The 115,343-nt window shown below is 44.1% G+C and carries 111 protein-coding genes and 1 pseudogene (1 of these 112 cut by a window edge); 84 read left to right on the top strand and 28 right to left on the bottom strand.

Annotation, left to right across the window (positions count from 1 at the left end; genetic code table 11):
- Positions 1–52, top strand: partial view of an NAD(P)/FAD-dependent oxidoreductase gene (locus CEF13_RS25205; RefSeq protein ID WP_102715094.1) — the final stretch only. Its footprint begins 1,091 nt before the window's first position; the window shows 52 of its 1,143 coding nt (coding positions 1,092–1,143); its start codon lies beyond the left edge, outside the window; the stop codon is at positions 50–52.
- Between the two features lie 43 nt (positions 53–95).
- On the top strand, positions 96–2,261 hold the full coding sequence (locus CEF13_RS25200) for an MMPL family transporter (RefSeq protein WP_102715092.1): 2,166 nt from the start codon (positions 96–98) through the stop codon (positions 2,259–2,261).
- Positions 2,262–2,331: 70 nt separating this feature from the next.
- On the opposite strand, the gene CEF13_RS25195 is transcribed toward CEF13_RS25200, so the two are convergent.
- Positions 2,332–3,369 (bottom strand): ParB/RepB/Spo0J family partition protein, encoded by a 1,038-nt coding sequence (locus CEF13_RS25195; RefSeq protein ID WP_102715090.1) that lies wholly within the window; start codon positions 3,367–3,369, stop codon positions 2,332–2,334.
- A gap of 279 nt (positions 3,370–3,648) precedes the next feature.
- Between CEF13_RS25195 and CEF13_RS25190 the strand changes: the two genes are divergently transcribed.
- From CEF13_RS25190 to CEF13_RS25180, 3 genes are read left to right on the top strand one after another with little or no spacing between them, the layout of a single operon-like run.
- Positions 3,649–5,190 carry a spore germination protein gene (locus CEF13_RS25190; RefSeq protein ID WP_102715088.1) on the top strand — a complete coding sequence of 514 codons (1,542 nt, stop codon included), beginning with the start codon at positions 3,649–3,651 and terminating at the stop codon, positions 5,188–5,190.
- Positions 5,177–6,277 carry a GerAB/ArcD/ProY family transporter gene (locus CEF13_RS25185; RefSeq protein WP_102715086.1) on the top strand — a complete coding sequence of 367 codons (1,101 nt, stop codon included), beginning with the start codon at positions 5,177–5,179 and terminating at the stop codon, positions 6,275–6,277. Before CEF13_RS25190 ends, CEF13_RS25185 begins: the two co-directional genes overlap by 14 nt.
- A complete protein-coding gene (locus tag CEF13_RS25180) occupies positions 6,274–7,386 on the top strand; it encodes a Ger(x)C family spore germination protein (protein WP_102715084.1) in 1,113 nt (370 codons plus the stop codon). Before CEF13_RS25185 ends, CEF13_RS25180 begins: the two co-directional genes overlap by 4 nt.
- Positions 7,387–7,458: 72 nt before the next feature.
- Here the strand turns inward: CEF13_RS25180 and CEF13_RS25175 are convergent, their stop codons facing one another.
- Both CEF13_RS25175 and CEF13_RS25170 read right to left on the bottom strand, forming a co-directional pair.
- The gene (locus CEF13_RS25175; RefSeq protein ID WP_102715082.1) at positions 7,459–7,827 is read right to left on the bottom strand and encodes a hypothetical protein; all 369 of its coding nucleotides are present in this window, start codon (positions 7,825–7,827) and stop codon (positions 7,459–7,461) included.
- A 56-nt stretch (positions 7,828–7,883) separates the two neighbouring features.
- A complete protein-coding gene (locus CEF13_RS25170; RefSeq protein WP_102715080.1) occupies positions 7,884–8,915 on the bottom strand; it encodes a matrixin family metalloprotease in 1,032 nt (343 codons plus the stop codon).
- 164 nt (positions 8,916–9,079) lie between these two features.
- Between CEF13_RS25170 and CEF13_RS25165 the strand changes: the two genes are divergently transcribed.
- Positions 9,080–9,883, top strand: a complete 804-nt coding sequence (locus tag CEF13_RS25165; RefSeq protein ID WP_102715078.1) for an AAC(3) family N-acetyltransferase — start codon at positions 9,080–9,082, stop codon at positions 9,881–9,883.
- A 51-nt stretch (positions 9,884–9,934) separates the two neighbouring features.
- Here CEF13_RS25165 and CEF13_RS25160 read toward each other — a convergent pair whose 3' ends face one another.
- Complete coding sequence (locus CEF13_RS25160) at positions 9,935–10,600, bottom strand: AlkZ-related protein (RefSeq protein ID WP_102715076.1); 666 nt, start codon at positions 10,598–10,600, stop codon at positions 9,935–9,937.
- 211 nt (positions 10,601–10,811) lie between these two features.
- Between CEF13_RS25160 and CEF13_RS25155 the strand changes: the two genes are divergently transcribed.
- On the top strand, positions 10,812–11,798 hold the full coding sequence (locus CEF13_RS25155; RefSeq protein ID WP_243864765.1) for a phosphotransferase enzyme family protein: 987 nt from the start codon (positions 10,812–10,814) through the stop codon (positions 11,796–11,798).
- Positions 11,799–11,832: 34 nt separating this feature from the next.
- Here CEF13_RS25155 and CEF13_RS25150 read toward each other — a convergent pair whose 3' ends face one another.
- Positions 11,833–12,084, bottom strand: coding sequence for a hypothetical protein (locus CEF13_RS25150; RefSeq protein WP_102715074.1), 252 nt, complete (start codon positions 12,082–12,084; stop codon positions 11,833–11,835).
- A gap of 201 nt (positions 12,085–12,285) precedes the next feature.
- On the opposite strand from CEF13_RS25150, the gene CEF13_RS25145 reads away from it, so the two are divergent.
- Entirely contained in the window at positions 12,286–13,179 is an 894-nt protein-coding gene (locus CEF13_RS25145; protein ID WP_102715072.1) for a copper amine oxidase N-terminal domain-containing protein, read from the top strand.
- A 369-nt stretch (positions 13,180–13,548) separates the two neighbouring features.
- Here CEF13_RS25145 and CEF13_RS25140 read toward each other — a convergent pair whose 3' ends face one another.
- Positions 13,549–15,345 (bottom strand): ABC transporter ATP-binding protein, encoded by a 1,797-nt coding sequence (locus tag CEF13_RS25140; RefSeq protein ID WP_243864764.1) that lies wholly within the window; start codon positions 15,343–15,345, stop codon positions 13,549–13,551.
- A complete protein-coding gene (locus CEF13_RS25135; RefSeq protein WP_102715070.1) occupies positions 15,342–17,099 on the bottom strand; it encodes an ABC transporter ATP-binding protein in 1,758 nt (585 codons plus the stop codon). The genes CEF13_RS25140 and CEF13_RS25135 overlap by 4 nt, the downstream gene beginning before the upstream one ends.
- A 186-nt stretch (positions 17,100–17,285) precedes the next feature.
- Between CEF13_RS25135 and CEF13_RS25130 the strand changes: the two genes are divergently transcribed.
- The 7 genes from CEF13_RS25130 (at position 17,286) to CEF13_RS25100 (ending at position 23,524) form a co-directional block, all read left to right on the top strand.
- Positions 17,286–17,699 (top strand): DUF2500 domain-containing protein, encoded by a 414-nt coding sequence (locus tag CEF13_RS25130; protein WP_102715068.1) that lies wholly within the window; start codon positions 17,286–17,288, stop codon positions 17,697–17,699.
- A gap of 83 nt (positions 17,700–17,782) precedes the next feature.
- Positions 17,783–18,199 (top strand): DUF2203 domain-containing protein, encoded by a 417-nt coding sequence (locus CEF13_RS25125; protein WP_244917124.1) that lies wholly within the window; start codon positions 17,783–17,785, stop codon positions 18,197–18,199.
- Positions 18,200–18,377: 178 nt separating this feature from the next.
- Positions 18,378–19,511: a nucleotidyltransferase domain-containing protein gene (locus CEF13_RS25120; protein WP_102715066.1), complete on the top strand. Its 1,134-nt coding sequence runs from the start codon at positions 18,378–18,380 to the stop codon at positions 19,509–19,511.
- Positions 19,512–19,532: 21 nt separating this feature from the next.
- On the top strand, positions 19,533–20,912 hold the full coding sequence (locus tag CEF13_RS25115; protein ID WP_244917123.1) for a serine hydrolase domain-containing protein: 1,380 nt from the start codon (positions 19,533–19,535) through the stop codon (positions 20,910–20,912).
- Between the two features lie 53 nt (positions 20,913–20,965).
- Positions 20,966–21,874: an aldo/keto reductase gene (locus CEF13_RS25110; RefSeq protein ID WP_102715062.1), complete on the top strand. Its 909-nt coding sequence runs from the start codon at positions 20,966–20,968 to the stop codon at positions 21,872–21,874.
- Between the two features lie 90 nt (positions 21,875–21,964).
- Positions 21,965–22,393 (top strand): RrF2 family transcriptional regulator, encoded by a 429-nt coding sequence (locus tag CEF13_RS25105; protein ID WP_102715060.1) that lies wholly within the window; start codon positions 21,965–21,967, stop codon positions 22,391–22,393.
- A gap of 114 nt (positions 22,394–22,507) precedes the next feature.
- Entirely contained in the window at positions 22,508–23,524 is a 1,017-nt protein-coding gene (locus tag CEF13_RS25100) for an LLM class flavin-dependent oxidoreductase (protein WP_102715058.1), read from the top strand.
- Between the two features lie 87 nt (positions 23,525–23,611).
- Here the strand turns inward: CEF13_RS25100 and CEF13_RS29540 are convergent, their stop codons facing one another.
- Positions 23,612–24,238: a M15 family metallopeptidase gene (locus tag CEF13_RS29540; protein ID WP_280531340.1), complete on the bottom strand. Its 627-nt coding sequence runs from the start codon at positions 24,236–24,238 to the stop codon at positions 23,612–23,614.
- 158 nt (positions 24,239–24,396) lie between these two features.
- On the opposite strand from CEF13_RS29540, the gene CEF13_RS25090 reads away from it, so the two are divergent.
- The 11 genes from CEF13_RS25090 to CEF13_RS25045 all read left to right on the top strand — a co-directional run bounded on the left by CEF13_RS25090 (position 24,397) and on the right by CEF13_RS25045 (position 33,660).
- Positions 24,397–25,011, top strand: coding sequence for a cyclase family protein (locus tag CEF13_RS25090; RefSeq protein ID WP_102715054.1), 615 nt, complete (start codon positions 24,397–24,399; stop codon positions 25,009–25,011).
- A gap of 203 nt (positions 25,012–25,214) precedes the next feature.
- Complete coding sequence (locus CEF13_RS25085; protein WP_102715052.1) at positions 25,215–26,453, top strand: TraB/GumN family protein; 1,239 nt, start codon at positions 25,215–25,217, stop codon at positions 26,451–26,453.
- A gap of 243 nt (positions 26,454–26,696) precedes the next feature.
- On the top strand, positions 26,697–27,479 hold the full coding sequence (locus tag CEF13_RS25080) for a hypothetical protein (RefSeq protein WP_102715050.1): 783 nt from the start codon (positions 26,697–26,699) through the stop codon (positions 27,477–27,479).
- Between the two features lie 400 nt (positions 27,480–27,879).
- Complete coding sequence (abc-f, locus tag CEF13_RS25075) at positions 27,880–29,706, top strand: ribosomal protection-like ABC-F family protein (protein WP_243864763.1); 1,827 nt, start codon at positions 27,880–27,882, stop codon at positions 29,704–29,706.
- Positions 29,707–29,812: 106 nt separating this feature from the next.
- On the top strand, positions 29,813–30,124 hold the full coding sequence (locus CEF13_RS28625; protein WP_146022758.1) for a hypothetical protein: 312 nt from the start codon (positions 29,813–29,815) through the stop codon (positions 30,122–30,124).
- Positions 30,125–30,352 carry a hypothetical protein gene (locus tag CEF13_RS25070; protein WP_102715046.1) on the top strand — a complete coding sequence of 76 codons (228 nt, stop codon included), beginning with the start codon at positions 30,125–30,127 and terminating at the stop codon, positions 30,350–30,352.
- Between the two features lie 198 nt (positions 30,353–30,550).
- Entirely contained in the window at positions 30,551–31,399 is an 849-nt protein-coding gene (locus CEF13_RS25065; RefSeq protein ID WP_166742917.1) for a DUF4362 domain-containing protein, read from the top strand.
- A gap of 19 nt (positions 31,400–31,418) precedes the next feature.
- The gene (locus CEF13_RS25060) at positions 31,419–31,961 is read left to right on the top strand and encodes a GNAT family N-acetyltransferase (RefSeq protein ID WP_166742916.1); all 543 of its coding nucleotides are present in this window, start codon (positions 31,419–31,421) and stop codon (positions 31,959–31,961) included.
- A gap of 27 nt (positions 31,962–31,988) precedes the next feature.
- Positions 31,989–32,441: a GNAT family N-acetyltransferase gene (locus CEF13_RS25055; RefSeq protein WP_102715040.1), complete on the top strand. Its 453-nt coding sequence runs from the start codon at positions 31,989–31,991 to the stop codon at positions 32,439–32,441.
- Positions 32,442–32,480: 39 nt separating this feature from the next.
- Positions 32,481–33,068: a hypothetical protein gene (locus CEF13_RS25050; RefSeq protein WP_102715038.1), complete on the top strand. Its 588-nt coding sequence runs from the start codon at positions 32,481–32,483 to the stop codon at positions 33,066–33,068.
- A 46-nt stretch (positions 33,069–33,114) separates the two neighbouring features.
- The gene (locus CEF13_RS25045; protein ID WP_102715036.1) at positions 33,115–33,660 is read left to right on the top strand and encodes a hypothetical protein; all 546 of its coding nucleotides are present in this window, start codon (positions 33,115–33,117) and stop codon (positions 33,658–33,660) included.
- 18 nt (positions 33,661–33,678) lie between these two features.
- Here the strand turns inward: CEF13_RS25045 and CEF13_RS25040 are convergent, their stop codons facing one another.
- Entirely contained in the window at positions 33,679–33,987 is a 309-nt protein-coding gene (locus CEF13_RS25040) for a thioredoxin family protein (protein ID WP_102715034.1), read from the bottom strand.
- 253 nt (positions 33,988–34,240) lie between these two features.
- Between CEF13_RS25040 and CEF13_RS25035 the strand changes: the two genes are divergently transcribed.
- The 24 genes from CEF13_RS25035 to CEF13_RS24920 all read left to right on the top strand — a co-directional run bounded on the left by CEF13_RS25035 (position 34,241) and on the right by CEF13_RS24920 (position 57,313).
- A complete protein-coding gene (locus CEF13_RS25035; protein WP_102715032.1) occupies positions 34,241–35,050 on the top strand; it encodes a WD40/YVTN/BNR-like repeat-containing protein in 810 nt (269 codons plus the stop codon).
- A gap of 338 nt (positions 35,051–35,388) precedes the next feature.
- Positions 35,389–36,162, top strand: a complete 774-nt coding sequence (locus CEF13_RS25030; RefSeq protein WP_102715030.1) for a VWA domain-containing protein — start codon at positions 35,389–35,391, stop codon at positions 36,160–36,162.
- Between the two features lie 118 nt (positions 36,163–36,280).
- The gene (locus CEF13_RS25025; protein ID WP_102715029.1) at positions 36,281–36,874 is read left to right on the top strand and encodes a TerD family protein; all 594 of its coding nucleotides are present in this window, start codon (positions 36,281–36,283) and stop codon (positions 36,872–36,874) included.
- Between the two features lie 27 nt (positions 36,875–36,901).
- On the top strand, positions 36,902–37,483 hold the full coding sequence (locus CEF13_RS25020; protein WP_102715027.1) for a TerD family protein: 582 nt from the start codon (positions 36,902–36,904) through the stop codon (positions 37,481–37,483).
- Between the two features lie 78 nt (positions 37,484–37,561).
- Positions 37,562–38,140: a TerD family protein gene (locus CEF13_RS25015; RefSeq protein WP_102715025.1), complete on the top strand. Its 579-nt coding sequence runs from the start codon at positions 37,562–37,564 to the stop codon at positions 38,138–38,140.
- 30 nt (positions 38,141–38,170) lie between these two features.
- A complete protein-coding gene (locus CEF13_RS25010; RefSeq protein ID WP_102715023.1) occupies positions 38,171–38,749 on the top strand; it encodes a TerD family protein in 579 nt (192 codons plus the stop codon).
- 79 nt (positions 38,750–38,828) lie between these two features.
- Positions 38,829–40,115, top strand: a complete 1,287-nt coding sequence (locus CEF13_RS25005) for a TerD family protein (RefSeq protein WP_102715021.1) — start codon at positions 38,829–38,831, stop codon at positions 40,113–40,115.
- A gap of 25 nt (positions 40,116–40,140) precedes the next feature.
- On the top strand, positions 40,141–40,935 hold the full coding sequence (locus tag CEF13_RS25000; RefSeq protein ID WP_102715019.1) for a TerC family protein: 795 nt from the start codon (positions 40,141–40,143) through the stop codon (positions 40,933–40,935).
- A gap of 110 nt (positions 40,936–41,045) precedes the next feature.
- A complete protein-coding gene (locus CEF13_RS24995) occupies positions 41,046–42,251 on the top strand; it encodes an HpcH/HpaI aldolase/citrate lyase family protein (RefSeq protein WP_166742915.1) in 1,206 nt (401 codons plus the stop codon).
- Positions 42,193–43,584, top strand: a complete 1,392-nt coding sequence (locus CEF13_RS24990; RefSeq protein WP_243864762.1) for a phosphoribosyltransferase family protein — start codon at positions 42,193–42,195, stop codon at positions 43,582–43,584. The genes CEF13_RS24995 and CEF13_RS24990 overlap by 59 nt, the downstream gene beginning before the upstream one ends.
- Positions 43,574–44,716, top strand: coding sequence for a cysteine protease StiP family protein (locus CEF13_RS24985; RefSeq protein ID WP_102715015.1), 1,143 nt, complete (start codon positions 43,574–43,576; stop codon positions 44,714–44,716). Before CEF13_RS24990 ends, CEF13_RS24985 begins: the two co-directional genes overlap by 11 nt.
- Positions 44,713–45,546 (top strand): HAD family hydrolase, encoded by an 834-nt coding sequence (locus CEF13_RS24980; protein ID WP_102715013.1) that lies wholly within the window; start codon positions 44,713–44,715, stop codon positions 45,544–45,546. The genes CEF13_RS24985 and CEF13_RS24980 overlap by 4 nt, the downstream gene beginning before the upstream one ends.
- Positions 45,547–45,563: 17 nt before the next feature.
- Positions 45,564–46,583: an ATP-grasp domain-containing protein gene (locus CEF13_RS24975; protein ID WP_102715011.1), complete on the top strand. Its 1,020-nt coding sequence runs from the start codon at positions 45,564–45,566 to the stop codon at positions 46,581–46,583.
- A gap of 164 nt (positions 46,584–46,747) precedes the next feature.
- Positions 46,748–47,446, top strand: a complete 699-nt coding sequence (locus CEF13_RS24970; RefSeq protein WP_102715009.1) for a hypothetical protein — start codon at positions 46,748–46,750, stop codon at positions 47,444–47,446.
- A gap of 17 nt (positions 47,447–47,463) precedes the next feature.
- On the top strand, positions 47,464–48,558 hold the full coding sequence (locus CEF13_RS24965; RefSeq protein WP_102715007.1) for a toxic anion resistance protein: 1,095 nt from the start codon (positions 47,464–47,466) through the stop codon (positions 48,556–48,558).
- A 310-nt stretch (positions 48,559–48,868) separates the two neighbouring features.
- Positions 48,869–49,429: a hypothetical protein gene (locus tag CEF13_RS24960; protein WP_102715005.1), complete on the top strand. Its 561-nt coding sequence runs from the start codon at positions 48,869–48,871 to the stop codon at positions 49,427–49,429.
- A 263-nt stretch (positions 49,430–49,692) separates the two neighbouring features.
- Entirely contained in the window at positions 49,693–50,490 is a 798-nt protein-coding gene (locus tag CEF13_RS24955) for a TerC family protein (protein WP_102715003.1), read from the top strand.
- A 70-nt stretch (positions 50,491–50,560) separates the two neighbouring features.
- Positions 50,561–51,151 (top strand): thymidine kinase, encoded by a 591-nt coding sequence (locus tag CEF13_RS24950; RefSeq protein WP_102715001.1) that lies wholly within the window; start codon positions 50,561–50,563, stop codon positions 51,149–51,151.
- 406 nt (positions 51,152–51,557) lie between these two features.
- Positions 51,558–52,775, top strand: a complete 1,218-nt coding sequence (locus tag CEF13_RS24945) for a cation:proton antiporter (RefSeq protein ID WP_102714999.1) — start codon at positions 51,558–51,560, stop codon at positions 52,773–52,775.
- Between the two features lie 21 nt (positions 52,776–52,796).
- On the top strand, positions 52,797–53,285 hold the full coding sequence (locus CEF13_RS24940) for a cation:proton antiporter regulatory subunit (protein ID WP_102714997.1): 489 nt from the start codon (positions 52,797–52,799) through the stop codon (positions 53,283–53,285).
- A 135-nt stretch (positions 53,286–53,420) separates the two neighbouring features.
- A complete protein-coding gene (locus tag CEF13_RS24935) occupies positions 53,421–54,413 on the top strand; it encodes a MerR family transcriptional regulator (protein WP_102714995.1) in 993 nt (330 codons plus the stop codon).
- Between the two features lie 83 nt (positions 54,414–54,496).
- Positions 54,497–55,183 (top strand): class I SAM-dependent methyltransferase, encoded by a 687-nt coding sequence (locus tag CEF13_RS24930; RefSeq protein ID WP_102714993.1) that lies wholly within the window; start codon positions 54,497–54,499, stop codon positions 55,181–55,183.
- A 67-nt stretch (positions 55,184–55,250) separates the two neighbouring features.
- Entirely contained in the window at positions 55,251–56,303 is a 1,053-nt protein-coding gene (locus tag CEF13_RS24925; protein WP_102714990.1) for a LacI family DNA-binding transcriptional regulator, read from the top strand.
- A 131-nt stretch (positions 56,304–56,434) separates the two neighbouring features.
- Complete coding sequence (locus CEF13_RS24920) at positions 56,435–57,313, top strand: DUF72 domain-containing protein (RefSeq protein WP_102714988.1); 879 nt, start codon at positions 56,435–56,437, stop codon at positions 57,311–57,313.
- Here CEF13_RS24920 and CEF13_RS24915 read toward each other — a convergent pair.
- From CEF13_RS24915 to CEF13_RS24895, 4 genes are all read right to left on the bottom strand, one after another.
- Positions 57,305–58,450: a DHHW family protein gene (locus tag CEF13_RS24915; protein WP_102714984.1), complete on the bottom strand. Its 1,146-nt coding sequence runs from the start codon at positions 58,448–58,450 to the stop codon at positions 57,305–57,307. The genes CEF13_RS24920 and CEF13_RS24915 overlap by 9 nt on opposite strands.
- 20 nt (positions 58,451–58,470) lie before the next feature.
- Positions 58,471–59,853: an MBOAT family O-acyltransferase gene (locus CEF13_RS24910; RefSeq protein WP_102714982.1), complete on the bottom strand. Its 1,383-nt coding sequence runs from the start codon at positions 59,851–59,853 to the stop codon at positions 58,471–58,473.
- Positions 59,854–59,857: 4 nt separating this feature from the next.
- Positions 59,858–60,385 (bottom strand): DUF4358 domain-containing protein, encoded by a 528-nt coding sequence (locus CEF13_RS24905; RefSeq protein WP_102714980.1) that lies wholly within the window; start codon positions 60,383–60,385, stop codon positions 59,858–59,860.
- 429 nt (positions 60,386–60,814) lie between these two features.
- Positions 60,815–62,041 (bottom strand): DUF3895 domain-containing protein, encoded by a 1,227-nt coding sequence (locus CEF13_RS24895; RefSeq protein WP_102714976.1) that lies wholly within the window; start codon positions 62,039–62,041, stop codon positions 60,815–60,817.
- Between the two features lie 207 nt (positions 62,042–62,248).
- Between CEF13_RS24895 and CEF13_RS24890 the strand changes: the two genes are divergently transcribed.
- The gene (locus tag CEF13_RS24890) at positions 62,249–62,905 is read left to right on the top strand and encodes a pentapeptide repeat-containing protein (RefSeq protein WP_166742914.1); all 657 of its coding nucleotides are present in this window, start codon (positions 62,249–62,251) and stop codon (positions 62,903–62,905) included.
- Positions 62,906–63,037: 132 nt separating this feature from the next.
- Here the strand turns inward: CEF13_RS24890 and CEF13_RS24885 are convergent, their stop codons facing one another.
- On the bottom strand, positions 63,038–63,877 hold the full coding sequence (locus CEF13_RS24885) for a DegV family protein (protein WP_102714972.1): 840 nt from the start codon (positions 63,875–63,877) through the stop codon (positions 63,038–63,040).
- A gap of 261 nt (positions 63,878–64,138) precedes the next feature.
- Here CEF13_RS24885 and thrC point away from each other — a divergent pair, with 261 nt between their 5' ends.
- Together thrC and CEF13_RS24875 are read left to right on the top strand one after the other, a co-directional pair.
- Positions 64,139–65,533 carry a threonine synthase gene (gene thrC, locus CEF13_RS24880; RefSeq protein WP_102714970.1) on the top strand — a complete coding sequence of 465 codons (1,395 nt, stop codon included), beginning with the start codon at positions 64,139–64,141 and terminating at the stop codon, positions 65,531–65,533.
- A gap of 103 nt (positions 65,534–65,636) precedes the next feature.
- Positions 65,637–66,473, top strand: a complete 837-nt coding sequence (locus CEF13_RS24875) for an SPL family radical SAM protein (protein ID WP_102714968.1) — start codon at positions 65,637–65,639, stop codon at positions 66,471–66,473.
- Between the two features lie 52 nt (positions 66,474–66,525).
- On the opposite strand, the gene CEF13_RS24870 is transcribed toward CEF13_RS24875, so the two are convergent.
- Positions 66,526–67,305 carry a hypothetical protein gene (locus CEF13_RS24870; protein ID WP_102714966.1) on the bottom strand — a complete coding sequence of 260 codons (780 nt, stop codon included), beginning with the start codon at positions 67,303–67,305 and terminating at the stop codon, positions 66,526–66,528.
- Between the two features lie 92 nt (positions 67,306–67,397).
- Positions 67,398–67,769 carry a hypothetical protein gene (locus CEF13_RS24865; protein ID WP_102714964.1) on the bottom strand — a complete coding sequence of 124 codons (372 nt, stop codon included), beginning with the start codon at positions 67,767–67,769 and terminating at the stop codon, positions 67,398–67,400.
- 194 nt (positions 67,770–67,963) lie between these two features.
- On the opposite strand from CEF13_RS24865, the gene map reads away from it, so the two are divergent.
- Positions 67,964–68,713, top strand: a complete 750-nt coding sequence (gene map, locus CEF13_RS24860; protein WP_102714962.1) for a type I methionyl aminopeptidase — start codon at positions 67,964–67,966, stop codon at positions 68,711–68,713.
- A gap of 350 nt (positions 68,714–69,063) precedes the next feature.
- Here map and CEF13_RS24855 read toward each other — a convergent pair whose 3' ends face one another.
- Positions 69,064–69,546, bottom strand: coding sequence for a GNAT family N-acetyltransferase (locus CEF13_RS24855; protein ID WP_244917122.1), 483 nt, complete (start codon positions 69,544–69,546; stop codon positions 69,064–69,066).
- 93 nt (positions 69,547–69,639) lie between these two features.
- Between CEF13_RS24855 and CEF13_RS24850 the strand changes: the two genes are divergently transcribed.
- Both CEF13_RS24850 and CEF13_RS24845 read left to right on the top strand, forming a co-directional pair.
- Complete coding sequence (locus tag CEF13_RS24850) at positions 69,640–70,746, top strand: aminoglycoside phosphotransferase family protein (protein ID WP_102714958.1); 1,107 nt, start codon at positions 69,640–69,642, stop codon at positions 70,744–70,746.
- Between the two features lie 105 nt (positions 70,747–70,851).
- The gene (locus CEF13_RS24845; RefSeq protein WP_102714956.1) at positions 70,852–71,256 is read left to right on the top strand and encodes a VOC family protein; all 405 of its coding nucleotides are present in this window, start codon (positions 70,852–70,854) and stop codon (positions 71,254–71,256) included.
- A gap of 65 nt (positions 71,257–71,321) precedes the next feature.
- Here CEF13_RS24845 and CEF13_RS24840 read toward each other — a convergent pair whose 3' ends face one another.
- Complete coding sequence (locus CEF13_RS24840; RefSeq protein WP_102714954.1) at positions 71,322–72,404, bottom strand: branched-chain amino acid aminotransferase; 1,083 nt, start codon at positions 72,402–72,404, stop codon at positions 71,322–71,324.
- 119 nt (positions 72,405–72,523) lie between these two features.
- Between CEF13_RS24840 and CEF13_RS24835 the strand changes: the two genes are divergently transcribed.
- From CEF13_RS24835 to CEF13_RS24815, 5 genes are all read left to right on the top strand, one after another.
- Entirely contained in the window at positions 72,524–73,420 is an 897-nt protein-coding gene (locus CEF13_RS24835; RefSeq protein WP_102714952.1) for a LysR family transcriptional regulator, read from the top strand.
- 31 nt (positions 73,421–73,451) lie between these two features.
- Positions 73,452–74,822 (top strand): UTP--glucose-1-phosphate uridylyltransferase, encoded by a 1,371-nt coding sequence (locus tag CEF13_RS24830; protein ID WP_102714950.1) that lies wholly within the window; start codon positions 73,452–73,454, stop codon positions 74,820–74,822.
- Between the two features lie 185 nt (positions 74,823–75,007).
- The gene (gene pyrE / locus CEF13_RS24825) at positions 75,008–75,535 is read left to right on the top strand and encodes an orotate phosphoribosyltransferase (protein ID WP_102714948.1); all 528 of its coding nucleotides are present in this window, start codon (positions 75,008–75,010) and stop codon (positions 75,533–75,535) included.
- 150 nt (positions 75,536–75,685) lie between these two features.
- Positions 75,686–76,438, top strand: coding sequence for a methylenetetrahydrofolate reductase (locus tag CEF13_RS24820; protein WP_102714946.1), 753 nt, complete (start codon positions 75,686–75,688; stop codon positions 76,436–76,438).
- 121 nt (positions 76,439–76,559) lie between these two features.
- A complete protein-coding gene (locus CEF13_RS24815) occupies positions 76,560–77,750 on the top strand; it encodes a M14 family metallopeptidase (protein WP_102714944.1) in 1,191 nt (396 codons plus the stop codon).
- Between the two features lie 91 nt (positions 77,751–77,841).
- Here CEF13_RS24815 and CEF13_RS24810 read toward each other — a convergent pair whose 3' ends face one another.
- The 3 genes from CEF13_RS24810 to CEF13_RS24800 form a co-directional block, all read right to left on the bottom strand.
- Positions 77,842–79,575, bottom strand: coding sequence for an ABC transporter ATP-binding protein (locus CEF13_RS24810; RefSeq protein WP_102714942.1), 1,734 nt, complete (start codon positions 79,573–79,575; stop codon positions 77,842–77,844).
- Entirely contained in the window at positions 79,544–81,349 is a 1,806-nt protein-coding gene (locus CEF13_RS24805) for an ABC transporter ATP-binding protein (protein WP_102714940.1), read from the bottom strand. The genes CEF13_RS24810 and CEF13_RS24805 overlap by 32 nt, the downstream gene beginning before the upstream one ends.
- 533 nt (positions 81,350–81,882) lie before the next feature.
- Positions 81,883–82,437 carry a YdcF family protein gene (locus CEF13_RS24800; protein ID WP_102714938.1) on the bottom strand — a complete coding sequence of 185 codons (555 nt, stop codon included), beginning with the start codon at positions 82,435–82,437 and terminating at the stop codon, positions 81,883–81,885.
- A 213-nt stretch (positions 82,438–82,650) separates the two neighbouring features.
- Here CEF13_RS24800 and CEF13_RS24795 point away from each other — a divergent pair, with 213 nt between their 5' ends.
- The 5 genes from CEF13_RS24795 (at position 82,651) to helD (ending at position 88,134) form a co-directional block, all read left to right on the top strand.
- Positions 82,651–83,304, top strand: coding sequence for a hypothetical protein (locus tag CEF13_RS24795; RefSeq protein WP_102714936.1), 654 nt, complete (start codon positions 82,651–82,653; stop codon positions 83,302–83,304).
- Between the two features lie 97 nt (positions 83,305–83,401).
- Positions 83,402–83,731 (top strand): chaperone CsaA, encoded by a 330-nt coding sequence (gene csaA, locus CEF13_RS24790; protein ID WP_102714934.1) that lies wholly within the window; start codon positions 83,402–83,404, stop codon positions 83,729–83,731.
- A 141-nt stretch (positions 83,732–83,872) separates the two neighbouring features.
- Positions 83,873–84,619 carry a hypothetical protein gene (locus CEF13_RS24785; protein WP_102714932.1) on the top strand — a complete coding sequence of 249 codons (747 nt, stop codon included), beginning with the start codon at positions 83,873–83,875 and terminating at the stop codon, positions 84,617–84,619.
- 197 nt (positions 84,620–84,816) lie between these two features.
- The gene (locus CEF13_RS24780) at positions 84,817–85,491 is read left to right on the top strand and encodes an MBL fold metallo-hydrolase (RefSeq protein ID WP_102714930.1); all 675 of its coding nucleotides are present in this window, start codon (positions 84,817–84,819) and stop codon (positions 85,489–85,491) included.
- A gap of 285 nt (positions 85,492–85,776) precedes the next feature.
- Positions 85,777–88,134, top strand: coding sequence for an RNA polymerase recycling motor HelD (gene helD, locus CEF13_RS24775; RefSeq protein ID WP_102714928.1), 2,358 nt, complete (start codon positions 85,777–85,779; stop codon positions 88,132–88,134).
- A gap of 148 nt (positions 88,135–88,282) precedes the next feature.
- Here the strand turns inward: helD and CEF13_RS24770 are convergent, their stop codons facing one another.
- On the bottom strand, positions 88,283–89,749 hold the full coding sequence (locus CEF13_RS24770) for a methyl-accepting chemotaxis protein (protein WP_102714926.1): 1,467 nt from the start codon (positions 89,747–89,749) through the stop codon (positions 88,283–88,285).
- Positions 89,750–89,950: 201 nt separating this feature from the next.
- Between CEF13_RS24770 and CEF13_RS24765 the strand changes: the two genes are divergently transcribed.
- The 3 genes from CEF13_RS24765 (at position 89,951) to CEF13_RS24755 (ending at position 92,921) form a co-directional block, all read left to right on the top strand.
- Complete coding sequence (locus CEF13_RS24765) at positions 89,951–90,625, top strand: YdeI/OmpD-associated family protein (RefSeq protein ID WP_102714924.1); 675 nt, start codon at positions 89,951–89,953, stop codon at positions 90,623–90,625.
- Between the two features lie 123 nt (positions 90,626–90,748).
- Complete coding sequence (locus CEF13_RS24760) at positions 90,749–92,371, top strand: MDR family MFS transporter (RefSeq protein WP_102714922.1); 1,623 nt, start codon at positions 90,749–90,751, stop codon at positions 92,369–92,371.
- A 103-nt stretch (positions 92,372–92,474) separates the two neighbouring features.
- On the top strand, positions 92,475–92,921 hold the full coding sequence (locus tag CEF13_RS24755) for a MarR family winged helix-turn-helix transcriptional regulator (RefSeq protein WP_102714920.1): 447 nt from the start codon (positions 92,475–92,477) through the stop codon (positions 92,919–92,921).
- A gap of 69 nt (positions 92,922–92,990) precedes the next feature.
- Here the strand turns inward: CEF13_RS24755 and CEF13_RS24750 are convergent, their stop codons facing one another.
- Entirely contained in the window at positions 92,991–93,908 is a 918-nt protein-coding gene (locus tag CEF13_RS24750; protein WP_102714918.1) for an aldo/keto reductase, read from the bottom strand.
- A gap of 265 nt (positions 93,909–94,173) precedes the next feature.
- Here CEF13_RS24750 and CEF13_RS24745 point away from each other — a divergent pair, with 265 nt between their 5' ends.
- Positions 94,174–95,352, top strand: coding sequence for a glycosyltransferase family 39 protein (locus CEF13_RS24745; RefSeq protein WP_102714916.1), 1,179 nt, complete (start codon positions 94,174–94,176; stop codon positions 95,350–95,352).
- Positions 95,353–95,748: 396 nt separating this feature from the next.
- On the opposite strand, the gene CEF13_RS24740 is transcribed toward CEF13_RS24745, so the two are convergent.
- Positions 95,749–96,543, bottom strand: coding sequence for an SDR family oxidoreductase (locus CEF13_RS24740; protein WP_102714914.1), 795 nt, complete (start codon positions 96,541–96,543; stop codon positions 95,749–95,751).
- A 336-nt stretch (positions 96,544–96,879) separates the two neighbouring features.
- On the opposite strand from CEF13_RS24740, the pseudogene CEF13_RS24735 reads away from it, so the two are divergent.
- Positions 96,880–97,257, top strand: a pseudogene (locus CEF13_RS24735) (WecB/TagA/CpsF family glycosyltransferase); the annotation flags it as partial.
- Between the two features lie 45 nt (positions 97,258–97,302).
- Here CEF13_RS24735 and CEF13_RS24730 read toward each other — a convergent pair.
- Complete coding sequence (locus CEF13_RS24730) at positions 97,303–97,482, bottom strand: CsbD family protein (protein ID WP_102714910.1); 180 nt, start codon at positions 97,480–97,482, stop codon at positions 97,303–97,305.
- Between the two features lie 270 nt (positions 97,483–97,752).
- Between CEF13_RS24730 and CEF13_RS24725 the strand changes: the two genes are divergently transcribed.
- The 9 genes from CEF13_RS24725 (at position 97,753) to CEF13_RS24685 (ending at position 111,048) form a co-directional block, all read left to right on the top strand.
- On the top strand, positions 97,753–98,625 hold the full coding sequence (locus CEF13_RS24725) for a sugar phosphate isomerase/epimerase family protein (RefSeq protein WP_166742913.1): 873 nt from the start codon (positions 97,753–97,755) through the stop codon (positions 98,623–98,625).
- A 22-nt stretch (positions 98,626–98,647) separates the two neighbouring features.
- Complete coding sequence (locus CEF13_RS24720) at positions 98,648–99,751, top strand: Gfo/Idh/MocA family protein (RefSeq protein WP_102714906.1); 1,104 nt, start codon at positions 98,648–98,650, stop codon at positions 99,749–99,751.
- A gap of 124 nt (positions 99,752–99,875) precedes the next feature.
- Positions 99,876–102,146: a glycoside hydrolase family 3 protein gene (locus CEF13_RS24715; RefSeq protein WP_102714904.1), complete on the top strand. Its 2,271-nt coding sequence runs from the start codon at positions 99,876–99,878 to the stop codon at positions 102,144–102,146.
- A gap of 91 nt (positions 102,147–102,237) precedes the next feature.
- Positions 102,238–103,980 carry a sensor histidine kinase gene (locus CEF13_RS24710; RefSeq protein WP_243864761.1) on the top strand — a complete coding sequence of 581 codons (1,743 nt, stop codon included), beginning with the start codon at positions 102,238–102,240 and terminating at the stop codon, positions 103,978–103,980.
- 5 nt (positions 103,981–103,985) lie between these two features.
- Complete coding sequence (locus CEF13_RS24705) at positions 103,986–105,557, top strand: response regulator (protein ID WP_102714903.1); 1,572 nt, start codon at positions 103,986–103,988, stop codon at positions 105,555–105,557.
- A 221-nt stretch (positions 105,558–105,778) separates the two neighbouring features.
- The gene (locus tag CEF13_RS24700; RefSeq protein ID WP_102716546.1) at positions 105,779–106,714 is read left to right on the top strand and encodes an ABC transporter permease; all 936 of its coding nucleotides are present in this window, start codon (positions 105,779–105,781) and stop codon (positions 106,712–106,714) included.
- 15 nt (positions 106,715–106,729) lie between these two features.
- The gene (locus CEF13_RS24695; protein ID WP_102714901.1) at positions 106,730–107,620 is read left to right on the top strand and encodes a carbohydrate ABC transporter permease; all 891 of its coding nucleotides are present in this window, start codon (positions 106,730–106,732) and stop codon (positions 107,618–107,620) included.
- Between the two features lie 177 nt (positions 107,621–107,797).
- The gene (locus tag CEF13_RS24690; RefSeq protein ID WP_102714899.1) at positions 107,798–109,348 is read left to right on the top strand and encodes an ABC transporter substrate-binding protein; all 1,551 of its coding nucleotides are present in this window, start codon (positions 107,798–107,800) and stop codon (positions 109,346–109,348) included.
- 308 nt (positions 109,349–109,656) lie between these two features.
- Positions 109,657–111,048, top strand: coding sequence for an ABC transporter substrate-binding protein (locus CEF13_RS24685; RefSeq protein WP_102714897.1), 1,392 nt, complete (start codon positions 109,657–109,659; stop codon positions 111,046–111,048).
- Positions 111,049–111,135: 87 nt separating this feature from the next.
- Here the strand turns inward: CEF13_RS24685 and CEF13_RS24680 are convergent, their stop codons facing one another.
- On the bottom strand, positions 111,136–111,918 hold the full coding sequence (locus CEF13_RS24680) for a helix-turn-helix transcriptional regulator (protein WP_102714896.1): 783 nt from the start codon (positions 111,916–111,918) through the stop codon (positions 111,136–111,138).
- Between the two features lie 237 nt (positions 111,919–112,155).
- On the opposite strand from CEF13_RS24680, the gene CEF13_RS24675 reads away from it, so the two are divergent.
- Positions 112,156–113,067, top strand: a complete 912-nt coding sequence (locus CEF13_RS24675; protein ID WP_102714894.1) for a polysaccharide deacetylase family protein — start codon at positions 112,156–112,158, stop codon at positions 113,065–113,067.
- A gap of 215 nt (positions 113,068–113,282) precedes the next feature.
- Here the strand turns inward: CEF13_RS24675 and CEF13_RS24670 are convergent, their stop codons facing one another.
- A complete protein-coding gene (locus tag CEF13_RS24670) occupies positions 113,283–113,690 on the bottom strand; it encodes an SET domain-containing protein (RefSeq protein ID WP_102714892.1) in 408 nt (135 codons plus the stop codon).
- A 195-nt stretch (positions 113,691–113,885) separates the two neighbouring features.
- On the opposite strand from CEF13_RS24670, the gene CEF13_RS24665 reads away from it, so the two are divergent.
- From CEF13_RS24665 to CEF13_RS24655, 3 genes are read left to right on the top strand one after another with little or no spacing between them, the layout of a single operon-like run.
- The gene (locus CEF13_RS24665; protein WP_102714890.1) at positions 113,886–114,077 is read left to right on the top strand and encodes a hypothetical protein; all 192 of its coding nucleotides are present in this window, start codon (positions 113,886–113,888) and stop codon (positions 114,075–114,077) included.
- Positions 114,074–114,424 (top strand): hypothetical protein, encoded by a 351-nt coding sequence (locus CEF13_RS24660; protein WP_102714888.1) that lies wholly within the window; start codon positions 114,074–114,076, stop codon positions 114,422–114,424. The genes CEF13_RS24665 and CEF13_RS24660 overlap by 4 nt, the downstream gene beginning before the upstream one ends.
- A 27-nt stretch (positions 114,425–114,451) precedes the next feature.
- Positions 114,452–114,880, top strand: a complete 429-nt coding sequence (locus CEF13_RS24655) for a GNAT family N-acetyltransferase (RefSeq protein ID WP_102714886.1) — start codon at positions 114,452–114,454, stop codon at positions 114,878–114,880.
- A 43-nt stretch (positions 114,881–114,923) separates the two neighbouring features.
- Here CEF13_RS24655 and CEF13_RS24650 read toward each other — a convergent pair whose 3' ends face one another.
- A complete protein-coding gene (locus CEF13_RS24650; RefSeq protein ID WP_102714884.1) occupies positions 114,924–115,331 on the bottom strand; it encodes a VOC family protein in 408 nt (135 codons plus the stop codon).
- Positions 115,332–115,343: the final 12 nt, after the last annotated feature.

Raw genomic sequence — 115,343 nt, 5'->3', positions numbered from 1 at the left:
TCGCTTGGCGCAGGTGCTCGTTCGAGCCACTCGGCTAAAACCATATTCATAGTGTCGATCGATCGGGAATCGGAAGCGGGAGGGGGAACTCACTCATGGGATTGGATAAGCTTGCACTTGTTTCCTTCCGATTTCCGAAGCCAATCCTCGTAAGCTGGTCAATAATTATACTTGTCATGGGCAGTTATGCGCTTAGGCTGGATACTGTTCTTAAGGATCACGGCTTATATCCGAACGGCCAGTATGCGAAGGTGCAGGAAATACTCGCGTCTGATTTCGGCATACCAGATGATCCGACGATGCTGCTGTTCGAGAAAGAAGACACGGTGACGAAGGCTGTCTTCTATCAGTTCATTGAACAGACACTGCAGCGGACACAGAAATTGAATGGCCTTGATCGTGTAATATCGCCGCTTAAAGAGGCAGGGCTAATGCGAGGCAACTTTGCTTATGCGCTTCTGTCCTTCTCTTCCCCCTCTTATCGTATGGAGAAATCACTTGAAAGTCTGGAAGAAAGCTTGCCTCAGCACCCCCATATATCTGTGAAAATGACAGGCAAATCAGTCGTGCAGCGAGATGTAAACAGAGCTAGCCATTTTGATCTCGCACAAGCAGAGCTGATCGGCATTCCGCTGGCTTTTTTTGTTTTATGGCTGGTGTTCAGAAGGCTAGTTATTGCGATGCTCCCTATTCTGATTGGTGTTGCAAGTGTGGCCATTGCAATGGGATTGATGTTTGGAATGGGCTTGAGAATGAATATGTCTAATTTTGTGCTGAACGTTATTCCAATGGTAGGACTAGCGCTCAGCATTGATTTCGCGCTTATGATCGTCAGCCGATTCCGCGAGGAATTACAATCGAGAGGCGCTGCCGAAGCATTGACTGCAGCGATGAGGACAGCAGGGAGAGCGGTCTTATACTCATCAGCGAGCATTTTTCTAGGCTTGCTCAGCTTCGTATGGATACCGCTTCCTATGTTTTCGTCGATTGCGTACGGCGCAATGACGGTGCTTACCGTGTCTATGCTGCTGTCGTTCACGCTGCTGCCTGCGCTTCTAGCTGTTTTTTTACCTGCTTTGTATAAGGGCAGAGAACGGACCAATGCTTACTTTAAACAGTCGTTCTGGCACATGATATCGCGCTTTGTCATGAAGAAGCCGGCCCTGCTCGGGGGGATTGCAGCGTCCATGCTTCTTGGCTGCCTGCTCCCATTAAGGGGCATAGCGCTTGCGATTCCCGATGCGACATCACTGCCGCTGAGCTATTCTTCCCGTCTGGCTGCAGATGCTTATCAGAAGCACTTTGAGACTCCATCGACCTCGCGAATTTGGCTGGTAGCTGAAGATAAAGCTTTATTTCGGGATAAAGCCGATTGGCTCAAGGCTTATGCGCTAGTAGAGCAGCTGACTAGCGACAGAAGCGTTAAAGAGGTGGATTCCGTATTCTCTAGGTCGGGAATGACTCCAGAGCAGCTGTATCGCATTGTTCAGAAACCGTCATCGTATAAGAAATATGTAGCAGTGCTTCAGCCCTTTGTGAGCGGTGATCATATGCTGATCGGTGTGACGTTAGCGGGAGAGCCTTCCTCGAAGGAAGCGAGGCAGTGGCTGAGAATCTGGGAGCAGAAGCAGGAACCGGGAGGGGGGAGAGGAGCTGCTGCCTCATCACTGCCATTCTTGCTGGGAGGAGAAGCGAAGTATCAGCAGGAGGTATTCGATAATATTTTTGCAAATATAGGTTATGTGATTGCTTTCTTGTTCATTTCCAACTTTATCGTCCTGTTTATCGCATTCCGGTCTGTAGTAGTGGCTTTGAAGACGATAGTGATGAATCTGCTAAGCTTAGGAGCTTCATTTGGTATTTTAGCATGGATATTTGAAAGCGGACGTTTGGGCATGGAACCGAGCAGCATCGCCATTATGATCCCCGTTTTTATATTTGGACTTGTGTTCGGAATCAGCATGGATTATGGGGTGTTCCTTTTATCACGGATTTATGAGGAATATCGAAGAACGCAAAATAATGAATATGCAGTTCTTACGGGAATGGCGTCCACCAGCAAAATCATTACGTCTGCTGCAGCGATTATGATCGCTGTCACAGCGCCGTTTGCTTTCGGTGAGGTTGTTGGGGTCAAACAGCTCGGCATCGGGATAGCAACTGCGATATTCATTGATGCCACTGTTGTCAGAATGGTCCTCGTGCCCTCGCTCATGAGCTTGCTTGGCAAATGGAACTGGTGGGCGCCACGCTGGTTTTAAGATGCTTCGTTTACAGCCAAAAGGGCTGCTCCCTAGTCGAGTGACAGGGGAGCAGCCCTTTTTGGTTGGTTTATTCTGCCGCAGCAACAGCAACAGCAGCAGAAGCGGCACTTGCGAGCTCTCGCACCTTTTTCCACTCTGTCAAATGCTTCTCTAAGCTGTCGATAAGCGTATCCACATCGTTCAAGAAAGCAGATTGTTCATTAGGCATAATATGTTGCAAGGTTTGCAGTAATTCAGGAGCTAATGGACTGTGATTAAGCGCAGCTTGGAGCTTCTCCCTGTTAACCTCAATGGAAGCTATTGTTGGGCGTGTCTGCTGTGACGGCTCCGCTGATTGCTGCTTAACGGCTTTGACTGTCGGAGCCTTAGGCTCTGCAGCAGGCTTGGCACGCTCCGTTTTATTCTGCTCATGAGTAGACCAGGTTTCTAGAAGTCCGCTTCCTGTTTTGAAGAGAAGCTTATCCTTGGTGCTGTCCGATATCGTTTTGTCCTTGAACAGCTTTGCAATTTTTTTTACATCACTGACCGGAAGCTCATCTCTAGCTGCAATAAGGGCAAGCGGGTCACGGTGCTCAAGCGGCAAATCCTTCAGAGGAAGAAGCTGATCCTCTGTCAGCCTATCCTTCTTGATTTCAGTGCCGCTTATGATGAGCTTCTTCACAGCTTTACTGAATTTAAGCAGCTCGCACTTGTTCTTGATATAGCTCTCCGGCTTGCTCAGCTTCCCGGATAAGTATTTGGTAGAGCTTCGGAACTTGGGATCATTCAGCAGCTTATTGAATGCTTCTGCTTCCTCGATGGGAGAGAAGCCTTCACGCGTTAAATTTTCCGCTATTTGCTCCAAATAAATTTCCATTTCATCCGTAACGGTCGAGACAATACATGGGATGGTTTTGCGGCCAAGCATTTTGCTAGCTTTATAGCGTCTATTTCCGTAAATAATCTTATACCGTCCGTCGCTGGTCGTTCTCACTTTGATGGGCGAGAGCAGTCCGATCTCTTCGATGCTCTTCATCAATTCCTGTAGAGCTTCCTCATCAAACTGGTATCTAGGCTGATCTGTATCCTCGTCAATTAAGTCGGTTAAGATTTCAATAATATCCATACGATTCACTCTCCTTACGCTTTGTGGACTAATAACCTAATAATCCTATTGTTAAAGCGAAACTAGTTTTGAAAGCATCGGCTGCTTTAGAATATCGTTTCGATTTGATTGAAGGCAATCTACTTATTATATAACATGATCGGAATGGATGGAATGTTCGCTGAGCGAAACAGGCCATATCGCATAGCTAATGAGCAGTTTTACATTTGATGAAGAGGGATAATAGAACTATTCATTGGAAACAATACCCTGTGACGATAAGAGAGATGGGGTGCAGTAATGGGTTTCTTTAGTCAGATTTTTTCTAACAATCGGCATGTAGGCAAAAGTGCAGCCAGGAAAAGCCGAGTCGCGCCGATCGAGAAGAACGTGGAGGCTGCGCTTCAAAACAATATTTCATACGTGGACCAGGCCCTCTTTCATACAGAGGATCTCGTTAGCCGTCCAATCAACTACTTATCAGAACAAGGCTGCCTCCTTTATCTGAATTCCGTCTGCGATCCCGACAAAATACAGGAAGTCATTCTGAAGCCGCTGCTTAAAGCGCAGGGAGTAAATCCAGAACGTGATATTACGGCCAACTTAGTGGAGAAGCATACGAACTTAGAGCCTGTAATTGATCTTATGATTCGGGGATATGCCGTCCTCTTCCTTGAAGGGAGGGAAGAATGCTATGCCATTCAAGTTGTCTTCCTCAATAACAGAGCTGTGGTGGAGCCGGCGAACGAGAAATCCATTCAAGGCGCGCATGACGGTTTTATCGAAAGCATGCAGGTTAATCTTCAGCTTGTCCGCAAGCAGATCAACAGCAGAAATCTTGTTGTGCGCCAGTATACGTTGGGCAAGATGACGAAGACCGATGCTTCTATTGTATATTTGAACGATTTAGCAAGCCCGGAGTTAGTCAAAGAGATCGAACGAAGAATTACATCGATTAATGCTGATAATTTAATGAACGGATATTTAGTACTTGAATATATGGAGGACAAATCTCTGTCTCCATTCCCGCAAATATTACAGACAGAGCGGCCGGACAGAGTAGCTGGGAATTTGCTAGAAGGGCGTGTGGCGCTTTTAATGGAGGGTACTCCTGCTGCATTAATTATGCCAGTGTCCTTCTTTGTTTTCTACCAGTCGCCAGACGATTATAACAGCCGTTCCTTGGCTGGTTCCTTTATCAGGCTATTGCGTTTATTCAGCTTTTTCATAGCGATCATGCTCCCTGCTTACTATATCGCGGTCGTGTCATTCCATTATGAAGTTATTCCGATGGAGTTGTTCTATCAGATCAAAGGCAGCGTTGAAAAAATTCCTTATCCACCCATTCTGGAAGCCTTGTTCATGGAGCTGACGATTGAGCTGCTTAGGGAAGCGGGAATGCGCCTGCCTGCTCCAATTGGACAATCAATAGGTATCGTAGGAGGTCTGGTCATCGGAGATGCGGTTGTTCGTGTCGGACTTGTATCCTATCCGATGATCATCGTTGTAGCTTTGACGGGGATTGCCTCGTTCGTTGTTCCCTCTCATGAGATGAGTTATTCAGTCCGGCTGCTGCGGTTTCCGATGATGATTGCGGCAGCTCTGCTCGGGTTTATAGGAATCGTCTTCAGCTTTACTTTCATGATGGTGCATCTCTGCAAGCTGGAGTCTTTTGGTACGCCTTATTTCGCACCAGCTGCACCTATGCGGCTGAAGGATTGGAAGGATGCCGTTGTTCGTTTCCCGTTCTGGAAGCTGAACGAACGTCCCATAGACCCGCAACCGCAGAAGCTGGTCCAAGAAACTAGGGCGAAGGAGGAGAGAGGCGATGATCGCGGCTAAAGACAAGATCACACCAGCGCAGCTGACGATTCTAGTTATTCAGGCGCAGATCGGTGTAAGCATCTTGTTCCTGCCTTCCAGTGTGGAATCGATCGCCGGGAACGATGCTTGGATTTCGGTCATTCTGGCTGGAATAACTTCATTATTGCTTATCGTAATCATTTGGGGGCTGAGCCGGAGATTTCCTGCTTTGACTTTGTTCGAATATTTGCCGATGCTGCTAGGTAAGGTCTTGGGGAAAATCGTGCACGTTGTTTACGCGAGCATGTTTATTCTCGAATGCAGTTTCCTATTGGTTGAATTTGGCGACGTTATGAGGGATTGGGTATTTTCAAATACGCCTGGGTGGGTCATTCTGTCCCTCATGCTGCTGACATCACTTTATATGATACGGGAAAATATTAGATTGATCGCGCGGTTTTTCGTACTTACCTTTGGTCTGATCTTCGTCTTAATTCTGATCGCGACATATGCGTACCGAGACGCTGATCTCATGTACATCCTGCCGATCAACCAGGTTAGCCTTCCGGGTGTATTTAAAGCAATGATGCAGTCCATGGATTCGTTATATGGGTTTGAAATTCTGTTTTTTTGTTATCCCTACGTGCAAGGGAAAAGCAAAGGGATTCTGAAAGCAACCATCTTCGGCAATATTTTCTCCACGCTTGTATATACGTTCATGGTGTTTACTTGCCTGATCGTATTCAGTCCCGAAGAGCTTAAAGTTATTCCGCAGCCGGTGCTTTATATGGTTAAGACATTATCGTTTACGATATTCGAGCGAGCCGACCTTTACTTCTTAACGATCTGGACACTTGTTGTCATAACGTCAGTCATGGCCTATTTGTTCATGTCAGCCAAAACCGTTTCTGCCCTTTTCGGCAAGAAGCAGCACGCCGGCACTGCTCCATATGTTGCTTTAGTCATCCTGTGTATTTCACTTTATCCGCATGATCAGGACATGATCAATAAGATGAAGTATATCGTTGGCATATTGACTGGAGTCTCTCTAATCGCGCTTCCGCTTATACTGCTTTGCATTTCATATTTGCGGAAAATTAAAGGGAAAGAACAGGCGGAAGCATGAGTAGGATATGGTTCTGGGCAGTGTTTGCAGTTGGAGTCCTGCTGTTATGCGGGTGTTGGGATCAACAACTCATGAAGAATGAGAGAAACGTGAGCATAGGCGGTATCGATCAAGGCTCCAATGGAATGATTCGGGCAACCGTGTCCATTCGGGATATCTCGGTTACGGAATCGGGGACCAAGGATACAAGTGAAGTGCATTCCGTACTGGCGAGAAGCACCCAGCATGCTAGGGAGAAGATCGATGAGGAAATATCAGGGAGCTATTCAGCCGCGAAATTGCGGGTGCTTCTAATAAGCGAAGAGTTTGTGAAAAATCAGGATATGATGCCTTACTTGGATGTGTATTACCGCGACCCGAAGAGTCCATTAAGCGCTAGAATTGCGGTAACGAAAGGCAAAGCGGAGGATATGATCGCGCATAAGAAGATCGGTTCGAAGACAATCGGCTTGTATATTGATGATCTTCTAAACAGCTTGGAAAAGTCGACGACCATTCCTCGTGTTAATATTCAGACGCTTCACCCGTTAGATCGCGGATTCGACTTTTCGCTGCCCTATTTGATCGATCATAACGGAAAGCCAACCGTGTCCGGCATCGCTTTGTTTAAAGGGGTTCAGATGACAGCAACATTAGACCAAGACGACTCGAAGCTTTATCTGCTGTTATCCAATTTGCAAAGCAAAAAAACATTGTTGACACTGAGGGTGGACAATCCACAGAAATCTAACGGCTATGATTATGTGAGCATCGAAATCAAAAGCTTAAAACGGAAGCTAAAAGTAACGGTCTCGGACGATCAACAAATTAAGGTTAAGCTTCAGCTTAAGCTACGGGTCAGCGTTGTAGAAGATCCAAGTAATCATTTGTACAGTATGAGCGTGCTGCACAACCTGGAGAAGATCTTAGCGGAAGAGCTGACGGACGATTCGAAGGAAATCGTTCAGAAAATGCAGCGTGCCGGACATGACGGATTCGGCATTGCACGCAGGCTCATGTCGTTCCATCCTAAGCTTTGGAAGCAGATCAACTGGTCGGAAGAATATCCGAAAATCCCGTTCGATACAAGTGTGTCTTTACAAATTGTAAATACGGGAATTACCGAATAATAGGATAAGAAAAATCCCTTCAAATGTGAAGGGATTTTTCTTATTCGAGCATTTGGTCGATTAAGATATAATCTAATGTTCTGCGATTGCTTTAATATAGTCATTTTTACTAATACGAATGGCAATGGCTTCGCTTGTTTCAACACCATGTAATGAAAATAATTTGGTTCCCGCAGGGAAAGTGGTAGAGAAATTATTCGGGGAATCGGCTGGTTCGTTACTGGATTGAATCGTGATTTCACCAATTTCCTCATAAACGCGGGAAACCTTTTCTTCCGATATTCGATAGATATGATTATTCCACTTTACTAACTTATAAGGGAAGGAAGCAAGTGTTTTCATTTCAGCTAACGGAGCTTCCTCCTTAGCCACCGTATTATTACCTTGCGAAGAGCAGCCGCAGAGCATAACCGCCAGAATAATAGTTAATAGCCTTCTCATCGTCATCACCTCAATATCTAGACGTCAATTTCAAACGATATGTTCTAGAGATGGGATTATTGCAATGTATTTATATCAAGCTGTTTTTGGGTAGATATATTATTGATTCCGCCTGTTTGGTTGATGACAAATATACTGTCATCTTCATTAATCGGAATATAGGTATTATCCTCTGTTTTCCGTAAAAACAAAACAACCTCTTGGTTCTTATTCAGATGAGTCGTATGTTCTCCGTATACCGTTACAATACCGTCTGATCCGCCCATTTGAGCTACGCTAATGCTGCTGTTCAGTAAGCTGATGTCGCCTTTAAGCACTTCTGCCACTTCTAGGCGAACTTCCTTTTTATAGGTCTGATATTCTCCCCTTGCTTTGAAGGTATTGCCTTTTTCTTTGGAGACAGTGCCCTTGACTACCAGATCCGCTGCTTTCGTTAATGCTTCTTCGTCCTCATAATATACAGCCCAAGATGGAGATAAATAAATGCCGTCTGCTGAATGATAACCCGTACTTGCGTTTGTTGCGGCGGATTGAAGAAGGGGATATAAGCTATTCGTAGCTGTAATGTCGGAAGAGGAAGGAGATAATGCTCTTACCGGCACGTTGCTGCTGTCGAAAGTGTAGGGATTCATTATAGAAGTGGTTTCAACGATACCTGTATGTTCCAAGCCAAGTGAATGTCCTATTTCATGACCAGTCACTCCATTAATGATCGCCGTCGTATATTTGGGCTGTGAAGTAAAGTAAGTATTAAGCTTCAGCGTAGCGCTTGTAATGATTCCTGCATTAACAGTAGTCGAGCAGATGCCGTCCCAAGTGACAGAAGAATCATTAACCGTATATGCATAATAACTTTTATCGGTTCCCCCAGTAGACACATTGAAGTTCGTTGCGTTTTTCCATTTAGCCGCTCCTGCGGCCCATTCAATAGATCCGCTGCTAGCATAGATTACCTTGGTCCTGCTAGCCCATTTGGCGTATGTGGGCGCAATTGCTGAAACAGAGCTCGAAAACAAAAGCGATACACTTAGAACGGCTCCTAAAGCAGCCGCGCTAAAAACAGATTTTTTGTTCTTCATTTTCAACATATGCTAGCCTCCTTTTTTCACTACATAGTTAAAACGCTCTATATAAAGAAAAAGTTACCAAATATGAAATCAAATTATGTATTAAATTATCCTACAAAGAAAAGGTATAGCATTTAGTTTATAATAGATGGATAAATAACGAATAAATAGTAGGTGTGATAACAATGGAAGAGATGCAAGGAGATTTGATTACATCGGAGTCGTTGAAGAAGGACTTTGAATCGTTAGGTATTAAACCGGGGATGACCGTTATTATGCATTCCTCTATGAAATCATTAGGCGGATGGATAGCTGGAGGGCCAGTTGCCTTGATTTTGGCATTGGAGCAGTGTCTAGGGGAGAACGGAACACTTGTGATGCCGACTCATACGCCGGATTTATCTGATCCAGCTAGCTGGAGGCTTCCGCCTGTTAAAGAGTCGTGGTGGAATCCGATTAGAGAAACGATGCCGGCATTTGATGAGGATCTTATTCCTTGTGAAGGAATGGGGAAAATTGCTGATTGCTTCCGAAAGCAAACGGGTGTAATAAGAAGCAGTCACCCTCAGGTTTCCTTTGCCGCATGGGGCTCCAGAAAAGCTGCAATTATTCGTAATCACAGCTTGACATATGCATTGGGCGAAAACTCGCCGCTAGCTCGGTTATATGAGGCCGATGGCTATGTTCTTCTGCTTGGCGTAAGCCATAGAAACAATACTTCTATCCACTTGGCAGAATATCGTGCTGCCTATAAGGGAAAAGCGGTAGTAGTTAATAAAGCGCCTGTGTACATAAACGGAGAGAAGCAGTGGGTTGATTTCGTGGATATCGATATCGATCCCGATGATTTCAATTTGATCGGAGATGCCTTTGAGCGAGATACGAATCATATTCGCAGAGGGAAAATTGCCAATGCCGATGCGCTGCTCATGCCCATTCAACCATTAGTCGATTATGCAGCAGTATGGCTGGAGGCTAATCGGAAATGAGGAGGGATAGGGGGCTGGGCGCCCCCTGATTTGCCTTGGAATGATTTATAGTTAAGCTAATTTGAGCTTTTTATCCAAGTATTTCATAGCTTTTCCTGTACAGCTCTGGCTAAACTCTGCTTTGACAGCCGTCTTTATTTCTGAAAGATCAGCTGCTGCGGCAGCGGGCCTGCCGAGCGTCTCCTGCAGCCAATGATCGGAGCATTCAAAGCACATGCTGCTCCAGCCGCCTTCAATGTCGCTTTCTTGCGCACCGGTTATGACGATGTCCGCAAAATTTTGCAGCTCAACCAATGCCCGCTCATATTCCTTCTTCTGCTCCTTGTCAGTCAGTCCGGATGCCTTCCGCAAATTACGCGAATCAATACGGCCCGCTTCGTTAATGATGTTGTATATATTCCGAGCGTTTTTTGACATCATGCCGCTGCTGTATCTATCCTCCACACTTTGCTCTTGCGTCAGCAATGATTTAATACTTGGAAATAGGTCAGTTTGAATAAAGGAAGCTTTCGTGCCAAAAAATTTGCCGTATGCTGCGTGCTCATCCTGAACGATTCTAACGCGCCATAGCCAAGGATCAAGCTCAGTCCCGGTATGCCAGTGTTGATCAGATACCACCGACGTAAGCGACGGATATTCGGGAATAACATCGGAGAATGGAAATATTTTATATTGCTTAACTTGCTGTACAAATTCCTCGTAGGTCGAAATCTTCATACGCTCAGCTCACTCCTTAAATCGATTAATAAACTATTCTAGTCATAACCATTTTTATCCTCCTCTACACGATTGGTAGGCAGCTCACTTTTAGAGTATTTCGATTAAATGCATTAATAAGGATTTTTTGGGATTATAGGGGTGGTATAATGATGGGCGAGGGCGAGTCGAGTAAATTCAGATTTTGAAAGACGAGTTTAGGAGGATTATTATGCATATCGATGATGAAATGTTGAAGGAGCTGCTTACCGAGTACGGATTAGAGCAGCCCCAGATTGCTTTGCTAAGGCACAACGAGAATATAACGTATAAGGTTATCGATTCAGTAGACGGGAAGGCTTATTTGCTGCGCATTCATGAGCCTGTAACGGCCAATATAGCCGGTTTGCAGCATACATATGAAGGTTTAAGTGCGGAACTTCAACTGCTTCAGGATATGTCGGAGAAAACAGAGCTTATTGTCCGTAAGCCGATTATTGCACGTTCAGGGAGTATGATTACCGCTATTATACAAGATGACCGTCGAATTTATTGCTCTTTGCTGGATTGGATCGAGGGGCGGGACGCTAAGAAGGAAGATCTATCGAATGAGCATATTGCAAGGGAACTAGGTGCTCAAACGGCTGAATTGCATCAGTTTTTGCGATCCTATACGAAAGTCCGTGCAGGAGAACGTCCATCGTATGGCTTGGAACGCAGCGAGCTCATTTTACGGCAAATTTCGCGTGGAGTGGATATGGGATTATTCGGACAAAAGGAATACGCCATCATTGAGGAAAGTGTCCAGCTCATAAATACCAGACTAGCAGCGACGATTCATGAGCCGGTTTCGTACGGAGTTATCCATGCTGATCTGAATATGAGCAATATACTCATTACGGAGCAGAACAAACTTGCATTTATCGATTTTGGCCTGTTTGGATTCGGATTTTATATGCTGGATGTAGCGATGGTTGCATTAAATGTCCCTTCTGCATATAGAGGGTTCGTTCTTGAGGGTTATTTTGGCGAGGGGCATACACCCGCACATATTACCGTTATACTTGAAGGCTTTATGTTGATGGCCGTTCTCGGTTACTATGCCTTCCAAATGGAAAATGTGAAAATCCATCCATGGATTCGTGAAAGAATGCCGCTGTTATGTGAAAGCCGCTGCCAACCGCTCTTAAGAGGCGAGTCTATTTTCTCTTCTTTTTAAGAAATGAGATAGGTTTCAATCTATCTCCTTTGGTTTATTTATTGTTAGAAACAAAACTCAATAATCCGGTTATAAGGCCTATAAATATAAGTCCGTAATCTATAGTCAAGAAAAAGCCTTTGTCGCTGATGTTCGGATCAAGCAGCAAGAATCCTCCTGTTAAAACAAGCAAGCACGAAAAGAGCAGCAGCTCCATAAGCGTTCTTCGTTTTCCAATTCCTTTTAACATGACGGATAAAATAATGGCAACTAAAAGACATAACACTATAATGCTAAATAAGTTCAACAATGTCACCGCCTATTCTGATTTTACATATGTCCGGACTGTTCTTGTTATTCGCTTATCTGCTTGAATATTCCTTCACATATAAAAAAAGGGCATTGATATGCTGCAGCATAAATACTTGATCACCCATGCAACAAACGAGATTAAATCGACGTTGTAGATGACATAGGTGAGAGATTACACCACTAGGAGGCAGCTAATATGAAACAATGGTTTAAAGCTTCAATTGCTTCATTCGCTATTATTGGATTGCTCACAGCAGCGTCTGCCGTTTCGGCCGCGCCCCAATCGTCGACGAAAGTGTACATAGACGGCGTGCAGCAGAAAAACGTTTTGACGATAAACGGAAGAACGATGGCTCAGTTGACCGCGTTTCATGATCCGGAGAAGTTGACTTACTCCTTCGAGCAAGCGACGAAGACGGTAGTTATTAGCTATAAGGCGAAAAACCTTGTTATCCGCCTCAAAGCAGGAGCCAGCGCGGCGGCAGTAAACGGGAAAAACGTGAAGCTGGATGCTCCGGTAACGATTAAGGATGGACGAACTTATTTGCCGCTCCGTTTTCTCACGGAAACTCTTGGAGGTTATGCAACATTTAACAGCGACACAAAGCATGTCATTATTCGCACGCCATCTGGCGAAGAACGCTTCAAGCTTCTTATGAGTGGTGATTTAGACAAAGCTCGTGACGCTGCAATTCGGATTCAACCGACATATGAGAACAAAGAAATTACACCATACGGCGAAGGGTTCACTACGATATATACTTTTCCAAAGGGAGAAGCGCTGCGATTCGAGACTGATTATAAAGGCTTATTAAGCTATATCGAAATTAGTCCTGAAGGGTTAGCTTTAGTGAAATGGCAAATCGATACGCTCGGTCAAAATGGTGAGGCAGGCAAGAAGCCGGGATCATTCGGCGAGTCCTCTTTCTTCAGAGATAGCTTTATGGCGAGCACGCTTACTTACGGCACGATTGATAAAAACGGCACGTCGAATGACATTGATGTGATTGATTATTATGCTAATCCAGAATATAAAGGTATCATTGTTGTTCCGATTCCAGGTGAAGTGCGGACCGACGGCAAGAATTAGTCGATATGTTTGCAATTATGTAAAAGCGGCAGTCCTGAGCATGAGTATATGCACGGGGCTGCCGCTTTCGTATAACCCTTTTCTCTATGCCGCTATGGCTATCTGATTCTTGCCATTACATTGCATTGCACCAGAAACGACGGTTAACGGACACAGGAGACGTTATATGCAAAAATTATCCCCTTTTGGCATGCTTACGGACCTGAGAGCCGTTATTTGAACAAAAAGCGTCCAATATGGCCTCTGCCAACGGATATAGCGCACCTCATGTCCGTTAACATCTCCAATTGCTGTTAAACCTTACGAATAACGGCTGTAGTGTCCGTAACCAGTACCAGTACCAGCACCAGCACCAGCACCTTAGAGCATCTATTCGCTGCATGCCGATGTGTGCTCATCCTCCCAAAGCAATTGCATTTCCTTCGATTGGCTGAGAACATCAGCGAGCGTGCCTTGTGCTTCAATATATCCGTCTTTCATAACAATAATATGGTCGGCGCGCTGCAGTGCGGCTTTGCGATGGGATACAATTAGGCAAGCGGCATGAGGCGTTTGCTCGACTCTCTCCCAAAGCAGCTTTTCTGTTGTGACGTCAAGCGCGCTTGATAAGTCGTCAAATACGAGCAGCTCCGGCTCGCGGATGAACATTCGAGCGGCTGCCGTACGCTGCGCCTGTCCGCCGGACAGCTTCACGCCTTTTTGGCCAATCATGGTGTCCAGTCCATGCTCCAGCATCGGAATATCTTGATCCAGCACAGCAGTGTGAATAGCGTTTTCTTGGCGTTCACGGTCTTCAGGCAAACCGAGCAAAATATTGGTGAGAAGAGACTCGCTAAACAAGTTCGGAACCTGCGAGGTATAGGCGCTTCTCGGCGGGACGAAGAAGGAAACAGGGTCCTTCACAAGAGAACCATTCCAATGAATCTCACCAGCTTGCATAGGCAATAGCCCTAATACGGAACGGAGCAGCGTTGTTTTGCCTGAGCCGATTCTTCCTGTTACAACCGTGAAGCTGCCCCGCTGCAGCTCAAAGCTGATATTCGCAATGCCTCGATTAGTATCCGAATAGCGATAGCCTAAGCCGCGAACAGACAAAGAGCTGAATGGGGCTTCGGTGTTTTCTGGAAAGTGCTGCGGATAGAGATGCTCTGGAAATTCGTTTCTTAAATATAAAGGATTATGCTCAACCAATTGATCGGCTCCTGCCCCTTGAAGCAGTGTGTGCATGCGCTTAAATGAAACGCTAGTTTGCTGCAGAGTAGACAGGAATCTTCCGAAAAACGATGTGAAATCCGTTACAAAGGCCAAGTAATAAACAAATAATGCGAAATCGCCCACGGTCAGCTCGGAGCGCTGCATGGAAGCTGCGCCGAGCAATAAGATTAGCCCGGTCCCTACGTTAACAATATTGGAGAACACCGAGTCCAGCAAAGAACTGAATAAACGATCCTTCAGCGCTGCCTGCTTGCGTTGGTTGTTCAATGTGCGAAGCCTATGGATAAATCGTTCCTCCGCACCGGCAAGCTGAATCGCTTGTACGGAGCCGAACATTTCTCCCACCATGCCCGTCACTTTGCCGGTTGCATCCCTGCTTGTAGCACGGTATGATTGCAGCCGCTTTGAAGCGATTTGAGTAACCGAAATAACAAGCACAATGGGGAGGAACACAAAGCAGGTAATTTGCACGTTAACCCGAAGCAGGATGAAGATCGCTGCTGCTGCGAATAGTACTTTTCCAATGAAGTCGAGCGTCCAGCTAATGGCATCCTCCGCTTGGCTGGAGTCGTCGCGGAATTGCGTGACTGCCTCGCCTGGCGAGCATGGAATAGCTGCTGCCGCCGGCTGCCGCAATATCCATTGCAGCATGTTCCAGCGCAGCAAAGCGCCCATATGGAATCGGTGAATGGTATCTGTTAACGCACCGCCGTAAATGTTCATAATTCGTGCTACGGCCGTCACCATCAGCAGGACTGCTAAGGACGAAGCATTAAGCGACCAGCTTGCTTGACCGGTTAATGAATCGAAAAACTGCTGAATCAGCAAGCCGGGGATAAGCGGAAACAGATGGACACCAGCCCAAAGGATGGCATTGGCTGTATAAAGAATGGGGCGGTAGCGAATGAGCCGCCACATGGATTGCAAGGTAGACATTTCTTTGGCGTTCATGCGAGCACCTCCTCAGCCCCGGTTTGTAGTAATTCATACAGACGTGAATGGATATCGGCAGCAAGCGCAGCTCTTGGTCCAAACTCTAAGGTTTCCCCTGCCTCAAGAATAAGAATATCATCTGCTCTCTTAATGGTTGCCAGCCGATGCGCAATAATAATAGCGGTCCGGCCAGCGAGAAGCTTGTCGATCGCTCTCTCAATATGCGTTTCTGTAGCAGGATCAAGTCTTGAGGACGCTTCATCAAGAATGATGAGACCTGGATCGGATAGAAAAGCGCGAGCGAATGCAAGCAGCTGGGCTTCTCCGGCAGACAGGCCGCTGCCACCTGAAGCAAGCTGAGTATCTAGTCCGTCGCTGAGTGAATGCAGCCAGTTGTCCAGTCCAAGCTCAGAGAGTACCTCATATAAGCGTTCATCTGGAATAGATGGATTGTATAAAGTAAGATTGTCGCGTACAGAGGCTTGGAATAGCTGGATATTCTGAGATACCATCGCAATCCGGCTGCGCAGTTGAGCTAACGAGGCATCCCTAATATCCGTACCGCCGAGGTTAATGGCGCCTGCTCCGGTATCATAGAACCGAACCAGTAGTCTTGCTAAAGTGCTTTTGCCGCTGCCGGTTCGTCCAAGCAAGCCGAGAACCCGCCCAGGCTGAAGGCGGAAATCGATCTGGCGGAGCACCTGCTCCGCATCCTCGCTTCCATAGGAGAAGGAAACATTTGAGAAAGCAACGGACAATGCTCCTTCAGGCAGTAATAAAGGCTTTTCCTTTTCCTTTAAGGAGGACTCGGTCGCAAACAGCTGACTTACCCTCACGATACTGGCATCTGCCCGCTGCAAATCTTGAATTTGCGTGCGAATTTGCTCCAGCGGATGATTGAGGAGCTCGGTGTAGGTGAAGATTAAATAAATCGTACCCAAGCTTATGGATGCTGTTGACCATAAATAAGCACAATAGAGCAGCGCGAGTGAACGGCCGAGGGAGAATACGAAAATAGTAGATACCCACATGGAATAACCGCCAAAGCTGGCTTTTAGCGTAATGGGGAGCATTTTTCGCAATAGCCCGTGAAATCTCCGCATAACAAATCCGCTTGCTCCGTTAGCTCTAGTGTCCTCCGTTCCAGCAAGATGCTCGCCAACGAATCCGAAAAACGCAGCATAGGCTTCGCTTGATTTGACCCAGAAGGGGGCGAATGCTTTGCGTATATGCTGCAGTACGAATATCGTGATGACGACAAAAACGGTCATGCCTGCACCAAGCAGCCAATCCTCGCGATACATAAGAACGAGAATGCCGGTGATAAGGAGTAAATTCGCAACAAGCATAAATACGAAATTAGAGAAGAAATGGGACAGCTCATTCACATCGCCGTCAATGCGTTGAATCATTTCACCGCTCGTTTTCTCTTTATGAAAGGCTTGGTCGAGATGGATACAGTGCTTTGCCAAATCTCCCCGCAGCTCGTTTGTTGCTGTCCACCCCACCTGTTCCCCAATATACCCGGAAGATACGGAAGCAAGCTGATTCAACAGAGCGACAGCGATGAACAGTAAGGCGCTGCCCATTAAATCATTTAGAGAAATACCAGGCTGTAGCGCACTATCAATAAAATGCCGAACGATTTGCGGATTCCATAGCTGCAGGACAATTCCGGCAATAAGGAGAATCATAAGAAGAACAAGCTTTCCTTGTTCATGTTTTAAATACGTGCGTAATAATCGCCAATACTGACGTATCGGTATATTCATCATTGCTCCCCCAGTTTTGCATTGGAAATTTCATACATCTGTCCTTTATAATAGGGGGGCGTATCACTGCGAGCAAGGTAAAGAATGATTATAGCCAAAAGATAGCTGTGGAAATAGAAACGACTAAACCAATTAAACGTATGATCTATGAAAAGAATTAGTCGTTCATAAGGAAGGAGTTCGATTATGAATTACTTTGATGAATCACCTGGGTTTTTGGATTTTTTGGCTGAAGTCCCCTTGTTTTTCAAGTTGTTTGGCGGGGCTTTAATCCTATTAGTTGTGAGCGTATTTGCCTATGTGATTATTAAAGGATTCAAAAGTTGGTTTTCAAATAATGCGGCTGAGCTTGTTCGGAAAAGTGCTAGAGTAGTAGATAAGCGGACAGAAGTATGGGGTGGGTCAGGGGATTCCAGCGCAAATACAAATTATTTTATTACTTTTGAATTTAATGATCATACCCGGATTGAATTGCATGTTGCCGCTAATCATTTCGGATTAATTGTAGTAGGTGATGATGGAGAGCTAACGTATCAAGGGACTCGGTTTAAAGGCTTTACTAGGCTGACAGATGATGAGAAGAACCGAGTGATGCAGTAATATTCAAAAACGAAGCTATGGTATGATTACAGAAATATATGGTCCTAATCAACATCTACTATATAGGTATAAGGAGAGGTTGTATGATGGAAAATAAACGATTTACGCTGGATGAAGCGAACGATCTGCTGCCGCAGTTGAAAGAGGACTTGCTTAAGCTCCAGCAATTGACGGCTCAGTTTGAAGAGCAATTTGTGTTGTATCAGAAGACAAAAGCGCATCATAAGAAATTCGCTAGTCCTGTGAAAGAAAAAGCGGATCCTTTTTTTGAAATAGAAGGCCAGCTTGATTTCATGCGTATGGAAACGGATATGTTAATTGAAAATTTCTCGCGAAAAGGCGTTCTATTAAAAATGATTAGTCCTGGCCTAATCGATTTCCCAGCCGTACTGGATGGTGAGGATATACTTATTTGCTGGAAAGAAGGGGAAGAGCACGTTTCCCATTATCATGGCTGGAATGACGGCTTCATGGGCCGCAAGCCATTCCCAGAAGCGTGACCTAGGCATTACTTTAAAATGACCGGCAAGGATATTCCTTAGCGGGTCATTTTTGCGATAGAGGGCTTAATAAGTTTCGCTGCAAGTGCTGGTTGAGTTTGGTTATAGCTGTTTCGGGAGAGTTGGATTTTATAACCGTATGTTATAGTTGAGAAAATGATTCATGGAGGAATTTATCATGGTGGATGTATTTGCTGTCGCTGAAGTGCTTGTTCAACATGTGAAGAAGAATTACGCCAAGGACATAGCTATTATCGCTTATTATGGCTCGTATGCCCAAGGAACAGCGACCAAGCGTTCGGATTTAGACTTCTTCTTTATACCTGCTGCGCCTGAGGGTTACCAAGCGAGTATTCAGTTTGTATTAAATGAGATTAGCTATGATTTCTGGCCGATTAGCTGGGAGCGTGCAGAAGGAATGGCTACGTTAGAGGAAAGCAAAACAACGATAATCGTGGACAGCCAGCTGTTATATACACGTTCGGAAGAGGATTATAATCGGTTTATGGGGCTACGTGACAAAACTATTGCTTTGCAGCAACCACAGCAGGCTCTTACGTTCATCGAGAAAGCGGAGTCTATGCTGCGTGATAACTATGTTTATTTGTATCAAATGAGTCGGGCCGACGCCAATGCCGATCTGACTTTGTTCCGTATGGAAGCTGAGGAATTGTTAACGAACACCATTCAAAGTCTAGCACTGTTAAATCAGACGTATTTCACGAAAGGCTGGGGCAAGAATAGGGAGCAGATCATGAGCCTTCCTATCAAACCGGTCCGTTTGGAGCAGCTGCATGATATTATCATTCAATCAAAGCTTCCCTCCGAGATCGTAGCTGCCTGTGAGCAGCTGACGGAAGGTACGATTAAGCTGGTGCTGCAAAAAAAAGACGAGCATGTTAGCCGATCATCGTATCCCGATCGGATGAAGGGATTTTATGAGGAAATCAAAGGGGGATTAGACAAAATCATGACCGCCTGTGAGCGGGAGGATTATGATACAGCTTACTATTCCGTACTTAATGTTCAAAATGAGATTGCGCAGTTTTTATTTTATGCAGCGAAGGGGCAATGGCCTAGCGGACTGGAAGCGAAGACGGCTTCTCAGTACGTGTACAGCCGGTTAGGTCTGCCTAATCTAGCCATCCTTCTTGATCCTCATGACTTTGCGCCTCTTCAAGCGGCTGTTGAACAGTTAAACGAGCTGCTAGAGAACCATCTTCGAGCCCAAGGCGTAAATATTCTAAAGTTCGACACATTGGACCAATTCGAGAGCTACTTGAATAAGGCGTTCGAAAATATGAATAAATAACCGGAAATGGATGAAGGCCATTTGAATACGAACCTGTTTCTCAAGCAAATCGAGCAATCGAATCTCGCGGTAAACAGCTTAATTCTTCTGCAAAACGGCAGAACGCTGGTCGAGTCCTATCGCAAGCCCTATCGCAAGGATACGAAGCAATTATTGTTTTCACTCAGCAAAAGCGTTACTTCAATTGCTGTAGGAATAGCATGGGATAACGGTTATTTAAGCTTGGATGATCAAGTCATTTCTTTCTTTCCCGACAAACTGCCCGAGTCTATTTCAGACCATCTAGCAAAAATGACCGTTCATCATTTATTAGCCATGAATGCTGGGCATCATCATAATATTTATAGCCAAGTGGCAGAGTCGACTGACTGGGTGGGTACCTTCCTATCTCTGGACGTAGAACATGAACCGGGCAGCTATTATCGCTACAGCACACATTCGACGTATATGCTGTCAGCCATACTGGAGAGAGCAACGGGTCAAAAACTAGTGGATTTCTTGATGCCTCGTTTATTCGAGCCGCTTAGCATATCGAGGCCGACTTGGGAAAGCTGTCCTACGGGCATTACAGCAGGAGGCATGGGCCTCAGCCTATCGACAGCAGACATAGCTCGTTTTGGTCAAATGCTGTTGAATAAAGGGGAATTCGCCGGCCATAGAGTAGTATCAGAGGCTTTTTTGGAACGGGCTGTCAGCGAGCAGAGCGATAATCGTCGCGATGAGAACCGTATCGATTTCGCACAAGGCTATGGGTATCAGTTTTTTCTTTGCCGAGATGGGTGCTTTATGGGGAATGGAGGATTTGGCCAATTATGCTTCGTCGCCCCTAAACAGGGTATTGTGATTGCCACGACCTCGGGTATGCCGAGCACGAAGGAGCTCCAGCTTCTCCTTGATCTTATCTATGAGCATATATTAAAGGGGGAAGATGAGGATGGCTTCCTAGTTTCTGGCGAGGGTGTTCTAAATCCAGAAATAGCGGGCACTAATCGTATTTCCCAGCCCATCCCAGAATCGATTCCCGAGCTGAACGATGCCTGCTATGCTCTGGATAACAATCCGCTTGGCATTCGGCGTTTGAAATTCGCATTGAGAGATAAGCAGTTGGACTTACGATTGATCTATGAGGATCGAGAGCGTCGTCTCGTATTTAATTTTGAGCGGCTGGCATATACGCAAGATACGTTTATTAAGGATTTAGCGCTGCACGAGCAGGAGGCTGCAATCTGTGCGTCATGGCTTACGAACACGATCCTTGAACTGACGATGGTATATTTTGAAACGCCATATATCGTTACGTACACCTTCACCTTTGAGAATCAGAGGCTCCTGTTTCAATTTCATCAAAATGTTTCTCTTGGTCTAAAGGAATGCAGCATGATTGGTCAAATACTTAATTAGAGTCATTTATTGAAAAAAATCGGATGATGAGATGAGAAGGGAGTCCAACATATATGAAACGCAATCGTTTAGGCAAATCAGAGCTTTATGTCAGTGAAATCGGACTTGGCTGCATGTCGCTGGGGACAGAGAAGAAGCATGCCCTTTCACTTCTTCATGAAGCGATGGATCGCGGCATTAATTTTCTAGATACGGCGGACTTGTACGATGAGGGACGCAATGAGGAGCTTGTCGGTGAAGCGCTGCGCGGCCGGCGTTCAGATGTCGTCCTGGCGACAAAGGTCGGCAATCGCTGGGAGCCGGGTAAGGAAGGCTGGTCGTGGGACCCATCGAAGGCTTATATTAAGGCGGCAGTTAAGGACAGCCTCCGCAGGCTGCAAACCGATTATATTGATTTATATCAGCTTCACGGCGGTACGCTGGACGATCCGATCGATGAAACCATCGAAGCGTTCGAAGAGCTTAAGCAGGAAGGTGTTATTCGGTATTACGGCATCTCGTCGATTCGCCCTAATGTGATCCGAGAATATGTACAGCGATCGAATATCGTTAGTGTCATGAGCCAGTACAGCATTTTGGACAGAAGACCGGAGGAAACGGTGCTTCCGCTGCTTAGAGATAAGGGCATTAGTCTAATCGCCCGCGGTCCAGTCGCAAAAGGAATATTAACGAGCGACGGGCATAGAAAAGCAGAGAAGGGATATTTGGACTACAGCCAAGATGAGCTGTCACCATTGCTTGGAAGTCTTAACGTGCTGGGGGAAGGCTCCCGCGATATCGCGCATACTGCCATTCGATACGCGTTGTCGGACGCTGCCGTAGCTGCCGTTATTCCAGGTGCAAGCTCGATTCCGCAGCTCGTGCATAATATAGAAGCCGCTCATGCGGAGGAGCTTTCCGATAGAGATATAGATGCCATTCGACGGATAAGCAGAAGCAATCAATATGAGCAGCATCGCTAATGTGAATTTTTGCAAATCATGAAGTTAATTTGACTTTGTTAACTGTATGAAATAAGATTACAGTATCCTTCCTGAAAGGAAGTTTTTTCGATGAACAGTGAGTTTACGGTAGCGGTTCATTGCTTAGTATTTTTGGCATATGTGCCTGATCATATGGCAAGCAGTGACCATATTGCACGAAACGTAGCTACGAATCCAACGCGAATTCGCAAGGTAATGGGATTGCTGCGCGCCAATGGCTTCGTGAAGACCAAAGAGGGCATCGGCGGTGGATATTTCTTAAGCTGCGAGCCGGGAGAAGTTACGTTAGGTCAAGTATACCGTGCCATTTCGACGGGAACGTTGAAGCCGCATTGGTGCTCGGGCAATCGAGAGGACGCTTGTCTCATTTCGGCCAATATGGAGCATGTAATGGATGAGATTTTTACGGACGCAGAAGCTCATTATGAGCATTATTTGGAGCGGACGACAATTCAAGCTGTTTTGGACAAGGTGAAAAAGTGCCAGTCTACGTATTAAACGCCATTCGTGCGTTTTTTATTGTGCATAATGTATTTTTATTTCATACAGTTAAGACTCTGTTCGATACCAAGACATTATTTTTTTATGAATATACAGAAAAAGGTGAGCTGGATGTCAACGAACACGCAAACGAATCAAACCTTTAATATTCCTTTATCCGTGCTTGATGTATCCCCAATCGTTGTTGGAGGCACCGTCTCAGAGTCGCTCGGCAATACGCTTGACCTTGCGCAGCATGCGGAGAAATGGGGCTATAACCGCTACTGGCTGGCGGAGCATCACAATGCACCGAGCATTGCGAGCTCGGCAACCTCAATCGTAATCGCTCATGTCGCTGGGGGCACCTCGACGATTCGTGTAGGGGCTGGCGGTATCATGCTTCCAAACCATGCGCCTCTTGTTATAGCAGAGCAATTCGGAACGCTGGAATCATTATTTCCAGGCCGCATTGATCTTGGCCTTGGCCGTGCACCCGGTACCGACGGTCTAACCGCAGCAGCGCTAAGAGGCAATAGAAGAAGCAATGGTCATGACTTTCCAGAGCAGCTGGCGGAGCTGCGTGCGTTCCTTGACCCTTCAAGTGCAGAAATCGGCATGCCCGTTCGCGCTATTCCGGGCGAAGGGCTGAATATTCCGATTTGGCTGCTTGGCTCGAGCGATTTTAGCGCATTGCTGGCAGCGCAGCTGGGATTGCCTTTTGCATTCGCGGGACACTTCTCACCTACATTCACTGTACCAGCGATGAATTTATATCGAAGCAGCTTCAAGCCATCAACGGTGCTGGATAAACCGCATGGGATGGTGGCAGTCAACATTATAGCTGCCGATACAGACGAGGAAGCGGCTTATTTAGCGACATCGATGCAGCAGCTATTTCTTTCTTTTATTCGTAATACACGCGGAGCGCTGCCGGCTCCAGTCCGAGATATGAATACGGTGTGGACCGAGCAGGAGAAGGCAGCCCTGCAGCAGCAGCTAGGCTCTTCCATTATTGGCGGACCTGATACGGTGCGGAATAAGCTAAGAGCTTTCATTGAAGCGACACAGGCGAATGAAATTATGGTCGCTGCCCATATTTTTGACCATAAAGCCCGTTTGCGTTCTTATGAAATTATTGCTGGACTATAAACTGAGCTCAGACAAGTGGTCCGTATCCTCCTTGTTATAACATAAGGCTTGTGGCCCCGTTAGTAATGGCAATCATCGGTTGATTGCTTACTCAGCTGGAGGACGCAAGCCTTTCCTTAACTCACGAATGGAATAACCGAAATCCATCTGAAGATGCGGATAATCAGGGAAGTTGTCCCAATCACCGCCCCAAGTGAAGCCTAGACGCTTCGCAATCTCAACGACCTCCATCCAATCGGACTTCCCGTTTCCATTGCCATCATATTTCATATCCCAGACAACCTTGCCCTTCGTCGTACGCAAGGCGAAATCGATAGCAAGACCATAGTTATGATACGAATGTCCGCCCTGCACTTGAGTGACGATTGGCCCTTCCTCGGTGCGGCCTCTTGCGTAGATCACATTCTGTTCCTCGGTTGAGCGGAAGCCGTCCGTAATTAGAATGTTTATTCCAGCTTTTTTTGCTTCCGCTATGAGCTCCGTTTGCTTCGCATAAACAATAGGATGCAGCTCGGTTATAGGAGGCGCAGGTGTAATTTCATTGTCTTGAAAGGGATGGTCGGAGGTCAATATACTTTTCCACAGTATAGCGGCCATTACCGCCAAAATAATAAGCAACAGCAATCTATTACGCTTGCGTTTATTTCGAATTGCGTGATCAAACTGCGTTCGACCAGGAGGTATAGGGTGATGGGATAAAGGACTTCGTTCAATCATATAGGAGCTCCTCGCATTTTGTATCCGATTATTTTAACATAATGCATGAATCGTTTCCCTAGCCTAAGGTTGGGGATTGCGTGTACTGCCTATTCCAATTCTATTATTATAGTATTATACAAATGTATATGAATTAAACGGAGGGAGAGAATAGGATGCTCATTGACCTTTCTCATAGGATTATAGACGGAATGCCCGTATATCCAGGAGATGCAGAGACGATATTAAAGCAATCGAAGCATTTCGCTAAAGATTATTACAATAATCATCAGCTGTCTATTAATATGCACGCAGGCACTCATATTGATGGGCCTATGCATTTATTGGATTGTCAGGAGTATTTGAGTGAGTTTCCACTGGAAACCTTTGTAGGTGAAGGCTGCTTACTCGATGTGTCGGGGAGAAGCTTCATTGATTACGAGGAACAATACGAGCACTTGATTAAGGAGAAGCAAATCGTCATTTTGTATACAGGCCATAGTAAATGGTATGGAGAGCCCAATTATTTTGCAGATTATCCGGTATTGACCCCAGCATTTGCGGAGTTGTTAGTGAGGAAGCAGGTGAAAATGATAGGATTGGACACTCCGTCGCCCGATAAGGAGCCTTTTGATATACATAAAACGTTATTCCATAATCGTATTCTTATTATCGAGAACTTAATCCATGTGGAGCAGCTTCTGGACGTCGAAGCATTTGAAATTATTGCGCTGCCTCTTCCTATAAGAGCAGACTCTTCCGTAGCGCGTGTTATTGCAAGAATTGAATAGCTGTAGAACGGTGAGCGTTATAACAAACAATTCCGTTCATTATATAGAACAACAAGTGATTGCACAACGAATGGGGAATTAGTATTTTCCGAAATAGTAATTGCGTGGTATATTGATTAAAATATGGGTATGCGGTTTTAGGGATAAAATGAGACAGTCATCATCTTGCAAATCGTAATATCGATGAAGGAGAGACATCATTCATGAAAAAGATTGCATCATTCTTACTATCATTAGCTCTATTACTATCATTCGTTACTAGCGTGCACGCAGAATCGAAGCCATTGTCCATTCTAATTGGAGATGAGAAGGTTCAATTTGGCGCGAACCAAACGATTATCGAGAAAGGCACGACGCTGATTGCTGCGAAGCCGCTATTGGAGAAGCTTAAATTCAAGGTAACCTGGAATCAGACCAATAAGGTTATTACTGGTTCTAAGGACGGACTTAATGTCAATTTCCAGATTGGCAATGTAATAGCGGTTGTTAACTCCATTCAGGAAGAAATGAATGCCGCTCCTAAGCTAATCAAAGGCACGGCTTATCTGCCGCTTCGCTCTGCAAGTGAGGTTTCAGGCTACGAGGTGAAATGGAACCAGAAGCTGAATACAATCTCCATTATTGCGAAAGAAGCAAGCCGTGGTTTTCTATGGAAAGTAGAAAGCGCAGATAGCACGGTATATTTGCTAGGTTCAATACATATTGCTAGTAAAGCTATGTATCCCCTTCGCTCAGAAATCCAACAGGCTTTTAAAGCATCGGATTATTTAGTAGTAGAAGCTGATATTACTAAGATGGATGATGAGAAAGTGCAGCAAGCTATACTGGATATGAGTACGTATAAGGATGGAACCACACTTAAGGATCATATTTCAGAGGATGTTTATAAAGAAGTTGCAGAAATTTTGAAGGAAAATGGCGCGGAGCCAAACGCACTAGATGCTTTCAAGCCGTGGAGTGTGTCCAGTGCCTTGGATTATTTAACGTCCATGTATTCAGACTATGACTCCAGCATAGGTATCGATATGCATTTCTTGCAGCAAGCGATTGCTAACCAGCTTCCGATTCTGGAGCTGGAATCCGTTGACTTCCAATTGCAAATGTTCGATAAGTTTTCGGCAAGACTGCAGGAGGAGATGGTTATTGGTTCAATAGAAAACTATTATTCAACAGAGGCGCCGATCGATGGTCTAACAGAAATGTGGGTAAAGGGGAACGACGATGACCTGCTCGCATTAACGAAAGCAACGGCAACAGACCAAGAATATTACAATGTACTGCTTAAAGATCGAAACATCGGAATGGTTGATAAAATAACAGGATATTTGAATAACGAAGAAAAGAAAACGTACTTCGTTGTTGCAGGCGCTGCTCATATGATTGGCGATGACGGCATCGTGACTTTGCTGGAGAAGAAGGGCTTTAAAGTTGTAAGGCAGTAGTATCGGATTAAGAAGAGGAAGGCAGGTACGCAGCATGCGGCGCTTGCCTTCCTTTTTTGGGAGCAATGGATGATAAAAGTCATAATACCGACTGTATACGACAAAGCTATGCTCTCGCAGCATGGCTTTGTTGTGCGTAGGGGACCTACAAAAGATAGAACTGCCGTACTGATGCAGGATTGGTTACGATAAAGAAGCAAAGTGCTGCGGATCAGCCTTAATGATAAAGCGGGAGGAAAGCATATGGCTTCTGAAAAGCGTTGGATTCATGTCGTTGACTATCTATCAGCAAAGCTTGCAGCCTCGGGTGTAATAGCGATTTTATTTATTTTTATTGGATTCGGCTTCGATTTGTACAAATGGTCGGAGTATGTTCGTGAGCCTTTTTTTTGGGCGATTTTTTATGGATATGCCATTATATTTTCAATGATTGTTGATGCTAGCGTGTCGAGATTAACGTATAGCAATCGGATATTAGCAAGCCTGCTCCTGTACGTCATTGGCGGATTTGCTCCGTTTATCATAATGTTCAAATCGGCAGTTTGGGCAGTATGTATCGCTGGTGTGATTGGAACGCTATGCGCATTCACTTTTTATGCGGTGTATTATTCCATGCGGAGGGCTCGGCCGTACACGAGTGTGATTGCTGGACTTTTGCTGCTTCTGTTCATCCTGCTGGCAACTATCGATTTCAGCGTGAAAAAGCAATGGACTGAAGCTCGTTCAGAAACCTCTTACGAAGCAAGCTTTACCGTTTTTCATGGTGAACACAAAATACCGATTAGGTTAGAGAAAGGGCAGACGTTAACGTTTCAAGTCAATTGGAATAATCAAAATAGCGGCGGTTATGGAATGTCTGTAGTCGATCGTAAAGGCGAATATGTAGGTTTACAGAGAGATGCTAGCGTCAAAGGCGAGAAGTATAGCTTCACGGCAGCAAGAACGGATGTATACAATATTAAGCTGAGCGGAAACCACCTAGATGGAGGCGTTAAAGTAAAGTGGGAGGTCGACTCGCCGTCTTGATTGCGATCATTTACGTTCAGTTTTACTTTATTTGCTTCTTTTTTTGGAGTTTGCTTGAAAATGGATTCTTAAGTCCGATATAATAGACGCATATCAAAACTGATGACTGATGGAGGACCCCCCAGCGATGAATTAGAAACGTGATTCCTGTATACAACTTGTAGAAGTACAAGCGGCGTTCTCGAGAAGCGAGAACCGGTCAGGGATACGTGTGTCGTTTTGGGGATCTATGCAAATGAATCAGTTGCGATTGATGTATGAGATATATGCCCGCAGTTTCTTTAGGCAGCGGCGCGATATATCCGTTATTTTCGTTAACTTGATATTCCCCTGCGTATTCGACCGTGTGCCGCTGGCCACGGTTTTTTATTTTGCAATATGAAATGGGGAATGTTCTTTGATGTTATTAAAAGTAAAAAATGCAAATAAAGCTTGGGACGGCGTTACGCTGTTCCAGCAGCTAACTTTCGAGGTGAAGGAGTTTGAGCGCCTAGCTCTATTCGGACGCAACGGAGTCGGCAAAACAACGCTGCTTCAGGGGCTGACAGGCAGACTCCCGTTTGATGCCGGTGAGGTACAGCGCCTGCTTCCTATAGAGCAGTGGGGCTGGCTCGATCAGCAGGGGCATGTGGATTCTCATTTATCACTGCTTGAATTCGTGCAAGCAGGCTCGCCAGAGCTATTCCGCCTGAAGCGGGCTATTCATGAGCTGACGCTGCAGATGGAAGAACAAGAGACAAATGAAGATATACTTCATCGTTATAGCGAATTATATGAAAGCTACGTGCTGTTAGACGGATACGGCTGGGAGACAAAGGTGGAGAGCTGCTTAAGGAAGCTGAGCTTTGCTCCAAAGCTGTGGAGTGTGCCGTTCGAGCAATTGAGCGGTGGACAGAAGACAAAAGCGCAATTAGCAGCGCTTATGGTAAGAGAACCGAAGCTTGTACTGCTTGATGAGCCAACGAATCACTTGGATTCGGCTGCCCTCGACTGGTTGGAGCATTGGGTGAGCACCTACCCAGGAACGATTGTGTACGTGTCACACGATCGGACATTTATCGATCGTACAGCTACGGCGGTTATAGAGCTGAATTCGGATGGGTGCAGACGTTATTCAGGAGGCTATACAGAGTACCGGGAGCAGAAGAAGCTGGAGCTGCGAACGCAGGAAGCGCTGTACAAGAAGCAGGAGCTTCAGCGCGAGAAGCTGTTAGAGAGCATTCGCATGTATTCGGAATGGTTCCAGCAAGCGCATAAGGCCGCCGGGCAAAATGATTTCCTGCGCTCCAAATCAAAGAAGAATGTCTCACGCTTGCATGCAAAGGAATCGGCGCTCGAACATCTCGAACGCGATAAGGTGCACAAGCCGCGCGAGGAAGCGAGGCTCCGTATGCAGCTCGAAACGGATGGCTTCGCGGCTGCTACGCTGCTGCGAATGGACAATGTCAGCTTCGCCTATGAAGGCCATAAAGAGCTATTTCAAGGGCTAAGCTTAAATATCGAGCGCGGAGATCGGATGGCTGTCTTAGGTCCGAATGGAGCTGGGAAATCGACACTGCTAAAGCTGGCTACGGGCGCCTTAACGCCAGTCTCCGGCACAATGAACATTCATCCGCAGACCCGAATCGGTTATTTCGAGCAGGAGCTCCACCAGCTTGAGAATAACAGTACCATACTTGACAGCCTGCTCATGCTTCCGGGTATGACGCAGACCGGGGCGCGGACGATACTAGGCTGCTTCTTATTCTCAAGAGATGATGTGTTTAAGCGAATTGGGGATTTGAGCATGGGAGAGAAATGCAGAGTCGCTTTTTTAAAGCTCTTCTTCGGAAAAGCAAATTTACTCGTTCTTGATGAGCCGACGAACTACCTAGATGTAAGCACGCGCGTACAGGTGGAGGAGGCGCTGCAGCATTATCCCGGTGCCGTTCTTCTTGTTACACATGACCGATATTTAGTACGCCAAACAGCCAATCGTTTGCTCGTTATGGATGGTTGCGGTGATTTGAAGCTATTTCCGGGAACCTATGATGAGTATATGTCTAAGGACCGAAGCTATACGCTTACTCCTGAGGAACAATTAAGACGGAATGAGCTGGAAATGCTGCAGCTTCGACTAACGCAATTAATGAGCAGCGCTCAGCCCGAAACGCCTGTCGAGCAGCAGCAGCTTATACAGGAAATTCGGGAACTCCACAAGCAAATCGATAGCTTATCGGAAAAATAAGGAGGGAAAATACAATTTGAGGGGTGAGTACCCCTCTTGGAAAGAGATGCAGAAGTGCATCATATGGAGCGAGAAGCGGTGCGAGTGTAGCGAAAGAGATGCATAAGTGCATCATATGGAGCGCGAAGTGGCGCGAGTGCGGCGAAAGAGATGCAGAAGTGCATCACATGGAGCGCGAAGCGGTACGTATGCGGCGAAAGAGATGCAGAAGTGCATCTCATGGAGCTCGAAGCGGCGTGAGTGCGGCGAAAGTGATGCAGAAGTGCATCACATGGAGCACGAAGCGGCGCGCGTGCGGCGAAAGAGATGCATAAGTGCATCACATGGAGCGAGAAGCGGTGCGAGTGTAGCGAAAGAGATGCAGAAGTGCATCACATGGAGTGCGAAGCGGTGCGAGTGTGGCGAAAGAGATGCATAAGTGCAGCACATGGAGCGAGAAGCGGCGCGAGTGCGGCGAAAGAGATGCAGAAGTGCATCACATGGAGCGAGAAGCGGTGCGAGTGTGGCGAAAGAGATGCAGAATTGCATCTCATGGAGCGCGAAGTGGCGCGCCTGCGGCGAAAGAGATGCAAAAGTGCATCACATGGAGCATAAAGCGGCGCGCGTGCGACTGAGGCTCATAGAAAAAAAGCAGCCCATCCTCTGAGGAGGAATGAGCTGCTTTTTTAGTTTTACAAACATTTTTACCATATTAGTGTCCTATTTCCTCAAAACCGTGTCTTTTGCAGTGATCTCCTCTTCGGCCGTCTTTTTCACCAATTCGGATTTCACACTTAAGAAACAAAAAACAGACATTTACCGTCTACATATTTATGGTATAAATGTAGAGAGGTGGATGTGTGAGTTGAACCTAAAAAAAGCGATAATGGTCTGCTTTTCCTTCCTATTGCTCTTAGGATGTCAGAATGTATTTCACAAAGCAAAGAACCTAGAAGGCCGCCCTTATAATTACTCCATTCAAGAAGAGGCAGATGTGGTAGCTAGGCAGAGCAGAATTTCAAATGTTGAGAAATTAGATGCTTTTATGAAAAAAACAGAAGGAGTTCAGCGGGTCATACACTATACAGACGAAGGAGATCCCATCTATTTGGATTTAATGTATACAGATGGTGGCGGGATGCTGCTGCGCTATGACACGACGAAGGACAAATTTGGATCGCCTAGTGTGAATAATTATTCCTGTGAAGGTCTGGAAATAGAGGAATCAGACCAAGCACTATCGTACAAATTGAAGGGCTGCAAAGGCGATCAGAAGGAATTTCATGTGCTGTACATTCCGTACGATGTTGAGGCACAGGATAAATTCGAGTTTATATTGAAATATGGTGCACATCAGAAAAACGAAATCAACACAGTAGAAAAAAAACTAATCAAAGATCTAGTGCAAGATGGCTTATCGGAGATTAATCATTTCGAGCTCACTAAGGAAGATCGAGCTCTTATTTATAAGAAAATGGTGCTCGCTAATTATTTATCGGAGAAGAAATTTGCCAATAACTGCAATCAGGAGCCTTCCGGTCCGTATGCTTTAATGGTTCAAATAAACGGCGCAACGGTACATTATGAATGGGAGCCTTGTGACGATAGCAAGGACGGCATTGCCATGACGAAATTGGTTAAAGAAATCATTACTATTGTTCAGGAAACTGACGAATATAAGAGTTTGCCGCCAGCTAATGGTGGTTATCTATAGCAATACCAAGGAGGAGCATATGTTAAAACTCATTATTAGATCGATTCAAAAAGAAGATTATGAGAAAGCCCATGCTTTTCAATGCGAATATTTAGATTATGAGAGCTTCGATGAATGTGTGGCTAGAATGGAAGCCAATCCCGGCTTATACCTTTCAGCCTTTCATGAGGAAGAATTAGTCGGCATCTGCTACGGCCATCCTTCGAACAAGGATGATAAAACCGTCATCAATTTGCAAGGCATTGCGGTCAATTTGGATGAGAGCAAGGGCTATGCCAGAAAAGGTATTGGCTCAGCGCTCATGAAGCAGTTCGAGAAGGCGGTAAAGGAGAAAGGATATCATAAAATTGGCCTTGGATGCGCTGATGATCTGAAAGTAGAACACTTTTATTTAAAAAACGGATTCTCTCCTTTCGAATTAGTAGCCAAGAGCGAACAGGGTGAAGAGCATGCGCGGGTTAACGTATCCGATTATGAGAGCGGTAAAGGCATACAAGAACAATTGCGTCAAAAATATAAGCCCAAAGAAGTCATCTTTATTTTTGAGAAGCAGATTGGTTAACGAAATGAGTAACGGGGGTATATAAGAATGGGTGTAGTTATTTTGAAGCCGATCACGGTAGAGAACCAGGAAGCATGCCTCGAGCTCACTGTCCGTGAAGATCAAAAAAGGTTCGTAGCAAGCAATAGTGATTCGCTTAAAAAAGCGATGGAAGAGCCATCCTCCAAGCCGCACGGAATATACGCTGGCGATGTTATGGTTGGCTTTACTCTATTTGATTTAGAGCCGTACCCAAATGACGGTTTTTATTGGATTGTAAGATTCATGATCGATGAGCGCTTCCAAGGGAAAGGTTATGGTCGGGCTGCTCTAATAGAGATTATAAATATGCTGAAATTGAAGCAAGCGCCTGTCAAAATTAGAATCTCACATGTGCCTGATAATATCGTCGTTAATAAGCTGTACAAGGAGATCGGTTTCATAGAGACCGGTGAGATTATTGGCGGGGAAACGGTATTGGACTTGATTATAACCGCTTGAGATTTGTGAATTGCGAATAGGGAAATGAGGTTTTACATTTTGAAAAAAGGAATCGCTTTAACTGTTATTGTTGTAGGAATCGTCTTGTTTGGTTGGATATATGGCTTTCGTCTGACCGAGTCCGGCGCAATACCCGGAAATGTGCAAATCTTGAATTCTTCTAAAACAGTGTATGGAAAAGCAGTGTTATTTGAGGATTCCGTTAATGATTCTTTTGGGGTTGCAAGGTTAAAACAGTATCTAGGATTTTTGTATCAATATGACGGAGGTTCAAATGGATATTCCGTCGCAAAAGATAAGCCGTTTCAAGTTACAGGGTATGGGAGCTCAGAAACTAAGCAAGCATTTGTTGTTGGGGTCAAGACAGCCGTGGATTCAAACATTAAATATATAGCCGTTGGCAATCATTTAGAAGATTTATCTCGTGTCGAGAAATATGAATTAACGTTGGATGATGTGTATAAACATAAAGAGAAATACCAAGTAGCTGAAGTGGTTAATCATTACACTTTATTTGTACTGGATCAGTATTCCGAGGATAATTGGACTTTTAGAGCATTTGATGCGAATGGGAAATTAATTGCAGATCAGTTATTTGCCGCTGAAGCACGTTATATCGATTGGTAGGAAGGTTTCTTACTTATATGAAGTCGAATGATGGAGGATTGATAGGTTGAAAATAATGGGCAGGCTCATAATCATCCTATTCACTATAGCGGCACTTGCAGGATGCAGCGAAAGTCACAAAAATAATCAAGCTGAGAATACAATTTCAATAGCAGAAGAAGCGCTGGCAAATAGAGAAAATCATCAAATTCCATATAAGGAGCTTCTATATTCCAAGAGTTCGGCCGATTATTCTTGGGAGTCTCCTGCTGTTGAACCGATAGATGATGAAATAAGAGACTTATACGAAAAAAACAAAAATTTAGCACCAGGTGGTTTTTTGTTAAAAGAAACGGATAAACAATACTATATAGTGGTCAGTATAGAAAACAAATCATCATTTAATGAAGGCTTTGAAATGAAGTCGCTTGCTTTTTTTGACGACAAAGAGGGCAAAAGCCCTCTATTAAGCATTGAGGTCATGCCAACGAGTAATGAAATTACTACAGATGACTATAAAGGCCTAGTATCCATATCACATCTTATTAGTATAGCTAAAAAAGACTTGCCAGACGGTTCCGCTATTCGAGAAATCAGTATGATTGGAAGCTAGGGCAGTAATCTTTAATCGTTATTTCAGCATCAGATAAATATGATCGACCGATTTCATTGCATATTCCTTCTGAAGGGGCATGCCGTTCTCCAGTATAATTAAGCAAGGCACACTTGTAATTTGCCATTGCTCGCGCAGACGTGGCGCGTAGTTAATATTTAATTTATAAAGTGGAACCGATATGCCAGTCAACTGTGCAATTTCAAGCATCCGTTCTCCGATCTTGCATGTTCCGCATAAAGGCGTAAATAAAAATACAGCGGTTTTCCCGCTATTTGCATGCAGCATATTTTGGATTGCTGCTTCATCGAGTTCGTTAATGGACATGTTAAAGCTCCTTACCTTCATCACTTTTAGATCTTTTCTGCACCCAAACAGTGCCGTTCATTCCATTGTAACTTAAATAATCGGCTAGAGCGAGAATGGGATGACAAGGTGAATAACATGATGAATGACGTACTGAACGGTTATCCGTTTGGGCGTCTCTTTTTTTTTTGGAAAAGGATACAAATGCAACATACCCATAGGCTGACTCGTTAACATAATAGGAATTAAATGGGGAGTGGGGAGGGTTGACAGCATGTCCATCGTAAAAACTATTTTTGTTTTTTGTTTCGTTCTAATGATGACGGGCTGTAATGCTGTTGAGAAATCGAATAGATTGGCGTCAACATCTGCTGATCAGACTGAAGAAGCGATATCGACACCTACCGCTGTACCTATGCCAGGGACAGACACTCCGCCTGCCGTGGATTCAAGCGCCCAGCTCATTTCATCGTATTCGATTGGCGATTCGGACAAATGGTTTTTTTATAATCAGAAGATTAAGGATGAATCAGAGGTTATCGTATGGCATAGTTCTGACAATGGCGTAACTTGGGAGGAATCGATGCTGCCTACTGAGCAGCTCTGGGAGAAGGAAATCACAAAGGGAACCCTTTTTGTATCTTTGCATTCCGAACAAGAGGCTATTCCAAGCTGGGTTCTCCTTACTTCAGGCCCCGCTCTTGGTTTAATGGAAAAATCGATTTATACTTCTTCTGATCATGGAAAATCGTGGTCATTCAAAGGAGAACTTGGTCGAATCATTCGAAGCAGCTATATAACGGGCATTTCTTTCCGCAATGAGCAAACAGGATGGATTACAGGAACCTATCATGGAGGCCCTATCGTTCCTTTGTTCCGTACAGATGACGGCGGAGACACATGGAATCTGCAGGAAATTACCCTGCCGCAGCAATATAACTACGGGGACGCTTACCCGCCTAGCTTCGATGTTAACAACAATTTGATAGGTATACTTTCTATTGAATGCAACGACGGAGAAAAACGGATTACGATTGATTACGAAACGATAGACGGCGGAAAAACATGGGCCCTTAAGAGCTAGACAAATTTTATTTTTACTTTTTTGAGAGTAGAACAGCTAACAAAAATAAGGCATTAAAGAGGAGCAGGACACCAAATATAAGTCCGGTTTTATTCCTTCTTATGAAATCCATAAAACCACCTCGAATATGTGTATTTACTCCTTTAATTATCACGCTTATGTCTCGATTTATCCACCCTTTTTTTCATCCTACATGAAATTGTCACATGATTTTTTTGCAGCTGTTCATATTCGGGAATTATTGCTCTTTACTTTCAATATTTGTAGGAATTTGTAATAGAGATGGCGAATGATATAAAATTAAAGATGTAGAACGTTTCCAAGGAGGAGATACTGACGTGAGTATTGATTTGAAGAAAAAAGCCGAGGAAAAGCTGATCGATTTGTCGAAGAAAGCGACCATTTCTTTGACGAAAAAAGGATTATCAGGTGTAACGGCGCGTGTTGGCCTAGCGCTGGATATATCTGGTTCCATGGCACAGCTTTTCCGCAGTGGAATTGTACAGAATACATGCGAGCGAACATTAGGCCTTGCTATGAATTTCGATGATAATCAAGCAGCAGATGTATTCTTATTCGGGATCAAAGATTACAGCATAGGTGAAATTCAGAAAAGCAATTTTTACGAGTTCGTTGATCGTGAGGTTACGAGGAAATTCCAGCTTGAGCCGGGTACACAATATGCAGGTGTAATAAGAAGAATCGTAGAGTTTTATTTCCCGGGATCGATGAGCGAGAAGAAGGTGACTGGAGGCTTTTTCGGCTTTGGCGCGAAGAAAGAGCTTCGCCTTGATTCGTCAAAGTATAAGCATCAAGAGCCTGTTTACATTTTGTTTGTAACGGACGGTAATTGCTCAGATGCTCGTGAGACGGAAACGGTGATTCAGATGGCATCGGAATTGGGTATATTTTTTCAGTTTGTTGGCATAGGAAACGAGAACTTTTCTTTCCTGAAACGATTGGACGATATGCAAGGCCGATTTATTGACAATGCAAATTTCTTCGCTGTACCAAATCTAGCGAGCACCAGCGACGATGAATTATACGACAAATTATTGCATGAATTCCCATCATGGATTAATGAAGCGCGCAGCAAGCAGCTTATCCGATAATACAAAATTTTTTTGGAACTTGGCCGTCAATTAGGCGTATTGATGGGTAGATTGTATGAAATCATACATGAGGTTATTTTTTTAGCATTGAATCTCATGGGAAGGGGGTGCGAATACGATGGCGATTTCTCTTGTGAAAGGCCAGAAGATTGATTTAACTAAAGGAAACGCAGGCCTCAGTAAAGTTATTGTCGGTTTAGGCTGGGATCCTTTAGAAGCAAAAGGCGGTTTCTTCGGCCTCAAGAAGGCAGCCAACGTGGATTGTGATGCATCAGCTTTGTTGTTGGATGCTAACGGGAAGCTAAGCGGCGAGAAAAACTTGGTTTGCTTCTATAATAAGCAAAGCGGTTGTAATTCAGTCGTTCATACTGGCGATAATATAACGGGTGAGGGCGAAGGCGATGATGAGCAAATCATTGTACAGCTTGATCGTGTTCCAGCCGATATTCACAAAATTCTTTGTGTCGTGAACATTTACGAATGTGAATCAAGACGCCAAGATTTCGGTATGATTAAATCTGCATACATCCGTATCGTGAATCCGGTTAATAATGATGAACTGGTTCGTTTTAACTTGACGGATAATTTCGCAGGCAAAACAGCACTAATTGTTGGAGAACTTTATCGTCATAACGGCGAATGGAAATTCAATGCGATTGGTGAAGGCACTCATGCTGCCCATGTCGATCTACTTGCTCGTCAATACAAATAATTTAAATAAGAAAGAGGGTATATTCCCATGGCTATCAGCTTATCCAAAGGTCAAAAAATCGATCTTACAAAAACAAATCCAGGTCTTTCTAAAATTACAGTTGGTCTTGGTTGGGATACGAATAAATATGACGGAGGCAAGGACTTTGACCTGGATGCATCGGTATTTTGCTTGAATGCACAAGGCAAAGCTAATTCCGAAGCGGATTTCATTTTCTATAACAATACTAAAAACGCTAACGGCTCCATTCTACATACTGGGGATAACCGTACAGGCGAGGGTGAAGGCGATGACGAGCAAGTAAAGGTTGATCTTTCTGCGATTCCTGCAGAAACAGAAAAAATCGCCTTCTGCATTACGATTCATGATGCAGCAGCACGCAGCCAAAACTTTGGACAAGTATCCAATGCTTTTGTTCGCATCGTGGATGAGACAAACGGCGCGGAATTAATCCGCTACGATCTTGGAGAAGACTTCTCCATTGAGACAGCAGTAGTTGTAGGTGAGCTTTACCGCCATTCCGGCGAATGGAAATTCAGTGCAATCGGAAGCGGCTTCCAGGACGGCTTAGCTGGCCTGGCTCGTGATTACGGCCTAGCAACGTCTTAGTCGTTAATTTGGGACAGCGAAGGGTCGCCTGAGGCGGCCCTTTTGTTGAATAGCCTTTAAGGCTGAGGAGGCACTCTGATGGCAGTTAATTTATCCAAGGGACAGAAGGTCGATCTAACCAAATCTAATCCGGGCTTATCCAAAATAACAATCGGACTTGGATGGGATGTTAATAAGTATGATGGCGGAAATGAATTCGATCTGGATGCAACAGCATTTTGTTTGAACGCATCCGGCAAAGTGAACAGCGAGAAAGAATTTATTTTTTACAATAACAAGTCAAACTCCAATGGCTCGATTGTTTCTTCCGGAGACAATCGAAGCGGTGAGGGTGCGGGTGATGACGAAAGCATCCGAATCAATCTGACAGCAGTTCCTGCTGATATTCAGAAGGTAGCCTTTTGCATTACGATTCATGATGCTATCCAAAGAAACCAAAACTTCGGTCAAGTGGCTAACGCTTATGTGCGAGTAGTAAACGAGGAGTCGGGAGCGGAATTGATTCGTTATGATTTGGGCGAGGATTTCTCAGTGGAAACAGCGGTTGTTGTGGGCGAGCTTTATCGTCACCAAACGGAATGGAAATTTAGTGCGGTAGGCAGCGGCTATCAGAATGGATTAGCGGGATTGTGTAATGACTTTGGTGTTCAAACCTAATTAACATTATTTCAAAGGAGGAATACTAGCATGTCCATCAATCTATCCAAAGGACAACGTATCGATCTTACGAAAACAAATCCAGGACTTACAAAAGTCATTCTCGGTCTCGGCTGGGATACGAACAAGTATACTGGCGGGGGAGAAATTGATCTTGATGCGAGCGCATTCCTATTGCATCAGGATGGCAAGGCGAAGGACGAGAAGGATTTTGTTTTCTATAACGCCCTTATCGCTTATAACGGCGCGGTTGAACATACAGGCGATAACCGCACGGGTGAAGGCGAAGGCGATGATGAGCAGATCAAAATCGATTTTCAGAAAATACCTGATCACATCCAGCGCATTGGAATTACCGTTACGATTCATGATGCAGAAGCAAGACAGCAAAACTTCGGACAAGTATCAAATGCCTTTGTTCGTTTAGTAGACGATACAACAGGCAGAGAAGTGCTGCGTTATGATCTTGGCGAAGAATTTTCTGTTGAGACGGCTATCGTATTCTGTGAGTTGTATCGACAAGGCACGGAATGGAAGTTTCAAGCGATTGGATCGGGTTTCTCCGGCGGCTTAGCAGCGCTTTGCCGCAACTACGGGCTTTCAGTTTAACATGATTCGGGGGTGGCTTCTTGAGCGCGGGAGCAGGCTGGCCACCCTCTCCTATTACTGACGAAGGGCGGTTTATTGCATGGAGCTAGCATTAATGAAAGGTCAAAAAGCCGATATTACAAAAAACAATCCCTCTTTTAAAAACCTTCTTGTAGGTATGGGTTGGCAAAGCGGGAGCGGCATTGATGTCGACTTCTCGGCCTTTCTATTACGCTCAAACGGAAAAGCAGCTGGGGACCAAGACTTAATTTTTTATGGCAATCCGAAGGATGCCAGCGGAGCTATCGAAATAGCTGGTGCGAATAAAAGAAGCTTCGCAGGGAAAACAGATCAGGAACAAGTAATGATACGTATACATGACGTTCCGAACGATATAGAACGCATTTCCTTTACTTTAACTATTTATGAAGGAGAAGCGAGAAGACAAAATTTCTCAAGCGTGAATGATACTTATATTCGTATTATTGATGAAGGAACAGGACGCGAAATATTGCGTTATGACCTTGGAAAAAACTTCTCTATAGAGACTGCTATCGTCGTAGGAGATTTATATAGATATAATGGCGAATGGAAATTCAACGCCATTGGATCAGGCTATTCTGGCGGCCTCGCAGCGCTATGCAATAGTTTCGGAATTGAAGTGAAGGCGGATGCACCGCCCCAGGCTCCAACGCCTTCTCCATCCCCAGCGCCAACGCCGGCTCCAGCTGCTGTACCTACCCAGCCGATTGCACCGCCGCCAGAACCGAAACAGGCTCCAATCAACCTTAGCAAAATTTCGCTCACAAAACGTGGAGATGTTATTAATTTGCAGAAGGGTGCTGGTTCCTTAGGCGAAATCGTCATTAATTTGAACTGGAATCAAAAGAAAGCAGCCAAAGGATTTTTTGGACGCTCAAGCAGTAGTGTGGATTTAGATCTCGGCTGTTTGTTTGAACTGAAAAATGGAATGAAAGGTTCTGTTCAAGCATTAGGCAATAGCTTTGGAGATTTCTCTAGAGCGCCTTACATCTCGTTGGACGGAGACGATCGGACAGGCTCCATTACTACAGGCGAAAACCTTAGAATTAACGGAAGTAAGGTTTCCGAGATTCAGAGAATCGTTGTTTATGCTTATATTTATTCTGGAGCTACAAACTGGGCTGAAGCGGACGGCGTCGTAACGATTAAGCAATCCGGCGGACCAGAGATTGAAGTAAGGATGGATGAGCATAATAATCGTATGGGAATGTGTGCTATTGCCATGATTGACAACGTGGGCGATCAGACATTCAGCATCAAGCGGCTTGTCCAGTATTTCTCGGGCCACAAAGAACTCGATGAGGCATATCGATGGGGTCTTAGATGGGTGCAAGGAAGCAAATAATTGAAATACTCGGAGGGTGTCCAAGATGGTTGACTTTTTTCAAAACGTAATCGCTAATTTCGGCGACTTTTTCAACTGGGAAAATTTATCTCAGGTTGTAACGAGCCCCACTAACTGGGGAATTGTATTAACATTAGTAATCTTGGAGGGCTTGCTGTCGGCCGATAATGCGTTAGTTCTAGCTGTAATGGTTAAGCATTTGCCGAAGAAGCAGCAGAAGAGAGCTTTGTTTTACGGAATTATCGGGGCATATGTCTTCCGGTTTATCGCAATCGGAGTTGGTGTATATCTTGTAAAAATTACGTGGATCAAAGTAGCCGGCGGTTTATATCTACTATGGATTGCCCTTAGTAATTTATTCCATCTTGAATTCAAGCTTGCTCGAGTTGGCGGACTGCCGATCATACCATATATCGGAAAGAAATCTTCCGATGAAGATGATGGATCTGTGCAGAATAAGGGCCTCGGCTTCTGGCGGACCGTGCTGGCCGTGGAAATTATGGACATCGCATTCAGTATTGATAGTGTTCTAGCGGCATTTGGCGTAAGTGAAGAAGTATGGGTACTGTTCTTGGGCGGTATTCTCGGCGTGCTGATGATGCGTGGGGTTGCCCAGCTATTCCTGGCATTAATCGATAAGTTTCCTGAGCTTGAGCAGGCAGCATTCATATTAATTATACTTATTGCTGCGAAGATGATTGCCGGCGCCTTTGGCTTCGAAGTACCTCATGCTGTATTCTTCGGCTTGCTTATCGCTGTTTTTGGAGGAACGCTCATTTACAGTATGATCCGTAAGAAAAGAGAATCGGAAGCAGCGTAAGCTGTACTCATATTTTAGGAGTTCGAATATCCCTCATGGAAAGTGAGGGATATTTTTTAGCCCTCGATTTAGCATTTCTACTAGTAAGAAAAACGTTAGGAGGGATAGCTTTGAGGTATTTTAACTATCTTACCAATGAAGAAGAGCAGTCCTATTTCCACTCCCTTCCGAAACAGTTCAATAACTATGCGGATAAAGAAGTGATTGCTCATGCGATTGGCGCTGCGCTCTATATGCCGGCAACCAAGGATAATATAGCAGACGATTTGGTAGCCGCTAAACACGAGGGTCTCGTGTCAATGGTGATAGACCTTGAAGATGCAGTAGGCGATAACCAACTCGAATATGCAGAAGAAACACTTAAAGGAACATTAAATAAAATCAGCCGTTATATTTCAGTTGGATTACTAAGCCCTGATCATATTCCTCTTATATTCATTCGTGTACGCTCTGTTAACCAGTTCGGACGTCTACTCTCCTGCTTCGGTGAAGAAATGGAGTATATTACAGGCTTTGTATTTCCTAAGTTCAATGTCGAGACGGGGGAAGAATACCTAAAGCAGCTGGATCATTATAATCAAAACAAAGATTCAGATGCTCCCATCCTCTACGGTATGCCTATATTGGAAACCTCGGATATTATTTACCGTGAGAAAAGGACAGAAACACTTCTGAGTATTTCGAAGCTCCTTCATCAATATAAGCCCTATATTCTAAATGTACGTATAGGAGCTACCGATTTTTCTAGTCTATTCGGGCTGCGAAGAAGTCCGGAAAATACGATTTATGACATTGGAGTCATTCGGGATTGTATTGCGGATATCGTCAATGTTTTTGGGCGGATGGACAATCATTATGTTATTTCAGGACCAGTATGGGAATATTTCAAAAGCGATCGTGTATTCAAGCCGCAGCTGAGGCAAACCCCGTTTGAAGAAAGCATGGGCAAGCATGGAAGGCGCTTGCGGATGGATTATATTAATCGATACGTAGACGGCCTCATTCGCGAGGTGGCGATGGATAAGGAAAATGGCATCATTGGCAAAACTATTATTCATCCAACTCATATTAAGCCTGTACAGTCGATGTTTGTTGTTACGCATGAGGAATATATGGATGCTCTTCACATTATAGAGAACAGCCAAGGCGACCTTGGTGTCATGAAGAGCTATTATTCAAATAAAATGAATGAATTCAAGCCGCATTTGACATGGGCAAGACGTATTATGATTCGATCTAACATTTATGGGGTGCTGAATGAAAACCAAAACTTCACATGCTTACTCGCAGAAGAACGAGAATCTGCATACGTATAACATCATAGGAGATTTAGAGATTACGATTGAGGTTACGAGTAATCCATTCCACATACCGCTGGAATACCTATTTCAAATGGCAGCCAGAATTAACAAGAAGCGCAGCTTTCTCTTCGTTAGCAAGGTGCTCGGCAAGCATATTCCGGTTAAACCGCATGTATCTCTTCTATCCGGCGCCGCGCTCGGGCTGCGTTACCAGAAATTCAAGGGTAATGCCCTCCCTCTACAAATGCAGCAGCTTCTGCATGCGTTTGAAGCTCCTGAGGAGGCCATGAATATTTATGACGCTTTGAAGCGGGACAAGCTGGCTGTGAAGGAGAAAACCTTGTTTATCGGCTTTGCGGAAACAGCAACAGCGCTGGGTCACAGCATGTTTGATGTTTTCGAAGGGGAAGCTTCTTTCCTCCATACAACTAGGGAGAGTATAGAGTACATGGCCTCTTGCATCGATTTCGAGGAGGAGCATTCACATGCTACTGCTCATCGTTGTTACGCAAGCGATCCGTCTATTTTCCAGCAAGCGGATACGATCATACTGGTAGATGATGAAATTACAACCGGAAAAACCGCATTAAATATTATTCATGACCTGCATGCCAAGTACGGCAAGACAAGCTATGTGGTAGCTAGTTTGCTTGATTGGCGATCAAAAGCGGATATCCAGCGTTTTCGTGGGATTGAAGAGCAGCTAGGTGTCAGCATCGATTGTTTATCCTTAGTATCAGGTGAGATTACGGTTACCGGAACGCCGATCGAAAGCACCGAATTGGTCCATGCGAAGCAGCTTCAACCGACGGATTTCTCTATCGATTATATTCATTTGAACAGCTCCTTCACGAAGCTGCCAGCTTTGAATAGCGAGGTGTCCTATCTAGCCCATACGGGACGATTTGGCATGACATCCGAAGACAGCTTGGCATTGGACGAGGAAATCGCAATGGCAGCAGCTGCTTTGAGCAAGCATAAATGCGGCCGCAATGTATTATGTATGGGGACAGGCGAGTTCATGTACATACCGATGCGTATTGCAGCTCATCTTGGCCCAAATACCTGGTATCAGTCCAGCACGCGCAGCCCAATTCATCCTTTCTCCGCTGATCATTACGCCGTCCATTCCGCATACCGATTTGCTTCGCCGGAGCAAGCGGGCGTCACTAACTATATGTATAATATCCCGCAAGGCCATTACGACGAAATGTTTCTATTTATGGAGCGTGAAGTATCAGCTGAGCAACTGACTGAGCTGAGACAAGCGCTTATCGCATTCGGAATACCTCGTATTCATATCGTTTATTTTAGTAATCAGAAGGAGGGTGTAACAAATGAGCAATAGCACCGGACAGAAAATCATCGCTGCACCCGCACCAATGGGCAGCTATAAGCAAGATGATGTTGTATTTCTTCTTAAGGATTTGAGCCATGTTCAATTGGAGGGGAAAACCGAGGATCGTGAAGCTTCTATTCAATCAGGAGGTCATTACTCTGAGAGTCTGCCTATTGAATATCAGCCGACTGAAGCGTATATCCGATTATTTCATGATACGATGCAGGATTCAGCTTTGAAAATAGCTGAGGCGGTCGGAATTGTATCGGAATGGATCGTCAAAAAGCATGGGTTTGATATTGTGCTTGCTTCTCTGGCGAGAGCCGGGACGCCGATTGGCATTCTAATCAAACGTTATATTAAGCATGCTTATGGGGTGAATCTCCCTCACTACAGCATCTCGATTATTCGCGGCAAAGGAATCGACGAGAACGCGATGCTCTATATCAATCAGAACCACGAGGGCAAGCGGATTCAATTCGTTGACGGCTGGACGGGAAAAGGGGCAATCCGAAAGGTACTCATAGAGGCTTGCGAGGATATGAAGCAAAAGTATGGACTCGATATTAACGATGAGCTTGCTGTATTGGCTGATCCTGCTTATTGCGCCAGCATGTATGGCACAAGAGAAGACTTTCTCATACCGAGTGCCTGCCTCAATTCGACCATTTCCGGATTAATAAGCAGAACCGTTCTGCGCAGTGACCTGATCGGTCCGGATGATTTCCACGGGGCTAAGTTTTATAGTGAATGGTCAGATGCTGATCTTTCGAACCTGTTCATCGATACGATTTGTTCTTATTATGATGGGGTTCAGTCATCTTCCGAAGCGGAAGCGGAGCAATTAAACAGCGATCCGAATGCAAGTCTTGTAACGTGGCGCGGCATGCAGGCCATCCAGCAAATTCAAGAGGAGTTTTCTATTTCGGATGTTAACTTTATTAAACCGGGAGTAGGGGAAACGACCCGTGTTCTGCTGCGCAGAGTGCCATGGAAAATTCTCGTTGACCGGCTCGATAATCCGCTTCTGAAGCATGTCCTTCTTCTGGCGCGGGATCGCGGCGTTCCAGTTGAGGAATACCCGAATATGTCTTATTCATGCTGCGGCATTATTAAGGCAATGAAGGGGGAGAGTGAATGATATTCGCTAGCGATTTAGACCAAACCTTAATCTATTCACTGAACTCCAAAGGAGATATGGCTCTGGAGGATATGGTACCCGTCGAGCTGTACGAAGAAAGACATATCTCATTTATGACGGAGCCTGCAATAGATAAGCTGAAGCAGCTTTCAGAGCAAATGGCCTTCGTTCCGGTTACGACGCGCATTCCGGCTCAGTTTAATCGACTATTCGGCATCAAGGATAGGTTTAAATCAAAATATGCGATTGTAAGCAATGGCGGACAAATATTGAAGGATGGGGAAATGGATCAGGAGTGGAACGGTGTTGTGCGTGAAGCAGTAAGGCTTCACTGCGCCGAGAGCTCCGAAATCGCCAGCCTGTTCGACCAAATAGCCTCTTCCCATTGGGTGAGATCTTCTACGCTTTGCGACGATTTATTCTACTCTATTGCGATAGAGCGTGAGAACTTGCCGCTGGAGCAATTGGAGAACTTAAAGCAGGAGCTTGCATCCAGAGGCTGGAGCTATTCGCTGCAAGGAAGAAAAATATATTTGGTGCCAGAGAAGGTAAGCAAGGGCGCGGCCATTCAATATGTGAAGGAGAAGCTAGGCTCTTCCTTTGTGTATGCGGCAGGAGACAGCCTGCTCGACGAGAGCTTGCTTCTCGCCGCCGACTTTGCGGTATCGCCTGCGCATGGAGAGCTGAGAAGCTTTTACTCTACGCACCCGCACATTCGCTTTACGACAGCTCAAGGGGCATTAGCATCAGAAGAGCTGCTCGATATGATTATTGAACATAAGAACGGTATTGAAGCGGAGTGCAACTGTGCTACTCCTATTTTGAAATAATAAATGGAAGAAGGAATTTGAAGATGATCCGGGTTTACATGAATCGTTGGTTTTCGGTAGCCTACCATTATATTAATATGATACGCAATAATCCAAATGGCGAGCAATATGAGTTTTACGGAACGCATCCTGATATTAACCATCTATCGCTTATAGCGGCTGACCATAAGGATATTGAACCAGCGGTTGTTGGATTGGAATATGTTCAGTTTTGTGTAGATTTCTGTAAACGCAATAAGATCGATCTATTTATTCCGCGCCTTCATATGGAGGATATATCCAGACATGCACATTTATTTGATGAGATTGGCACTAAAGTGATGGTCTGCCGCGATATCGAGCTGCTTGATTCTATGATTGAAAAGGATAAATTTTATGAAGCGTTAGCTGATATGGAGTTGGTCGCCATACCGGATTATCGTGTTGTGAATACAGCCGAGCAATTTAAGCAAGCCTATGAGGAGCTAACGGCAGCCGGACATCAAGTTTGCTTTAAGCCGACGAAGTCCGAGGGCGGAATGGGCTTCCGTATTATTAACAATGATCGTGATCCGCTAGTTGAGCTGTATGGTTATGTATCCTTATCTACTACATTTAAGCAGGCTTATGAAACCTTGTCTTCTACTGATCGATTCGATAGTATTATGGTTATGGAGCTGCTAAGCGGTACCGAATACAGCATTGATTGCGTCTCAACGGCTGAAGGGGAGCTCCTTACGGCGATCCCGCGCCGGAAGTCAGCTGGACGAATGTATTATTTAGAGGATACGCCTGAGCTGCTGGATATTGCCGACCGTATTGCCAGAGCGCTGCGAATTCCATATGCGTTCAACATTCAAGTACGTTACAGTAATGGTATTCCTAAATTGCTTGAAATTAATCCGCGTATGTCAGGCGGACTTTATATTACTTGCCTGTCCGGCGTGAATATGCCTTATCTCGCTGTTCAAGCGCTGCAAGGCAAAGCAGTTGAAGCTCCAGTACCGCAATTTGGAATTCAGGCTGGTTATGTAGAGCAGCCATTAATTATGAAGTGATTGCTTGTCATATTAATGAATAAATCACACAAGCTGCAAGAGAAATGGGCGAGAGCCCATTTTTTTATTTATAAATTGACTTGAGTACACTAAAAACGAGATAATTGATTATGAATAATTGTATTTACAGCATGTTCCGGCGTAATCAAGATGGAGGTGCAGCAATGAAAAAAACGTTAATTTTAGCTTTGGGCAGCTACGTGGTTGCCATCGTTGTTTACTGGCTTACTTCTCCTTATTTAGCAATTGCGATTCCCGCTCTCGGCATGTTTGGCGCTTTGATGTGGAGAAAACGAGATTTGAAAGCAATCGGACAACAAACAGGGGGGCCGGAGCTGCAGCATGGAACGCAGAATCCGCCTATTGGGCAGCAGCAAACAGGCTCGCCAGCTAATGCGGGGATGCTTAATCAAAGCCAGCAGCATTCCGCAGAGCAGGGAGCAGCCGCACACCCGGTCATTTCTGATCCGGAGCTTGCTTCTGCTTTAGAGTACATTGGAATCATTGAAGATATGATTTTGCTCGAAGGTGAGCAGAATAACCTAGATGATGAGATTGTACAGAAAACGTTAGCCTTGTTATCGCGTCTTAATCGGTTGATACCTGATCTGGTCGCTTTGGGAGATCCCAGCATCAACCACAATATCGTTCGTCTAATTAGGAAAGACCTCAATTCGACCATTAATCCATTCCTGCGCTTAAGCGGCGAAGCGAAACGTCAGAACAGACGGCTCCTGCTTGATGGCATTAAGGATGTTGATTCTAAACTAACCTTTTATACAAAAACAATTGAACAGAAGGATTTAATGGAGCTCCGAACGAAAGCTGAATTAATGCATCAACGTTATCATCTTACCGACTAATAGAGGGGGAAATGGCAATGGCGCAACAATTGGTTCAATTGAAGAATGAAGATTTAAACAAGCTGGAGCAAGAAGTGCAAAGCACGATGCAGAAGGTAGCTACTACCGATGCAATGAATTTAGATTCACTAATGGACGAAATTACAAAAAAGGGTCAAAAAACGTTGGAGCGCTCGGGACAAACGCTTACGATGCTGGAGCGGCCGCTCTCTGATCTGATGTCTGGCAAAAGAACGGAAGTAGCAAGCAATATGCTGAAGCTGCGAAGCGAGGTCGAGGATCTTAGCAAAAGCAGACAGCAAAGCTTAATGCAGAAGCTGCTGCGCAAAGCGCCGATGAAAGCTTATATTTATAAATATCAATCTACGAAAACGAATGTACAAGCTATCGTCAAATCCTTGCGCGACGGCCGTGACACTTTGGAAGAAAACGTCGTACACATGCGGAACCTTAAACGCAGCAGTCTAGATAATGTGTATGATCTTCAACTGCTTGTTGAATATGGCAATCGTCTTAAGAAGATGTTCGAGGATGAAATTGCAAAGCCCGAGAACGAGCTTCGGAAAACCTATTTAGAGCGCGGACTACGCAAGGTCGTTACGAAGCTGCAAACCTATACGGAAATGATCATGCTCTACCAGCAGGCTATTGCGGCAACCGATATTATTAACGATACGAATGACAAGCTGATGGATGCACTCGACAGCTCCATTGATAAGACACAGCATCTCATGTCGGTATCCGTACTCATCGCGAGTGCGATTGACGATCAGATGAAAGCGATTGAAGCGGTTAATTCAACGAATGAAATGCTCGGCAATCAATTCGCAGAGAACGCGCGTCTCTTAAACGAAACGAGTGACAGAGCTAATCAAGCATTAACGAAGCCAGCCATGAGCATGGAACTGGTGGAGCGTGCGATGTCAGATCTATTCTCGGCAATGGATAAGTATGAAAATTCTAACCGTCAAATTATCCAAACGGTGTCGCAGCAAACGGAGAAAATGACTCAAATCAATCAGCAGGTTGGACAACGTCTCGGTATTGGAGCGGGCGCTGGAGCAAGTCAAAATGAGCTTCCGCCATCTGTGACAAAAGGATTTTTGGAATAATCATCATTCAATCTTATCAAGGACGAGCTCTCGAATAGAGCTTGTCCTTTTTTTGTAGGCTTGGTTAGGTTTATCGAGGGATAAATCGGCTCATAAATTAAGCAAAACCGGCATATTTTATAGGAAAAACGAGGTGATCACACTATGCTTGGACGTATTGTTCTAGCCGTAATTATTGTGGTGCTGATAATCGTTGCAAGCTCGGAAAAAGCAGATGCTATTCTGGAAAAATATAACTAGCCTCTATTAGAATCCCTCCCTCATTTGGTATAATGGTAGGTGAGATACTAGATGATTGGAGGGATTCCCTTTGGAGTTCACTTATGAAATTATTTCGGAATCCAATATAAATGTTCGTTTCATCTATGGCGGGGAATGGTTCACCTTTAATCTATTCAATCAGGATGAGCAGTGGATTCTTCATCCGTTCGATTCATCCCTTATTCGCAATAAGGATATGAGCAGACTCGTCATCGCAGATCTGCTTCAACATAAACCCTTTCAGGTCATGTTAGCCAAGGAAGGGATTATTTTGTCGGAATTAAATACGTCTGTACCGCTTGGCAGAGAGGACGAGCCTGCCAGTTATGAGGAGCTGCCGCGCTTTGATCGTCAGTCTGATATTATAAGTGACTTGCGATCAGACTCTTCGCAAGCTTCACTTGATATTGATGGGCTCATTGAGGAGAACGAGCTTGTGGATCTTATCCGAATGGAAGTGGAATTAATCGAGGCTCGACAACATATTTACAATCAAATTTTGCATCGGATGTTTATGGCTGACCTAGGCCCAACAGATCCTGAATTTCAAAGGATACAGCAAATTGTCAAAGCGTATGGAGAGGCGAAGTCTCGTCTGCAAGCCATTTGATTCCAAATAAAATAAATACAAAAAATGAAACGTATTGGGTATAAAGCTCGTATCAACATGTGTACACTAAGCAAATTAAACTTGATACGGTTGAATACAAACTCCAAAGGGGAGTAGCTGCCACAATAAAGTCGTCAATACGGGAATTGACCTTCCCCGGCTTTATTGGCAACGTTTCGGCGTTGTTAGCGAGACCTTTGCCTAATCAAGGCAAAGGTCTCTTTTTTTATGTATTCAACCGTAAAAAACGAGGAGGACAACAAATGGATTTTGGTTTATTGATGGAATACGGCTGGGTGCTGCTCATTCTGATCGCCATTGAGGGCTTGCTTGCAGCCGATAACGCGCTGGTGCTTGCCATTATGGTGAAGCACTTGCCGGAAAAGGCAAGGAAAAAAGCATTGTTTTACGGCTTGGCGGGGGCATTCGTATTCAGATTCGGATCATTATTTGCGATCTCTTTCTTAGTAAATGTATGGCAGGTACAAGCAATAGGAGCCCTATACTTATTGTTTATTGCGTTAAATCATATTTTCCGAAAAGTATTATTTCATAAACATAAGGAAGAAGCGGTTAAAGAAGAGAAGCCCGAGAAGAAGAAAAGCAGCTTCTGGCTCACTGTCGTTAAAGTAGAGATTGCGGATATCGCATTCGCGGTTGATTCCATTCTTGCAGCGGTTGCTCTTGCCGTAGCTCTTCCGGCGACAACTCTTCCGAAAATCGGAGGTATGGATGGCGGGCATTTCTTGGTTATTTTCATTGGCGGATTCATAGGCCTCGTCATTATGCGTTTTGCGGCAACCGTATTCGTTAAGCTGCTGGAACGCAAGCCTGGTCTTGAAATGGCTGCTTTCTGTATCGTAGGTTGGGTTGGTGTGAAATTAGCAGTATATACGTTGTCTCACCCGGCATTGGATATTATTCCATATGAATTTGCGCACTCCACGGGCTGGAAGGTAACCTTCTATGTTGTACTTGTTCTAATTGCTGTATCCGGCTGGTTCTTATCGAGCGATAAAGAAGAAGGAGAAAAAGAAGGAATTGCGAAAGCTGCTCATTAACGAAATGCTTGGGTGCCGTCATTTCTTCCTGTATAATAAAAGAATTGAACTGATTCTGGAGGAGATTTGATTGGCTCAGCTTTATTACAAATACGGAACGATGAACAGCGGGAAATCGTTTGAGATTATTAAGGTAGCTTATAATTATGAGGAGCAGGGCAAGCCGGTACTGATCTACTCCCCATCGATAAGCGCACGAGGAAATGCTGATCGCGTAGGCTCTCGAGTCGGCTTCGAGCGGGATGCCATTCCGGTTTATAAAGAAACCAATTTATATGAAAGTGTCAAATCACGTGTCGCTGCATCAGCTAACGGCAAAATTTATTGCGTACTTATTGATGAGGCGCAGTTTTTGAAGAAGCATCATATTCTTGAGCTTACTCAGGTTGTAGACGAGCTTAACATACCTGTTATGGCATTTGGGTTAAAAAATGATTTTCAAAACCAGCTGTTCGAAGGCAGCTATAATCTACTTGTGCAGGCGGATAAAATCGAAGAAATTAAAACGATTTGCTGGTACTGCGACCGCAAGGCAACGATGGTTATCCGCTTCAACGACAGTCAGCCCGTGAATGCGGGCGAGCAAATACAGATTGGCGGCAATGAGGATTACAAGCCGGTATGCAGACGCTGCTATAATGAGGCATTCCGCAAGGCGTAGAATGTAACAGTGTCATCCCCAAGAGCTCTCGGCCTTTATTACAGGCCGAGGGCTCTTTTTGTCTATCGCGCCCGCGCTAAAGAAAATTACATGTCCTTTCGCCAGTCGGGACAGGTTGGAAGGTATTCGCAGGGAATACATTGGTTATCATATTAAAAACCCTCCCGATCGGGAGGGTTTTAATTTAGGCTATGTACAGCTTTTCTTGGTAAATGTACTAAACAATTTCCACGATGCATATTTCCTGCATGATTAATACCCACTGAACATAGAGATTTAATGAACAAATTCCGAAAAAGCCGCGATTTTATTGGGTTTTATCTGTCTTTATCCTTGGATGGTTATGCGTTTTTCTGTATAATATAGGTGATCGCCCACAATAAATAGGGAGGGAGATAAACATTGTATGGACCACATGATCTTTGAAGTAGGAACAGCTTTATTATTAATTGCAATTGCTTCTGTAATTGCCAGTAAGATGAGGTTTTCCATCATACCGTTTTTAATCGTTCTCGGAATGTTAGTAGGACCGCATGCCCCAACAATCGGCATATTTGATTTCAGGTTTGTTGAAAGCGAAGAATTAATATCATTTCTAGGACGAATCGGGGTTCTCTTTCTATTATTTTATATAGGATTAGAGTTTTCCGTCTCTAAATTAGTCAAATCGGGTCGTAATATTGTATTTGGAGGTACAATATACGTACTATTAAATTTTGTAATTGGTTTAGCTTATGGATTTTTGGTTAATTTTCCCCTATATGAAACATTGATTATTGCTGGTATGCTGTCCGTATCCTCTACAGCAATCGTAGCCAAAGTATTAGTTGATCTTCGACGTACCGGTAATTCAGAAACAGAGCTGATCTTGGGCATGATTTTGTTCGATGATCTTTTTCTAGCTGTATTTCTTTCCGTCATGTCAGGCCTGCTTCTTGGAGGAGCAACTTCCATCGGAGGAATTATTGTTTCTGTAGGAATATCGATGGGATATATGCTTTTGTTCTTTATAATTGCTCGAAAAGCAACCCCGTTATTAAACAAGCTGTTAAATATCACCTCTAACGAAATATTTATTATTGTCGTATTTTCCGCATTATTTTTCATTGCAGGTTTCTCGGAAACTTTGCATGTCGCAGAAGCCATTGGCGCATTGCTGTTCGGTCTAGCCTTATCGGAAACGGAGCATAGCAAGCGAATTGAACATCTTGTAATACCATTCCGTGACTTCTTCGGTGCTATATTTTTCTTTAGCTTTGGATTAAGCATTGACCCTCTAACTCTTGGCGATGCTGCATGGATAGCAATAGGAGCCGTATTGCTAACTATTATTGGAAATTTGCTAGCCGGTATGATAGCGGGCAGAAATGCTGGACTTTCCCATAAAGCATCTACGAATATTGGGCTTACGGTGATGGCCCGAGGCGAATTTACGATTATTGTGGCCAACTTAGGAATAGCTGCAGGGTTAATGCCGCTGCTTAAACCGTTTTCCGCTCTCTATGTTCTAATATTGGCTATTCTTGGTCCGCTATTGACAAAAGAATCAAAACCTATATATGCTGGCTTAAATAAAATATTCAAATGGAGCAAAGCAAAAGAAAAAGATAAAAGTGTAGGATAACAGAACGGAGGATGTTGAAAAATGAGTACGATAAGAGAATCCGATCTGCCTGGTATTGGTAGAAAATTTCAGGTGGATACGAGATCAGGAGATAAATTGGTTATTGTTATCCATGATGATGGTAGAAGAGAAATCTATCATTTCGACGATGACGACCCGGATGAGACGATCTCCCAAGTAACCTTAGAGGATGAAGAAGCTAGACAAATCGCATCTATTATTGGCGGAATGAGTTATAAGCCTAAAGCGCTCGAAACGATTGAAGTGTCTCTTGATGAGTTAGTTATTGAATGGTGCAAAATAGAATCGAATTTTAAATGTGTGAATAAATCCATCGCTGAATTAGAGGTTCGCCAACGTACGGGAGCCACGATTCTTGCAATTGTAGAGAAGAAGAAACAGAAAATCAATCCAGGACCGGATGACCTGTTGGCTGCGGATATGACTGTTGTTATAGCAGGAGAAAGAAAGCAGATTCGGTTATTGAAAGAGCTATTGTTGAACGGATAGTTAGAAAAACGTAGTGAAAGTTACCAAGAGAAGTGCATCCGCTTAATACGGATGCACTTCTTTTGGTTCATTTGTCTCTTTACATTCACGTAACGTTAACGTTTAATGGATGAAAGTGTAGAGGGAGGCGTTGCTATGAAAATAAAAGAAATTGCTGATAAATTAAATATTTCTCCCAGGGCGATTCGGTTTTATGAAGAAAAGGGATTAGTTGCGCCTCTTAAACAGGAAAATAATCAATATCGCGAATTTTCCGAGAAGGATATTTGGCGATTTCAAACGATCATTTCACTTAGGGAAGCGGGAATGACTATAGAGGATATAAAAAAAGCTTTGGCAGCTATGGAAGGAGAACAATATAATGAGCTGCAGTATTACTTAGAGCTTCAACGCTCTGTCATGTTCGCGAAATGGCTGGAAATCAAACAAATTATTGAAACGACAGACCATATGATACATCTATTAAAAAGCGAGAAATCTGTACCGATCGAACATATATACCAGCTTGCAGAAGGCTCCAAAAGGCTGAGGGACCAAAGGAGTAATTGGCATGATCAATGGAACTTTGACCATTTGGCCATTAATCATGACCAGCGTGTATTAAATAATGTTCAAGAATTTAAGGACTATGAAGAAGCTCTAACGATGACCGTGAAATGGATTTCTGCGATACCGGGTGAACGGGGTCTGGACATGGGTACCGGAACCGGGAATTTAGCTGGAAAATTGATAGCGCAAGGAGCAAGAATGGCTGGAGTGGATCAATCCAAAGAGATGCTCAAGCAATGCCGAATTAAATTTCCTCATATGGAAACGAAACTTGGCAATTTTCTCGCTATTCCTTATCTTAACGGAGGATTTGATTTTGTAGTATCCAGTTTTGCTTTTCATCATTTGACGGACGGACAGAAGCTGCTGGCCCTTGAAGAAATGCGAAGAGTATTGAAGCCCCGCGGACGCATCTGCATTACCGATTTGATGATTGCTGAAGGGCAGAAAGCGGGCTATGATGAGCCATATACAAAAATTGACGAGCTGATAAGCTGGTTTGAAAGCAAGGGCTACTTCACGAAATATTATGCAATTAATGAAAGGCTTCATATCGTTTATGCTATCCCTATTAGATGAGAATGACATATTGACCTTCTCGTTACGTTAACCCTTATTGTAAGAAGGGAGTTCGTTCATGATATCGAGGGAGGATCATTTGCATGCCAAATCATACGAGAATATATAGGGAAGAAGCGGAGAAATATGATCAGTTAATTGCGAAGCAGCCTAATCTTGGTCCATGTATGGAGGAAATTAGAGATTACAAAGGTCTTGAAATTGTAGACATTGGAGCAGGTACAGGCAGACTTACGACTGTATTGGCACCGAGTGCTAAATCCATTATTGCTCTTGATGCATCAGAATCTATGCTGCAGGTTACAGCTGCAAAATTAAGGAAAGCGGGGCTCGCAAATTGGTCAACTAAGGTAGCTGATCATAGTAAGCTGCCTTTGGAAGATCAAAGCGCTGATCTCATTGTTGCAGGCTGGACGATCGGTTATGTAGCCAATACGGATGTCCAGAACTGGAAGAGGAATATTGAACAAGTAATCGCAGAAATGAAACGCGTTCTAAGACCGAATGGCACCATTATTATTTTTGAAACGATGGGAACCGGAACAGAAACGCCTAATCCACCTCTATTTTTAAAACCGTATTATTCATTGCTGGTTGAACAATATGGATTTTCCCACAAGTGGATTCGAACGGACTATAGCTTTGATACGACTGCGCAAGCTGCCGAGCTGACGAGGTTTTTTTTCGGAGATGAGGCAGCAAGCAAAGCACTCCAACATCATTCGTCCGATTTTCCTGAATGTGCTGGCATTTGGTGGCTTCATTGTTGAAAAATGTTGAAGAAACCGTTAATGTAACAAGATAGACTAGTTTGATGAAGGGACGATAGCGTAGGATATGAAAAAAATTACGCTGCAACTCATTGCAGACAAGCTGGGCGTATCCAAAGCGCTGGTGTCAAAGGCTTTATCAAATGATCCGGCCGTGAATGATACCACTAAGGACACGATTTGGAAGACAGCCGAGGAAATGGGCTATCCAATCAAAATCCCTCGTAAATCGATTCCGACATCGCTTACCGGCAATCTTGCTGTGCTTATGCCGCGCGCTTATTTGGACGATATGGAATATTGGGGTAAGGTGCTGCATGGCATAGAGATTGAGCTGGCTAATCATAGCCATAGCATCATTTTGTCCAGCATAGATACAAATCTATCTCCGAGAGAGGGACTTCCCTCCAGTATATACGAGAAAAAAATCGACGGTGCGATCGTATTGGGACAATTGCCGGAAGGCTTTATTGAAGTTTTGTCAGCGAGCGGATTCCCGTATGTGATGGTAGAGGATCATCTGTTGGACCCGTCAATCGATCATGTGCTTGCGAATCATTTTCTTGGCGCTTATCAGGCAACAACTCATCTGCTTGATGTAGGCCATGTGAAGCTTGCATTCGTTGGAGATGTTTTTGCCTCGTGGAGCTTCCGCGAGAGAAGCCGTGGATTTCAAGAGGCAATTCGGGATTATAACCGCAGAGGCAAAGGAAATGCAGAAGCTTTCACAATCGATGGCATCGGGATGAATGAGTCGGGACTGTACCAGACGACCGAGCTTGCCAAAGGGCTGAGCCGTCAGGTGAAATCGGATCAGCCGGTGACGGGTCTTGTTTGCGGAAATGATCTGACGGCTTTAGAAACATTGAAGCTGCTTCAAGAGTGGGGAGTACGCTGTCCAAGTGACATTTCCATAATCGGCTTTGATGATTTATCGTTAACTGAAGTCATGAATCCGAAGCTTACCACGGTCCGCGTGCCTAAAGCGGATCTTGGTATCCGCGCAGCGCAGATGATTTTGCGCCGAATCGAGAATCCTAGCGCAGTTCCGGAGCATGTGCTGCTCTCCACGCATCTAATCAAGCGAGCGTCAGTAGCTGATTTGTTAAATCGAGGTTGAGCAATAACAAACATCCCTTTCGTACAAATGTGCGGAAGGGATGTTTTGAACCAATTGCATGCAGCATTTGATTAGAAGCTCATTTCCCTTTATATTGGATGAAAATAGATGGAAGGGAACGGAGGGATGATATGCCGATTCATATTGGACTAGCGGGCTGGGGTGATCATGATGGGCTGTACAAGCCTGGCACGAAAGCAGGCAATAAGCTAAAGCAGTATGCGGAGCATTTTCCAATCGTTGAGGTCGACAGCACCTTCTATGCGATTCAGTCCAAAGAAAGGTTCCGCAAATGGGTGGAGGATACACCGGACTCGCTTCATTTCATTGTGAAGGCTTATCAGGGAATGACCGGGCATCAACGCGGGGCTGCCGCTTCAACGGATGAACTTATAGATATGTACGAGGCGTTTCGTGGAATGCTTGAACCTGTGATTGAAGCAGGCAGACTGAAGGCAGCGTTGTTTCAATACCCGCCTTGGTTTGACTGTACGCGTGAGAATGTGCGAATGCTCCGCGAGACGAAGCAGCGGATGCAGGGCATTCCGTGCGCGCTGGAGTTTCGTCATCAAAGCTGGTTCACTGCAGAATTTAGGGAAAAGACGCTGGACTTCATGAAGGAAGAGCAGTGGATACATAGTATTTGCGATGAGCCGCAAGCAGGTATAGGCTCCATTCCGACCGTGTTAAATGCAACGGATAAAGCGATTACGATGGTTCGTTTTCATGGACGTAATGCTGCGGGCTGGAATCAGGGCGGTGCTCCGAACTGGCGTGAGGTGCGTTATTTGTATCGTTATAGCGAGGAAGAGCTGCAGGAGTGGGCGAGTATGCTCAAGCAATTACAGGAGCAGAGTGAGCATATTTGCATAATCTTCAATAATAACTCGGGCGGAGATGCGGCGGACAATGCGAAGCAGCTGATGGGACTGCTCGGGCTGTCCCGTCCGGACGGAAGAAGCCCTGTTGAGCCGCCACCGCCCGTTATCGAGCAGTTGGATTTATTTTAGCTTCAATAAATTGTTTTCGGTGATAAACGTTGTTGTATTGAATAAAAGAAGGACATCCTTGATCCCATTCTTCTCCATATAATCGCTGATGCTGCCATTATAGTAGCGAATGTCGATGACATGAATATCTTTCACATGCTGGGTCAGGAAAGGCAGGAAGCTGTGCGCATACGAATCCTTGATGACCAGCATCTTCTGCTGATCGACCTGCTCCGGCGGAAGCTCCGTATGGAGCGTCATCAGTGCATGAACGCCGCCTAGAAAATACGAATATTTATCCTTCTTCGACAGATAGCTGCTTGCATACATACTTTTAAATGTCTCATTGGTATCCGCGATATACATTTCTGTAGGAATACCGTTCTTCGGCATGTAGGTTTGAATGGAATCTGGCGTTAATCCGCTGAATTGACTGCGCGTATGATAGCTGCCGAGAAAGGAGTCCGTGACCGTCTCAATATTGAAGTCATCCTCGGAGAGCGGAGTCCAGCCCATTTGCTTGGCATAAGCAGCGTACGCAAGGTAAGCGCCATAGGTTGTCCAGTGATGATCGGTCTTATAATATATGGCTTTCTCAGAGTCAGCTGCAGGACGGAGAAACTGGAATCCGTCCATAAACGTTAGGCTGCTCTGAAGCTCCTGCCCGATGAGATGATTCACGTCGGTTTGCGGATAAGCCTCGGCCAGCCACGGCAGTCGCTCAGGATATAGACCTATTGAGGTTGGCGCCAGCAGGAATGTCAGATTGGCACCTTGATGATTGTTCGCAAATGCACGGACAGCATCCGTGTATTTCAGAATGGCTGTCTGGTCGGGTTTATTGAATTTTTCAAACAAATAGCCATCCTTCCCCCTGTAAATGCCGTTATTTTCTTGCTGCAAACGCATCTGCTCCATGAGAGATTTCGCCCCAACCCATTGCGTTCGAAACGGGAAGTGATCCGTTACATAGCTTTCCGAATCATCTGTAAATTTTTTGGACCACAGATTCTCCCAAGTCAGCTTAGGCACCTTTTGAAGAGGTCGATTCTCGACATCAGAGAAAGATTTAACCGGCAGCGCGAAGAATAAGAGGGACATAGCAAACAAAATGCTTACAAAGCCCCATGCGTATATGCGATCTGTTCCTTTGTTCATCGAAGCCTGCCCCTCTTTCATTAAAATCGGAAATATAGGAATGGATTGAATGTAGCATCAACTAAATAAGCTACGGACATGAGAAACAGCAGAGCATGCCAGCCTAGTTGAACGATGGGATTTAAGCTTCGTTTGGATTTTGGCTTTGGCAAAGAAGCGATAACGAGTAATACAAGCAATATCGCGTTCGTATATAGCAAATAAAGTGTTTCGTTATTCCATAAAGGTTGATGATTAGCACCAGCCATTGCACTAAAATAATTTGCCATATGGGGCAGCTCGTCGAAAGCGAAAAATACCCAGCCGATGAGAATGAGCAGCAGAGCGTAGCTGTGCCGCAGCCAAGAGGGAAGCCGCTGAAGCAGCTTAAGCCCGACCCATTTTTCGAAAATAAGAATGACCCCGAAGTATAATCCCCACAGCATAAAGTTCCAGCTTGCACCATGCCAGATTCCTGTAAGCAGCCACACGATCAGAATATTTCTTATTTGCTTCCACAAGCCTTTGCGATTTCCGCCGAGCGGGATATAGACGTAGTCTCGAAACCAAGTGCTCAAGGAAATATGCCATCTCCGCCAGAAATCAGTAATGCTTTGCGCGGTGTACGGCTTGTTGAAATTCTCATTAAACCGGAAGCCAAGCATAAGCCCGAGTCCGATTGCCATATCCGAATAGCCGCTGAAGTCAAAGTAGATTTGGAAGGCAAAAGCGATAATGCCAATCCAAGCGGTGAGAGCGGGAAGCGTATCCGCGCTGGAGCTGGATATGGTATTCCACAATAAGCCAATATTGTTCGCAAGCAGTACTTTTTTGGCTAAACCGATAATAAATCGTCTAACGCCTTCAGCGAACAACGAAGCGTTGACGGTACGGTGACGCAGCTGTTCGGCGATTGTCGAATATTGAACGATAGGCCCAGCGACAAGCTGAGGAAACAAGGCGACGAATGTTGCGAAATCGATCCAGTTCCGTTGTGCCTTTGCTGTTCCTCTATAGATGTCAATGATGTAGGACATCGATTGGAATGTATAGAACGAAATGCCGATTGGCAGGGCCAGCTCGGTTAACGGAATTTGCGTACCTAATAAAGCATTAATGTTGTTGATCAGGAAATCTGCATATTTGAAATAACCAAGTAAGGTTAGGTTGACGATAATGGAGGAGACAACAATCCATTTTCGCTGGACGCTGCTTAGCTTTGGACTGCTAAGAAGCAGTCCGAAGCTGTAATCGGTAATCGTGGATAGCAGCATAATTGCAATATATACTGGCTCGCCCCATGCATAGAAGATGAGGCTTGAAACGAATAAAACGAAGTTTTTCACGCGCCAAGGAGATAGGAAGTAAACGAGTAATACAGCCGGAAGGAACAGAAACAGAAATAATAGGCTGCTGAATACCAAGGTATTATTTTTGCTCGAAGAAGGCGTTAAATTCGTTTACGAGCTTATCGGCCTCTTCCGAGATGACAAAAAATACATAGTTGCCTTTTGTCACGAGCTTATAGTTTTTGGCATTCTCATATTGATCGGGCAAATAAGTTTCGAATTGCTTCTGAATGTCAGCGGCGCGCTTCTTCACGCCTTCCTCGATTGCAGCGATTTGGGATGCTTCCTTCACTTTAAAGATCGCAATTTCATTTGTTTTTACATTCATCATAGGCATCATGATTGTATATTGTTCTAATTGAGCAGGATCGAAGTAATACATTTGATTAACCATGTCGACTGGCATTTCCATAAGTGCTGGCTGTTCGATCTTAGCCAGCATAGCATCGATCATTTCTTTAGTTGTTTGTGTCGGAGCTTTTTGTTCTTCTTTACTGCCGTTGCCGTTTGCATTGCCGCTCGAATTATTTGTGTTTGCACCGGAGCATGCTGTTAGAACGACTCCCAATACGATGACAAGCATAATCGAAAAATAACCTTTTTTCATGATGTTTTAATCTCCTTGTTGTGTTTTTTTGTTGCTCAATGAATTAAAACGGGATTACTTCTTGTAATGTTGCATGAATTAGTATTGTGTTAATATATGGAAATGATTAATATATTATTATTTCTGATTTTTGAGAATGCAACCGAGTTGTACTTTGGGGGAAACAAAGGCGAAGAGATAACCGAGTTTGGATTGATAGGAGAAGAAACCTTTTGGGATGAGATTTCAGTTAGTAAGAAACATGTATTTGGTCTACCAACTAAATGGGTAAGTGGAGTATGCGGTGCGATGTGTGCTTTATATTATTTAGCACGAACTGGGTCGCAATGGGCGCTGCGATGACCATTGCGAGCCTGCCAACCGTGCTTATTACATTCTGTTTAGTGAGCGGGTAGAGGATGCGTTAACCGTTGGCTCAGCTGTAAAAGGTTAATTTGTTACTTTCGCGTTTGCATAGATGCGATCCTCTGACGTTGCGGTAACCAGCTCGCATTTGCCGGCTGCGGCAAGCCTATCCAAGTATGCGGCAACGCCAAGGTAGACAGTCGGCTTGCTCGTGGACATTCGGTCGTCCCGTACAAGCTTCTGCTCGATTAGAAATTCGGAGATGGATCTGGCGCTTATACGACCGAACGGCAGGGCATCATCCACAACCTGCTGCGCAGCAGTAGACAGGAAGAAGGGATTGGAGCTCGTCGGTATGAATTCAGTGCTTGGTCTTTTGTCCGTATCTTTGACAGGAGCCGCTTCCTTATTGTTGGCAGCTTCTCCAAAGCCTTGTGCGCCTTGATTATAGTCTGTGTCAAATGCAAAAGCGCCTTGGCTGTTCTCCACATCATCAAACAGGAACGTTCCCTGACTGTCTGCAAGCTCATCAAATAGGAAGGCGGCTTGTCCTTCTGTTTGTTCATCGAAGACAACTGCGGATTGATCGGAGTCCGCTTGGCCGAAGTCGAAAGCGCCTTGACTTGAATGACTTGTATCAGCATCTGTCTTCGGCTGCTGCAATGCTGCAGCGGCGAATGGAGGTTCTTCGTTAAGTGCTATAGCGGCAGCAATTCGTTTTTGTCTGCTTATCTGATCGAGCTCTCGCATTCTGCTGCGAAGTCTGGCAAGCTGTCTGTCGAGCAGAGGCAGGTTGGCATCGAGCTGCTCCTGAATATCCTGCGGCACCTCAAGTTCAGCCGGAAGCGGCAAGAACAAGTGCTGATCAAGCTGCCAGTTATCCCGATATTTGCTTAATACCTCGTTCATTTCAGCGTCAAGCACATCAAAGCCTTTCAGAATCGAGGATATGGCCTTGGCATCAATACCGGTATGAAGCTGTAAATGCTCGATGCCAAAGTAACGCATCGTGTTCGTTGGCACATGCAGAACCTGATGCTGATAACGCAGCGACCGTCCGCATTCGCATTTCGTATGAGGCGACACCTCGCCGCTATCGGTGAAGCCGACATAATCCCATTCCTCTATAAGAGCTTCAATATCCTTGAATTCGGCATCCTCCGGAATAAACTGGCATTTCTTGCGGGCAAGCTGGCGCGCGAAGAGAGTTCTTCTGCCCCTAACGAGCTCATGATGAATGAAATGACGCTGCTCCTCGGTCAATCGTTCCATGATAGCATCACGCTGCTCCAATGTTAATTCGTATTTCATCCTACACCTCCACAGCTTTGAAAAAGAGCTAAAACGGACAACTGTTTATTCACATTATAAATCTGCTTGATCAATAAGTCATTAGTGCCCTAACTCAGGGATTCTATCAACTGTTGTCGAATGCTCATTACGATTCGTATATAATGAAGGATAGGCAAAGTGAGCAGCTGGCAGCTGCAGCTGCTGCATGAGGAGGGAATGAAAAGAATGTCCAGCAAAAAAATAAAAATCGAAGCTCCAAAAATACCAAACCATCTCGAAGCATTAGATGTCCCCGATTATGAATGGTCTGATGAATATGAAATAAGCGATAGCATCATCAAGGATTGCAATATTCACAATCAGTCGGCCTACAAGCCGTGCTTCGATCGCGTTTTTTTTCAAAATGTGGTGTTTCGGGGAACGAGTTTGCGCAAGGCTGAATTTACGGATGTTCGATTTGAAAATTGCGATTTATCGAATATAGATTTGAGTGAAGTGATTTTGCACCGTGTTGCCTTTGTGAACTGCAAGCTGCTAGGTATGGATATTACGGGTTCTACTTTACGGAATGTTCTTTTTGAACAGTCCTATGCCGATTATGCGGTTTTGCGCTTCTCGAATGTTAAGGCTGTTGCGTTTGTGAATAGTTCGCTTGCGAAGGCGGATATGTCCAATATGACATTATCCAGCTTTTATTTGAAAGAAACGAATATCGATCAAGCTCAGCTTTCTCAGACGAAGCTGGGTGGCATCGATATTAGCAGCTGCGAATTTAACAGCTTGGGTGTCACGCTGGAGGATTTGAGACGATGCATTATATCGCCCGCTCAGGCAATAACAATGGCAACGATCTTCGGATTGGTAGTGAATGACGAAGTGTAAGGAAAAACAAATACTCATCCGAACGAGGAATTGTTAGAGGTATTCTAAATGATGCCGATTGGGGAGCTAGAGTTACGAAATGGCTCTCAATTTCAATAAGCGAAAGCGCCAGCCATTTCATGCTCTCGATAATTATTTCGTGTAGTACATGAAGCCGATAGCACCGGGTCCAGTATGTGTCGTTATGACAGGCGTTGCTGGCTGAATACAGACGGGAACGGAGACGATCCGCCCAATTTCCTCCCGAAGCCGTTCAGCTAAAGAAAGATTGTCCGCATGTGAAATCCCAATTTCAGCAACTTCTTTTCCTTTTATATCTTCCATAAACCGCTCCATTAATCTTTGAACGATTTGGGACGACGTACGTACTTTGGCGAAGGGTGCTAATACTCCTTGTTCGAGCATCGCAATGGGCTTAATGTTCAGGATCGTGCTTATCCAGCCTTTTGCTTTGCCGATGCGTCCGCCCTTAACTAGATTTTCTACGGTAAGAACGACGACAAATAAAGTGGTGTTGGCGAAAATTTCTTTCAGGCGCTGGGTAATCGATTCTTCTGAACTGCCCGTTTGGGCCATTTTGGCCGCCTCGATGACTTGAAAACCAAGCGCTTGAGAAATCATCTGTGAATCGATGACGATTACGCGGCTGGAAGACATTTCAGCCGCAGAGCATGCTGTCGCATAGGTGCCGCTCATGCCGCTTGTCATGTGAATAGATATAATCAAGTCTCCTTCGCTTCCAAGGCGATCATAGGCTTCAACAAATACACCTGCGGAAGGCTGCGATGTTTTTGGAAGCTCCTTCGAATTTTTCATTTTTTGAATAAATTCAAGCGGAGCTATCGTGACATTATCTTCATAGCTTTCCCCGTCCACATACACGGATAATGGGATGACTTCCACATTGTATTGTTCCAGCAGTTCCTTTGGCAAATCGGTTGTGGAATCCGTAACGATCCTGATGCCAGGCATATTCAGCCTCCTTCGTTGTAATAGACATTAGTCATTACGGATATTATCATGAAATGTTTCGTGATACACGAATTGTTCATACAATTGGTCATTTGTTCTAATAATCAGTATTGATTGTCTCATTAGATAAGGCGACTCCTTTTTCTTCACTCAAAAATGATATAATATCATGAAAACAATCGATTAAAATGGAAAACGATGATATGATTTAGACAAACATAAATGACGATTAATCGCGTGCTTAATAGGAGGCTATTACAGATGGAATACATCAGTACAAGAGGCAATGTTGGAAAGATTGGCTTTATCGACGCCTTTATGATGGGTTTAGGAAATGATGGAGGCCTGCTCGTACCGAGTGAAATTCCGGTTATTTCACAGGAAACGCTGAAGGAATGGCAGGAGCTTAGCTATCAAGAGCTTGTGCTTGCTATTTTCTCTTATTATACGAATGGTGAAATTCCAGAGCAGGATTTGAAAGACATGGTCTATGCGAGCTATTCCACCTTCCGTGACCCGGAAGTGACACCCGTTCGCAAATTAAAGGCTGATCTCTATTTGCTGGAACTATTCCACGGCCCAACCTTCGCTTTTAAAGATATTGCTTTGCAATTCATGGGACAACTATATACGTATGTCGCTGCCAAGCAGAACAAAAAAATTCATATTCTCGGTGCGACCTCCGGTGATACTGGCGCATCCGCAATTGAAGGTGTCAAAGGCAAGGAAGGCATTAAAATTTGTATTCTGCATCCGCATGGCAAGGTAAGTAAAGTGCAGGAGCTGCAGATGACGACGGTTCAGGATGACAATGTATTGAATCTATCGGTAGATGGCAACTTCGATGATTGCCAGCGGATGATCAAGGATTTATTCGCTGACCTAGACTTCAAGGCTAATAACCAACTGGCTGCTATTAACTCGATCAACTTCGTACGAATTTTGGCACAGACGGTTTATTACTTCTATGCCTATTTCCAAGTTGTGAAGCAAACGGATGCGAAACAAGTAAACTTCAGCGTTCCAACAGGCAACTTTGGAGATATTTTTGCAGGTTATTTGGCGAAGCGGATGGGGCTGCCGGTAGGCAAGCTTATTCTGGCTACCAATGAAAATAATATTTTGGAGCGTTTTATACTTGAAGGGGTTTATAAGCCTGGAGATTTCCGCAGCACTTACAGCCCATCCATGGACATTCAAGTAGCGAGCAACTTTGAGCGTTACTTATACTATGTGCTCGGAGAGGATTCCACACAAATCCGCACGCTAATGGACCAGTTCAAAGCAGAAGGACAAATTGTCATTTCAGGCGAAGCGCTGAGCAAAGTACAAGCGGAGTTCGGTGCGCATGGCGTACAGGGCCAGGAATGCTTGGATACCATTCAGAAATATAAAGCGGAAAATGATTATTTGCTTGATCCACATTCCGCTTGTGGCGTAGCAGCAGCAGATAAATACAGCAGCGACCAAGAAATTACTGTATCGTTAGCTACCGCACATCCGGCGAAGTTCAATGAAGCAATCGCACTTTGCGGCATAGAGCAGCAGTTCCCGGCTCAAATCAGTGCGTTATTCGAGAAGCCGCAGCGTCAGACACGTGTTGACGGCTCGCTTGAAGCAGTTGTAAAAGAACTGGAAGCATTCTATAACGCTTAACATTCATCATCAAATGATTAAGGCTGTGGCTGCTAAGGGAAAACCTTCTGCTGCAGCCTTATTTGTTTTAAATGTAAGGAAAGGATGAGAGGGGGAGTGAATCATGAGGACAGAGCCTTTGCTGGAAGTGAATACGACATTTCCGAACAAAATATTGACTGCTACGGGTGGATTTCTTAACGGGTACAGCCATTCTCTAAATCCATATGTGGGATGTTCATTTGCATGCAGCTACTGCTATGTACGAAGAAGTCCAGTCGGTCTATTTCGGAAGCAAGAATGGGGAACTTGGGTCGATATAAAGCAGGAGGTTGACTCGAAGATTGCGAAGGAAATTCGTCTGGCACGAAAGAAAGGTCCGGTTACGATATTCATGTCCTCCAGCACAGATCCCTATCAGCCAGTTGAGTTTAAACAAAAAGTGACAAGAGCATTATTAGAGCAGATGGCTCTGGAGCAGCCTGATTTCTTATTCGTACAAACGAGAAGTCCTCTAGTCACAAGAGATATAGATTTATTCAAGGCATTTGCTAAAAACATTATGGTTAGTGTAACGGTGGAGACGGATCTAGATGCTGTTCGTAGAGTGTTCTCGCCTTCTGCTCCCCCCATTCAGGCCAGATTGAAGGCGATAAAGGAGCTTCGTGATGAAGGGATACCTGTCCAAGCTGCGGTAGCACCGGTGCTGCCCTTTTCCGAGGCGTTTCCGAGAACCCTGTCTCAGCTTGTAGAACGGGTTTGCATCGACGATTATTACTCGGGTGATGGGAGCGGCGGCAAGAGAACAGAAAAGCTTCGCATTGGAGAGCTTTATTCGGAAGCGGATAGGGCGCATTGGTTTTCGAAGGATACCCATCTGCATGTTAAAGCAGCTTTTTTGCGTGAATTTAGACAGGAGCACATTCATTTAAGCCAGTCAGGCTTCTTGCCTCCCCAATAGGACGAATGGAAAGGGGAGCATGCGTCGGCATACTCCCCTTTCTTCTAAGCAGTCAGGACTTTTCTTTTTGAATTTTTGCAGGATTATTGATTTTGTATGGCACAGGATGCTTGGTTAGCTTCTTGGTTACGATTTTTCCTTCAAACGATAGAGTATCGCCAATTTCCAGCTCCAGTTTTTTGAGTGTGGCACTGTGGCTTGACCAGGCAACGCCAACACTGATAGCAGGCTCAATAATAGAAACGGAATCATAGATGACCACTTCATCATCATTATCGGAGAAATTATTCGGTACGGTCGTAAATTCGATTACAGTAGCGGTCATTTTAACCTTATCTTCCGGAAGCTGAAGCTTTGGCGCCTTTTCTTTTTTGGCCTTTCCCTTTGGCGGTTCTTGAGCTGCAGGCTCCTCTGTCTGATCGGCAGCTATTGCAGCTATCGGAGCTTCTTCAATTGGATCTACATCAAAAGGCGGTGCCTCGTTCTCCATGATTAAAAGCTCCGTACTCTCAAGCTCTGTACGCTCAGGCTCCGCCGCTTCCTCCGTTACGAGCGAAACCTTCTGTCCGTAATTCGAAGCTTGCATCTCCTTCAAGTAGGAAGGATGAATGCAATGCTGCTGTTCATTCTCAAATTGAATAACCGCGGTCATTTTGTCGACGTATCCAACGATGCTACAGGATAAATTCATGCCGTTCCCTTTGTAGAAAAAAGCTTTTGTTTTAGTTGCTTTCCCAGACAGCAAGCCCCAGTCTCTACACTTTTCGATTTGCTCAGCCTCGTCTTCGAAGGCGTTATATGTAATTGGTTTTATGACAAATGTATGCAGCATTTTTTCTCCGCCCTTCGTTTTTGAGCAACATATTATTCGTATTATTTACATAAATTATAAATAAAAGTCCTTTTCCAGCTCCAATGGATGAATTACACATTAGATGTTAATTCTTTAAGCGCATCGGATAAATTTTCGGCTGCTTCTTTGGCAATAAGAAGGACCTTAGTTACTTCTTTGTCAGCTTCGTTCGCCTGCTCTACAGCTTCTATCGCTATGAGTGTGGAATCCGCAGCTTTCATTATTGCTTCTAAGCTATTTTTGGAAATCGAATGAATCAATTCTGGATCTTTGCATTGTCTTAGTATTTCAGAAATTAAATCTACAGCTTCAATGGCTGAATTAGCTTCAAACTGCAGTCGAATAGCCTTCTGCCTTAGCTCATACGCCCTGGCACTCACTATATCGGATGTTTCTCTCGCTTCTTTCATAGATTCAAGTAGATGATCTAATTTATCTATCATATACATCCTCCCCTGAATGAATAAAATTAAAATTATTGTACAATAGGATTGTTCATATGTGAACTAGTATACAATGTACGTTTGTATATTTACACACAAATTGTGCTAAACGAAACGTTGATTGATTTGTAATTGGAGTCTGCAATGGTTAGAATAAACAAACCAACAAGAATGATTTAGGCAAGGAGAATGATATGATAATTATTAAAACCAAGGAAGAAATTATGAGAATGAAAAAGGCGGGCGAAATTCTAGCAGCCTGTCATCGTGAGCTAGCGCAGCTGATTAAGCCTGGCATGACTACGATGGAAATCGACCAATTTGCTGAGAAATTTATGAGAGCTCAAGGAGCGATACCCGAACAAATAGGCTATAATGGCTATCCGTATGCTACTTGTACCTCGGTTAACGATGTTATATGCCATGGTTTTCCGAATAAGACAGCAGTTCTCGTTGACGGGGATATTATTACGGTGGATATGGTCGTCAATTATGAGGGCTGGCTCGCCGATTCGGCGTGGTCATATCCAGTCGGCAATGTCTCGGAGCAGTCTCAGAAGCTGTTAGATGTAACGAAAGAGTCGCTATATAAAGGGATAGAGCAAGCAGTAGTGGGCAATAAAATCGGTGATATCTCCCATGCCATTCAGGTTTTTGCAGAGGCGCAAGGCTTCTCAGTAGTGAGGGATTTCATTGGTCATGGAATTGGTCAGAAAATGCATGAAGAGCCGCAGGTTCCTCATTATGGGCCGCCTAATCGCGGCACAAGATTGAAGCCGGGAATGGTTATTACAATTGAACCGATGTTAAATACGGGGACATACCATGCCAAAATCGATTCGGACGGATGGACCGCCAGAACGGTAGATGGCGGCCTCTCAGCCCAGTATGAGCATACACTGGCGATTACGGAAGAAGGACCTATTATTCTGACTGCGCAATAGAAATCAAATAGTGAAATGAAATGTACACCCTCAAGGCTAATGCCTTGGGGGTGTTGTTGGTTTTGCAGAGCGTGCGCGACTTTATAGGGTGTCACTAGGATGGAAAAAAGCTCTATTCTTTTTTATTTCCATAGCATATAATAATGTTCATTATCCATGTTTTGGAATTAGAATGTAATGTTGTTATATCTATTAAAAACAGTATAAAAAAGCTGGGATGAAGGGACGATTAGACGAATGAGCATAATTGAAGTGAAAAACCTTAAAAAGGTTTTTCGGCAAGCGGTGAAAGATCCCGGTCTAGCCGGGGCGGTAAAGCATCTCTTTACGCAGCAGCGTTGGGAATTAAGCTAGCGGATCATATTCCTCTTCATAATCAAAAACGCTGTTCCATTGTTATCGAAAAATGCCGTCGTGACAAAACCGGCATTCGTATAGAGTCTAATAGCTCTCTGATTAAATTTAGCTACGCTTAATCGAAGGGCTTGAGGCTTGAATGCCGCTTCTGCGAATTGTATGCCTGCTGATAGAAACAACATACCGCTGCCTCTTCCAATCAGATTGGGATTCATGCCGAGGCCGATATCAAGGACATCATCTCCTCGATATAATCCAAGCTGCCTGCTACCACCAACCTGAGCATTTGAGCCATAACAGAAAAAGCCAATCAGCTCGTTAGGATTTTGCTTTGCCTTTACTGCGAAATAGGTACCATCCATTAATTCATTCCTCGCATCAGGGCTGTCCTCCACATCATAGAAGGAATACTCGTCTGGATACGTCCATTGACATATTTGCAGTGCTTCGTCTATCAAAAGGGGTTCTATATGCACGCGATTGCCACCTCCGAACCTTCTCATTGCGATTATATAACGGTATTTGGAAGCAATAATACAAAAAAATAAGATTATTCAGGAGTCTGATAGATGAATTTACGAACTCAAAAAGTGGAAAACCACATGCTTACACCTATATTACGCAGCATATTAAAGGTTGAATCAGCTAGCTCCATTGATTTCGAATCAGAGGTATTACAAGGTGGTACTTTGGGTGACGTTTATCTTATAAAGGGTACCGGTAAGCATGACGATTCGGATAATTCAGCTGAAATGAAAGTAGTAAACTGGTCAGCCGTACTGAAGATCCAAAAGGAATATCACCGCTTCGGAGATCCGGAAAGCTGGCGGCGCGAGATGCTTCTCTATCAATCTGACATATATGAGCATCTGCCGGACAATGTAAAGGTACCACGTTGTTACGCTCTTGAAGAGCGTGCTGATAAGGAAATTTGGTTATGGCTGGAGAAGGTATCAGGCAGCAGCGGCACGCAGTTCTCATTAGAAAATTATGCCGTGGCTGCGCGTCACTTGGCTCAATTTCAAGGACAATTTCTTACTAAGCGAACTCTTCCTTCATATCCTTGGCTAAGCTCACAATATCTGCTTGTGAAGACGATTTCAGATTGGGGAACGCAAGCCATTCCTTGGCTTCAAACAAATCATGCCAGTCCGGTCTTCTCGAAAGATATTATGGAAGGTGCAATGATGCTTTGGACGGAGCGAGATAGGCTGCTTGACGTTTATTATGCTCTCCCGCGAACTGTCTGCCATCGTGACTTTAGCGCGGGCAACTTATTTGTTTCGAAGACAGCAGAGAACATAGATCAGACAACTATTATTGATTGGGATTGTGCTGGAATAGGGATAGCTGGTGAAGATATAGCAGATTTAGTCGGTGAAGCTCTCGTTTTCTATGAATTTGATCCGGCTGAAGCTGTTAGATTAGAGGAAACAGTCTTATCCAGCTATTTATTAGGACTTATGGAAGCTGGCTGGAGCGGCGACGAGAAGCTCATCCGGCATGGTTATTCTATCAGCTTGGTGCTCGGCTGGTGCTTTAGAATTATTTGTCGTGCTCAGCATACAGAGAATCGAGAAGTATTAGAAAGGTATGCAACTATACTGAACTTTATAATGGAGAAGGCAGATGGTTTAAGAAAGTTAGAGCATGTCATTAACAATAGCTCAAAATAAAAAGAGATTCCTCGTGATACGAATTCGCAAAAGGAATTCTTGTTCAATACCTAGAATAATTAATATGGATATTTCATCCAATAATAAGCTGAGGAGAGATCAAATATGTCCAATAAGCTTAGCTCTCTTACCGTATTAATGGTATCTGATTTAGCTAAGGCTCAAACCTTTTATCGTGAAGTATTAGGCTTCAACGTTACCGATTGGTGGGTAGAGCGCGGCGGCTTAGAGGGAGTGGCGTTAAAGCTATTCCAAGCTGCGGAACCCTCCGACGTAAAGCCGAATCCTCGTCCGTCTGGCGGCGGCTATGCTGTAGATATTCAGGTTTATACCGATACATGGGCACAATTAGACGCGTTATGTGAAGAATTTAGAAGCAAAGGCGCTGTTATAGCGGTAGAGCCGTTCATTATTCCAGAAGGCGGCCCATGGAAGGAATTCGTAGTTAAGGATTTGGATGGCTATCATTTAGCTTTTGGCGGAATAGATGGAGAGCCGGGTGAAGCATAAAGAATGGTTTGGCGGCAATAAAAAAAGGGCTGTCGATATGAATCGATAGCCCTTTGATATTCGTATTAAGCGTAAACTTTAGTTGCTTCGACCATCCAGCCAAACGGATCAGCGATTTTGCCCATTTGAATGCCAGTCAATGTATCGTAGAGCTTTTTGGAAAGCTCGCCTGTCTGTCCGCCATTGATAACGAGAACTTGATCCTGCCAGTTCAGTTCGCCAATAGGTGAAATAACGGCAGCCGTACCTGTTCCAAAGGCTTCCTCCAGCTGACCGTTACGACCAGCCTCATACAGCTCATCAATCGTAATTTGGCGTTCCTCTACAGGAATATTCCAATGCTTTAATAAATGAATAATGGAGTTGCGAGTGATGCCGTCCAGTATGCTGCCCGTTAGTGCAGGTGTATAAACCGTTCCGTTCATTTTGAAGAACACGTTCATACTGCCAACCTCTTCAATATATTTGCGGTGAACGCCATCCAGCCATAGCACCTGGGAATAGCCTTTTGCGGAAGCTAGTTCCTGTGCTTTAAGGCCTGCTGCGTAGTTGCCGGCTGTTTTCGCTTCGCCAACGCCGCCTTTTACCGAGCGAACGTAGTGAGATTCGACAAATATTTTGACCGGATTCACACCTTCTGAATAGTAAGCGCCTACTGGCGACATGATGATGATAAATTGATATTGAGTCGATGGAGCTACTCCAAGCTGCGGCTGCGTTGCAATGACGAAAGGACGAATATACAGCGATGTGCTTGGTGCATTAGGGATCCAATCCTGATCGACTGCAATAAGCTGCTTTAAAGCATCTATGGTTGGCTCGATATCAAGCTCAGGAACACTTAAACGCTCATTAGAGCGATTCATTCTTTCGATGTTCTTCTGCGGTCTAAAAAGCAGCACGCGTCCATCATCGGTTTTATACGCTTTCAAACCTTCAAAAATCGTTTGTCCATAATGAAATACTTTAGCTGCAGGGTCTAATACGATCGGTTGATAAGGTATAATACGCGGCGAATGCCATCCCTTGCCCGCATCATAATTCATAATAAACATATGGTCTGTAAAATGATTGCCGAATCCAAGCTGATCTACAGCTGGCTGTTGTTTCTTATTTTTGGTTAACTCGATTTTCAATGATTGAGGCAAATGACCCATCTCCCTTTAGTGATCGATAATTGAATGCTAACACTTCATGCGATATATTTAAAATATCTATTTTATTGAATGGCCATACCTTTTGGGTATATCGGAATGGAGTGATCGATATGGACATGCGGCAGCTAAAGTATTTCTTAACTATAGCACAAGAAGGACAAGTTACGCGCGCTGCAAAGTTGCTAAATATTGAACAACCGCCACTGAGCAGACAGCTAAAGCTGATGGAGGAGGAGCTTGGCGTTAAGCTGTTTGAACGAAATGGCAAAGGACTTAAGCTGACCGATTCAGGGGATCTGCTTAAACAGAAAGCCGAATCCCTCCTGCTGCAATTTGATGAATCTCTAAGAGAAGTAAAAGGAATGAAGGAAGGCGTAAGCGGGATTCTGTCCATTGGCTCGGTCGTCTCTTGTATTTCTTTGCTGCCAAAGCGGATCGAGATGTTTCGGGAAAGGTATCCGCAGGTTACTTTTAAAATATCCGAGGGTGATCACTTCTATTTAGGCGAGAAACTGGAGAAGCGGGCTATTGAGCTCATTGTCGCAAGACTGCCTTTTGAAGCGCAGAAGCATCCGCAGCAATATTCTGTTTTACCGCTTCCCTCAGATCCATTCGTAGTTGTCATTCCAAGCTCATGGACGGAATATTCCCGCAGGGAATCGATAAACATGAAGGAGCTGGCTCAATTTCCATTTCTTACATTGAAGACGGACAAAACAACGCGGATGCACGAGCAGGTAGTTAATGAATGCAAGCGACATGGCTTCGTACCCAACATTATATGTGAATGCTCCAGTGTTGCGATTATTATGTCCTTAATTGCCGGCGGTATCGGTGCTACCGTATTTCCGAAATCTGTTATGTCCTCCTTTCCCAGCACCGTTGTGAAAATGCTCGATATTGAGGACGCCCACTTCGAATCGGACGTTGGAATTGTGTGGCTGAAGGATCACTATTTGCCCAAGCGTGCCCAAGCGTTTATAGATAGCTTTCGCGAGGAGATGTAAATGCGATTAGCTAATTTCACGAGGTGAAGCAATGGATAATTGTAATCTGGATTGTGAAACCAAAGCAAAGCTTCTTCATTATAAGCAGGAGCATCTGCTGTGCATAATGGAGACGCTGTCTATTAATAAGAAGAATAAATTAATGGAACAACTAAAGCATATCGATTTCGAGCAGCTCATGACTATTCTCCAGCAAAAGGATCAGCAAAAGATCCAATCGCCAAATGTCACACCCATTCATTATGAGGAATGGGATGATTATGGTGAGAAAGAACAGGATGCTTTCACCCAAAAAGGGATGGAGCTTCTGCATAATGGGGAAATTGGCGTGATCGTAGTTGCCGGCGGGCAAGGGAGCCGACTGGGCCACGACGGACCTAAAGGTACGTTTGATATTGGACTGCCTTCAGGTAAGTCACTATTCCAGCTGCAAGGGGAACGATTGCTGAATCTTTCAACCAGAGCCGGCAAATCGATCCCTTGGTATATCATGACCAGTCCGGAGAATCATAAGGATACGCTAACTTTTTTCCAAGCGTCGCATTATTTCGGATATCCTCCGGAGGACTGCTTCTTCTTTCAACAAAATACGATGCCAGCGCTTGACCATGAAGGGAAGCTGCTGCTTTCGCCAGAGGGCTTATTACAGCTTGCCCCCAGCGGTAATGGGGAATGCTTCTCATCATTGAAACGATCCGGGGCACTGGCTGATATGAAGAAAAGAGGAATAAACTGGTTATTTTATTGCAATGTAGATAACGCCCTTATCCAAATAGCAGACCCCGCCTTCATTGGAGCAGCAGCTGAGTATAATCATCCTATTGCAACGAAAGTGATCGAGAAGACGAATGTCGATGAGAAAATAGGCATCTTATGTTTAAATGATAATCGGTCGAGTGTCCTAGAGTATAACGAGATTCCAGAAGATTTACGGAATGAAAAAGACGAGAATGGAAGATTGCGGTATCATTTGGGAAACATATCGATCCATTTATTCCGAATAGACTTTATAGAGGAGCATGCGGATACGGAGATTCCGTTCCATATCGCTTCCAAGCGGATGGATTGTATGGACGCGGAAGGCAGAAGCCTGTCGCCGGATGAGCCTAATGCATATAAGCTTGAACGATTTATTTTTGATTTCTTTCCTTTGGCGGAGCAAATGACTGTATTGATGGGACTTCGCAACAATGAATTCGCGCCTGTCAAAAACAAAGAAGGTGAAGACAGTCCAGAGAGCGCGCGCAAGCTTGTATTCAAGCTGCATCGAGAGTGGTTGATGGCTGCAGGGGTTCCATTAGAGAAGCTGCCTGCAGGCGATATTGAAATATCACCTTTGCTGTCGTATGGCGGAGAAGGCTTGAATAGCCGTTCAGTCAAGGAGCTGTTAGAAAAGGATTGAACATTTATTGTGTGAAGTATATAATAAGTGGAATGATTTCACGGAAGGGATGAGAGTATGAGAAGACAGAAGAATGGGCGAATGGGACAAGCTCGTTTTTCGTTTCCTATTTTCATTTCTATCAAACACTAAAGCGCTTGTCGCTTTAGTGTTTTTTTTTATTATGACTATTGGAGGTTATAGGTATGGAAAAAGCGGCTTTGGCGCAAGCCATCTATGAAACAGCACATCTGAATGGCACGTTTACACTCCGTTCTGGACAAACGTCTAACCATTATTTTGATAAATACTTGTTTGAGTCGAATCCGCATTTGCTTGCAGAGATCGCTGAGAAGCTCCTGCCTCTGGTGCCCGAGGGGACTGAAATACTGGCCGGTCTTGAAATGGGCGGTATTCCGATTGCAACAGCGCTATCGCTGAAAACGGGCATACCTGTTGTATTTGTAAGGAAAAAAGCGAAGGAATATGGAACCTGCAAGCTGGCTGAAGGTATCGATATTGCGGGCAAAAGAGTTTGTGTTATAGAAGATGTGGTAACGACCGGCGGACAAATTCTAATAAGCACAAAGGACTTATTAGGTTACGGAGCCCAGATATCAACTGTCCTGTCTGTGATTGAAAGAGATTCAAAGGGGAGAGCTAATTTAGAAGAGGCTGGTTTAGCTTTCTTCTCTTTATTCACTATGGATGATCTGTTGCAAGCGGAAATTTAATATATAAGAAGAAGTAATAAGTAGAATCGATTATACTTATTGGTATATAGAATTAAAATTCGTTATCATGTATTATTATGCATTACACATTGAGTGGGATGAAGTCCGTATAACAGCAACAATATTATTGAAGAAGTAGGGGATTATGCAGTGAGAGTTTCGCTAGAGCTTGTTCCAAGAGATGCAGATGGGCTGAGAGCAGAGCTTCAATTAATAAAAACGCAATTCCCATCTATTAATACGATCAACATCCCGGATCTAACGAGATTTGAGCTTAGAAGCTGGGAAGCGTCAAGCTTGTCTAAGTCCTATTATAAGGATTGCATTCCTCATATTCGGTCCATGGATTTCGATGCAAGAGAACCTTTTCCTATTATAGAGCATCTGGACATGCATGGCATTTCTGAGGTACTCGTTGTTACGGGAGATGCACCTAAGAATGCAAGCCAGCAGGTTTACCCAACGAGCTGTATCGATCTGATTTCCAAAATAAAACGAGAGCATCCTCATATAAAAGTATATTCAGCGATTGATCCTTATCGGGACAGCATCCGCAATGAATATGAGTATGTACAAAGAAAGCTTGAAGCTGGAACAGATGGTTTTTTTACTCAGCCTTTCTTTGATCTCCGATTAATGGAGCTTTACTCGGAAATGCTGGAGGGCTCTGATATTTTCTGGGGAGTTTCGCCGGTCGTATCGGATAAGTCGAAAAAGTACTGGGAAACGAGAAATCATGTTGTGTTTCCGAAAGATTTCCAACCGACCTTGGATTGGAATATCGATTTCTCGAGAAGGGCGCTTGCTTATACGGAGCAAACGAATCGCAATATTTATTTTATGCCTATAAAAGTGGATTTAATGGCTTATTTCGATGGTGTTTTCAACAAACAATTCGTGTAAAGGACTCATTCGCTCGAATCTTCGCCGTATTCTCACCATACAATAAAGAAAATGGGCTTTCGCCCATGTTTACGAGGCGTGTTTGTACGGCTTCGCAAACCTTTAGGAGGATACGGCATACATGAAAATTACGGTGCGTCGTGGCGATACATTATGGGCTCACAGTCAGCTATACCAGATTCCACTTCCATTGCTGATTGATTCGAATCCCAATATGAATCCGCAAGCCTTAATTGTTGGTGAAAGTGTTGAAATACCGGGCTACACAGTAAGGAGTCACCGAGTGGCACAAGGAGATACGCTTTGGAACATTGCTGAAGCAACCGGTGTTGTCCTCGAAGCATTAATGCAGCTAAATCCTATGGTGCAGCCAGCAGCGCTGCGGGTAGGCCAACTGATTCGAATACCAAGCCGCGTAACGCAATTGGTTGTACAAACCGTACGTCCTTATGATTATTGGGATATGCTGGAGGACTTAAATCGGCTGTCCGAAATCTATCCTTTTATCCGCCGCCAAACTATCGGTTCCTCTGTTATGGGGAAAACACTTCCCGAGATCCGTATTGGTCGAGGTGCAAAGGTGGTACACGTTAATGCAACCTTTCATGCGAATGAGTGGATAACGACGCCGGTTGTTATACGTTTTCTTAATGAATATGTACGGGCATTGACGAACAACGACAGCTTGAGAGGCCTAGCCATGAATTCCATCTATCAATCAACGACGTTATCGCTCGTTCCGATGGTAGATCCCGATGGGGTCGATTTAGTCATTAATGGGCTGCCTAGCCAAGAGCCCTATCGAAGCGATGTGCTTGCTATTAACGGCGGTAGTGAAGATTTCAGCGGGTGGAAAGCGAATATTCGCGGCGTTGATTTAAATAATCAGTTTCCCGCATTATGGGAGCTTGAAGCAGAGAGAGGGCCGCGCGTCCCAGCCCCTCGGGATTATGCAGGGACAGGACCGCTCACCGAGCCTGAATCCCAGGCGATGGCCGCATTAACAAGAAACAATAATTTCAGCCGAGTATTAGCATTTCATACGCAGGGGAAAGTTATCTATTGGGGCTTCCAAGGGCTTGAACCACCAGAATCGGAAATACTCGCTAACGAGTTCGCAAGGGTCAGCGGCTATGAGCCTATTCGATATACAGACAGCTATGCCGGTTATAAGGACTGGTTCATTCAGGATTGGCGCAGACCAGGATTTACAATAGAGTTGGGCCAAGGCACTAACCCGCTGCCATTAACGCAGTTTGAAAAAATTTATCAAGAAAGCTTAGGAATCCTGCTTGTGGCTTTGTATCGATAATCCCCTAATCATATAGAACCGCTTTTAGAGGCTATTCCGATCTTGACTCATATCGGAGCAGCCTTTTTTTTTGATCCAAAAACGAGTTATGCTAGCGCTGCTCTGACCAAAGCTCAGCATATAAACCAGGATGTGATACTAATTCCTCATGTGTGCCTTGTGCGGTAATTTGCCCGTTATCCATTACGAGGATATGATCTGAGCGCAAAGCTACATCCAAGCGATGCGTAATAAAAATGAGCGTCGTCCCCTTCAATTGTTGGATGATGCGATCGAGCAGCCTGCGCTCTGTTCTTTGATCAAGTGAGGAGGTTGCTTCATCCAGAATGAGTATGGCGGGCCTTCGAAGAAGTGCGCGCGCAATGCTGATTCGCTGCCGTTCTCCGCCTGATATTTGCCACGCACGCTCTCCAACAGATGTGTACAAGCCCTTGGGCAGAGCCGTAATCCACTCCTCCAGCTCTGCCAGACGAATAGCTTCCCAAATCTTCTCTAAGTCATGCTCCTTGCTGCCATATAAAATATTATCCAGTATTGTACCGCTTCTCAGCATAATATCCTGTGTGATTGCTAATACGCTGCTTCTATACCAGGAAGCATCGATTTGATTGAGAGGAATGCTGTTCAGGCCTATATATCCTGAATCCGGATCACGCAGGCCAAGAAGCAATTCGGCAAGTGTTGATTTGCCTGATCCGCGATGGCCAACAATGGACAGAATAGAACCTTGAGCGATACGAAGGGTTACATCACGGAGTACTAACCGATCCTCATAATGAAAGGAGACTTGATTAACTTCAAGCGTTAAAGCTTCTTCTGGAATGAATCCGCTGCGCTTCGGCTCTATGGGGAAGCAAATATCCGTGATACGATTCACCGCCGGCACGGCTCTAATCACATCCAGCACCATTTCGATAAAGGATACGCCAAAGGGGCGAAGCCAATTATATACGGCAATGAAGGCGACTAGTGAACCGATCGTCATTTGCTCCCCCAGTACAAACCATCCCCCTGCCGCATACATCAATACAAGTACGGCGGCGTTTAGAAGGGAGGATACCATTCGAATAAGATGAGTAGTCCTCATACTTTTACGTGTATGCTCCCATTCCTGATTCAGACAGTCCTTTACATGGCCGAGTGCAATTTTTTCTTGGCCTGTGGCTTTAATAAATGAAGCACTCGTAACCAGCTCTCGCACCGTGTCGGACACCTGTGAGTTTTGTTTCGCCGTTTCGGCTGCCTGACGCTTTACTTTTGGGCCAAGAATAGACATGAGAACAGCTTGTAACGCCCATAGGAGAAGTACGATTGCTCCTAGAGCTGGTTTAAGAACAAGCAATATTACCGAGCCGCTAATAATGGTTACGATATGAAAAATCATAAAGCCAAGATGCCCATTCACCATGTCGGTTATTAATCGGGTGTCATCTAATACCCGCGTCAGCAAATCACCGATTCGTCGATTGCGGAGCCAGTCCATCGATTGATGCTGAATGCCATTGTACATATCGGCTCGTCCGCTGGCAGACAGGCGAATAAGAAATCTGCCCCAAACATTTTCGAGTATTATCATCATGCTTCCTGTAATAGGAGCAGCTACCATACCTATCGTAACGATAAGAAGGAGATTCCAGTTTTGCTGGGGGAGCACACTCTCAAGCACGTACTTCGATAGGAAGGGAGGAATCATAAACAGAAGGCTGCCTAGTATATTTTTCATAATGATGAGGTAAAGATTCCCTCGCCGCGGTGCGAGATTTGCTCTTACATAATTCATAATAACTTTCCGATTATTTAAAGCCGGTGATAAGTTCTCGTTCATGAATTGCCCCTCCTTCCCTCATCATGCTCTCTGCGCCCCGCGTGGCCTCATCCATCTCCTGCTGCCATAGATTAGCGTATAGGCCAGGGACAGCGAGCAGCTCATCATGAGTTCCCTGCTGGACAATTTCGCCGTGATTCATGACGAGAATACGGTCAGCCAGAGCTGCTCCTCGCAGCCGATGAGTGACATTTATCCGAGTTATACCGCTAGCGTACGTATGCAGCGCTTGATAAACATTTGTCTCGCTCTTCTGATCAAGCGAAGAGGTTGCCTCATCCAGCAGGAGAATGTCTGGCTGCTTCAGCATCGTACGAACGAAACCAATCAATTGTCGCTGGCCGCCGGAGAGAGAGTCGCCATTCTGGCCTATGACAGAGTCATAACCGTCAGGAAGCTGTGTGAGTATATCTTCAGCGCCAAAAGCCCTCATCCACGCATCCAATGCAATTCGATCGGCTCTAGCTAAGTAGGTTAAGTTACGATAAAGCGTATCTCTGAACCAAACCCCTTCCTGCATCATATAGCCGATTCGGGCTCGGAGGAAGGAAGCGTCAAGCTCATGCAAGGGAGTGCCCCCTATTTCAATCGTTCCAGACGTCGGTTCCTGAAGTCGCAGAATAAGCTTAAGCAGCGTGCTTTTACCGGCTCCGCTAGGCCCGACAATGGCTACATGCTCCCCAGGAGATATTGTAAAGCTAAGGTTATGAAGGAGATCGGTGCCGCGATCTCCCGCAACATGAACCTTTTTGAACGAGATGGATTGCTCACGGCAGCTATCCAGTTGTTTCAAGCCAGCTTGCCTGCCGGGCTCGTTCGGAAGCTGCAAATATTCCATTATGCCATGAATGCGAACCTTTATATCTGCAAGACTTACATACAGCTCAAAAAAGGATCGAACAGGTGCGTTAAGTGCAGGTATATAGGCGATAATCGTAACTAATTGTCCGATTGAAGCTTCGCCTATAATCATTTGCCATCCGGCAAATAGAAAAATAAGTGCGGGCGCTAACGAATCAGGTATGCGTGGAAAAGTTCGGTACATGCTTTCTACGAGGCCCTCTTGATACTTCAGATCGGACCATTTTTGCTGCTCAGCACGAAAGCTTTCGGATTCTTGCTGTTCTGTTCCGTATATTTTTGTCTGCTTTACCGTATCCAGTTTTTCAAGGAGACTTTGACGAAGATGAGCATCATGGGCGACAAGCTGTTTGCGGGCAATTCCTCTTTTCTGCCCATAAATATGTACGGGGATAAATAAAACGATATAGGCTGCAATAAGAATGGCTGCAAGCTGCCAGTTCCATCGAAAGATAATGACCAAGGCAACGACGGCAAGCAGAAGCTCTTGAATAAATCCAGGAAGCGCGGACAAACCAAATTGCTGAATGACTCTCGTGTCCTGCGTACATCGCTGGAGAAGCTCTCCCCGCGGTGTTTTTGAGAAAAAGGCGGACGAGGTGCGAAGTACCGAGGCAAGTGTTTCTTCTGTCAGCGAGTAGGAGAGACGCAGCATGGCTTTGGCAGAAATATAGGCTCGATACGAGAAACAAAGCTCCGTTAACAGCAAGGCCCCAAGCAGAAGGAGGGAGAGAAGAAGGATGCCCTCACCGCCGTGGAGCGAGATGCCGTCTATTAACCTGCCGATGAGAAGAGGAGCTGCGGCTCCGCTCATTACGGCTGCGATTGTTAACAAGGATATAACCAGAAATGCCGCTTTAGAGCGGCTTAATTGTGTTGCAAAAAAAACGATCCATTCCGGTATTTTGAACAAGCTGGCGACCACCCTTAAAAGAAGTTAATAGTACAATTATCGTAGCAGTCGCTATTAAATAGGGTCAAATGGTAAAAACGTGTGTTCGTATTTTTCGTTTGTTAGATTCGATGGGGGCAGCGAGTCTTTTCAGAAAATGAATGCTTTAGTTTGCTCGCTTTTGCTCGTTATTTCTCAGCTTATGAAATATTTCTTTTTATGAAAAATAGATTATATTTCTGACACAGCAGGTAGCCGTCTCGGCGACAAAATAGATGCATTTCCTCCAGTTAATTCGAGCAAATTCTTCTATATGGTATTAAAATTTGAGATTTACATGCATAAAATCCAGTTAAGTTGGTCCTAGAGCGGTGTTTGGGCTCTTTTTACTGTAGTATTTCCTGTTAATATTGTATAGGTAGTCATAATTATAGGTACTCATCCGAGGGGATGACACTTAATTGGACAATAAAAAGACGAGCAAATTTGATATGAATTTGCTCGTCTTTTTTTATGTTCAATTGTCAGCTGCGATTATGATAGTTCGAATCCATTCATTTAACCCAATTGGGAATGTGATGCTTGAAATACTTTCCTACTTTCTCTAGTTCAGTCATTACATGCTTTATTTTATCTTCTTCAAGAAACCAATTCTCTTTGGATGTACCCGTTTTATCAATAACGGGGCAAATAAAGAAGGTTGTTTCCGTAGGGAAATCGATTTGATAGGTTAACAATGCTCTTCGAGCATGATAGTTTTTGCAAACCAAGATTACCTTTTTAGGGTAGATGCCTGCATTTTTTAATGCTTTCAATGAGAGGCTTGAGTTTTGAAAAGTATTTGCAGCTGTATCTTCTTTAAGTATTGCATCGTTCGGAATCCCTAATTGTACACCTACATTCCGTAAAAATTCCCATTCTGTTGTTTCTACATGAAGAGTTGAGCCACCTGACGGCAGAATAACGGGTGCCATTCCTTGATGATATAAATTCGCTGCTTTCTCCATTAATTGGGGATGACTGCCGCCAGGAATTAATATAACATCTGCTGGCTCCATTTCTGTTTCAAAAAACATAAAATCGGTAATGCAATCAAATGGAAAAGACAATGAATCTCAACCTCCTTATGAAAGGTTTTTTTCTATTATACTCCTAATATTATCCGATAGTATGATTTATTAGCCTCCTATCCCTCCTAGAACGAGAGACATGCATACAACCGACAGCTGCAGAGGGAAATAAATTTTCTGTTCATTTTAATGGAATTCTCATCTTGCCCCATTACAATAAGGGCACTTCCCTTATGAAAGGTGTATCAGCCTATGAAAACAAAAAAGAATGTTTGGATTCCGGCTATCATAGCTGCAGCGGTAGCTGGGCTGTTCTTGGTTTTTTATTTCTACATTTCGATGTCTCACGCAAATGGAGACGTTAGCTTGAGCGCCCCAGAAGGCGGTACTGGGGGAATGCATCGTCCCGGGGGAGAAAGACCTGGGGGTGCAAACGAAGTTTTTAAAACCTTGGGTACGATATCTGTGTTCCTCGCAGCGGTAAGCTTCTCCTGGATATGGTTCAAGAAGAAGCTTAAATCGCCGTCGTGGCTGGTGCGTCAAGCTGGAAAGCTGCTGCACGCTGTGCACAAGCTGTTGGGCTGGGCGACTTTGATTGTTATTGCGGCTCACGGCATATATTTTCTAATTTTCAAATCAGGTGACCCTAATATTTACAGTGGTCTCGCGGGATTCGTCATTCTGCTGATGATTGTCGGTTACGGTTTCTTCATTAATAAGATTCGTAACAAGTGGATGCGAACGGTACATCGTTCACTAGGACTGCTTTGGGTGCCTACACTGCTGCTGCATGCAGGCGGATCTGCCGTTGCAGCGGTCATCGCTAGCTTAGCGGTATGGGTTCTTATCGAGATACTCGAAAGAAAAGTGGGAAAAGCTGCGGAATCAATACCGGGCGACCGGTGATAAAAGGAAACATTTGTGCTGGCAGCTTGGAGTGTTTGCATCAAAATGTTGTATAATTCAACTAGAGCAATATTCACCTAATATATGGAGGACTATTATGGCGTCAATTGATCAGTTTCATGCATTAGATATCCGTATAGGTACGGTTCTCAAGGCAGAGCTGTTTCCTGAAGCAAGAAATCCTGCTTTAAAGCTGGAGATAGATTTTGGGCAATTAGGTATTTTATCCTCTTCAGCACAAATAACGAAGAGGTACTCGCCTGAAACGATAATTGGCAAACAGATTGTAGCAGTTGTCAATTTTCCGCCTAGACGAATTGCAGGTTTTAAATCCGAAGTGCTGGTCATTGGGGCAGTGCCGCAAGATGGAGATGTAGTGCTTTTGCGGCCGGACGAATTTGTTGAAAATGGTACACCTATTGCGTAATCTTGCAACACGGCAGGCATTACAAGAGCATAATCGCAAAAGAATAGAACGATAGGACATAGCTCTTATCGTTCTATTTTCATGTCATCAGTCGCTAACATCTCCTTATAACAACTTTATTTTTTTGAAAAGGAGTAAAAAATGAAAAATAAAATATTAATGTTCGTCCTCTTATTTGGAGTGGCCTCTCTACTTCTAATCGTAATAAACGATCAACAAATGCCTAATAAAACATCAACATCAAATGCATTTGAGACCCCATTATCCGGCCATGAAATTGAAAAATTGATAATTAATGAAGATGATGACACGAGCTTCAGCCTACTCATCAAAGACATACCTCTATATAGATCCTATCTCGATGCACAAACAGATCGTACGGCCGAAATTGAACGAACTCAATACACAGTACTCGCTAGTTCTAAACAAACAAAATATGTCTTATTACAATACAGCTGTGGAAATAAGCAGTGCTCTACTATTTTAGTGAAGATAAGTAACTCGAATATATCTAGTATTGCTCTTGCAAATGGCATCTTTCAGGACTTTAAAGTCTCGTTAGACAAAGGAAGGGTCTTATTAAGATATGGATATAATGAAGGCTCTCAGGTCGTTAGGCATATTCTCATTGCTGTTGATTTAGAACAATTAAAGGTAATTCCTTATCAATCAGATCAAATGGCTAAATTGTATATGCTTACCCCAACCTGGCCTCTTCACGAATATCATTGGATCGACAATAATCAATTTATCATTAAAACACCGGACTTAATATCATCAGAATTCGAGTCAATTAAGAAATGGTTTTCTTCTTCTGAACAAAAGACTACGGATGTGAGCATTTCACTAAGTAAAAATAATTTGTTAGATTCTTACCCAAATACATAGTTAGTAATCTGGCCACCATTGAGATATGTAACCTCTTTGGGATTCAAACGTCTAGTTTTGAGGATATCGAAAACAGTACGATAGTTACAGAAATGGAATAACGCTATAGCACAATGGCTCCGGACTTGAAATGACTTGATGTAATAAAAGAGAACGCATACAATCAAGATAAATTAAATTGAGGGGGATGTTAAACTATGGAGTCAAATATGGGTGTTATGCCGATTGTACTGGAATTGAATGCTGGCTCGTTTGTTGTTCATGCTGCTCTATTCTGGGATGAGAAGGATGTCATCTTAGTTGATACCGGAATACCCGGTCATGGCAAGCTTATAAAAGAAACACTGAATCGGGAATCTAACTTGTTCGATAGGCTGACCAAAATCATCATCACTCATCATGATAATGATCATATTGGCAGCTTGCCCGAGCTGCTGGCAGAATCCAATAATAGGATAGAGGTGCTGGCACATCCACTTGCCAAGCCATACATAATGGGAGAGCTGCCATTGATGAAAGGTGGCCACATGGCTCGTCCAGCTAAAGTTGATTACACGGTACAGGATGGAGAAGTGCTTCCTTACTGTGGCGGCATCCAGGTTGTTTATACACCGGGACATATGCCGGATCATATCTCCCTTTACCATCTGCCTAGTAAAACCTTGATTTCTGGAGATGCATTGACTGCGCAAGAGGGTGTGCTCATGCCACCATCAGCACAGTTCACAATAGATATGGATCAAGCACTTCAATCAGTTGCCAAGCTAGCCGAATTAGACATTGAGACTGTTATTGCTTATCATGGCGGCGTCTGCAAAGATCAGATAAGAGAGAGACTTGCTGTTATCGCAGAGGGAGCAGGGAGAACTTAAAATATTTTGTTATTGTATTTAGCATTGAGGAGCCAGGGCAATAGGATGGTTTGCATGATCAGAATAAAAAAAGAAACCGGCAGCTTCTGCCGGTTTCTTTAGGAGGAAATAAATGATTTGCACGCAAATAAAATCCATGATACCATATGAAAGATGTCATAGATTTAATTATGTAAAGGTATTATTAATCTTTCTTACAATTTAATTTTAGCACGAGAGCCTGCTGTTTGTCAAATGTTCTTTTTTTTCTCCGTACTAGACCGAAAAAGGAGTGTGTTCAAGAGGATGATTAACGCGAAGGAATGGCAGCAAGAACAGGAGCGGCTAGATTTGGTTACGGAAAAGCTGCAATCTAGAATCGTCGAACTGGAGCCGGAGGTGGCTCAACTGCGCGAGCAAGTGGTGGATATCCGCCACCGGTTTTGGCAGGAGGTTACGGTCAACACAAGCACACATGAAGATTTCGAAGAAACCTTCTTCAGTATTAAGCAGCAGGAGAAGGTATTAACCGAACGGGAAAATAGGCACCAACAGCTATTTCAGGAATGGAAAAGGATGAACCGGCTGCTGTCATCGCCATACTTCGGGCGCATTGATTTCCAGGAGGATGGTCAGAGCTTCAGTGAGCAAGTTTATATCGGCGTATCCTCCATCATCGACGGAGACGGCATAGAGTTTTTGGTGTATGACTGGCGCACCCCTATTGCGAGTTTGTATTACGACTATTCCCCGGGGGTGGCTGCCTATGAAACGCCGGGTGGACAAATTACTGGGACAATGGAGCAGAAGCGGCAGTATCAGATCCGTGACGGGCAGCTCCATAATTTGTTCGATTCAAGCTTAACAATCGGTGACGAAATGCTGCAGCAGGTGCTTGGCAGGGGTGCGGATTCACGGATGAAGGGGATTGTGGCAACCATACAAAAAGAGCAGAATGCTATTATCCGTAACGACAAAAGCAGGATGTTAATTGTGCAGGGGGCGGCTGGCAGCGGGAAGACATCAGCGGCCCTTCAGCGGGCTGCGTACTTGCTTTACAAACACCGCGCGAGGCTCAAGGCCGATCAGATCGTTCTATTCTCCCCTAATCCGCTATTCAACAGCTATGTATCGTCAGTTCTTCCTGAGCTTGGCGAGGAGAACATGCAGCAGACGACCTTCCAGGAATATGTTGACTATTGGCTTGGAGCAACGTTACGCCTTGAAGATCCGTTTGATCAGATTGAATATGTGCTCACAGAAGAATCTACACATGGGTATGAGGCGCGTCTGAATGGGATCAAATATAAGGCGTCTGAAGCATTCCTTCAAGCCCTTCAAAGCTATACACTGTGGCTGGGGCGCGGAGGAATGCTATTCGAAAGCATTCGTTTCCGGGACCGTGATTTAGTCACCGCAGAGCAAATGAAATCGCAGTTCTACAGCTATGACCCTTCCATCCGTTTGGCCAATCGTGTAGCTCTGCTGCGGGATTGGCTGCTTCAAGAGCTGGTGACGCTGGAGCGCAAGGAGCAGGAGGAATTCTGGGTGCAGGAGGAGCTCCATTTCCTTGACAACGAGCAGTATTCAGAAGCCTACAGCATACTAAACAAGAAGTACCAGCGAGATGAGAATGACTTCGACTATGCTGAGAAGGAGGAAGAACTGCTGCGTCGCATGATCGTGAAAGAGCAATTCAAACCGCTGAGGCGAATGGTGAAACGATTGATGTTCGTAGATGTGAAGGGGCTTTATATTCAGCTGTTCAGCGATGCTGTCGCTTTTCGTGAGATGACGAATGAGTCCGAATTACCCGAGCTTTGGCAGGAAATCTGCATTCAAACGAAGGAGAAGCTGAACCAGCTCGAATTATTGTATGAGGATGTCACCCCGTACCTGTATTTAAAAGAACTTATCGAGGCAGCTCGCACGAACACGGAGGTGCGCCATGTATTCGTTGACGAGGGCCAAGATTACTCGCTGTTTCAATACGAGTTTCTCAAAAAATTGTTCCCTCGTGCTCGTATGACGGTGCTCGGAGATTTCGGACAGGCGATTTTCACTCAGGCAACGAATCTACAAGAAGCAGATTCACCGCTGATCCAGCTTTACGGTGAGACAGAAACGAGCTTAATCATTCTTGTCCGCAGCTATCGTTCGACCCGCGAGATTGTACAATTCACGAAGTCTTTACTGCCAGGCGGCGAGGAGATCGTGCCCTTCGATAGGAGCGGCAGCAAGCCATTCCTCATTCACGCAGACAGCGATGAGAAGCGGGCGGTGCGGATGGCAGCAGATCTAGCGGCGCTCCAGGCTGAAGGCTTCAGCTCCATTGCTGTCATTACAAAGACCGCGGCCGAGAGTAGAGATGCCTACAGAGCATTAATGAGCGAGGGTTGTCAGGAGCTGCGGATTATAGGGAAGGAGACGCTTACCTTTGAGAAGGGAATAATGGTCATTCCTGCTTATCTCGCCAAAGGCGTTGAGTTCGATGCTGTGCTCATCTATGATGCTTCTTCACAGGTATACCATCGGGAAAGCGAACGCAAGCTTTTCTATACGGCATGTACTCGCGCCATGCAGCGGCTCCTACTCTATGCCACAGGGGAGTGGACGCCATATATGGAGTCAGTGGATACGACTTTGTACGAGGGAGAGCTATAAGTGGATGGAGATCAGTATTTAATAGAAGGGGGACACATCGAAGCTTTGTTCATCAGCAATCCTATTCTAAAAAAGAAGCTAACTTAAATGAGGAACCCCTTATAAGGAGTTCCTCATTATTTACTGACTAAATGATACTAGTCAGCAGCTAGCTTTGGGACATTTTGTTTAGGTCTGTGGCGAGCTCATCCAACTTAAGAAAACTGTCCTTAATATTTGTAATTCGAGTATCCTGCGTACTCATACTGGCTGACATTTCTTCAATCGACGCCATGTTTTCTTCCGTAGTCCCTGCAATGGTGCCGATTTCTTCAGCTATTTTCGTATATTGGCTAAACACATCATCAGCAAAAAGCTGTACCTGCGCGGATTTCTCTTCTACTTTCATAGAATCATCCGAGAGTGAATGCATGACTTCCATAACATGCTTCGTCGCATCTCGGCTTTCGATAATCGTCTGTTGTCCGAGTATAATCTGTTCGGAAGCTTGATCCGTCTTCATCCGGATATTATCCAATATTTCGCCTATTTGCTCAGTCGATTTCCTAGAGCTTTCCGCCAACTTCTGAATTTCGCTCGAAACGACAGCAAAGCCTTTCCCATGTTCGCCTGCTCTAGCAGCTTCAATGGCGGCATTAAGTGCTAATAGGTTAGTTTGTGAGGAGATATGATTGATTGTTGCTACAATATCACTAATCAGTTTGTTCTGCTCGTTTAGCTCCGTCATCAGTACAACGGATATATCGATGGTTTCGTGCACATGATCTATTTTCTTTGTAAGCAGTTCTGCCTCTTCGCTGCCACTCTTCGTCAGTTTAACGGAGTTCTCGGATAAGGATCTCATCTCTGTTGATCGGGAGACTAAGGAAGCTACCGTGTTCTCAATGATGCGAACAGATTCGCTAATATCCGATATGCTGGTCGTTTGTGTCTCGATGCTGGAGGTTACTTCAGAAAATGCAGAGGTCACATCTTGTGAAATCGTGCTTGTTAAAGTCACATTCTGTTTGAGATTGGAATTGAAATCATTTAGAACATGAAGGGAGGAGGAGATCCGATCGATAATGGCTTGAGTTCGGTTTTTCTCGGCTATCGCATTCTCTCTTTGATTGGCGGCTTCAGTCTGTAAGTGTTCACTAAACTTGGTAGAGGCCAAGAGCGGAGCTGCGATCATTGCCAAATACATCATAATTGTAACAGGATCATTGTTTCCAAACATTTCTTCTTTGTAGGGACTCATGAATAAGTATACACTGAGGCCGACTCCCAAAAGGGTAGAGAAGGCGAGCGCTCGGAAATTGCTGTATAGCGTCATGATTCCCAAATTCACAAATATGAGAAAATAGGTCGTAATAATCGGCCCTGTAATAATTAAGAGCAGTGTTAGAACGGTAACAATCATAGGAATGAAGTACATGACATAGTCGGACAACCAACGTTTGTATGTCATGATTGTGGCTAATCCGCAGGTAATGGAACCTACAATAAGGAGAACGATAACGGAGCTTGAGGGTGCGCCGGTCAGGATGTCTACTGCAATGCCTAATATAAGCATTCCCCAAATGATGTTGACGAGCAGTTTGTTTCTTCTGTGCAAGGTGTCAGAACGGGTCACTAAGATCAACCTTTCGATTTTTATATGTACAATTCGTTATAACAATACCATAATTCGACAATTTCCATCAAGAAATAATAGTTGGCAGCAGGAGGAACGAACTACCGACGGTGAAGGCCTCCGCACAGATTCCTCCTTGATTTATGTACTGTATTTTTTTAGGCTATACTTAGCATCAATCTAGAAAGGGGATAAATCATAATGGCCAAATCGATTGTAGAAAAACTGAATTTACAAAAGTACAAGCATGCAGCAGTATTGGCTGAGCCTGAAGGATTTAATTATTTTGCAGAATTAACGGGCTATGATACTGCGCTCAAGGATCGTGCGTATGATCTCATATTTGCATTTGTATTAGATATGGAGTCATTAAAGGAGCTTATTAACCGTGTAATTGAGCATCAGCATCTTAATGAAAATGGCTATCTTTATGCGGGCTATCCTAAAAAAGGAAACAAAATTTACCCCACGTTTATTCATCGGGATGATCTGCTTGCGGGTATTGGAAGCGATGAGAAAGGGTATATCGGGAATAGCGATATTAAATTTTCACGCATGGTCGGGCTGGATGATGTTTTTACAGTTGTCGGGCTGAAAGAGGACGCTGGAGGCAAAGACAAGATTGTAACACAATCAAGTCAACGCGTTGATGATTATATAGCATTGGTGCCAAGTGTGGAGAAGGATTTGGAGGACACGCCGGAACTATTTCACTTCTACCAATCACTTACCCTAGGCTATCGCAAAGATTGGGCGCGTTATGTCTATAGTGCGAAACAAGAGGAAACCAAAGTAAAGAGAAGGGAGGAAATGAAGATGATTCTTCAAGCGGGCTATAAGAGCCGCGAGTTATTTCGCAAGGATCATCCTAGTTAAAATTTTCAGTATTCCTAAAATTTTTGTTCTACGCTAAATATATAGGTTGCTAACCTATGTATAAGTGTGCTTTAATACATTTACGAAGATTTTATCATTCTTAATTTGAAGGTAGGTGGCGCGATGAATCATTTAACACAGAAACAAAAGGTAACTGTAATGATCGCTCTTATGGCTGCTATGTTCTTTGCAGCGATTAACCAGACGCTTGTCAGTACGGCAATGCCGCGTATTATTGCCATGTTGGGGGGCATGCAATATTATTCTTGGGTAATTACGATATTTATGCTTTGTTCTACGATTTCTACCGTGTTGGTCGGGAAATTATCCGATATATATGGTCGGAAGCCCTTTTTGCTTGGCGGAATTGTTGTTTTTATGTTGGGATCCTTTTTAACCGGATTATCAACGGACATTACCCAAATGATTATATTTCGTGCTATTCAAGGCGTTGGCGCCGGTATTCTGATGTCTACGACAGTTACTGCCGTAGGCGATTTGTTTGCTCCGCGTGAAAGAGCTAAGTGGACAGGAGTTATGATGGCCATCTTCGGATTCTCCAGCATACTTGGTCCAACGCTTGGCGGAGTTATGATTGATCACATGGATTGGAAATGGCTATTCTGGGCTTTCCTCCCGCTTGGTATTGTTGCTTTCGTAATGATTTGGCGTATGTTTCCTAAGACGGAACGTGCTAAGTCGGAGTCGATCGATTACTGGGGTTCTCTTGTGCTCTCGGCTTCCATCGTCGCACTTCTGTTAGGCTTCTCTTGGGCGGGCAATAAATACGCTTGGGATTCAATCGAGATCATAAGTCTCTTTGCAGCTGCCGTTGTCGGCGTTATCCTATTGATTTTTATCGAAAGAAAAGCGAAGAGTCCTGTACTGCCGTTATCTTTATTTAAAAACAGTATTGTGACTATATCCTTCGCAGTAGGCTTCCTGATGAACGCTGGGATGATGGGTGCTATGATTTATATGCCTTTCTTCGTACAGGGCGTGGAAGGCTTGACTCCTACGCAATCCGGGTTTGTAAATATCCCGATGTCGATTACGATGATCATTCTTAGTACATTGGTTGGACGCTGGATTTCCAAATCAGGGAAATACAAGCGTTTCGCAATTATTGGTGTAGCCGTAATGATCGTCAGCATGATCATGCTGGCCAACATGCACAGCGTGGCAATGGCTGTTGCAAGCATGACCGTATTTGGGGTCGGGCTTGGGCTTAGTATGTCCGTGTTCACCTTGACCGTACAAAATGCTTTGCCACCGACTCAGCTCGGTGTGGCTACGGCAACGTCGACGTTGTTCCGGAACTTGGGAGGAACAATTGGAATCGCGATTTTTGGTTCCATTATGAACTCCGTATTGGTTCGCAATTTGGATAAAGCGATGGCCTCCAGCTCAGGCGTAGACTTATCACAGACCGATCCGGAAATAGCTACACAATTGACTGCGCTGATGGATCCTAGGACTTTGATGAATCAGCCTTTGCTAGAACAGCTTCATACGAAGCTGCCGGAAGAAGCTCAGCCTTTGTTTACACATATGATTGAAATGCTGCGTTCTGTATTAGGTGATACGTTATCAACCGTCTTCATTATCGGAGCCGTCTTAATTGGTGTTGGATTGATTCTCACTATTTTCTTGAAAGAGATTCCTTTACGCTCTTCCAATGAAAAGCAGCCTAACCAGGCAGATGAGCAAAATGCCGATAAGCTTAAAAAAGCAACTGTAAACTAATTGTACTTTAGGCGTGTCGGATCATATTCCGGCACGTCTTCATTATTATTTTTTGGTCTTCATTCAGGTTTGAATAAATTACAGGATTGAGGTGAAAATTATTATGGATGCTTTAGTAAATGAAATGATGGAAACCTTTCAACGCTTCGCCAGAGCTGAGTGGCGGAAGCAGTCAGTATCGGGCATTAAATCAAGTGAAGTTCGAGTTCTAATTTGTTTGAAAATATTAATTAGCGAGAGTGATCGTGGCGTCAATATTACTGATCTAAGTAGAAAACTTTCCATAACCTCACCCTCCATTACGCAAATGATCAAAAATTTAATGACGGATGGATTCGTTGAACGTTACAATGACCCACGGGACAAGCGGATTACATTAATTCGTTTGACTGACAAAGGGGAAGGCGTTGCCCAGAAATCCTATGAAAGATATATGTTATACTTCAGTGGTCTCATCGAAAGGCTCGGAGAAGAGCAAAGCAGAACGCTTATCGCTTTACTTAGTGAAGTTTATAGCTACACGCATGAGACGGGTACTTTTGACGGTTAGCAGGAATGAAAATACGAAAGGGCTCTTCACCGCAATCGCGAGAAGAGCCCTTTCGTATGAATCAGTGACTTATGGAAGCACGTTGCCTGCTGCACGATAGATGCTATACCATTCTTCACGTGTTAGACGAACATCGCTTGCTTTAATGCAATCCTTTAATCGATCGATATTCATTGTACCGATAACCGGCTGCATCTGTGCAGGATGGCGCAAAAGCCACGCGATGGCAATCGTTGTGTTACTCACTTCATATTTCTTAGCAACCTCATCAATTTTTTGATTCAGTTCAGGGAATTTGTCGTTTCCGAGAAAAACGCCTTCAAAAAATCCGTATTGGAATGGCGACCAAGGCTGGATAGTGATATCGTTCAGTCGGCAATAATCAAGTATGCTTCCATCCCGATTGATAGAAGAATCCTTCTCCATATTCACATTAATGCCATTGGAGATCATATTGGCGTTGGTGATGCTCAATTGCAGTTGATTAGCTACAAGCGGCTGCTTCACTGACTTCTTAAGTAACTGTATTTGCATCGGATTCTGATTGGAAACGCCGAAATGACGTACTTTACCTGAATTTTCAAGAATATCAAAGGCTTCAGCCACTTCTTCTGGTTCTACCAAGGCATCAGGACGGTGCAGGAGCAGAATGTCCAAATAATCGGTTTTCAGACGCTTTAGAATGTTGTCAACGGAATCCAAAATATGTTCTTTGGAAAAGTCGAATGTACCCTTCCGAATGCCGCATTTGGATTGAAGGATGATTTTCTCACGAATATCATCGCTCATATGGATGGCATCAGAAAATATTTCCTCACATTTACCGCCGCCATAAATATCCGCATGGTCGAAGAAATTCGCTCCTTCCTCCAGTGCTGTTTGGACAAAGTTCTCCGCCTCGGTTTTGTTGAGTGAATCAATACGCATGCAGCCGACTGCAACAACTGGCACCTCTAGTGTACTGTTTCCAAGCTTCATTGTTCGCAAAGTAATGCCCTCCTTAGTTTGGGGTTGAGCAAATTTATATTTGATTCAGCTTTCTCTTATTGATTGTGACACATTCATAGAGTAGATTTCAAGATCATTCATTTGCTTTAATAGTTAGAAGGAATCATATGCAACCTTTTATTTCTGTATTCGTCTATATTTTGAGTGAAGCAGCCATTGAAGTAAAGGAAATATCGGAGTAACGGAATGGAGGTTTTTCCACTTCTTAGCATCTAAGAAATCTCAAAAGATAATATTTATAATCTTGCTTGCAGTTGGTCTACTTCTGCGCTGCTATTATACAGATTGGAATAAGAAGCTGACTGGGGATGAAGTCGGTTATAACAAAATGGTGCTTCAATTGCTCCATGAAGGTGTATACGGATACACGCCTTATGCGTATTCGATAGAGCCTAATGCATTCACAACGCCTGGTTATCCATTGTTCCTGGCAGCTTGTTATGTCGTTTTTGGCTACAGTGACGATAAGCCGCCGGTCGTAGAAATACAAGCGCTGCAAATCCTTATTCAAATGCTGAGCGCTGTCCTATTTTTTTTCATTGCCAGCAGATTATTTAATCACCCGAAAATAAGCTTATTTATGATGGCATGCATCTTACTGCATCCAGCATTCATCCTATCGCCTCTCTACCTTTTAACCGAAACCTTGTATGGCTTCTTTTTCCTTCTATTTATATACTTGCTGATACGGGTTATACAGGGCGCAGCTGTGCGTTATTTTTTGTCTTTGGGCATTGTATTTGGTATTTGTATTCTCATTCGACCGGCGATCGTTCCCTTTATCGCGGTGCTTATAGGAGGTGTGTTCCTGTATGGCAGAAAGAATGGTCAACTACGAGTTTGGAGAACGATTTCTGCCGTTGTTATTGGATTTGTACTAGTCATGCTTCCATGGTGGATACGTAATTTCATTACACTTAATAAGGTTTTGCTATTAGCGGAGCAGTCAGGAAACCCGCTATTATGGGGCTCGTTCCCGTTTAATGCCCACCCGGAAATCGATATTAGCCAAGACCCAGCCGAAATGGGCAAAATGGCATATCATCGTATCATCGAGGGCTTCCGCGATCATTTTTTTGTTTATTTCAGTTGGTACACTTGGGGAAAAATGATGTTTTTTATCCGTGATATTTTTCCTAGCCTACAATTCATTACATCCAATCTATGGGTGAGATCGATCATTACAGCCTTACATATAATAGGCATCTTTATTGGATGGATCGGATTGCTGAAGATGGTTATTCACGAAAGGAAGAATGGGATGTACATGATGCTCGCGCTGCTCGCTTTCGTGAGTGTGATGCTGTATCTTCCTTTTGCGCCGTCACCAAGATACTTTTACCCGGTAATCCCTCTTTGTTTCCTTGGGCTTGGTTATTTAATTACTTGTGTGTATAGAAGAAAAGATAGGTTTGACAGTTGAAAAATACTTTTCGCAAAAGTGATTCACTACAATGGTAAAAGGTTATATAAGAGTAAGTGGGAAGTGGTAATCATGAAACAGCGCAAGGATAACATGATTTTATGTCATTCCGAAAGGTTGTTGAAAAACCATGAACTCTCTAAAAAGGAAGATAAGATTGAGATTTCTTCGATTCCTATCTGATAAGTCACCCTAGCAAGTTTGTGAAAATGTAGATGTTAATGGACAAATAGCTTCCCACATAGAGGGCCCTGCGAAATTATTCGCAGGGCCCTCGTTTGCTATGACACGATATGCCAGAGTAACGGAAATATATTTATTAATTTGATTATTGTAACAATAAAAGAATAATAGAAGAAAGAAAAAAGAGCATTTCTGCTCTTTTTTCTTTCTTTTCTAAAGTAAGGTTTCCGCTCCATCAATATAGATCTCGGTGCCTGAGATGTGGCTGGATTCCTGTGAAGCCAGGAATAGTACTAAATCCGCTACCTGCTCGGGCTGACCCGGCCCATGCTCAAGCGGCTGGCTGCCCTCTGGATATTTAACAGGGATTGTAATTTCCTCAACTTCCGGCGTTTTATGCGTATTTTCGCCAATGTTTGTTTGGATGGCTCCGGGACAGATGACATTCACTCGGATTTTGTACCGCGCCAGCTCCAAAGCAGCCATCTTGGCAAAGGCAACCTGACCGGATTTGGAAGAGCTGTAAGCAGACATGCCGAAGCCTGAGAATGATCGATTTCCGTTAATAGAGCTTGTTATAATTATGCTTCCGCCCTTCTCCTTCATATGGGGGATGGCATATTTGACTGTGAGAAAGGTTCCTTTTAAATTGGTTGTCAACGTTTCATCCCATGATTCAGGCGTTAGATCCTCAATCGGCGAGAGAGTGCCATTAATACCGGCATTCGCGAATACGATATCGATTCGTCCGTAATGCTTGGCTGCAGTGTCGATCGCTTTCTGTACCCGTTCAGGATTAGCAACATCCGTATCTACAAAGAGGGATTCGCCGCCTAATTGTTTGATTTGTTCTTCAACTGATTCAGTACGATTGTCATTCAGGTCAAGAAGGCATATTTTGGCCCCTTGCTGTGCCAATCGCAATGCGGTTGCCCGCCCAATGCCGGACCCGGCACCCGTAATGACTGCGACCTTATCTTTCACCCGCTGATCCGTTTTATCACCCATTTAGATAACCTCCTGTGCTGCTCATAATTTTCCAAATTAGTGTGCCATGAAATCACTTATTTATTCCTAATTGCTTCAAAGAGATAAATACATAATCATCTTATTTGGTTATTACCCTAAAACAATTAATTGAAACTGTTCGTAAAAATATCTTGCGGAGGGTGAGCATAGATGAAAGGCATAGCCCATATATTAGGCATTCCATTTTCCAAAATGACGCTGCAGGAATCCCCTGCTGCAGCTGCTGGAGGAGGGAAATAAACGAGGTTCAAGCATGTACTTTCTCGGGACGGATGAAGAAACGAATGGCAAAGCGGTGGATGTCATCATACTTACCCCAACGTCAGAATAGCGGGAAGACACCATGGTTTTTTCTCAGAGACAGAGGGAGTATCCCTAATAGCTGAGCTAAAGGAGACGAAACCTGATATGCTATTTATCGCAATGGGTTCTCCTTACTTAGACAAGTGGATTTATAAGCATAAAAAAGAATTGGCACATATTAAAGTCGTATTTGGAGTAGGCGGCAGCCTCGACGTTATCGCTGGAAAAGTGAAACGCGCACCTATAATCCTGCAAAAGCTTTATATGGAATGGTTGTATCGATTATTGACTGTGCCTGTTGCCAAAGGCCATGAATCACGCTGGCGCAGGCAGTCTGCACTGCCGAAATTCGTTTATAGAGCAATGATTCGCAGGAAAGCAGCACGATAAAAACAAACACCCTCAAAGCTTAAAGCTTTGAGGGTGTTTGCTATATTAGAATTTATTTTTCAAGTCGCCGATCTTATCTTGGACCTCGCCTTTTAGTTTATCTTTCTTTCCTTCTGCTTGGAGACGGGGATTATCTGTCGCATTCCCGATTTGATCTTTAATTTCACCCTTTGCTTTGGAAATACCACCTTTAATTTTATCACTAGTTCCGCTGTGGTTGCTCATAATCAACATCTCCTTTATATAAACTTAATCATACTTACCCTTTCGCTAGATTGACGAAACATTCATGCGAATGAACAGCGCTCCTTCCTATCACACCTGATCCAGCCATGCCGTTGTTGTCCACCCACTTGAATAGCAGAGAAAATATGATTTAGACGACAATAGTGCGGAAATTCAATAGGAGAATGACGGATCAGTGAAAGATAGAAGGACGAAGGTACTCTATCATAAGAAACAAGAAAACCAATTGAGATGGGAGAGTGTCGTGAAATGACAATGGCAGCTGGTATTAATATTTTTTCTGTATACAGGGAATTAGGTGATGATTACTTTGGCACATTGGAGAAGGTAGCCGCTGCAGGGTACGTAAATATTGAGCTTATTGGATTCAATATGAAAAAATTTACACGGTACATCGATGAAATTCCTATGGAATCGGTTAGAGATAAATTCCGAGAGCTTGGTCTTAAGGCGGTATCTGTTCACGAGAGTCCAGCACCTGGCCAAGAACTGATTTCGCATGATTGGGATTCTGTAATGAAGTATTATGCAGGTCTAGATTGCGAAGGCATTGTACTGCCGTCCGTGTGGATTAAAGACCGCGAGGACACGCTGAGAGCTGCCGAACAGATGAACAGCATTGGCAAGAAGATGAAAGAGGGCGGCTTTCAGTTTTATCTGCACAATCACGCCCATGAGTTTAAAACAATCGGCGATGAAACGCTATTCGATCTGCTATTGAATCATACTGATTCATCCTATGTGAAATTCGAGTTGGATCTGGCATGGGTGATGCGAGCAGGAGTAGATCCCATTGCGGTCCTTGAGAAGCTGGGTGATCGCTGTGACATGATTCATCAGAAAGATTTAAGCAGAAGCCTTACTGCAAGTCAGATTAATATAATGGAGGCTGTGCGGCAGAACGGAGATGAGGACCTCGATCCGTTTGAAGTTTATAGAAAATATATAGGCCCTGGTGATTTTGTCGATCTCGGCACAGGCATGTTTGATTTCAAAACGGTGTATGAGCAGATTAGGTCGATGGGGCATGTCCGTTATGCGCTTGTTGAGAATGAGGGCGAGTCGGAAGACAAGTTTAGCAGCATCAGCAATGACTTAACCTTACTTAAAAAATATGTGTAGACCATAAGGAGGAGATTTCAATATGATCAATGGAAAACTGAGGATCGGAATAATCGGCTGTGGCGGAATTGCCAATCAGAAGCATATGCCATCGTTAGCGAAGCTTGCACACCTGGGCGAGATGGTTGCCTTCTGTGATGTTATTGAAGAAAGTGCCAAGAAAGCGGCTAAAGATTTTGGAAGTGCAAACGCTAAAGTATACGTGGATTATAAGCAGTTATTAGAAGACGATTCCATCGATGTTGTCCATGTATTGACCCCTAACCTTCAGCATTCTTATATAACAGTAGATGCGCTGGAAGCAGGGAAGCATGTCATGTGTGAGAAACCTATGGCTATCAACTCCATTGAAGCTAAGAAAATGGTGGATGCCGCCAAGCGGACGGGCAAAAAACTGACGATTGGTTACCAAAATAGGTTCAGAAATGATTCGCAAATTTTGCATAAAGCATGCCGTGAAGGTGAATTGGGCGATATCTATTTCTCTAAAGCACATGCCGTTCGCAGACGTGGAGTGCCGACCTGGGGTGTTTTCCTGGACAAAGAGCAGCAGGGCGGCGGGCCTTTGATTGATTTAGGTACACATGCACTCGATTTGGCATTATGGTTTATGGACAACTATAAGCCGAAATCGGTGTCGGGCTCTGTTTTTCATAAAATGTCGGATAAATATGAAGGTAATATGATGGGGCCATGGGATCCTCAACGATTCGATGTGGAAGATTCAGCTTTCGGATTTATCAAGATGGAGAATGGGGCAACGATATTTTTGGAAGCGGCGTGGGCGCTTAACACAACAGATGCCAGAGAAGCCATGACAACACTTTGTGGTACGGAGGGCGGAGCAGAAATGAGAGCCAGCTCTGTTATAGGTAAAAGTGATGTGGTTTTCAATACGACCAAGTATGGCCAGCTTGTAGAAACGAAACCATCCTTTAGCGGAGGCATCGCTTATTTCGGTCCAGGTGCCGAGGAAGAGGGTGTGAAAGAGGCGAGACAGTGGCTTGAGAGCATTCTGAATGATACCGAGCCTTTAGTCAAGCCAGAGCAAGCCTTTGTTGTCACTCAACTATTAGAGGCTATATATACTTCAGCTGAAACTGGGGAAATCGTACACTTTGAATAGTCTCTTTATTCGTGTAAAGGACATAGTAGAATAAATCTGGCCTCCACCATGATCGGAAAGGAATTTCAGCATGGGAGAGGAATTTATTAATAATGGAAAATGTGTTCAAGGAGGCAGCAGCACCATGAGTAATAAGTGGGTGAAAACAAAAAAGGAAACGGTTACATATATACAAAACAAGGGTGGCCCGACCCTCGGCTATTCTGACTCATCCGGCATCAACATTATCATGGAAGATGGCTTTGCCTTTAAGGATCTCAATAGAAACGGGAAGCTGGACAAATATGAGGACTGGCGCTTACCTGCTGAAGAGCGTGCGAAGGATTTGGCATCGCAGATGTCCATCGAGCAAATTGCTGGTCTGATGCTCTACAGCAGACATCAAGCTGTACCCGCATCGAACGGATTTTTTCCTGCTGCTTATAACGGTAAGTCCTATTCAGAAAGCGGTGCCAAGCCATATGACCTCTCGGATGAACAGATTGCGTTTTTGACGAAAGACCATCTGCGGCATGTACTGCTTACATCGGTCGAAAGTCCTGAGATTGCGGCTCGTTGGAACAATAACGTTCAAGCTTTAGCAGAAGGCGTCGGTCTCGGTATTCCAGCTAACAACAGCAGTGATCCGCGCCATGGCTCCGATTCCAGTAAAGAATATAATGCAGGGGCAGGCGGCGCGATATCCATGTGGCCGGAAACACTTGGATTCGCAGCAACATTTGATCCTGAGCTTGTGCAAAGGTTCGGCGAGATTGCAGCTAAGGAATACAGGGCGCTTGGCCTAGCAACTGCGCTTTCTCCCCAAATCGATATTGCGACCGATCCCCGCTGGGCACGCTTTGACGGCACGTTCGGAGAAGACTCAAAGCTATCAGCAGACTTAGCGCGAGCCTATATTGACGGATTTCAAACATCCACCGAAGAGGGTGTGAACGCGGACGGCTGGGGAGCAGGCAGTGTGAACGCGATGGTGAAACACTGGCCCGGCGGCGGCTCCGGTGAAGGAGGGAGAGATGCCCATTTCGCATACGGCAAATACGCTGTATATCCGGGCAACAACTTTGAGGAGCATTTAGTCCCTTTTCTGGATGGAGCTTTTAAGCTTAGCGGCGGAACGGAGAAGGCATCTGCTGTTATGCCGTATTATACGATTTCTTATAATCAAGACCCGGTAAACGGCGAGAATGTCGGCAACTCCTATAACGCTTATATTGTAGGCGATCTCCTGCGGCGAAAATACGGATACGACGGTGTTGTATGTACGGACTGGGGAATAACAGATGACCTTGGACCAGATATTAGCCGCCTGTTTCCAGGAGGCCGCTCGTGGGGAGTTGAGCAAGGTTATACGGTTGCGGAGCGTCATTACAAGGCGCTTATGGCCGGTGTCGACCAGTTTGGCGGAAATAATGATGTAGGCCCGATTCTTGATGCGTATCGCATTGGAGTTGAAGAGCACGGAGAAGCTTATATGCGCCGGCGTTTCGAGCAATCGGCCGTTCGTCTCTTGAAGAATATGTTCCGAATTGGATTATTCGAAAATCCATATTGCGATGTGGATGTAACGGAGCGTATCGTCGGTAATGCCGATTATATGACTGCGGGCTACGAAGCACAGCTCAAATCGGTCGTGATGTTGAAAAATAAAGGCCAAATTCTTCCCTTACCGAACAGGAAGACGGTCTATATCCCGACCCGGTACAGGCCAGCCGGAACCAATTGGATGGGCTTCCCAACCGAAGCGGTTGAAGGTTATCCTGTTAATCTTGAGGTCGTTCGGAAATATTTCAACGTTACAGATGACCCTGAAGTGGCGGACTTGGCACTCGTTTTCATAACAGGAGCCGATTCGGGCAGCGGGTACAGCAAGGCCGATGCAGAAGCCGGCGGCAACGGCTACGTACCGATCAGCCTGCAATATAAGCCTTATACAGCAGAGCATGCGAGGGAGATGAGCATCGCCGGGGACGAACGGGAAGTGTTGAACCGCTCTTATAAAGGAAAAACGATATGTTCAACGAATGCTACGGACTTAGAAGCAGTGTTGAAAGCGAAGGAAATGATGAAGGGAAAACCAGTCATCGTATCCCTTCAATTATCGAAGCCAACCATTGTAGCAGAATTTGAATCGGCAGCAGATGCAATTGTGGTAGCTTTCGGGGTTCAAGATCAAGCAATTCTGGATATATTGGTTGGCAAATCGGAGCCATCAGGATTATTGCCCATGCAGATGCCCGCTAATATGAAGACCGTCGAAGAGCAGCTCGAGGATGTTCCGCATGACATGGAGGTACATATCGATACTGAGGGCAATGCTTATGATTTCGCATATGGCCTTAGCTGGAACGGCGTTATCGTCGATGAAAGGACCAAACATTACGGCAAGAGTAGATAATTTGTAGAAGTGAAGCCGGGGACCTGTCCCCGGCTATTCGTGGTATAATTTTCATTACTCATTTTTCAAGCAAAAGGGGAATAAATGGAACTTGAAGCTGATCAATCGTTCACAATTTAATTCGCTTCGCTTTAAGCTTATCTCAGGACTTATGCTCGTTATGCTGCCGATGGTTTCCTTCCTGATCTACAGCAACCAGTATTCAATTGATGTCGTACGGAATCAAGTGGCGCAATCCAACAACAATATGCTTAATCTCTATATGGGGCTTATCGACATGACGCTGGGGGATATCGATAATTACCTGCTCAAATTCGCTGCGGAGGAAACAGGGTTATACATACTCGACCGTCCACCTGAGGTCGATATCGACCGTTATAATTTGGAGCGAATTTGGCTGTTCACGGAGCTGAAAGATAATGCCACTTATTATCAAGGATTGGATTACTTCTTCGTTTACTCGCCCTTGAATCAGAATTTACTGTTTGCGCCGAAGCTGACTAGCTCTGTATATTCTGATAATGATTTTATTAAGGATGCGATTACTAATCTCATGCAAGATGAACAAGCCATGAGGAACTATCGGTACGACAAATGGTCCGTTTTTCATGTTAATGAACAGGCCTATTTGCTCCATACGATTAAAGAGGGCAACTTATATATCGGAGCAGGAGTTAATGCAGAAGATGTCATGGGGCCGCTTGATCTTCTCGACCTCGGTACCGAAGGAAGATCGCTGCTCGTTGACGGCAGTAATGCGCCGCTTCAGGACGAAGCTTTTTTTAATGAACATCACATCGATTTGGCCTATTCGTCCGATTCGTATCTTCTTACCGGCATAGACAAAAAATATTTGGTTATTGGAGAGAAGTCTAGCAAGGGTGAATTTGGCTTGGTCGCCGTCGTGCCTGATCAGAATATATTGGAGAAGCTGCCTTATTTGCAAAGAATCATACTGTTCATTGCGACAGGCTCCTTTGTAATCCTGCTTATTGCTCTTTATTTTCTACGTAAAGTGATACTTCTTCCCATTAACCGGATTGTTGTTGCCATGCGTAAAATTAAAGAGGGCTATTTTGAAGCTAGAATTCCAGACAAGCCAGCCTCAAATGAATTCGAACTGATGAACAAGACGTTCAACAGTATGGTTTCCGACATCCAGCAATTAAAAATTGACGTTTACGAGGAACAATTAAATAATCAGAAAGCGGAGCTTAAGCAGCTGCAGCTTCAAATTAATCCGCATTTTTTTCTCAATAGCTTGAATGTTGTTTATTATTTGGCCCAGGAGAAAAAGTACGAACTGATTCAGGAGCTATCCCACTCCTTGATTCGCTATTTTCGATTCATGTTCCGCAGCAATACGGTTTGCGTGCTCCTGAAAGATGAGCTAAGTCATACCGAAAGTTATTTAAATATTCAAAAATTCCGATTTCCAGACAGCTTGACGCATACGGTTTCCGTTAAGGATGAGCTGCTTGACTGCTGCATTCCGCCGTTAATCATCCAAAGCTTTGCCGAAAACACGATTAAGTACGCCATTAACACGGACGAGCCTACTCATATCGATATTAAAATCTGGCGCAGCGACGTATTTCCAGATGATAAGCTGCACATTCAAATTCGCGACTCAGGAAATGGTTTCTCTGAAGAGGTGCTGCAGCAGCTTCAGCAGGAGATCAACCTGACAAATGAAGAAGGCGAGCATATTGGGATTTGGAATGCTAGGCGCAGGCTGCGATTATTGTACGGGGATCAGGCGAGCATCGCCTTCTCTAACGATAATGGTGCCGTTATTGATATGATCATGCCTTTATCGAAAGAAATGAGGTAGAGAAGATGTACACACTTTTAATCGTGGATGATGAAGCCTTTATAGCAAATGGCATTAAATCGAGTGTGGATTGGCAAAGGCTTGGTATAGTGAATGTATTGGTGGCCAACAACCTTCGGCAAGCGAAAGAAGAGTATGGCAAACATCCGATTGATATGATGATTTGCGACATTGAGATGCCGCAGGGCAGTGGATTGGAGCTATATGAATGGGTACGGGAGCAGCACCCGCATACGGAGTGCATCTTCCTAACGTGCCACGCAGACTTTTTCTATGCGCAAAAAGCGCTTCAGCTCGGCAGCTTCGGGTATTTGTTAAAACCGGTACCGCCTGATGAATTGAAGCTTATCATGACGAAGCTAATTGAGAAAATTAGGGTGGAGCGGGAATCAGTTACGAGGGTGACAGAGCGGTTCTGGCAGGATGTGTTGAACCAAGCGATTCCTTCGAATATGGATAAAATGATGGAAGTTATTGATAAGCACAAAATCCCGTACATGAAGACAATGGAATTTCTGCCCGTCGTTATTAGCGTGCAGCACTGGGAGAAGCAGCTGAGCGCCCGTGATGCGCAAATTATGGAGTATGCGCTGCGCAACACACTGGAAGAGGTCGTCATCCAGCGCGGCACGAACGCACAGATCGTCCGAATCAATTCAGATTACCTGCTAATCGTTTTCGCACAAGATCTGCAATCATCAGAAAGCTGTGATCATTTCTACAAGGAAATCAAAAGCCGATGTCACCATTTTATCGAGGTATGCAATCAATATTTGTACTGCCACCTTTCCTGCTATATCGGTAAGTCGGTACATGCGCAAGACGTGCGGAATATGGTCGAGGCGTTGATGGCGTTTCAAAAGAACCAAGTCAATATTGTGGATCGTGTTCTTTTCCTTAACGAGAGATTGAATAAACAATCCCATATTCCATTGCCTTCTATGCATGTATGGTCAGAGCTTATTAAGCAGGGGAATAAGAAAAAACTGATTGAGGAGTCCCAGCAGTTTCTTGACTCATGGAAGCTAATCGAGAGCTTGGATGCCAAAGGCCTACAGCAGTTTTATCAAAGCTTCCTGCAGATGGTTCTTCATACGCTGCAGCAGCAAGGGCTGCGGGCAGATGAGATTTTATCGGAGCATTTATCACCAGAGCGTATTCTGTCAGCTACTCGAAGCGTGAAGGATCTACAGGTTTGGGTGAGGGATGTGCTTGAGAAAGCGCTCGTTCATATTCAAGGGTTGGATTCTAGCGAGTCAGTTGTGGAGAAAACCAAGCGGTACATCGCGCTTCACATTGATCAGGAGCTTTCAAGACAGTACATCGCTGATTATATTGGCCTAAGTCCAGACTATATCGTTAAATTGTTCAAGAAAGAAACGGGTCTTTCGATATCTGACCATATTCTAAAGGAACGGATCCATTTAGCGAAGGAACTGCTGGCCATGACCGACACAACGATCAGCAACGTTGCGCTGGCGGTTGGCTTCTCTAACTTCTCCTATTTTTCCACGCTGTTTAAAAAAGAAGTATCGATGACTCCCCAGGATTATCGCAAATGCTGTCCGTCGAAATAAGTGGTGCCGTTAGAAGTATAATTCATACTTCTAACGGCATTTTTTCTGTTACGATCATGTCGGAAACTCAAAAGTTCGATGTCGGATTCTTAGTAGTTGATGTATTTGCTTTGCGCTAGTATTAGACCAAGCAAGAAAATACTTATAGCCGAAGGTGGTTGGGACCCGTGCAAGCAAACTCTGAGACGTCAACCCTGAATTCGAAGCAGGTCTCATTGAAGATGAAGAAGAAAGCAGCATTCGCATTGGAGATGAGGAAGGTAAAGAAATACAGAGCACTGGTGCTCATGGCGCTGCCCGGTCTTCTGTACCTGCTAATTAACAACTATTTGCCGATGCTCGGCATCGTCATCGCGTTTAAGGACATCAATTTCGCAAAAGGCATTATGGGCAGTGACTGGATTGGATTTAAAAATTTCGAGTATTTGTTTAAAACGACCGATGCTTATATCATTACAAGGAATACGCTGCTTTATAACGTTACTTTCATTGTGTTGAATACCGTAATTGCTATAGCGCTTGCGATTATGCTTAATGAAATTCGCAAACGTTATTTATCGAGAATATACCAGACGCTGATCCTGCTTCCTTTCTTGATCTCAATGGTCATTGTCGGCTATCTGGTGCTCGGTTTCCTTGATGTTGAGAACGGGTTCATGAACAAAACGCTGCTGCCATTGATGGGTTTAGACTCCATTTCTTGGTACAGTGAAACGAAATATTGGCCATGGATTCTGACCCTCGTGAGCGTCTGGAAAGGCGTAGGCAATTTGTGCATCATTTATTTAGCTTCCATCATCGGCATCGATAATGAGTATTACGAAGCAGCAACAATTGACGGAGCTAACAGATGGCAGCAAATTATAAAGATTACACTACCGCTTGTTTCTCCGGTTATAACGATTATGACTTTGCTAGCGATAGGGAGAATATTCTACTCCGACTTCGGGTTGTTCTTCCAGGTTCCGCTTAACACGGGCGCGCTTATGCCGGTTACGAACACGATCGATACATATGTGTATCGCGCATTAATTAATCTTGGCGACATTGGGATGTCCTCTGCTGCCGGCTTGTACCAGGCACTTGTCGGATTTGTTCTAGTTATCCTATCCAATGCAGTCGTAAGAAAATACAACAAGGACAACGCATTGTTCTAGAAAGGGAGAGACTCTATGCAATCAACGGGTAAGCTGTATCAATGGATAATTAATATTATTATGCTGGTTTTCACCTTTTTCTGTGTCATGCCGTTCTGGCTGTTGTTCTCCTCCTCTCTTACGGAAGATATGGAGCTTGTCCGCAGCGGGTACGCCTTTTTTCCTAATAAAATTAGCTTCTCCGCATACAGCTATTTGTGGAACAGCTCTTCGGAAATATTCCGTGCTTACAGCATCACCGTTATATCAACTGTCTTGGGCACAGCACTGGGATTGACGCTTACAGCTATGGTAGCGTATCCGCTTTCGCGGCTTGAAATGCCGTTCCGTAATTCGCTCGCATTTTACGTGTTTTTTACGATGCTGTTTAACGGAGGCCTTGTGCCAACCTATTTGCTTTATACGAATTATTTTGATTTAAAAAATACGATACTGGCTTTGATCATACCAGGCTTACTGATGAATGGATTTTATATCATCCTCATGCGGACCTTTTTCGCAAGCTCTATTCCGCCAGCTATTATCGAATCGGCCTACATCGACGGAGCGAAGGAATGGAAAATTTTCTATCGAATCATATTGCCGCTGTCAACGCCGGTGCTGGCTACGGTAGGCTTGTTCTATACGATCATGTATTGGAATGACTGGTTTAACGGTTTGATTTATTTAACAGATTCTCATTACTACAGTCTTCAGAACTTGTTGAACCGCATTTTGCTGGATGTTCAGTTTTTACAAAATTCAACTCAATCAGGCGGCCGAGGCGCTGAGATTGCCGCGAAAATCCCCCTTGCATCCATGCGGATGGCGATGGCCGCTATAGGGGTAATCCCGTTATTGATCGCCTATCCATTCTTCCAGAAGTATTTCGTGAAGGGACTGACGATTGGTGCTGTTAAGGGATAAGAATAATTGCTAGTAATCAAGACGACTTGATAATATTCTGCTAGACTTTCCAAATATAATGATTTTCAACGGAAAATCGAAAATGGAATGTCGGAAATCTGATAGATGGGTCGTATATTTTCAACTATTCTACTAAGAGTACGCGCTTTAATTACTATAAACAGGGAGGTCATAGAAATGATAAAAAATAAAAAAGTGGCAAAAGCATTTCTCATCTTAGCGTTGGCATTCACCATGTTAATTACTGCATGCGGCAATGGGGGCAAAAACAGCACCAATTCAGGGAAAGCTGGAGCAGCGGCAGACGGAGGAAGCGGCAACGGCAGCGCAGCATTGAAGCCCGTTGAGCTCGTGATGGTATTTCCTGTTGGCGGCGAACCAAAGGATATGAAGCTGGTCTCGGACGAAATTAATAAATTAACGAAGGAAAAAATTAATGCGACCGTAAAGCTCGTTCCGATCGGCTTTGGTGCTTGGTCTCAACAAAAAACGCTGATGATGTCGGGCAATGAGCAGATCGACCTAATCGTAAGCGGTCTCGGAACCTACAGCCAGGATGTAGCTAAAGGGCAGCTTCTTGAGCTTGACAATTATTTAGCGGAACAAGGGCAAGGAATTACGGAAGCACTTGATTCCCTTGATCCGGCGTTCTTAAATGCAACAAGAATCAACAGCAAAATTTACGGCGTTCCGAGCATCAGGGATTTGGCTGCAGACTATGGAATCACAATGCGGAAAGATTTGGTTGATAAATATAACATAGACACGACCGCGATTAAATCGCTAGACGATTTGGACGCTGTATTCAAAATAATTAAGGACAATGAGCCGGGCATCATTCCAACGGTCAAGTACTTAACTTCTATAATTGATATTTACGTTAATAGTTTCTTTGATAACTTGGGTGAAGGATTGGGCGTTCTTCCAGGCTATGACAACAATCTTCAGGTCGTCAATATGTATGAGACACCGGAATACGCAGAAATGCTGAATACGGTCAGAAGATGGAATCTAGCAGGCTATATTGCCAAGGACGCCGCTACAAGCACCGAGACACAATACAATTTGGTTAAATCGGGCAAAGCTTTCTCGTTCATATCCCATATGAAGCCAGGCATTGAAAGTCAAGAATCGAGGTCAACAAGCAAGGAAATGGTGTCTATACATTTCAGACCTGCAGCTACAGCAACATACAACATTACTTCGATTATGTGGAGTATTGCAAGAAACTCGAAGGATCCCGAGAGAGCAATGATGCTGCTCAATCTAATGTACACCGATAAACAATTCATTAATCTGCTGGACTATGGTATTGAAGATACACATTACGTGAAAGTGTCCGACAACGTCATCGATTACCCGAAAGGTGTTGATGCAACGAATTCTGGATATAACCTGCAAATGGGATGGATGTTCGGCAATCAGTTCTTGTCCCACATATGGAACGGGGATGATACGGAGCTTTGGAATCAGCTGGCAGAATTTAATAGAAATGCCATAAAATCGAAAGCGCTGGGCTTCACCTTTAATGCTGATGCCGTCAAAACCGAAATAGCAGCGGTAACGAACGTTCAGAATCAATATAAAGTTGCTTTGGAGACGGGGACTGTAGATCCGGTGTCCAAACTGCCTGAATTCAATAAACAATTGAAAGCAGCGGGAATTGACAAGATCATCGCTGAGAAACAGAAGCAGCTGGATGCATGGGCGGCTGCAAGCAAAAAATAATTAGACAACGCTGCCTGAACCATCTGGACATACTATATATCATTTACATGAAGCAACACAATGCGACTCACTATCGCATTGTGTTTTTTTTCGATCTCACATGGGCAGGATGTATTCTTTAAAAGTTACAAATAGTTTTTAATTCCTCTATAGTTCGTAATCATGAGTAGTTATATCATATTCAATGTAGTGGCTCATCAATGATCAGTTTCGCGCGAATAGCAACCAAGCAACCATTGAAGCGAATCGATTTCGTTTTGAAAGCGCTACACGTGTTGGGTGTAACCAATTGCTAAGGGGGAAAATTCATGTGGAAGCGTAAAACAATGCTGCTGTTCTGTAGTCTGATTTTGATACTTATGGCGGCATGCAGCAGTGGTTCAGGCGGAGGTAAAAACAGTAATGGAACCGGGAATGATGACGGAAGCACGCCTGCTGCGTCGAATGCGACGGAAAACGGAAAAAACGAATCAACTGGAGAAGAAGAATTGAGCGGTACACCAGAAATGGATTTCGATATGGGTGGCCGGACGATCAAGTGGGTATCCTGGTACGATGAGTCGATTAAGGGAGACAACCCAGACAGCATTAAGATGAAGGAAAATCTTGATGCTTTAATGAAAAAACACAATTTCAAAGTGGAATACGTTGTTGTCGATTACGGAGAATATCAAGAGAAATTAACGGCTTCATTGGCAGCAGGAGCGCCGATCGGCGATATTATTCGAGTAGCTAGGCCATGGATGATTCCAGGACTGGTTAAACAAGGCTTGTTCACGCCAGTGGATGAATACACGAAAAATGAGAAAGTGTTCATTCAGCAATATACGAACGAGTACTCTCAGTTCGAAGGAAGAGGTTATGGATTTAGGGCAGGTATTAACGGCGCATCATCGGGCATCTTCTATAACCGCACTTTGATGAATCAATTGGGTTTAAAGTCGTTGCAGGAATATGTGAAGGAAGAAAACTGGAATTGGGATAATTTCATACAGGTTGCGAAAGAAGCGAACAAAGATACGAATAACGATGGCAAACTCGATGTATGGGGGCTAGCTAGCGCTTCGATTCTTATTCAAGCCATGGCTGCGAATGAAGCGAATCTAGTAATGGAAGATAAGCAAAACCTCGAGGATCCCAAAACGTTGGAAGTATTGAACTTCTTGTCACGACTCGCAACCGAGTCCGTCGCCAGACCTACGGAAGGCGGAGATTGGACTGAGCCAGGTCAATTTTTCCGCCAAGGCAACACGTTAATGATTGCAAGCAACGATTATGAAATGGAAAATTTCAAAAAGGATATGCCGGATATTGACATTGGGTTCCTGCCATTTCCTAAAGGGCCTAGCGCTACTCAATATAACTCCCATAATACGATTCCAAACTACTTGACGATTCCTAGCGTAGTCGAAAACCCTGAGCAGTTGGTTTATATTTATGAGAAGATCAACGATATCGATTCAATCTATGACTATCCGAAGCAATCAAGGTTCGAAACGTTATTCAGCAACATGGACGATCTCAATAATGCGAAGATGGCGGGAGAGAGCATCAAAGTTATCGAGGGCAAAGACGGGTATCCTTCCATGCCGTATTACGAATTTGTTGGAGAAGTACTGGAAGGCATTTCGGTATCGACCGTCGTCGAGAAATATAAAGTGCCGTTCCAGGCAGCAGTAGACGAAATTTGGCAAAAGTAACAACAACATATAAATGATCAGCAATCCCCTCTAACCGATTAAGATTAGAGGGGATTGCAATATTCTAGATGATTGCGGCGAGACATATTAAAGCTTTTTAGCAATTGAAGGAGGATATCCTTTCATTTCCTTGAAAACTTTGCTGAAATAGGATATATCATGAAAGCCGCAACGTTCAGCGGCTTCTCTCACCGTAAAGTCGCCAATGGATAGCATGGCTTCGGCGTTGTTGATGCGAATTCGTTGTAAATATTTCTTGTAGCTCGAACCGGTGTTCTCTTTAAATAATTTACCTATGTAGACGGGGTGAAGGTTTAACTTTTCCGCCAAATCGTTAATTGTAATATCTTCCGAATAATGATCAGCAATGAAGCTGGTTAGTTTTTTAATCCGTGTATCGGTTCCAGTCGTCGATTGCCGATTAAAGTTGCTGAGCAGACGGTGGAGGATGAGTTCGAACAATGCTCGAGCTTGTATCATGTAAAACGGTTGCTTACTCATCCAGACCTGGTTGAATTCACGAATGTAGCCAATAATTTCCTTGGTAATTACTTTCTTCGTGATGACTCCGAACGGAAGATGGACATGATTATGCGGTTCAGCCCATAAGAAATTGAAGGGATACGCTTTCATAGTACAACCCCAGAAAGTATTGGCTTCTCGGACACTGCCCTCCGGAACGTAGACAAGATCTCCAGCTTCTACGGAGAATTTTTCTCCGTTAATGAAATAATTGGCCTTGCCCTCAATTACAAAAGTGAGATCATGAAAGTCAATTGTTGTCTTCTGAATCTTCCAATCCGGATAACATCTTCGGTCTGCAAATAGAAAGACATGGGGTACAAGATATGGATGATACTCAAGCTCCAAAATAATTCGCCTCCTTTAATATTATATTAATGTCATATTTTTCATTTACAACCAGTCAAATGATAGGTATTTTCTTTTCTGCTACTAATTCATATTCTATTGATAATTCACTATATTTTTAAAGCAAGAATATAAAGCTGCTGTTAGTTGGTAAACAAGGCCAAACATGATGACATGTATGCATCGCTGTTCTTATCAAAACAGATTACAAGTATTTATATATAGGAGGTCAGTTTCATGTTCGAAGAATTTGGTTTTTCATCAGGCGACCGATTGTTGATTATTAATGCAGATGATTTCGGATTGACTAAGGCGACCAACCAAGCTGTTATTCATTTGTTCGAGCAAGCTGCTATTACTTCTACATCTATAATGATGCCATGTTCCGCTGCTAAGGAAGCAGCGCTTATTGGTTCACAGAGGAATCTAAGCAGCATCGGTATACATCTTACCCTAACAAGTAACGAAAAATATTCATTTAAGCCGCTGTATCAGCAAAAAGTGCTTGAAAGCTTAACGACTGCAGATGGTTATTTCCATCATAACGCTTCTCTTGTAGAACAAAATGCAGATCCCGAAGACGTGAGAGCGGAGTTGGATGCACAAATTCAAAGCGCTATGCGCTTAGGCATTGATCCCACTCATCTGGATAACCATGGGGGCAGCATAATGGGACTACACCATGGTCGTGATTTTCTGGAGATCGCTTTCGATTTGTGTGAGAAGTACCGACTGCCTTTTCTTTTGCCTCTGAAAATTGTAGAGCAGCCCTATTTCAGCAGCAATCAGAAGGAAATATTCCGTAAAAGAATAGATACTGCTAAGAGTCGAGGCATACTGTTAATTGATGATTTAGTTAGTCTTCCTTATCAGCTTAGCGATGAAGAGGGCTACGAGGATCTAAAGAACCAATTAATCGAGCTTCTAAAAAATCTAAAACCAGGAATCACGCAATGGACTGTTCATCCCTCTATCGTTACAGACGAGCTAAAAGCCGTAACTCCTCATTTCCGTGAGAGAGAACTGGAATATCGACTACTGATGGATCCTGAGATTAAAAGTATAATTGATAGTGAGAACATTCAGCTTGTATCGTGGAAAAACATAAGGGATCTACAGCGGAAGATGGACAAGACTTCTGGTGGTTGAAAGCTGGAACGGGAATGAAAGCCAATTGTCTGAATTTCAAAAAAGTGAAATTGCGCACGCAGTCGAGCTCATTTAGCAGGCGCTGCCCTTTGATGGCTGTGATATACACATATAAGAAGATCTTTTAAATGTGGTTTCAGACCCTTGTGGATTAATAAAAAACAGACTGTCATCAAGTGATGGCAGTCTGTTCTAATCATGTAGAAGGTATAAGATTAATTGTTTTCATCTTTGTTGTCTTCTTTTTTCTCTTCATTGAACCATAAGGGATCATCACAATCGACTTCACCATTATAGTTGATTAGTATTTCATCTCCAGCCTTAATATCTGTATAGGCATAGAAGTCAACCGTATGGTTGTCAAAGTTTATTTCATAATCCGCATTGGGCTCGTAGGAATGGTTAAACAGCATGCCATATCCTAGAAGGAGGGCGGTGTGGTTAGCTCCATATTCAAACACATAGTCAGCAAGAAATGTTTTCTCTATAAAAACATGTTCCTCATTGAGATAAGGAATGACAGGTGCTTCATGGATAAGGTCGCCTTTTGCGATATCTTGTTTTGCAAATACTCCTCTATTGAACTCTCCATCACTAAGCTTAGAAGTTTTGATCTCAATCATTTTAGTCACCTGCGCGTTTTCTTTAGTATATGAAGCCTTTATTTATAAAGTATTCCTGAGCAGTAAGGATGAAAGTCTTCATTTTAACTCACCGCTGGTCATATGGCAATATATCGATAAAGTATTCCGTGCAAATAAACGCTGGACAATCTTAGGTGGACCATTAGAAATACCCCTTAAGGAGTGAAAAATTTCATGATGAACAGCAGGCTTATTATCGTTGACGGAATGCCAGGCTCAGGCAAATCGACAACAGCAAGCTTTATATCTGATAGCTTAACCGCTCTTCATATCAAAAATAAGCTATTTCTTGAAACAAGCCCACATAATCCGTTATTTATTAATACACCTGCTATTGATTCATTAAGCTCTGATGAGGAATTGTGAGTGTTGCTCTTTTTAAAGGGATGAAGGAAAACAAGGTCAAGGCATTAGCCAAAAGAATAATAGAAATTATTTATTCCATGAATCCCATATTTATTTATTATTTTCAAGTAAACGTGGAGGGGAATTGGAGATGGATTTGTGATGTGCGCGGATCGGAATTTGCCAAAGTATGCGGCCTGCACTCAGATGCTGATTTCCAAAGAGCAGCCGAAGGCTGGTCCTATACACAAGACTTATTCTGTGAACTCTTAAAGGAGTGGGCAATTCCGACGAAAATAATCAGGAACGTTGATTATAACTGGGACGAATACATGAAGGAGATAAGTGAATTTTTATTTCAAGTCTAATAAAACAATTAAACGTAGGGGGCTACTATGACAGCGAACATGGATATTACTTTAGGGAGTAAAGAAGAGAGCGAATATGTAAGGAGAAAACTAATTGAGTTTAATGCGAAGCATGTTCCTGAGCACTTGCAGTCTCGCTATGAGGAAATAAACCTGACCGTAAAAGATGAAGACGGCACCATCGTTGGCGGATTGCTCAGCGTCCTTTGCTGGAACTGGATTGAGGTTGATATCCTGTGGCTGAATGAATCGAAACGAGGATTAGGCTACGGCACTCGCCTTTTAGATGAAATTGAACATATTGGGAAAGAGAAACAATGTACGTTTATTAAGCTGAACACCTTCAGCTTCCAAGCACCTGATTTTTATGTTAAGAACGGTTATAAAGAAATCGCTATTATAGAAGAAGCGCCGACAGGAAGCAGGCATTATTATTTCAAAAAAGATATTTCGTAAACGAAAATAAAAAAGGCTGCATGGCAGCCTTTTTTATTTTCATTTACTCGCGGCAAATCATCAATTTATTTCCGTCAGGGTCTTTCACCACGAACCAATGATCATGTTCGATTTCTGTTACAAGCTCGACACCCAGTTCCTTCATATATGCTAAAGAGCCATGCAGGTCATGGGTAAGAAACATAAATGCAGGCGTTTGGATGGTAGGAGCTCCTTCAGGCTCTTGGCCTCCCCACATGGGCATGGTGTCCAGAATGATTCCAGTACCTTGCATTGGAAGCGGGCATAGGTGATCATTCATAATTTGACAATCTGCTTCCTGAAAGCCTAGAACGCGGCAATACCAGTTTCGAGCCTCCTTAATATTTCGTACCGGAATAAATACACTGCCTATCTTGTTCATTATTGGGCTTTGTTTAGTAGAACCAGCTGTAGATTGTTGTTCGTTCATTTGAATCCCTCC

This window comes from Paenibacillus castaneae (genome assembly GCF_002884445.1).
GTDB lineage: Bacteria > Bacillota > Bacilli > Paenibacillales > Paenibacillaceae > Pristimantibacillus > Pristimantibacillus castaneae.
This window is presented reverse-complemented; position numbering and strand designations above follow the sequence as displayed.

Excerpts from the sequence above, each read along its gene's own strand:
- CEF13_RS25200 (WP_102715092.1), top strand. The coding sequence starts at position 96 with ATGGGATTGGATAAGCTTGCACTTGTTTCCTTCCGATTTCCGAAGCCA.
- CEF13_RS25195 (WP_102715090.1), bottom strand. The coding sequence starts at position 3,369 with ATGGATATTATTGAAATCTTAACCGACTTAATTGACGAGGATACAGAT.
- CEF13_RS25190 (WP_102715088.1), top strand. The coding sequence starts at position 3,649 with ATGGGTTTCTTTAGTCAGATTTTTTCTAACAATCGGCATGTAGGCAAA.
- CEF13_RS25185 (WP_102715086.1), top strand. The coding sequence starts at position 5,177 with ATGATCGCGGCTAAAGACAAGATCACACCAGCGCAGCTGACGATTCTA.
- CEF13_RS25180 (WP_102715084.1), top strand. The coding sequence starts at position 6,274 with ATGAGTAGGATATGGTTCTGGGCAGTGTTTGCAGTTGGAGTCCTGCTG.
- CEF13_RS25175 (WP_102715082.1), bottom strand. The coding sequence starts at position 7,827 with ATGAGAAGGCTATTAACTATTATTCTGGCGGTTATGCTCTGCGGCTGC.
- CEF13_RS25170 (WP_102715080.1), bottom strand. The coding sequence starts at position 8,915 with ATGTTGAAAATGAAGAACAAAAAATCTGTTTTTAGCGCGGCTGCTTTA.
- CEF13_RS25165 (WP_102715078.1), top strand. The coding sequence starts at position 9,080 with ATGGAAGAGATGCAAGGAGATTTGATTACATCGGAGTCGTTGAAGAAG.
- CEF13_RS25160 (WP_102715076.1), bottom strand. The coding sequence starts at position 10,600 with ATGAAGATTTCGACCTACGAGGAATTTGTACAGCAAGTTAAGCAATAT.
- CEF13_RS25155 (WP_243864765.1), top strand. The coding sequence starts at position 10,812 with ATGCATATCGATGATGAAATGTTGAAGGAGCTGCTTACCGAGTACGGA.
- CEF13_RS25145 (WP_102715072.1), top strand. The coding sequence starts at position 12,286 with ATGAAACAATGGTTTAAAGCTTCAATTGCTTCATTCGCTATTATTGGA.
- CEF13_RS25140 (WP_243864764.1), bottom strand. The coding sequence starts at position 15,345 with ATGAACGCCAAAGAAATGTCTACCTTGCAATCCATGTGGCGGCTCATT.
- CEF13_RS25135 (WP_102715070.1), bottom strand. The coding sequence starts at position 17,099 with ATGAATATACCGATACGTCAGTATTGGCGATTATTACGCACGTATTTA.
- CEF13_RS25130 (WP_102715068.1), top strand. The coding sequence starts at position 17,286 with ATGAATTACTTTGATGAATCACCTGGGTTTTTGGATTTTTTGGCTGAA.
- CEF13_RS25125 (WP_244917124.1), top strand. The coding sequence starts at position 17,783 with ATGATGGAAAATAAACGATTTACGCTGGATGAAGCGAACGATCTGCTG.
- CEF13_RS25120 (WP_102715066.1), top strand. The coding sequence starts at position 18,378 with ATGGTGGATGTATTTGCTGTCGCTGAAGTGCTTGTTCAACATGTGAAG.
- CEF13_RS25110 (WP_102715062.1), top strand. The coding sequence starts at position 20,966 with ATGAAACGCAATCGTTTAGGCAAATCAGAGCTTTATGTCAGTGAAATC.
- CEF13_RS25105 (WP_102715060.1), top strand. The coding sequence starts at position 21,965 with ATGAACAGTGAGTTTACGGTAGCGGTTCATTGCTTAGTATTTTTGGCA.
- CEF13_RS25100 (WP_102715058.1), top strand. The coding sequence starts at position 22,508 with ATGTCAACGAACACGCAAACGAATCAAACCTTTAATATTCCTTTATCC.
- CEF13_RS25090 (WP_102715054.1), top strand. The coding sequence starts at position 24,397 with ATGCTCATTGACCTTTCTCATAGGATTATAGACGGAATGCCCGTATAT.
- CEF13_RS25085 (WP_102715052.1), top strand. The coding sequence starts at position 25,215 with ATGAAAAAGATTGCATCATTCTTACTATCATTAGCTCTATTACTATCA.
- CEF13_RS25080 (WP_102715050.1), top strand. The coding sequence starts at position 26,697 with ATGGCTTCTGAAAAGCGTTGGATTCATGTCGTTGACTATCTATCAGCA.
- abc-f (WP_243864763.1), top strand. The coding sequence starts at position 27,880 with ATGTTATTAAAAGTAAAAAATGCAAATAAAGCTTGGGACGGCGTTACG.
- CEF13_RS25060 (WP_166742916.1), top strand. The coding sequence starts at position 31,419 with ATGTTAAAACTCATTATTAGATCGATTCAAAAAGAAGATTATGAGAAA.
- CEF13_RS25055 (WP_102715040.1), top strand. The coding sequence starts at position 31,989 with ATGGGTGTAGTTATTTTGAAGCCGATCACGGTAGAGAACCAGGAAGCA.
- CEF13_RS25040 (WP_102715034.1), bottom strand. The coding sequence starts at position 33,987 with ATGTCCATTAACGAACTCGATGAAGCAGCAATCCAAAATATGCTGCAT.
- CEF13_RS25035 (WP_102715032.1), top strand. The coding sequence starts at position 34,241 with ATGTCCATCGTAAAAACTATTTTTGTTTTTTGTTTCGTTCTAATGATG.
- CEF13_RS25025 (WP_102715029.1), top strand. The coding sequence starts at position 36,281 with ATGGCGATTTCTCTTGTGAAAGGCCAGAAGATTGATTTAACTAAAGGA.
- CEF13_RS25020 (WP_102715027.1), top strand. The coding sequence starts at position 36,902 with ATGGCTATCAGCTTATCCAAAGGTCAAAAAATCGATCTTACAAAAACA.
- CEF13_RS25015 (WP_102715025.1), top strand. The coding sequence starts at position 37,562 with ATGGCAGTTAATTTATCCAAGGGACAGAAGGTCGATCTAACCAAATCT.
- CEF13_RS25010 (WP_102715023.1), top strand. The coding sequence starts at position 38,171 with ATGTCCATCAATCTATCCAAAGGACAACGTATCGATCTTACGAAAACA.
- CEF13_RS25005 (WP_102715021.1), top strand. The coding sequence starts at position 38,829 with ATGGAGCTAGCATTAATGAAAGGTCAAAAAGCCGATATTACAAAAAAC.
- CEF13_RS25000 (WP_102715019.1), top strand. The coding sequence starts at position 40,141 with ATGGTTGACTTTTTTCAAAACGTAATCGCTAATTTCGGCGACTTTTTC.
- CEF13_RS24990 (WP_243864762.1), top strand. The coding sequence starts at position 42,193 with ATGAAAACCAAAACTTCACATGCTTACTCGCAGAAGAACGAGAATCTG.
- CEF13_RS24985 (WP_102715015.1), top strand. The coding sequence starts at position 43,574 with ATGAGCAATAGCACCGGACAGAAAATCATCGCTGCACCCGCACCAATG.
- CEF13_RS24980 (WP_102715013.1), top strand. The coding sequence starts at position 44,713 with ATGATATTCGCTAGCGATTTAGACCAAACCTTAATCTATTCACTGAAC.
- CEF13_RS24970 (WP_102715009.1), top strand. The coding sequence starts at position 46,748 with ATGAAAAAAACGTTAATTTTAGCTTTGGGCAGCTACGTGGTTGCCATC.
- CEF13_RS24965 (WP_102715007.1), top strand. The coding sequence starts at position 47,464 with ATGGCGCAACAATTGGTTCAATTGAAGAATGAAGATTTAAACAAGCTG.
- CEF13_RS24955 (WP_102715003.1), top strand. The coding sequence starts at position 49,693 with ATGGATTTTGGTTTATTGATGGAATACGGCTGGGTGCTGCTCATTCTG.
- CEF13_RS24945 (WP_102714999.1), top strand. The coding sequence starts at position 51,558 with ATGGACCACATGATCTTTGAAGTAGGAACAGCTTTATTATTAATTGCA.
- CEF13_RS24940 (WP_102714997.1), top strand. The coding sequence starts at position 52,797 with ATGAGTACGATAAGAGAATCCGATCTGCCTGGTATTGGTAGAAAATTT.
- CEF13_RS24935 (WP_102714995.1), top strand. The coding sequence starts at position 53,421 with ATGAAAATAAAAGAAATTGCTGATAAATTAAATATTTCTCCCAGGGCG.
- CEF13_RS24930 (WP_102714993.1), top strand. The coding sequence starts at position 54,497 with ATGCCAAATCATACGAGAATATATAGGGAAGAAGCGGAGAAATATGAT.
- CEF13_RS24925 (WP_102714990.1), top strand. The coding sequence starts at position 55,251 with ATGAAAAAAATTACGCTGCAACTCATTGCAGACAAGCTGGGCGTATCC.
- CEF13_RS24920 (WP_102714988.1), top strand. The coding sequence starts at position 56,435 with ATGCCGATTCATATTGGACTAGCGGGCTGGGGTGATCATGATGGGCTG.
- CEF13_RS24915 (WP_102714984.1), bottom strand. The coding sequence starts at position 58,450 with ATGAACAAAGGAACAGATCGCATATACGCATGGGGCTTTGTAAGCATT.
- CEF13_RS24905 (WP_102714980.1), bottom strand. The coding sequence starts at position 60,385 with ATGAAAAAAGGTTATTTTTCGATTATGCTTGTCATCGTATTGGGAGTC.
- CEF13_RS24895 (WP_102714976.1), bottom strand. The coding sequence starts at position 62,041 with ATGAAATACGAATTAACATTGGAGCAGCGTGATGCTATCATGGAACGA.
- CEF13_RS24890 (WP_166742914.1), top strand. The coding sequence starts at position 62,249 with ATGTCCAGCAAAAAAATAAAAATCGAAGCTCCAAAAATACCAAACCAT.
- CEF13_RS24885 (WP_102714972.1), bottom strand. The coding sequence starts at position 63,877 with ATGCCTGGCATCAGGATCGTTACGGATTCCACAACCGATTTGCCAAAG.
- thrC (WP_102714970.1), top strand. The coding sequence starts at position 64,139 with ATGGAATACATCAGTACAAGAGGCAATGTTGGAAAGATTGGCTTTATC.
- CEF13_RS24875 (WP_102714968.1), top strand. The coding sequence starts at position 65,637 with ATGAGGACAGAGCCTTTGCTGGAAGTGAATACGACATTTCCGAACAAA.
- CEF13_RS24870 (WP_102714966.1), bottom strand. The coding sequence starts at position 67,305 with ATGCTGCATACATTTGTCATAAAACCAATTACATATAACGCCTTCGAA.
- CEF13_RS24865 (WP_102714964.1), bottom strand. The coding sequence starts at position 67,769 with ATGATAGATAAATTAGATCATCTACTTGAATCTATGAAAGAAGCGAGA.
- map (WP_102714962.1), top strand. The coding sequence starts at position 67,964 with ATGATAATTATTAAAACCAAGGAAGAAATTATGAGAATGAAAAAGGCG.
- CEF13_RS24850 (WP_102714958.1), top strand. The coding sequence starts at position 69,640 with ATGAATTTACGAACTCAAAAAGTGGAAAACCACATGCTTACACCTATA.
- CEF13_RS24845 (WP_102714956.1), top strand. The coding sequence starts at position 70,852 with ATGTCCAATAAGCTTAGCTCTCTTACCGTATTAATGGTATCTGATTTA.
- CEF13_RS24835 (WP_102714952.1), top strand. The coding sequence starts at position 72,524 with ATGGACATGCGGCAGCTAAAGTATTTCTTAACTATAGCACAAGAAGGA.
- CEF13_RS24830 (WP_102714950.1), top strand. The coding sequence starts at position 73,452 with ATGGATAATTGTAATCTGGATTGTGAAACCAAAGCAAAGCTTCTTCAT.
- pyrE (WP_102714948.1), top strand. The coding sequence starts at position 75,008 with ATGGAAAAAGCGGCTTTGGCGCAAGCCATCTATGAAACAGCACATCTG.
- CEF13_RS24815 (WP_102714944.1), top strand. The coding sequence starts at position 76,560 with ATGAAAATTACGGTGCGTCGTGGCGATACATTATGGGCTCACAGTCAG.
- CEF13_RS24810 (WP_102714942.1), bottom strand. The coding sequence starts at position 79,575 with ATGAACGAGAACTTATCACCGGCTTTAAATAATCGGAAAGTTATTATG.
- CEF13_RS24795 (WP_102714936.1), top strand. The coding sequence starts at position 82,651 with ATGAAAACAAAAAAGAATGTTTGGATTCCGGCTATCATAGCTGCAGCG.
- csaA (WP_102714934.1), top strand. The coding sequence starts at position 83,402 with ATGGCGTCAATTGATCAGTTTCATGCATTAGATATCCGTATAGGTACG.
- CEF13_RS24785 (WP_102714932.1), top strand. The coding sequence starts at position 83,873 with ATGAAAAATAAAATATTAATGTTCGTCCTCTTATTTGGAGTGGCCTCT.
- CEF13_RS24780 (WP_102714930.1), top strand. The coding sequence starts at position 84,817 with ATGGAGTCAAATATGGGTGTTATGCCGATTGTACTGGAATTGAATGCT.
- helD (WP_102714928.1), top strand. The coding sequence starts at position 85,777 with ATGATTAACGCGAAGGAATGGCAGCAAGAACAGGAGCGGCTAGATTTG.
- CEF13_RS24765 (WP_102714924.1), top strand. The coding sequence starts at position 89,951 with ATGGCCAAATCGATTGTAGAAAAACTGAATTTACAAAAGTACAAGCAT.
- CEF13_RS24760 (WP_102714922.1), top strand. The coding sequence starts at position 90,749 with ATGAATCATTTAACACAGAAACAAAAGGTAACTGTAATGATCGCTCTT.
- CEF13_RS24755 (WP_102714920.1), top strand. The coding sequence starts at position 92,475 with ATGGATGCTTTAGTAAATGAAATGATGGAAACCTTTCAACGCTTCGCC.
- CEF13_RS24740 (WP_102714914.1), bottom strand. The coding sequence starts at position 96,543 with ATGGGTGATAAAACGGATCAGCGGGTGAAAGATAAGGTCGCAGTCATT.
- CEF13_RS24730 (WP_102714910.1), bottom strand. The coding sequence starts at position 97,482 with ATGAGCAACCACAGCGGAACTAGTGATAAAATTAAAGGTGGTATTTCC.
- CEF13_RS24725 (WP_166742913.1), top strand. The coding sequence starts at position 97,753 with ATGACAATGGCAGCTGGTATTAATATTTTTTCTGTATACAGGGAATTA.
- CEF13_RS24720 (WP_102714906.1), top strand. The coding sequence starts at position 98,648 with ATGATCAATGGAAAACTGAGGATCGGAATAATCGGCTGTGGCGGAATT.
- CEF13_RS24715 (WP_102714904.1), top strand. The coding sequence starts at position 99,876 with ATGAGTAATAAGTGGGTGAAAACAAAAAAGGAAACGGTTACATATATA.
- CEF13_RS24705 (WP_102714903.1), top strand. The coding sequence starts at position 103,986 with ATGTACACACTTTTAATCGTGGATGATGAAGCCTTTATAGCAAATGGC.
- CEF13_RS24700 (WP_102716546.1), top strand. The coding sequence starts at position 105,779 with ATGAAGAAGAAAGCAGCATTCGCATTGGAGATGAGGAAGGTAAAGAAA.
- CEF13_RS24695 (WP_102714901.1), top strand. The coding sequence starts at position 106,730 with ATGCAATCAACGGGTAAGCTGTATCAATGGATAATTAATATTATTATG.
- CEF13_RS24690 (WP_102714899.1), top strand. The coding sequence starts at position 107,798 with ATGATAAAAAATAAAAAAGTGGCAAAAGCATTTCTCATCTTAGCGTTG.
- CEF13_RS24685 (WP_102714897.1), top strand. The coding sequence starts at position 109,657 with ATGTGGAAGCGTAAAACAATGCTGCTGTTCTGTAGTCTGATTTTGATA.
- CEF13_RS24675 (WP_102714894.1), top strand. The coding sequence starts at position 112,156 with ATGTTCGAAGAATTTGGTTTTTCATCAGGCGACCGATTGTTGATTATT.
- CEF13_RS24670 (WP_102714892.1), bottom strand. The coding sequence starts at position 113,690 with ATGATTGAGATCAAAACTTCTAAGCTTAGTGATGGAGAGTTCAATAGA.
- CEF13_RS24665 (WP_102714890.1), top strand. The coding sequence starts at position 113,886 with ATGATGAACAGCAGGCTTATTATCGTTGACGGAATGCCAGGCTCAGGC.
- CEF13_RS24655 (WP_102714886.1), top strand. The coding sequence starts at position 114,452 with ATGACAGCGAACATGGATATTACTTTAGGGAGTAAAGAAGAGAGCGAA.
- CEF13_RS24650 (WP_102714884.1), bottom strand. The coding sequence starts at position 115,331 with ATGAACGAACAACAATCTACAGCTGGTTCTACTAAACAAAGCCCAATA.